The organism is Tunturiibacter gelidiferens (genome assembly GCF_014201335.1).
Taxonomy (GTDB): Bacteria; Acidobacteriota; Terriglobia; order Terriglobales; family Acidobacteriaceae; genus Edaphobacter; species Edaphobacter lichenicola_E.
On sequence record NZ_JACHEB010000017.1, the window covers coordinates 1 to 115,343 of the forward strand.

At 54.6% G+C, this 115,343-nt stretch carries 79 protein-coding genes and 4 pseudogenes (1 of these 83 running past the window's edge); 42 read left to right on the forward strand and 41 right to left on the reverse strand.

The window, feature by feature from the left end:
* Window positions 1-95 precede the first annotated feature (95 nt).
* A complete protein-coding gene (locus tag HDF14_RS24900) occupies window positions 96-2,228 on the reverse strand; it encodes a S9 family peptidase (RefSeq protein WP_313899690.1) in 2,133 nt (710 codons plus the stop codon).
* 1,100 nt (window positions 2,229-3,328) lie between these two features.
* Between HDF14_RS24900 and HDF14_RS24905 the strand changes: the two genes are divergently transcribed.
* Window positions 3,329-5,785 carry an ABC transporter permease gene (locus HDF14_RS24905; RefSeq protein ID WP_183981470.1) on the forward strand — a complete coding sequence of 819 codons (2,457 nt, stop codon included), beginning with the start codon at window positions 3,329-3,331 and terminating at the stop codon, window positions 5,783-5,785.
* 26 nt (window positions 5,786-5,811) lie between these two features.
* On the opposite strand, the gene HDF14_RS24910 is transcribed toward HDF14_RS24905, so the two are convergent.
* Complete coding sequence (locus HDF14_RS24910) at window positions 5,812-6,228, reverse strand: hypothetical protein (protein WP_183981471.1); 417 nt, start codon at window positions 6,226-6,228, stop codon at window positions 5,812-5,814.
* A 905-nt stretch (window positions 6,229-7,133) separates the two neighbouring features.
* Between HDF14_RS24910 and HDF14_RS27000 the strand changes: the two are divergent.
* Window positions 7,134-7,691, forward strand: a pseudogene (locus HDF14_RS27000) (SDR family NAD(P)-dependent oxidoreductase); the annotation flags it as partial.
* Here the strand turns inward: HDF14_RS27000 and HDF14_RS27780 are convergent.
* The 4 genes from HDF14_RS27780 to HDF14_RS24935 form a co-directional block, all read right to left on the reverse strand.
* The gene (locus HDF14_RS27780; protein WP_183981539.1) at window positions 7,647-7,973 is read right to left on the reverse strand and encodes an acyltransferase family protein; all 327 of its coding nucleotides are present in this window, start codon (window positions 7,971-7,973) and stop codon (window positions 7,647-7,649) included. The pseudogene HDF14_RS27000 and the gene HDF14_RS27780 sit on opposite strands and share 45 nt — an antisense overlap.
* Window positions 7,974-9,026: 1,053 nt before the next feature.
* Window positions 9,027-10,148 (reverse strand): glycosyltransferase family 4 protein, encoded by a 1,122-nt coding sequence (locus HDF14_RS24925; RefSeq protein WP_183981472.1) that lies wholly within the window; start codon window positions 10,146-10,148, stop codon window positions 9,027-9,029.
* 268 nt (window positions 10,149-10,416) lie between these two features.
* Window positions 10,417-11,580 carry an acyltransferase family protein gene (locus HDF14_RS24930; protein ID WP_183981473.1) on the reverse strand — a complete coding sequence of 388 codons (1,164 nt, stop codon included), beginning with the start codon at window positions 11,578-11,580 and terminating at the stop codon, window positions 10,417-10,419.
* Between the two features lie 138 nt (window positions 11,581-11,718).
* Window positions 11,719-12,045, reverse strand: coding sequence for a hypothetical protein (locus HDF14_RS24935; protein ID WP_183981474.1), 327 nt, complete (start codon window positions 12,043-12,045; stop codon window positions 11,719-11,721).
* Window positions 12,046-12,314: 269 nt separating this feature from the next.
* Here HDF14_RS24935 and HDF14_RS24940 point away from each other — a divergent pair, with 269 nt between their 5' ends.
* Together HDF14_RS24940 and HDF14_RS27785 are read left to right on the forward strand one after the other, a co-directional pair.
* Window positions 12,315-12,509 carry a DDE-type integrase/transposase/recombinase gene (locus tag HDF14_RS24940; protein WP_183981475.1) on the forward strand — a complete coding sequence of 65 codons (195 nt, stop codon included), beginning with the start codon at window positions 12,315-12,317 and terminating at the stop codon, window positions 12,507-12,509.
* Between the two features lie 104 nt (window positions 12,510-12,613).
* Complete coding sequence (locus HDF14_RS27785) at window positions 12,614-12,883, forward strand: hypothetical protein (RefSeq protein WP_406707272.1); 270 nt, start codon at window positions 12,614-12,616, stop codon at window positions 12,881-12,883.
* 762 nt (window positions 12,884-13,645) lie between these two features.
* Here the strand turns inward: HDF14_RS27785 and HDF14_RS24945 are convergent.
* From HDF14_RS24945 to HDF14_RS24960, 4 genes are all read right to left on the reverse strand, one after another.
* Window positions 13,646-14,656 (reverse strand): polysaccharide biosynthesis/export family protein, encoded by a 1,011-nt coding sequence (locus HDF14_RS24945; RefSeq protein ID WP_183981476.1) that lies wholly within the window; start codon window positions 14,654-14,656, stop codon window positions 13,646-13,648.
* Window positions 14,649-16,760, reverse strand: a complete 2,112-nt coding sequence (locus HDF14_RS24950; protein WP_183981477.1) for a GumC family protein — start codon at window positions 16,758-16,760, stop codon at window positions 14,649-14,651. Before HDF14_RS24950 ends, HDF14_RS24945 begins: the two co-directional genes overlap by 8 nt.
* 977 nt (window positions 16,761-17,737) lie before the next feature.
* Window positions 17,738-18,877: a glycosyltransferase family 4 protein gene (locus tag HDF14_RS24955; RefSeq protein WP_183981478.1), complete on the reverse strand. Its 1,140-nt coding sequence runs from the start codon at window positions 18,875-18,877 to the stop codon at window positions 17,738-17,740.
* The gene (locus HDF14_RS24960) at window positions 18,874-20,058 is read right to left on the reverse strand and encodes a glycosyltransferase family 4 protein (RefSeq protein WP_183981479.1); all 1,185 of its coding nucleotides are present in this window, start codon (window positions 20,056-20,058) and stop codon (window positions 18,874-18,876) included. Before HDF14_RS24960 ends, HDF14_RS24955 begins: the two co-directional genes overlap by 4 nt.
* On the opposite strand from HDF14_RS24960, the gene HDF14_RS24965 reads away from it, so the two are divergent.
* A complete protein-coding gene (locus HDF14_RS24965) occupies window positions 20,057-21,232 on the forward strand; it encodes a glycosyltransferase (protein ID WP_183981480.1) in 1,176 nt (391 codons plus the stop codon). The two genes, HDF14_RS24960 and HDF14_RS24965, sit on opposite strands and share 2 nt — an antisense overlap.
* A gap of 724 nt (window positions 21,233-21,956) precedes the next feature.
* Here HDF14_RS24965 and HDF14_RS24970 read toward each other — a convergent pair.
* From HDF14_RS24970 to HDF14_RS24985, 4 genes are all read right to left on the reverse strand, one after another.
* On the reverse strand, window positions 21,957-23,036 hold the full coding sequence (locus tag HDF14_RS24970; RefSeq protein WP_183981481.1) for an acyltransferase family protein: 1,080 nt from the start codon (window positions 23,034-23,036) through the stop codon (window positions 21,957-21,959).
* Between the two features lie 8 nt (window positions 23,037-23,044).
* Entirely contained in the window at window positions 23,045-24,145 is a 1,101-nt protein-coding gene (locus HDF14_RS24975) for a glycosyltransferase family 4 protein (RefSeq protein ID WP_183981482.1), read from the reverse strand.
* A gap of 65 nt (window positions 24,146-24,210) precedes the next feature.
* Complete coding sequence (locus HDF14_RS24980; protein WP_183981483.1) at window positions 24,211-25,341, reverse strand: hypothetical protein; 1,131 nt, start codon at window positions 25,339-25,341, stop codon at window positions 24,211-24,213.
* Between the two features lie 21 nt (window positions 25,342-25,362).
* Window positions 25,363-26,331 (reverse strand): glycosyltransferase family 2 protein, encoded by a 969-nt coding sequence (locus HDF14_RS24985; RefSeq protein WP_183981484.1) that lies wholly within the window; start codon window positions 26,329-26,331, stop codon window positions 25,363-25,365.
* Between the two features lie 144 nt (window positions 26,332-26,475).
* Here HDF14_RS24985 and HDF14_RS24990 point away from each other — a divergent pair, with 144 nt between their 5' ends.
* From HDF14_RS24990 to HDF14_RS25015, 6 genes are all read left to right on the forward strand, one after another.
* Window positions 26,476-27,258, forward strand: a complete 783-nt coding sequence (locus tag HDF14_RS24990; RefSeq protein WP_221304880.1) for a dolichyl-phosphate beta-glucosyltransferase — start codon at window positions 26,476-26,478, stop codon at window positions 27,256-27,258.
* A gap of 82 nt (window positions 27,259-27,340) precedes the next feature.
* On the forward strand, window positions 27,341-28,456 hold the full coding sequence (locus HDF14_RS24995; protein WP_183981485.1) for a hypothetical protein: 1,116 nt from the start codon (window positions 27,341-27,343) through the stop codon (window positions 28,454-28,456).
* A complete protein-coding gene (locus HDF14_RS25000; protein ID WP_183981486.1) occupies window positions 28,453-29,589 on the forward strand; it encodes an acyltransferase family protein in 1,137 nt (378 codons plus the stop codon). The genes HDF14_RS24995 and HDF14_RS25000 overlap by 4 nt, the downstream gene beginning before the upstream one ends.
* 35 nt (window positions 29,590-29,624) lie before the next feature.
* On the forward strand, window positions 29,625-30,788 hold the full coding sequence (locus HDF14_RS25005; protein ID WP_183981487.1) for an acyltransferase family protein: 1,164 nt from the start codon (window positions 29,625-29,627) through the stop codon (window positions 30,786-30,788).
* A 37-nt stretch (window positions 30,789-30,825) separates the two neighbouring features.
* Entirely contained in the window at window positions 30,826-32,130 is a 1,305-nt protein-coding gene (locus tag HDF14_RS25010; RefSeq protein WP_183981488.1) for an acyltransferase family protein, read from the forward strand.
* Between the two features lie 33 nt (window positions 32,131-32,163).
* A complete protein-coding gene (locus HDF14_RS25015) occupies window positions 32,164-33,642 on the forward strand; it encodes a hypothetical protein (protein ID WP_183981489.1) in 1,479 nt (492 codons plus the stop codon).
* An 847-nt stretch (window positions 33,643-34,489) separates the two neighbouring features.
* Here HDF14_RS25015 and HDF14_RS25020 read toward each other — a convergent pair.
* The 6 genes from HDF14_RS25020 to HDF14_RS25045 form a co-directional block, all read right to left on the reverse strand.
* On the reverse strand, window positions 34,490-35,224 hold the full coding sequence (locus tag HDF14_RS25020) for a hypothetical protein (RefSeq protein ID WP_183981490.1): 735 nt from the start codon (window positions 35,222-35,224) through the stop codon (window positions 34,490-34,492).
* Window positions 35,225-35,379: 155 nt separating this feature from the next.
* Entirely contained in the window at window positions 35,380-36,909 is a 1,530-nt protein-coding gene (locus tag HDF14_RS25025) for a sugar transferase (protein WP_260698579.1), read from the reverse strand.
* 1,598 nt (window positions 36,910-38,507) lie between these two features.
* Window positions 38,508-39,887, reverse strand: coding sequence for a hypothetical protein (locus tag HDF14_RS25030; RefSeq protein ID WP_183981491.1), 1,380 nt, complete (start codon window positions 39,885-39,887; stop codon window positions 38,508-38,510).
* On the reverse strand, window positions 39,865-40,650 hold the full coding sequence (locus HDF14_RS25035; RefSeq protein ID WP_183981492.1) for a ParA family protein: 786 nt from the start codon (window positions 40,648-40,650) through the stop codon (window positions 39,865-39,867). Before HDF14_RS25035 ends, HDF14_RS25030 begins: the two co-directional genes overlap by 23 nt.
* A gap of 984 nt (window positions 40,651-41,634) precedes the next feature.
* Complete coding sequence (locus tag HDF14_RS25040) at window positions 41,635-41,994, reverse strand: hypothetical protein (RefSeq protein ID WP_183981493.1); 360 nt, start codon at window positions 41,992-41,994, stop codon at window positions 41,635-41,637.
* 740 nt (window positions 41,995-42,734) lie between these two features.
* Window positions 42,735-43,229: a PEP-CTERM sorting domain-containing protein gene (locus tag HDF14_RS25045; protein ID WP_183981494.1), complete on the reverse strand. Its 495-nt coding sequence runs from the start codon at window positions 43,227-43,229 to the stop codon at window positions 42,735-42,737.
* A gap of 666 nt (window positions 43,230-43,895) precedes the next feature.
* On the opposite strand from HDF14_RS25045, the gene HDF14_RS25050 reads away from it, so the two are divergent.
* From HDF14_RS25050 to HDF14_RS25060, 3 genes are all read left to right on the forward strand, one after another.
* Window positions 43,896-44,645 (forward strand): hypothetical protein, encoded by a 750-nt coding sequence (locus HDF14_RS25050; protein ID WP_183981495.1) that lies wholly within the window; start codon window positions 43,896-43,898, stop codon window positions 44,643-44,645.
* Window positions 44,642-44,944, forward strand: a complete 303-nt coding sequence (locus tag HDF14_RS25055) for a hypothetical protein (RefSeq protein ID WP_183981496.1) — start codon at window positions 44,642-44,644, stop codon at window positions 44,942-44,944. The genes HDF14_RS25050 and HDF14_RS25055 overlap by 4 nt, the downstream gene beginning before the upstream one ends.
* Before the next feature lie 174 nt (window positions 44,945-45,118).
* Window positions 45,119-46,069, forward strand: a complete 951-nt coding sequence (locus tag HDF14_RS25060; protein ID WP_260698580.1) for a YncE family protein — start codon at window positions 45,119-45,121, stop codon at window positions 46,067-46,069.
* 754 nt (window positions 46,070-46,823) lie between these two features.
* Here the strand turns inward: HDF14_RS25060 and HDF14_RS25065 are convergent.
* Window positions 46,824-49,136 carry a GGDEF domain-containing protein gene (locus HDF14_RS25065; RefSeq protein ID WP_183981497.1) on the reverse strand — a complete coding sequence of 771 codons (2,313 nt, stop codon included), beginning with the start codon at window positions 49,134-49,136 and terminating at the stop codon, window positions 46,824-46,826.
* Window positions 49,137-49,608: 472 nt separating this feature from the next.
* Between HDF14_RS25065 and HDF14_RS25070 the strand changes: the two genes are divergently transcribed.
* The gene (locus tag HDF14_RS25070) at window positions 49,609-49,791 is read left to right on the forward strand and encodes a hypothetical protein (RefSeq protein ID WP_183981498.1); all 183 of its coding nucleotides are present in this window, start codon (window positions 49,609-49,611) and stop codon (window positions 49,789-49,791) included.
* 128 nt (window positions 49,792-49,919) lie between these two features.
* Here HDF14_RS25070 and HDF14_RS25075 read toward each other — a convergent pair whose 3' ends face one another.
* Window positions 49,920-50,384: an RES family NAD+ phosphorylase gene (locus HDF14_RS25075; protein WP_221304881.1), complete on the reverse strand. Its 465-nt coding sequence runs from the start codon at window positions 50,382-50,384 to the stop codon at window positions 49,920-49,922.
* Entirely contained in the window at window positions 50,384-50,797 is a 414-nt protein-coding gene (gene parS / locus HDF14_RS25080) for a type II RES/Xre toxin-antitoxin system antitoxin (RefSeq protein WP_183981499.1), read from the reverse strand. The genes HDF14_RS25075 and parS overlap by 1 nt, the downstream gene beginning before the upstream one ends.
* Window positions 50,798-51,078: 281 nt before the next feature.
* On the opposite strand from parS, the gene HDF14_RS25085 reads away from it, so the two are divergent.
* The 4 genes from HDF14_RS25085 (at window position 51,079) to HDF14_RS25100 (ending at window position 56,583) form a co-directional block, all read left to right on the forward strand.
* Entirely contained in the window at window positions 51,079-51,300 is a 222-nt protein-coding gene (locus HDF14_RS25085; RefSeq protein WP_183981500.1) for a hypothetical protein, read from the forward strand.
* A gap of 2,039 nt (window positions 51,301-53,339) precedes the next feature.
* Complete coding sequence (locus HDF14_RS25090; protein ID WP_183981501.1) at window positions 53,340-54,560, forward strand: AMP-binding protein; 1,221 nt, start codon at window positions 53,340-53,342, stop codon at window positions 54,558-54,560.
* Between the two features lie 394 nt (window positions 54,561-54,954).
* Window positions 54,955-55,320, forward strand: coding sequence for a PAS domain-containing protein (locus HDF14_RS27790; RefSeq protein WP_183981502.1), 366 nt, complete (start codon window positions 54,955-54,957; stop codon window positions 55,318-55,320).
* A 27-nt stretch (window positions 55,321-55,347) separates the two neighbouring features.
* Complete coding sequence (locus tag HDF14_RS25100; protein ID WP_183981503.1) at window positions 55,348-56,583, forward strand: sensor domain-containing diguanylate cyclase; 1,236 nt, start codon at window positions 55,348-55,350, stop codon at window positions 56,581-56,583.
* A 691-nt stretch (window positions 56,584-57,274) separates the two neighbouring features.
* Here HDF14_RS25100 and HDF14_RS25105 read toward each other — a convergent pair.
* The gene (locus HDF14_RS25105; protein ID WP_183981504.1) at window positions 57,275-58,795 is read right to left on the reverse strand and encodes a replication initiator protein A; all 1,521 of its coding nucleotides are present in this window, start codon (window positions 58,793-58,795) and stop codon (window positions 57,275-57,277) included.
* 1,265 nt (window positions 58,796-60,060) lie between these two features.
* Between HDF14_RS25105 and HDF14_RS25110 the strand changes: the two genes are divergently transcribed.
* Window positions 60,061-60,765, forward strand: coding sequence for a ParA family protein (locus tag HDF14_RS25110; RefSeq protein ID WP_183981505.1), 705 nt, complete (start codon window positions 60,061-60,063; stop codon window positions 60,763-60,765).
* A 364-nt stretch (window positions 60,766-61,129) separates the two neighbouring features.
* Here the strand turns inward: HDF14_RS25110 and HDF14_RS25115 are convergent, their stop codons facing one another.
* A complete protein-coding gene (locus HDF14_RS25115; RefSeq protein WP_183981506.1) occupies window positions 61,130-61,516 on the reverse strand; it encodes a hypothetical protein in 387 nt (128 codons plus the stop codon).
* Between the two features lie 336 nt (window positions 61,517-61,852).
* On the opposite strand from HDF14_RS25115, the gene HDF14_RS25120 reads away from it, so the two are divergent.
* Both HDF14_RS25120 and HDF14_RS25125 read left to right on the forward strand, forming a co-directional pair.
* Window positions 61,853-62,917 carry a PDDEXK nuclease domain-containing protein gene (locus HDF14_RS25120; protein ID WP_183981507.1) on the forward strand — a complete coding sequence of 355 codons (1,065 nt, stop codon included), beginning with the start codon at window positions 61,853-61,855 and terminating at the stop codon, window positions 62,915-62,917.
* Between the two features lie 111 nt (window positions 62,918-63,028).
* A complete protein-coding gene (locus HDF14_RS25125; RefSeq protein ID WP_313899691.1) occupies window positions 63,029-63,955 on the forward strand; it encodes a tyrosine-type recombinase/integrase in 927 nt (308 codons plus the stop codon).
* On the opposite strand, the gene HDF14_RS25130 is transcribed toward HDF14_RS25125, so the two are convergent.
* Entirely contained in the window at window positions 63,952-64,164 is a 213-nt protein-coding gene (locus tag HDF14_RS25130) for a DUF4158 domain-containing protein (RefSeq protein ID WP_183981508.1), read from the reverse strand. The genes HDF14_RS25125 and HDF14_RS25130 overlap by 4 nt on opposite strands.
* 134 nt (window positions 64,165-64,298) lie before the next feature.
* Window positions 64,299-64,664: pseudogene (locus HDF14_RS25135) on the reverse strand (Tn3 family transposase); the annotation flags it as partial.
* Between the two features lie 304 nt (window positions 64,665-64,968).
* On the opposite strand from HDF14_RS25135, the gene HDF14_RS25140 reads away from it, so the two are divergent.
* From HDF14_RS25140 to HDF14_RS25170, 7 genes are all read left to right on the forward strand, one after another.
* A complete protein-coding gene (locus HDF14_RS25140) occupies window positions 64,969-65,148 on the forward strand; it encodes a hypothetical protein (RefSeq protein ID WP_183981509.1) in 180 nt (59 codons plus the stop codon).
* 318 nt (window positions 65,149-65,466) lie between these two features.
* Window positions 65,467-68,151, forward strand: a complete 2,685-nt coding sequence (locus HDF14_RS25145) for a bifunctional YncE family protein/alkaline phosphatase family protein (RefSeq protein WP_183981510.1) — start codon at window positions 65,467-65,469, stop codon at window positions 68,149-68,151.
* A 312-nt stretch (window positions 68,152-68,463) separates the two neighbouring features.
* Window positions 68,464-71,433, forward strand: a complete 2,970-nt coding sequence (locus HDF14_RS25150; protein ID WP_183981511.1) for a TonB-dependent receptor — start codon at window positions 68,464-68,466, stop codon at window positions 71,431-71,433.
* 340 nt (window positions 71,434-71,773) lie between these two features.
* A complete protein-coding gene (locus HDF14_RS25155) occupies window positions 71,774-74,815 on the forward strand; it encodes an alkaline phosphatase family protein (RefSeq protein WP_183981512.1) in 3,042 nt (1,013 codons plus the stop codon).
* A gap of 585 nt (window positions 74,816-75,400) precedes the next feature.
* Window positions 75,401-76,072: a heavy metal response regulator transcription factor gene (locus tag HDF14_RS25160; RefSeq protein ID WP_183981513.1), complete on the forward strand. Its 672-nt coding sequence runs from the start codon at window positions 75,401-75,403 to the stop codon at window positions 76,070-76,072.
* Window positions 76,053-77,495, forward strand: a complete 1,443-nt coding sequence (locus tag HDF14_RS25165) for a heavy metal sensor histidine kinase (protein ID WP_183981514.1) — start codon at window positions 76,053-76,055, stop codon at window positions 77,493-77,495. Before HDF14_RS25160 ends, HDF14_RS25165 begins: the two co-directional genes overlap by 20 nt.
* A 660-nt stretch (window positions 77,496-78,155) precedes the next feature.
* Window positions 78,156-80,996, forward strand: coding sequence for a bifunctional YncE family protein/alkaline phosphatase family protein (locus tag HDF14_RS25170; protein ID WP_183981515.1), 2,841 nt, complete (start codon window positions 78,156-78,158; stop codon window positions 80,994-80,996).
* 993 nt (window positions 80,997-81,989) lie between these two features.
* Here the strand turns inward: HDF14_RS25170 and HDF14_RS27010 are convergent.
* The 3 genes and pseudogenes from HDF14_RS27010 to HDF14_RS25180 form a co-directional block, all read right to left on the reverse strand.
* Window positions 81,990-82,313, reverse strand: a pseudogene (locus HDF14_RS27010) (transposase); the annotation flags it as partial.
* 504 nt (window positions 82,314-82,817) lie between these two features.
* Complete coding sequence (locus tag HDF14_RS25175; RefSeq protein ID WP_183981516.1) at window positions 82,818-83,078, reverse strand: hypothetical protein; 261 nt, start codon at window positions 83,076-83,078, stop codon at window positions 82,818-82,820.
* A gap of 297 nt (window positions 83,079-83,375) precedes the next feature.
* Complete coding sequence (locus HDF14_RS25180; RefSeq protein WP_183981517.1) at window positions 83,376-84,206, reverse strand: response regulator; 831 nt, start codon at window positions 84,204-84,206, stop codon at window positions 83,376-83,378.
* A gap of 792 nt (window positions 84,207-84,998) precedes the next feature.
* On the opposite strand from HDF14_RS25180, the gene HDF14_RS25185 reads away from it, so the two are divergent.
* On the forward strand, window positions 84,999-85,841 hold the full coding sequence (locus tag HDF14_RS25185) for an outer membrane beta-barrel protein (RefSeq protein ID WP_183981518.1): 843 nt from the start codon (window positions 84,999-85,001) through the stop codon (window positions 85,839-85,841).
* A gap of 3,044 nt (window positions 85,842-88,885) precedes the next feature.
* Here HDF14_RS25185 and HDF14_RS27015 read toward each other — a convergent pair.
* The 3 genes and pseudogenes from HDF14_RS27015 to HDF14_RS25195 form a co-directional block, all read right to left on the reverse strand.
* A pseudogene (locus HDF14_RS27015) lies at window positions 88,886-89,074 on the reverse strand (ISNCY family transposase); the annotation flags it as partial.
* Window positions 89,061-89,582 carry a hypothetical protein gene (locus HDF14_RS25190; RefSeq protein WP_183981519.1) on the reverse strand — a complete coding sequence of 174 codons (522 nt, stop codon included), beginning with the start codon at window positions 89,580-89,582 and terminating at the stop codon, window positions 89,061-89,063. The gene HDF14_RS25190 and the pseudogene HDF14_RS27015, both read right to left, overlap by 14 nt.
* A 1,869-nt stretch (window positions 89,583-91,451) precedes the next feature.
* Entirely contained in the window at window positions 91,452-91,760 is a 309-nt protein-coding gene (locus tag HDF14_RS25195) for a hypothetical protein (protein ID WP_183981520.1), read from the reverse strand.
* A gap of 154 nt (window positions 91,761-91,914) precedes the next feature.
* Between HDF14_RS25195 and HDF14_RS25200 the strand changes: the two genes are divergently transcribed.
* Complete coding sequence (locus HDF14_RS25200; protein ID WP_183981521.1) at window positions 91,915-92,619, forward strand: Crp/Fnr family transcriptional regulator; 705 nt, start codon at window positions 91,915-91,917, stop codon at window positions 92,617-92,619.
* A gap of 1,157 nt (window positions 92,620-93,776) precedes the next feature.
* Here HDF14_RS25200 and HDF14_RS25205 read toward each other — a convergent pair.
* The 3 genes from HDF14_RS25205 to HDF14_RS25215 form a co-directional block, all read right to left on the reverse strand.
* Window positions 93,777-93,974, reverse strand: coding sequence for a hypothetical protein (locus tag HDF14_RS25205; protein ID WP_183981522.1), 198 nt, complete (start codon window positions 93,972-93,974; stop codon window positions 93,777-93,779).
* Window positions 93,975-94,481: 507 nt separating this feature from the next.
* Window positions 94,482-94,814: a hypothetical protein gene (locus HDF14_RS25210; RefSeq protein ID WP_183981523.1), complete on the reverse strand. Its 333-nt coding sequence runs from the start codon at window positions 94,812-94,814 to the stop codon at window positions 94,482-94,484.
* Between the two features lie 424 nt (window positions 94,815-95,238).
* A complete protein-coding gene (locus HDF14_RS25215; protein WP_183981524.1) occupies window positions 95,239-95,652 on the reverse strand; it encodes a hypothetical protein in 414 nt (137 codons plus the stop codon).
* A 479-nt stretch (window positions 95,653-96,131) separates the two neighbouring features.
* Here HDF14_RS25215 and HDF14_RS25220 point away from each other — a divergent pair, with 479 nt between their 5' ends.
* A complete protein-coding gene (locus HDF14_RS25220) occupies window positions 96,132-96,512 on the forward strand; it encodes a hypothetical protein (protein ID WP_183981525.1) in 381 nt (126 codons plus the stop codon).
* A 118-nt stretch (window positions 96,513-96,630) separates the two neighbouring features.
* Window positions 96,631-96,762: a hypothetical protein gene (locus HDF14_RS27020; protein ID WP_260698583.1), complete on the forward strand. Its 132-nt coding sequence runs from the start codon at window positions 96,631-96,633 to the stop codon at window positions 96,760-96,762.
* A gap of 216 nt (window positions 96,763-96,978) precedes the next feature.
* Here the strand turns inward: HDF14_RS27020 and HDF14_RS25225 are convergent, their stop codons facing one another.
* Window positions 96,979-97,116: a hypothetical protein gene (locus tag HDF14_RS25225; protein WP_260698584.1), complete on the reverse strand. Its 138-nt coding sequence runs from the start codon at window positions 97,114-97,116 to the stop codon at window positions 96,979-96,981.
* Between the two features lie 164 nt (window positions 97,117-97,280).
* On the opposite strand from HDF14_RS25225, the gene HDF14_RS25230 reads away from it, so the two are divergent.
* The 5 genes from HDF14_RS25230 to HDF14_RS25250 all read left to right on the forward strand — a co-directional run bounded on the left by HDF14_RS25230 (window position 97,281) and on the right by HDF14_RS25250 (window position 104,874).
* Entirely contained in the window at window positions 97,281-97,937 is a 657-nt protein-coding gene (locus HDF14_RS25230; RefSeq protein ID WP_183981527.1) for a ferritin-like domain-containing protein, read from the forward strand.
* 1,805 nt (window positions 97,938-99,742) lie between these two features.
* Window positions 99,743-101,119: an amino acid permease gene (locus tag HDF14_RS25235; protein WP_260698585.1), complete on the forward strand. Its 1,377-nt coding sequence runs from the start codon at window positions 99,743-99,745 to the stop codon at window positions 101,117-101,119.
* Between the two features lie 71 nt (window positions 101,120-101,190).
* Window positions 101,191-101,700 carry a GNAT family N-acetyltransferase gene (locus tag HDF14_RS25240; protein ID WP_183981528.1) on the forward strand — a complete coding sequence of 170 codons (510 nt, stop codon included), beginning with the start codon at window positions 101,191-101,193 and terminating at the stop codon, window positions 101,698-101,700.
* 587 nt (window positions 101,701-102,287) lie between these two features.
* A complete protein-coding gene (locus HDF14_RS25245) occupies window positions 102,288-103,703 on the forward strand; it encodes an MBOAT family O-acyltransferase (RefSeq protein WP_183981529.1) in 1,416 nt (471 codons plus the stop codon).
* Entirely contained in the window at window positions 103,678-104,874 is a 1,197-nt protein-coding gene (locus HDF14_RS25250; RefSeq protein WP_183981530.1) for a hypothetical protein, read from the forward strand. Before HDF14_RS25245 ends, HDF14_RS25250 begins: the two co-directional genes overlap by 26 nt.
* A gap of 414 nt (window positions 104,875-105,288) precedes the next feature.
* Here the strand turns inward: HDF14_RS25250 and HDF14_RS25255 are convergent, their stop codons facing one another.
* Window positions 105,289-105,954 (reverse strand): TetR/AcrR family transcriptional regulator, encoded by a 666-nt coding sequence (locus HDF14_RS25255; protein ID WP_183981531.1) that lies wholly within the window; start codon window positions 105,952-105,954, stop codon window positions 105,289-105,291.
* A gap of 106 nt (window positions 105,955-106,060) precedes the next feature.
* Between HDF14_RS25255 and HDF14_RS25260 the strand changes: the two genes are divergently transcribed.
* The 3 genes from HDF14_RS25260 to HDF14_RS25270 all read left to right on the forward strand — a co-directional run bounded on the left by HDF14_RS25260 (window position 106,061) and on the right by HDF14_RS25270 (window position 108,715).
* Window positions 106,061-106,954, forward strand: coding sequence for an NAD-dependent epimerase/dehydratase family protein (locus HDF14_RS25260; protein ID WP_183981532.1), 894 nt, complete (start codon window positions 106,061-106,063; stop codon window positions 106,952-106,954).
* 37 nt (window positions 106,955-106,991) lie between these two features.
* The gene (locus HDF14_RS25265; protein ID WP_183981533.1) at window positions 106,992-107,786 is read left to right on the forward strand and encodes an SDR family NAD(P)-dependent oxidoreductase; all 795 of its coding nucleotides are present in this window, start codon (window positions 106,992-106,994) and stop codon (window positions 107,784-107,786) included.
* Between the two features lie 371 nt (window positions 107,787-108,157).
* The gene (locus HDF14_RS25270) at window positions 108,158-108,715 is read left to right on the forward strand and encodes an RNA polymerase sigma factor (protein WP_183981545.1); all 558 of its coding nucleotides are present in this window, start codon (window positions 108,158-108,160) and stop codon (window positions 108,713-108,715) included.
* 546 nt (window positions 108,716-109,261) lie between these two features.
* Here the strand turns inward: HDF14_RS25270 and HDF14_RS25275 are convergent.
* From HDF14_RS25275 to HDF14_RS25285, 3 genes are all read right to left on the reverse strand, one after another.
* Window positions 109,262-110,320, reverse strand: coding sequence for a dipeptidase (locus tag HDF14_RS25275; protein ID WP_183981534.1), 1,059 nt, complete (start codon window positions 110,318-110,320; stop codon window positions 109,262-109,264).
* Between the two features lie 298 nt (window positions 110,321-110,618).
* The gene (locus tag HDF14_RS25280; RefSeq protein ID WP_183981535.1) at window positions 110,619-112,721 is read right to left on the reverse strand and encodes a M13 family metallopeptidase; all 2,103 of its coding nucleotides are present in this window, start codon (window positions 112,719-112,721) and stop codon (window positions 110,619-110,621) included.
* 369 nt (window positions 112,722-113,090) lie between these two features.
* Window positions 113,091-114,920, reverse strand: a complete 1,830-nt coding sequence (locus HDF14_RS25285) for a DUF885 domain-containing protein (protein ID WP_183981536.1) — start codon at window positions 114,918-114,920, stop codon at window positions 113,091-113,093.
* A 131-nt stretch (window positions 114,921-115,051) separates the two neighbouring features.
* On the opposite strand from HDF14_RS25285, the gene HDF14_RS25290 reads away from it, so the two are divergent.
* Window positions 115,052-115,343: the beginning of a ferritin-like domain-containing protein gene (locus HDF14_RS25290; RefSeq protein WP_183981537.1), read on the forward strand. The gene runs 617 nt beyond the window's last position; 292 of the gene's 909 nt are visible here — the first part of the coding sequence; its start codon is at window positions 115,052-115,054; its stop codon lies beyond the right edge, outside the window.

Below are 115,343 nucleotides of genomic sequence, written 5' to 3' on the forward strand. Positions count from 1 at the left end.
TCCTTCGCGATGGAGCGGCGCGAACGATGGGGCAGGAGAAGGGGGCAACGGAGTGGCCTCCGTTGCCCCTCTTGGGGTGTGAAGATGCCGCGCGGTTATTGGGCGGGCATGTAGGTGTTGAGCCACTGCAGGACGCGTTCGCTGCGATCTCGGATATGGTCGGGGTTCTCGAAGAGGTGGCCTTCGTTGGGGTAGACGACGAGTTGGGTTTTCACGCCCAAGGCGCGGAGGGCGTGCCAGAACTCGAAGCTCTGGGGCGCGGGGACCTCGCCGTCACGATCACCGACGAGGACCAGGGTAGGGGTTTTGACGTTGTGGATGAAGTTGATGGCGGAGCTCTTGGCGTAGACCGCGGGATCGTCATATACGGTCTTGCCGAAGAAGGGGAGCATCCACTGGTCGATGGAGTTTTCGCCGTAGTAGCTCTGCCAGTTGGGGTTGCCGGCACCGGCAATGGCGGCCTTGAAGCGGTTGGTCTGGGTGACGGCGAACATGGTCATGAAGCCGCCGTAGCTCCAGCCGGTGATGGCTTCGCGGTTGCTGTCGATGGCGGGCACCTGTTTCTCTACGGCGTCGAGGCCGCTGAGGATGTCGCGAAGGTCGCCGTAGCCGAAGTCCTTGCGGTTAGCGGCGGTGAATTTTTCGCCTTGACCGAAGCTGCCACGGGGGTTGGGCTCGAACTCGAAGAAGCCAAGCTCAGCCAAGAGGCTGCGGCCCCAGCCGGTGGGAACAGCGGCAGAGGGACCGCCATGGACTTGGACCAGGACAGGGTACTTCCTGGTAGGGTCGTAGTTTGAGGGATAGGTGAGCCATCCCTGGACGTGGAAGCCCTCGTTGGTCCACTCGACGGACTCGATGTGGGCGTGGGGGGCGTTGGGGTTGTTGAGGTCGGTGATCTGGCGCAGGGCGGCGCCGGGGCCAGCCCAAAGCTCGGCGGGGGTCTCGTGGCCGCTCTTGACGAAGGCCAGGACGCCGTTGCGCGAGACTGAGAGGGGTGCATCGCCTCCGAGGCCGAAGCCGCCAAGAATGACCTCACCGAAGTCGAGGACACGGCCGGGCACCATGGCTTGCTTGTTGGCGTCGTAGGTGGCGAGGAGGGTATGGCCGCGACGGTTTTCGACGAGGCCGAGAGTGTCCTTGGTGAGCCAGATTTCGAAGGAGGGAGAGCCGTCGATGTCGGGGGTGATGTCCTGGGCGGTGTTGTCGTCGTTCTTCGGAGTCACGACCCAGACGTCGCCGCCGTTGGAACCCTCGTCGGACATGAGGCCGCCGATGAAGGCGATGCGCTTGCCGTCTGGGGAGAAGCGGGGAAGGGCCATCTGCAGTCCGTGCATGGCGGTGGTGGTGGTGTTGGGGTCGAAGGCGACCTGAGGGGCGGCGTTCGCGGTGATGGCGATGGTGAAGAGCTTGGCGATCCACCAGTTGTTATCGCCGGGGGGATTAGCGGCGGTGAAGGCGATGTGTTTGGAGTCGGGGGCGAAGTCGAACTCGTAGGCGTGCAGGGTGGTGGGGGTGAGCCATGCGCCCTGGCCGGTGATGGCGTCGACGGAGTAGACGCGCTGGACTTCGATGCCGTCCTCGCCGATGACACCGGACCAGGGGGTTATGGCGGCGAGCGGACTGGATTCGCGGGTGGCGTTCTCGACGAAGAGGAAGGCGAGGGACTTGCCGTCCGGAGCCCAGACTGGTGCCTGGAAGATGCCGGTGATGTGCGTGAGCTGGCGGGACTGGCCGGTGGCTACGGAGTAGAGGAAGATCTGAGACTGGGCGTCGCCTGATTTTGCGGTGTTTTCGGTGGTGCAGGTGCTGGTGTAAGCGATCGTCTTGGAGTCTGGAGACCAGACGGGGCTGGTATTGAAGCAGGGGCCCGCATTAATGGGAGAGACGATCTTGTCGGCCGCGGTATTGGGATGGGCGAGCGGGGTGAGGTGGAGGGCGAAACCTTTGCCATCTCCGATGGTCCAGGCTACGGTGGCTCCATCTGGGGAGAGGGCAACGCCACTGGGGGCCTGTGTATGGGTGGCGGAAAAGTAAATGGCCTGAGTGTTGGTGGCGTTGGCCCAGAAATCCACGAGGCGGGGATCGAGGGTGGGGAGGGGCTGGATAGGAGCGGGGTTGCCGCTCTGGGCGAGAGCGCCGACCGCGTAAGCGGCGGCGAGCAAAATGATGCCAGGTCGTACAAGAGAGCTATATTGTTGGTGCTGCAATTGCGTACGCGTTAAAGACACAGAGAATCCTCCAAGAGATAAACATTCCGAGGCTCTATTTATTCCTGATCTGGTGCAGATCAGATAGATGAGCTCTCAAGAAATCTCGTCTGAGTGTTGCGGAACAATGAGTCCATCGAATTAAATAGCCGACGTGGCGGTCTCTTTGCCACATGCAGCAGCTTGCGAAAGAAGCGAAGCGCTACCCAGAGAATCACAGAACAGCAACAGAAATTCTTGGTCGATTGCGCGCGGTTTGCGAGTACGCCGGGTCTATACGACGAGAATCACATGCTTACTTTGGTACGTTAGAACTGTGATACCTGACTGAGACGAATGATCGGTGCGGACTGAACCAAATCGCGCACGAATGCGAAAGGCCGATCTCACTATTGCGATCCAACTAGACCCACCCTAGACGAGGTTTCGCGAACCCCTTTGTGGCGCAAGAGGCGCGCGGTGCAGGGTGGGTTTTACGTAGCGCTCACTGAAGTACTGTATACATTGCAGTAATTGAACTGCATGGTTTCGCTCGGAGCGCTAAGGAACCGCTCTTCGATGCAATACGTTCGCTTCCGAATCTTTAGACGAGCATTCATAGTTTCTTCACGGATATCGAGTACTAATTAGTCTTCGATTGCTCACCCTGTCCGAGGGCGACAAATTGTCCCATATGGCGTAAATGTGATCGGTTTGATGCAGCTCATAGCCGCTGCCTTCAAAAAACCTCGTTTTAGGAAACTCCAAATGCGCAACCGCGCTCAATGCCGCCCCTCGTGTCAGTTAATGATAAATCGCCAACGCACTCATCCAGTGTGCTGGAACCTGGAAATGTGCATTGGCCTGAAGTCATCAATCGAAGACCACGGGAAGACAGATCGGCGGAGCCCAGCCGACTAATGAGATGGTCCGCCGCTTGATTCCTCTGCGTGAGCAGGGAGATCGTAGAAGCAGCTTCTGACAAGGAGGATCATCGTGATGCAGCTACATTCGACATCGCTGGTTCATAAGTCGGCTTGTGAGAAGTGACGGGTTCAAACTTTGTCGACGGCCAGATGCGCATCGGATGGATAGCCGCATTCGAAGTTACAATTTCGCTAGAGATTGCGACCGAGGTTTGAATGGGTTCCTTGCGGCAGAGTTTTCAGTATGGCTTGCGATCGTTTGTTCGCAGCCCGGTGTTTGCTTCGATCTTTGTGATCTCCCTTGCGGTGGGGATTGGCGCGGCGACTTCGGTGTTTTCGCTGCTGAACGCGCTGGTGTTGCGGCCGCTACCGCTGCCGCATCCGGAACAGCTGGTTTCGATGAACGGGATCTACCGAAACCACGCGCGTGTTCCGATCACCTCTCCAATGTTTGCCGAGCTGGAACGGGATCAGCGCGTGTTCTCGGGAATATGCGGCTGGAGCGGTGGGGGAAGCGAGAATCTTGAGATCGACGGAAAGATGTCGCTGGTTCCGGCGCGGTCGGTGACGGGTGGGTACTACGGCGTGCTGGAGGCGCAGCCGTTGCTGGGGCGGCTGATTGGGCCGGGCGATGTGCAGGGAAGCCAGGCGTCGCAGGTGGCTGTGATCAGCTACGAGATGTGGAAGAGGCAGTTTACGGGTGATCCCGCGGTTGTGGGCAGAACGATTCGGGCTGACGGAAAGCTGTTCACGATCATCGGTGTGACGCAGAGATGGTTTACGGGGATGAAGATTGGAGAAGAGGCCCCGGGGATCACGATACCGGCGGGTACATCGCAACAGTTCGGCGGCGGAAACCGCACTCTGCTGTGGCTCAATGTGACGGGGAGGCTGAAAGACGGGGAGACGGTTGAGGGTGCGCGGTCGCAGCTGCAGTCGTTGTGGCCACATCTGCTGGAGAGTACGGTTTCGGCGGAGATCAAAGGGCAGAGGCGGCAGTCGTTTCTTGCGATGGGTCTGCAGGTGGACCAGGCGACGAGAGGAGTGGACAGCAATCTGCGCACGAAGGTGACGAAGCCGCTGTTTCTGCTGCTTGGCATTGTTGCGCTGATTCTGCTGGTGGTGTGCGTGAATCTGGCGAGCCTTACACTCGCGCGGGCGAGCTATCGCAGACATGAGATCAGCACGCGAATAACGCTGGGTGCGAGTTCGTGGCAGGCGGTGCACCAGTTCGTGGCGGAGACGATGTTCCTTTCCGGCGTGGGTGCAATGCTGGCGCTGGTTCTGTCGGTTTTGGGCAGCAGGCTGCTGGTGGTGCTGCTGACGCGCAATGAGAGTGTGCCGGTGCTGTTGAACGTGAAGCCGGACTGGCGGGTGTTCTGCTTTGCCGTCGTTGTGGCTTTGTTTGCGGGGCTGTTCATTGGACTGATTCCGGCGTGGCAGCTCTCGCGGCAGGACCCGGCGAGTGCGATGCGACAGGGACAGAGGACGCTGGGGCGCGGGACTGGAGTTCTGGGGAAGGCGCTGATTGTGTCGCAGATTGCAATCTCGCTGGTGCTGGTGCAGATGGCCGGGCTGTTTCTGCGTTCGCTGGAGGGGCTGAGGACCTTCGATCCTGGATTTGCGCGGGCTGGAGTGACGGAGGTGCAGCTGGCTTCGGTGCCGCGGGTCGGCGATACGACGGATACGATCAACTATCGGAGACAGGTGCTGGAGGCGGTGGGAAACATGGAGGCGGTGCGGTCGGCGGCGTTTTCGAGCGTGTCGATACCGGCGGGAGATGGCGGGTGGAAGGAGACTGCTTCACCGGCGACGAGCACGAACGCAGCGGATGCGGCAGCGGCGACGCTGGTGGAGGTGTCGCCTGGGTTCTTCAAGACGCTGGCGATTCCTTTTGTCTCGGGGCGCGATTTTGCGTGGACTGATGATGCGCATCATCCGCGGGTGGTGATTATCGACAGCCTTCTGGCGAAGCAGCTGTTTCGATCGGAGAGCGCGATCGGTAAGCGGATTCGGTTTGGCGTACAACCTGATTTTCAAGATCTAGAGATTGTCGGTGTATCGCAGACGGCGAGGATTGCCGATGTGCGGGATGCGGATGCGCCGATGATCTTTGCTCCAACCCAGCAGGACAACGGATACGCGGCTACGCTTCTGGTCAGAGGGAGCGACAGTGCGGAGTTGACGCGAGACGTTGATGCGGTGCTGCAGTCGTTTGGGGAGGAGTATTCGTCGAGCAGCAGGACTCTGGAGGCGAGCAGCGAACGCACGCTGGTGTATGAGCAGATGACGGCGACGCTGTCTACGTTCTTCGCCTCGGTGGCGCTGGTGGTTGCGGGGTTTGGACTGTTTGGACTGATGTCGTATGCGGTGAACCTGCGGACACGGGAGATTGGGGTTCGGATGGCAATGGGTTCGCAGCGCGGCGGGATTCTGCGGCTTATTCTGCGGGAGAGCGTGGTGATTACGCTGATCGGCGTTGGCGTTGGACTGCCGTGCGCGCTTGTGGCGTCGCGGGTGGTGGCGCATATGTTGTTCGCTACGTCGTTTGCTGATCCGGTGGCGGTGATAAGTGCTGCGATGGCGTTGTTGCTGACTGGAATGGCTGCGGGGTTGCTGCCGGCGGTGCGGGCCATGAGGCTGAATCCGATGGCGGCGCTGCGGCACGATTAGAAGCTTGTGGCGAAGAGACTGTTCGTTCACGGATAGCCTGTTGTGTGGATATGGACAGCAGGCTGTCGGAGCGACGGTTCGACGACCTCGCGTCCGGCATCCTCTCCGCCGTGTGCGGGCTGGAGATTTCGCGGGTCGAACTGGACGTGCATGTTTCTGAAGGTGAGAAGGAGCACCGGCCCGCCGATGAGTTGCGCGCGGTACTGAGCGATCACCCGCTGACGCTTCACATCGCGCTCGATCTCTGCGGCTTTCAGGGCTGGGGCCGTCATACTGTGTGGCCGCTTGCGTTGCTGCCTGCTGAAGGTTTGGCGGTAAAGACACTGAACTGGCTCACCGTCAGGCAACAGCGTAGATATATGGATCTCGCCGCACATCGGCAACAAGCAACGCGTCGGCGTCCACTCATCCTCCGACGAGAAGACCGAACTCGGTGAGTACATTATCGCCGACTCACTCATCGACGATCAGACCTTATCCGCACTCTGAGATTTCTGATTGATTCCAGAAGTGTGAGGAATGCATTTATGACTGCCAGTTGTTGTACATCCATGTCTACCAACCGCACCCGAGAGACGTGCTCTTTTCATACAGAACAAAGCAAATACGCTCGAGAGCAATACACAGCCCAGGAAACAATCGCTATATGCGAGCAAGAATGCCTGACGGCGGACCGCGCCGCCAACCGCGCTGATCGCGCGCATGTGAACCGAAGACGCGCCCTTGAAACATAAAGTAAGTTGCCGACTGCTGCAGGCGTTCCTGCACGACACTTGTGTAAATGGTCACGGACTGTCCGATGCGGGCCGAATGGAACCGTTCTCTTACAGAAAGCAATGTCGAAGTCCAGCGATGCCTAATGAGCCTCCAATGTTTCCCATCATGTTAAAGAGTGCAGATGCTGGACCGCTTTCGCGTCCCTTCGCCATGCCGGCCGTGGAGACGGAAGAAAGTGGAACCATGATATGTGTGGCCCAGTGCGCGGAAGATAAGGGGACTATGGAATGTAGGCCCGCGAAGTTGGAATCGATGCAGAAGGTATAAAGATCGATGAATCGGTGATTCCAGGAGATTTTATGCGCAGAATGCCCGCTGGGGAAAACCTGGCGGTCAACGAGTGTAGCAATGGAGCCAACGACAGTTCATCGCAACGGTGCGGATCGCGGGAGACATCTCAGTTACTAACTAATCTTGAGCGCGGCGGTTATCGGCTCGCATACAACGATGTTCCCGCCGCGCATGAGCGGGCGACGAAATATCTAGGGAATAGATTAATCTACCGACCGGTCGATTTTTTGAATCGCCACCGGAAAGAGATCCATCCAATTCAATCAGGAGGGCAAACAACATGCCTAGCGAAAAGAAAGTAGCACTCATCTCCGGCGCGAACCGTGGAATTGGCTTCGAGACGGCTCGTCAACTTGGACAGAAGGGCATCACCGTTGTCGTTGGTGCACGAACACAGCAGGCAGCGAAGGAAGCCGCGGACAAGCTTGTTGCGGAGAACATTGAAGCTTATCCAGTAACTTTGGATGTGACCAAGGACGAGGACCGCAAAGCGGCGGCCAAGTTTGTTGCGGAAAAGTTCGGCACACTCGATATCCTTGTTAATAATGCAGGTATCGGTGGCGAAGGTGGACTTCTTAACGCCCACACCGTTTCGACGACGGACGAGGAACTCCAGAACGTCTTCAATACGAATCTCTTCTCTGTGGTCTCCATCACGCGAGAGTTCTTGCCGCTGCTCAAGAAGAGCCCCGCAGGCCGCATCGTAAATCTTTCAAGCATTCTGGGTTCGCTCACACTGCAGGCGATGCCCGGAAGTCCAATCGCTCCGATGAAGTCTTTCGCGTACAACGCGTCAAAGACCGCGCTGAACCAGTTTACGGTTCACCTCGCTGAAGAGCAGGCTGACCACGATCAGCATGGCCAGCAGAGCAGGAAAGATGCGCCGGATGCGGCGCTCGTAAAAGGCTGCCAGCGAGAAGCGATCGTCGCGAAACTCGGCGATCAGGGAAGCACCGATAAGATAACCCGAGATAACGAAGAAGACATCGACGCCGACATAGCCACCCTCGAAGTGGCGGAACTGGAGGTGGTTAAGGACCACCAGCAAAACGGCGATGGCGCGCAACCCATCAATATCGGCGCGGTAACGACCGAGACCTCGAGGAGGCGCCGGCTTCACAACCGCGTTCTGTGCTGAAGACAATGTTCCTCCTGGATTACACCTACGGGTCAGATCACATGCCTGCGGGGGAAGTCTTTCTAACTACCCCCACGAGGCGTTGCAGCACAATGGGATAGGCCGAGCCAATGCGCTTGAATTACCTAGGAGGATAGTTCGATTACCGACCGCTTCTTGTACCGGCTATTCGATCGAGGACAAACTAACGGCTTAGCTTGAAACTCGCGGGATGGAAGCTGACCCTCTACTCCTAGGCTCTCTGATGCTGAGCCATAAGGATTCCCAGGTCTAGTGTAAGTAATTGACGCGTTCAAAAACTCCGAGAAACCTACCGGCGGCTTGACCGTCCTGCGGTAATCTCTACCAAGATTCGCTGCGGCTAAACCGCATCCGCTCTCCTATCGATCTGTTCTTGATTTCAAGAACGAAAGTAGCATATCTGGAAGTTGTAGAGCGGGGAGTCTAAGCTCCATCGACGAATTCACTTCCGCAGGTTCACGGGTTTTGTTATAAGGATTTTCGTTAACGGTTCCCCTAGCCTCCATCCATCCGTTTGCGGTAGTTTGCCGAAGCTATTTCCCAAGCGTTGGCCTCTCGTTCTGCTTTCTTCGACTCCCGAATCACACACAAACCGGCGAGCATAGCTTAGAATGCCTTCACCTGGATATGCGCTCCGCAGAACCTCAACGAGGCCGCAGCCAAATTTTCTAGCGTGCCATCTCGCCAGAGCCGTTGGGAGTTTGGAAAATCAGCGTCTGCCCATACTCGATGCAGCAGGCAAAAGCCAGAATGCCCAGAACCAGTACCGCACATTGAGACTGCGTTCTTCTGGTGCTGAGCACAGACTAGAGCTGACGAGAAACGCAACCAGAATAGCCCTAGGGATGAAGCCACCCTTTGGTATGTATTAGGTATTTGTAGTGCAACGGCAAAAACGAAATCGTTAAAATGCCAAGGAGTGTGCCTACCACCGCAGCCTGTCTAATTTTCACTTTCATACTGTCATCGTTATGCACCAGGAATCTCCTTTATCCTTCTTGGACCGCCAGACTTTCATGAAGTGCATCTCTCTGCGGGCAGGCTGTGCGCAACCTCTTCGATAACGTTGTGGACTCCCTTTACCATTCCTGCAAGAGAAAATAGCTCCTCTGCTCTCCGCCGTCCTTCTTTGGCCAGTCCTTGCGCCATGGTTGAATCCTGGCTTATCCGAGCGATCGCCTCGCTCAGCTTTGCGACGGACCCTGGATCCGTGAGCAGCCCGGAGCAATCGTTCTCAATGATTTCGGCGGCCCCACCGGCGTTGGAGGCCACAACAGGTTTGCGCGCCAGCATTCCTTCGACGATCACCCGACCGAATGGCTCCGGCGCCGTGGAGGTGTGAGCAACGAGATCCACGCACCTCATTAACTCGGGGATGTCTTTACGAAAGCCGAGGAAGTGAACACGACCCGCCAAATCCGGCTGCCGAGCCCTCACGAGCAGTTGTTCCTTGTATGGATCTTCTCCGAAGAAAGCCTCTCCTACCACTGCAACATGAACTTCGGGTAGGGTGCTGACGGCTTCCAACAGAACATGCTGACCCTTCCATTCCGCCAGCCTGCCAAAGACGCCGACGAGAAAGTTTTCAGCATGGCAGATGGACGCGCGTGTGGACGCGACCGTCTGCGGGCTGATGCTGTCGAAGGGCGCAGGATCAAGCCCACAATAAATCAGCCGAACCTTGTCCGCACGACCACCTTGAGCGACAAAGGCAGCACCCGTAGCTTTGGAGTTGACGATGATTCGTGTAGCGAACCGGTTTCCCGCAAAGACGGCGATCTTGCGGATGAGCTTACTGAAGTGTTCCGGCACCAAGATGTCATGTAAATGCCAGATGAGCGGTTGACTGCCCCGCCGAGAAATGGCTGAGAGCAGGAAAGCCTTTTGCGAGTTTGCATAAACAATGTCTGCTTTTTTGGTTATCCGCAGGAGGCGTTTGCGCAGGTCCATCCCCGCAGGTAGCACCCGAAACACGGAGGCCAACCCGGCTTTTCGTCTGATGCTGTCGATCGAACCAAGCGGAAGCACCGTGACTGGAAGGCCCGTTTTCTCCAGCAAAACTCGAAAGGGGCCATCCTCCAGCAGCACCACCGAAGCTGAGCCCTGCGATGAGCGAAGAAAGTCGTACAGATTCAATTCTCCACCGGCCAGCAAGCCGGATTGGTCTATATATAGTACTTTTGATGCAATTTGCAACATGAATCGATGATACATACGACATGGATAAGTACGGAAGGCATACTACTTGGTGCGAAGTCTCCTCCCCAGCCCGGCAGTACTCTAAACGTCGCAATGAGGCGGCGTGCGATGGGATGCAATAGATTGCCTTGGCCCCGTGTGGTTGCTTGCTGCTCGTCTGGGAAGTTATATCCGTTGTGTGCTGTTCTCATAGTTGCTGGTGATATCACGACCGCAGGAGCCCACGTGTTGTCGTGGAGGATTCCAGACTGTCGGGCGGCAGCGACGCAGAGGGCCGAGGCTTCAGTGCGAGCATTGGCCGCTCAACGAAGTGCCAGCTCAGCGCACCCATGAACATGGAGATCACGCTCGAAAGCATAAACAAGAGCCACGGATTGGGGTGCAGGAACCAGATGCAGAGCTGCTGCACAGGCCAGCCGTAGACGTACATGCCATAAGAGATATCGGGCACCTTCGCATACCAGCCCGTGTTGGGCAGTTGGACCCTCTCCAGGGCAAACATCAGATACGCACCAGTGACGAGGAGCACCAGTTGAAATTGGGTGTGCGTGAGCAGGGACACCAGCAGGAGCAGCGCGGCGGCGACCACCATCGTAGGGCGGAATGGAATGTATTTCTTATAGAGGAAGAAGCTGCCGCCAAGCAGGAAGGCGAAGAACAAGCGGATATCTTCGCCGACGCTTCCGGTTATCCAGGTGTAGTGATGCCAGGCATGTGCATCGATCCCGCCACGCCAGGGAAAAGCGAGGCCCGAAGCCAGTGTGGCGATTAACCAGGCCGTACGTATGCGAAACAGACGGAGCACACCGAAGAGCGCGACGAGTAGGTAGCAGCGGAACTCGAATCCCAGGGTCCACAGGGAGCTGTTTACGGCGTGAAATGCCTGGCCGGGAAAGGCATCAGGCGTCCACGGTACAGAGAGGATGAAGAAGCTGATGGCGGCGTGCACGACAAGGGGCCGGTGAAACAATCCCTCGAACCATGCTACGCGAGGCAAGCTTGGCGCAACCAGGCCGCAGACGACGATGCTTCCGACGAAGGCGACGACATAGCCCGGCAGAATGCGCAGCAGGCGTTTTTTGAGGTAATCCCCAAGCCTAGGATCGAAGACCCAGCTTCGAGTGATCAGGTAGCCGCTGAGTACGAAGAAGAAGTCGACGCCGACCTCGCCGAAGCTTATGTCGGTACGCCCGTACCGGGTGAGGAGTTCGCGCGACCGATTACCGTCGACAAGTTCCGGCGCATGGGAAAGCAGCACCAACAGGGCAAGGCCGATGCGCACGAAATCGAGGATGCGATTGCGCGGGGCCGGAATCTTCTGGGACGGTCTAGCGTCTGCTAACGTCGGTTCCGGGGTCCGTACGCTCATCGATGTCGCCATGGTCACCTATCTTTGTGCTCTTCTTATCTCAGTGTGCTATTCCTATCGCGACGGGCGCGGGCGTCCCTTCGAGGAGCTGATCATCCAGCCGCGACCTGGCTTCTCGATGAGGTGGTACGTGATGGCCTAAGCAGCAATTACAAGAAGGACTGTCGTGACGATCGCCACCGCGGAGCAGAGTCCAGCAAGGAACGCAAATGCAGACGCGTAGGTCACCCATGCCGTACGCTTGATGAACTGGCCCGTCGGACTCGAGATTGCCCGGTAGGCCAGCATGCCAAGTGTGAACTCCCATAAGCAACGTACCAGTGAGAGTGGGCCGATGGTCCTGTCGAGGTAGCGGCCTCCAATGGACGCGGGAAGACGATGAATGTTGCGTCTAAGCCGCGACCACCCGTCAGGGGGGATGATCTCGGACACCGTATTGGAGCCACTACGTTTCGTTGGCTTCATCTATTCCTCGACGGGAGCATTGGCCCCTAGTCTAAACCACTCGCCCAACATTGCGGAACCGAGACGCAGAGGGCTCTGTTGCATCAACTTGGGTTGAGCCCTTCCCGAGTGGATGGAGGCATTAGGATGGGTCATGTTCAAGCGGCGTCGTTTTTTCTGTTGAGATCCTCCTAGTGTCTGTTCGTTGGGAGTGCAAGTACGGCATCAGCTACCGGGATCTGGCGGAGATAATTTAGGAGCGCGGTGTCGAGGTCCATCCAGTAACAATCATGCGGTGGGTGCCTCGCTACGCACCCGAACTAGAGAAGCGAGTCCGCTCGTATCAGGGTTATCGCGCGACCTCCTGGCGAGTGGAGGAGACATATGTCAAGGTGGGCGGCAAGTGGAAATATCTGTTTCGCGCCGTTGATAAGCATGGCCAGCTGATTAACTTCATGTTGGCGGATCGCCGCCATACACAATAGCGGCGCATCGTTTCCTAGGGAAAGCGCTGGAGACGATGCGATACTAGCCGCCATCGTCGATCACTACCGGCCAGCTCGGTTCTTATCCGAAGGCGATCAGCCAGCTGCAGCGAGAGAGCAAGCTGTCAGACTCGACAAAGCATCGCAGGAAAAAATACCTGAACAACATCTATCAAAACGGATCTCGGTGCCCTCAAGCGAGTTATTCGGCCAACCTGAGGGTTCCAGACGAGGAAGACAGCCTCCGCCACTATCAAAGGGTTCAAAGTGATGCGATGATCCGGCGAGGGCATTGTCTTGCCTGTAAGCCACGTATTCAGGAAGATATCCCTCTCGTCAACAAGCTCTTCGAAGTCTTCTCTGTCGCAGCCTGATCGATAAAGTAACAACCAAACTGCGGCCAGAGGATTTAACGCAACAGAGCCGTCAACCTCCATCTGGAGGCCAATGGGATCAAGATCGCGACCGGCACGGTGGATGCGACCATTATCCACACGCCTTCTTCGACCAAGAACGCCAAGGGCGAACGCACCCGGAGAAGCACTAGACGAAGAAGGGCAACCAGCGGTACTTTGGGCTGAAGGCGGTACCGGCGTCGATGCGAAGCAGGTCACGGTGCACTCACTGGCGACGACGGCGGCCAATGTGGCAGACTGCGCGTTCTGCCGAATCTGCTGCATGGGAGGAGCGCAAGGTGTGAGGCGACGGAGGCTACCAGGGCCAGACCGAAGCGATCCAGCAAGCCGCACCCCGGACTCAGAATATGACCTACAGAACCAGATACAAGGGCCACGTGGACTAGGTACAGAACAGAAAGAACCAGAGTAAGTCGAGTGTGCGGGCGCAGGTCGAACATCCGTTCCGCATCCTCACGAATCTTCGGCTTCGAGAAGGTACGCCATTGGGGTCTGGCGAAAAAACCATCACCGGCTATGCGGCTGCTTCGCTCTCGCGAACCTCTACCTCCGCCTAAAACGCCTGGCCGGACTCGTGCAGACCTGCGCCTAAAATCAGCCGGTTGACCTATTGCAGTCGGCCGAAATGCTCGCGGTTCCGCCGCAAACCTGCCAAACCACGGATGCTCGCACCTTAGCGAAACTGCACACCTATAAAGAGCTTCCCTGGGTGGATATTTCTCAGCGCACAATTAGGGATGTAACGACGCTGCTGAGAGAGGTTGAGGCTACCGATGGCAGGACGAGCTGTCCGAGGTACTTACCAGTGCTAACGGGAACTACCAGAATGTCGGACGCCTCCATTAAGATGTCCGGATCTTTCCGCTGCATGACGCGCTTCAGGTCCACGTTCACGGTCTTGATCACACCGTTCGGGCCTTGGCGCACGATCGCTGCTTTGGAGGTTGCGGCGATTAGTGTCAGGCCGGATGAGAGCGAGACGACATTCAACAATGAGAGCGGTGCGCCGTTAGGCATAGGGATCGCACCCTGCTTGTTTACGGCACCAATGACGTACACTACATCGGTTTGGGAGACGACCACCGTGTCTCCACGCCGTACATGGGTAGTATGTTCGACTGCGGAGTAGTTGGGCGTATGGATAGGAATGACCTGTGGCGGCGACGGGTCGTTGTAGTGGGAGATGGTGATAGTTCCGCCGGCCGAGTTAGTGACGCCCCCGGCCGCGCCGAGCACATCATATAGGCTTTGCGAGCCATACAAAAAGGTCGCTCCCGGCTTCTTTACCTCCCCAACGACGGTCACGATCTGGCTGTTGTACTGAGTTACAGCGACGCTGACGTGCGGATCCCGCATGATGCGGCTGGACTTCAGGCGGTCTTCGATGGCCCCGCTCGCCTCGGCTGCCGTCATGCCAGTGACGTGAAGGCTGCCACCCAGTGCCAGATTAAGGTTGCCGAACTGGTCGACGCGGATGGGGCCTGAAAGCTCAGGTGTTGCAAAGACCTGAAGTTGCAGTAGATCGCCGCTGGCAATGATCAAAGGATCCGCTTGCATGAGGGCCGTGGTAGGCGGTTCGGCGTCGAGGGCGGCTGAGGGTGCCTGCGGCGCTGTTACCTGTGCCGCCAGGTTTGGCTCCGCAAGGAAGACACCGCAGGTCACCAGTCCAAGGACGGCGGCGGCGCTGCGAAGGATGGGACGCGGCAGCAGACGAAGCGAATTCTCACTCATAGTAGCCATAATTTTCCTGGTAGTTGCCGTAGCTGGTGTTCTTCAAAGGCAGATCATTCAACACAAGACCGGTCACAGTGGTTTGTGCCTGCGCCAAAACGGTACGCACCCGGCGGAGTCCTGCCATCGAAACCCTGTTGTAGCGAACTACCAGCAGGGCGGCATCTACCCATTTGGCCATAGGAAGGCTATCGCTCACTATGAGCAGAGGCGCCGAATCGATCACTAGATAGTCGTATGTCTGCTCCCACTTCTCGAGTAGATGATACAAGCGGGTGGAGCTGAGCGCCTCTGCTGGCAGAGGCACACGCTTGCCGGCAGTAATCACGGAGAGGTTCGGCAAGCTGGCCAGGGGCGATTGTGCAGGATCTTCTATCTCCTCTCCCAGGATGAGGTCGCTGACCCCATGGAGGTTTTTCAGGCCGAAGAGATCATGGATGCGTGGCCGACGAAGATCAGCATCGACAAGCAGCACCCTGGCGCCGCGCTGGGCGAGAACCACCGCAAGGTTGGCGGCAACTGTGCTCTTGCCTTCCCCGGCTATACTGCTAGTCACGAGAATCGTCTTGAGAGTATCGTCGGAAAGCAACAGTCCGTTGCGCAAGTTGCGGAAAGCTTCCGCAGCGCGCGAGAGCGGCGTGAGAAAAGCGACCATTTGTGCCGGTACGCTTTCCTTGATTTCGGGTGCGTCCGTCTTTGCCGATGTCTTGGCTGTCCCCGAGATGTTCGGCACGGCGGCCAGAACGTGAGCCCCGAGCGCATTTTCCAGTTGCTCTTCGCTCTTGGCGGTGTCTGTGATCAGATCGCGCAGGAAGGCAGCGCCCAGGCCGCAGAACAGACCGAGCATAAAGCCGAAGCCGACGATCACCTTCTTCTTTGGCTCCACGGGAACGTATGGGGCACGCGCCCGGTCGACCAGCATGCTATTGACGGCGCTGAGACCGGCGGAGATACCGGCCTGCTGGAGGCCGCGCTCGAGCGCATCATACAGATCACGCGCGCTCTTGCTCTCCGAGAGCAGTACGCCGTAGGTGGCCTCCTGCCGGTTCAACGCATAGGCCTTGCTTAATTGACCGTCATACTGGCCTTGCAGGATATTTTCGACTGTGAGCGCCGTATCGTAGTCCTGCTTTACGCGGCTGCGAATGAGCGCGAGCTCGTGCGCGAAGTCCGAGTTGATCTTGTCGAGCGCGAGATGCGCATCCTGTAGTGGTGGGTAGTTCATGTCGAACTTCGACGAAAGCTGAGTTATCTGCCCCGTTAAGACTGCGCGTTGGCTTTCAAGGACAGTCATCGTGGCCGAGGGGAAAATCGCTGCCACCACTTCCGGCTGGCCGCTTTCTGCGGCACGCAGTTGCGCTTCCCGGACGATCCTGTCAGCGCGGGCCTTGGTAAGATCATCGCTGATCGTCCTCAGTGCGTCGATGGTCGTGTTGCTGCTTTCGCTGGTGGCCAGGATATTGTTCTTCTCCTGGAATTCCGTCAGCTTGTTTTGCATCAAGAGAGCCCTATTGTGCAGGTCCTCCATCTGGGTGTAGACCCAAGTGCGCACCTGCTTGACTGAGGTGTACTGATTGTCAAAGCTGACCTTCATATACGCGGTCATGGCGGCGTTGGCTATGGTGGCCGCCATCTGCGGATCGGGGTTGCGATAGCTTACGCTGATCAATTGCGTGGAGCCAACCTGCTTGGCACTGAGGCGGTCTTTGATCTGCCTCAGGAGCGCCTCCTGAGATGGTGTTAGCGTGACCGTGTCGGCTGAGAAGGCAAGCTGGCTGCGAGGGCCACCCGCGAACCGCCGGAAGTCGCCGTCGCTAAGGGTATTGAGCGTCTCGACCGCGACTGAATCGCTTTTGAAGATCTCGATGTCGGTGCCCATCTCGTCGTCATTTGGCATGCCCTTGCCTTCGATGCTAGCCAAACCAATGGAGCCGGAGCGGTTGGGATCGATCCGGATAGTGCCAACCGCCTCGTAGATGCGCGTCAGCGAGCGAGCATAAAGGTACGACAGGCCGGTGCAGACGATTACGCAGCTGACGATAAAAGGCCAGCGGTTCGCGATTGTGCGAAAGATGTCGCCAATCGATAGACCACCGCTCTCCAACTCTGCCGCAGCTGCCGCTCCGGGGTTTCCTTTTTCGTTCGCCTGGCTGACCAGGGGCCTCATGTAGCCTCTCCAATTGATTCCAGTGACTGTAGCTCTATTGCCCCGTTCGGACTAGAGGGAAGTTATACGCGTTAAGGCTGCGCCTCAACGCGTCTGCAAACCGAGACTAAACTCATGCGCCTGAATGCTGCTTCTCAACCCATCAAGCTGGCACAGTAGTTCTGTGGAATGCCTCCGCGTTGGGTGTGTCGTTCGCGGCCGGTATGCGAGAACACTCCCTTTTGAAAACGCGGTGGAGGTAGATGAACTCTCCGGCGCTGAGAAACGCTACTGCCGCGTTCAGTTCAAACTCTCTGCCCGCCAGCCCAGGGCAGCCACTTAGAGCTCTTAGTCTTCTGCATGTGAGCGATTCAGCTCGGCGAGTGCATATAGCACACACTAGAAAGTAAGTCCACGCAGGAAACCTTCTGTGGGTGCCGCTGACATGAATCTGGGTAGATGCGACAGGATGCCCTTCCGGCGTCGACAGTAGGATTGACAGGTTCGGCGCCCTTGGAGCTGTCAAACAGCCGTGAATAGTGGGATATTCGCGAATTTTGGGACGATGAGACCCAGGCGAGAATCCAGAGGCCGCACCAACGGGGAATGATCTTGGTTCCATTGGTAATGGCAAATCATATCATGTCATCTCTTCCTAAACTCTTACTTGGATTCGTCGAGAACGGCCACTAGTGCCTCAATAGGGTGATCCAGAGAGAAGGTATCTTCGGTCCGATTCTATCTTCGTTGCGCAAATCCAGTGGCCGAAAAGCCGAATCACTTTATGTCTGAAGGCACATTGACTGATGCTCTGCCGCTACAGTCGCGATGGACTCGTCGAAGGGCTCCGGTGACGCCGCCATGCAACACCCTCACCTTCCTGCGGTATGGCGGTATCCTCCCGGCGAGCCTGCTGCTTGGTCCACGAGAGTACCTCAACGCATTGCGTCCTCGTAGACGTCGACGACGCGCCCGGCGATCGCATTCCAGGAGAAGTTTTCCACGGCATAGGCGCGGCATTTGGCCTCAGACGGGATGTCGAGATGGCCGCCGAGCATATCGCCGATCCTTTCCGTGATTGCACGGGTTGAGGTATCCGCAAAGACGCACTGCGGAGCGAACGGGCGAAGGATCTCTGGCAGGCCACCAACTGGGGTCGCTAGCACCGGCGTGCCCGCAGCCAACGATTCCAGCACGATCAGACCGAAGCCCTCAAGGGACTGGGTGGGCACGACGGACATGTCCGCCGCCCGGTAGGCCAGCGGCAGGTCGGCGTCCGGAACCCGGCCGAGCAGCCGGACGTTGTTTTCGAGGCCTTTTTCGGCGATCCGCTCGCGCAGCGCGCCCGAGATTGGCCCGGAGCCACCTAGTAGCAGCAGAAGGTCAGGATGCGCCGTACGCAGCGCGTTCACCGCGTCGATCAGGTCTTCCAAGCCCATGCGCCGTACCTGCCGCCGAACGGTGAGCAGGATTTGACGATCGGTGGGCCATCCAAGCCGTTCGCGGGCTTCGCGACGACTGAGGCAGTTGTTGAAGCGTTCGAGGTCGACGCCACCAGGCACGACGCGGACCCGGTCCTCGGGCACCCGGTAACGCCGAACCAGTTCCTGCCGAAAGGCGTCGGAGAGTACGATCAGGCGCTGTGCACGTCCGTAGACCAAGCCCTCAATCATAGCCCTGGATCGCTCGTTCCAGCCGGCCGCACCTTCGACGCCGCTTTCGGCAGCCCAGGGGCCGTGAAAGTGTACGACCGTCGGGGTGGAGACTAGACGATCCAGCAACGGCAGGCCGTAGAGTGAGAAGTGGCAAGCGATCAGGTCGATTTGCCCGGCGCGCAGGCTTGGCATCGCCGCCTTCCGCAGGGCCAGCCAGCGGTTCTTCAGGGAATCATCGGCGCGCGCAAAGGCTGTCACCTGACCGTGGGTTTCAGCTGCAACGCCCTCCGATCCCACCACGAGACCGGTAGCAGTTGCGCGATCCTCGTGCAGGTGGCGCAGCAACTCGAAGTAGTACCGGGCCAGCCCCCCCTCGCGGTCGGACAGCCACTCATCACCGATCTGCAGAGTCCGGATCATACCTTGGTGCCTTTCTGTTTTTGGGCGACGAACTCATCGTAAAGATCCAGATACGCCCCCGAGGTGCGCGACCACTGTACCTCGAGCGCGCGTGCACGGCCAGCGTCGCCGATCCTGGCGCGTGCCGCAGGATCGGCCATCAGATCGCGCATCGCAGCGGTTAGCCCCACAGTGTCGTCCGGATCTTCGACCACGCGGCAGATGTCGCCAACGAATTCCACTGCACCCACTCGGGCGCTCAGGATGACGGGCAAAGCGGAAGCCATCGCCTCCAGCACCACCATGCCAAAGGTCTCGTAGCGAGACGGCATAACAAATAGATCCACCGACCGCATGAGCGTTGAGATTCGCGAGGTCTTGCCGATGAAGTGGACGCGACTTCCCAATCCCAGCCACCGCGCTTGCTCAGGGTAGGGGCTGTTCTCGACCGCGCCGGCCACCGCGAGGTGCACACCAGGCAGGGAGACAAGCGCGGTGAGTATGGCTTCGAGGTTCTTGCGCGAGGTGCGAATGTCGCCCACGAAGAGCGCCAGCGGCACGCCCTCTGGGAGACCGAAGGTCGCGCGCTGACACGGAGTTGCAAGGGTGGGCGGATGGAACTCGGAGGTATCCACGCCGTTATAGATCACGCACAGCTTGGAGGCAGCGATGCCGAGATCCTCGACCTCCTTCGCCGTCGCCCTGGAGACGGCAATCAACTGTTTAGCAGTTGTAAAAGCCGTGCGTTCGAAGCGGCTGTTCATAATTGTCAGCCCGCGCTGGTACCACTGGTAGGGGCTGAGGCTGCCCCATTGGAACGGGAAGAACCGGTTTTTGAGCCAGGCTTCGTGGACGAAATGCACGGCGACGATATCTACGGGCTCCCAGGTGACGAAGCCATTGGCCTGAATGACGTCGAACTCGCCACGATGTTGGCGGAGCCAAGCCGCGCTCTTCCTGGCAAAGTATAGATTGCGTGCTAGCTGTGTGGGCAGCTTTGTGTTGCCGGTGGCAACCCATCTCGCCTGTGGATGCTGCGCCAGATCTTCAGCACACACACGAGCCACCATCGTGAGCCTATAGCCTGCAGCGAGTACGGCCTTGGCTACCTCATAGTTCACACGGCCCTGGCCATCATTGAAGTGGAGAACGTCGGCCACCAGGCACAGGTGTGGGCCGATCTCCTTTGAGGCAGACATCATGCGCTTAAACTATCATCCGGTTTTGCAAATATGGTTTCTGCCCAGCGCTGGCGAAGAGGTATGCTCGCCTTATACGATGGATCGAATCGACAGGCAATACAAACTGCTGGGCTGCGCTTCGGAAGGAACAGGCGGCAATGATGAGGTGCGTTTGCGTACGCTGCTTCAGGCATTTGCTACAGACTTCGTGCCTTTCGACCGCAGACGCAAGCGGGCCAGCTTTCAAACGTGCCTCGGCCTACTGCGAAAAGGAGGATTTGATCTCTTAGTTCTGGAAGGGACTGGCATCGCGGCCGGATTTGCGGCGATTCTTGGCCGCCTGTTATACGGACGCCGTTTTGTGCTCAGCAGCGGCGACGCGGTCGCGACCTTTCTGAGCGCCTCGATGCCGTATGCGTGGCCGGCCTTTGCGTTGTACGAATGGCTGCTTTACCGCTGTTGCAGTGGATTTATAGGATGGACGCCTTACCTCGTGGGCCGCGCGCTAACCATGGGTGCATCGCGCGGTGTAACAATTCCGGGCTGGGCACCTTTTCCTGGGACGCTGGAGTTTTTGGCTGAGCAGCGCCGCGGCACCCGTAGGGCGCTTGGAATCCCGGAGTCGGCCGTTGTATTCGGAATTGCCGGTGCCTTGGTGTGGTCGGCGCGTTACAGCTATTGCTATGGCGCAGAGTTGGTGCGAGCGGTGCTTCGCACCAACTCGTCGGCGATCGTGCTAATTGTAGGTGACGGGAGCGGACTGGAGAAATTGAAGCAGATGGCTGGGTCCGCGCTTGGCAGGACCATCCTTCTGCCTGGTCGTGTGGAACGTAGTCAGGTCCCGGGATATCTCGCGGCGATGGACATCGGATCGTTACCGCAAAGCGTCGACGGTGTAGGTAACTTTCGTTATAGCACTAAAATTTCAGAATACCGCCAAGTGGGTCTTCCGTTCGTCACTAATGAGACCCCAATGGCGTACGACTTGGATGAAGGGGATCTCTGGAGGCTTCCCGGCGAGTCGCCGTGGTCTGAGCAATTTGAGGCGGAACTCTCCCGCCTGATGTCTACGATGACACACGAACAGATCCGCGCACGTCGATCCGCGAGTTCGGCCTCATTGAGTACCTTCGACTGCGAATCTCAACTCCAGCGCTGCACGGCATTCCTGAAAGATGTACTCGCCTCTATCTAGGTGTGATCTAGATTAGTGTGAAGTTTCAAAAGGTTGTCCATTCGATCGAGAATTGCGCACCTGAGTTTGCGAAGACAGCAACGACTCAGGCTACAGAATGGTCATAATCATAAGCCCGATTGACCGTCACGAAGAAGGTTTCTTGAAGAGGGGCTGATGTTGAAGCTGGCCGCAGCCAGCTTCAACATCAGCGGCAGAACTGTGTCCAATAGCACCAGGCGCTATCGGGAGAGCGGGCCTCCTTGCTGAGAGATCGCAACTCACGGCCACGTCAATGCCATCGACAGACCCAATCCCGATTCATAGAAAAGGTTCTGAAACTTTGCCGGCTACGATTCAACGGCTGCGTATCGCCGCGAAACGAATCCCAGCCGCGCCACCGTGAGCCGTATCCTGCGCCGCGAACATGAACCGGCTGTTCGCTCGGCCCACCGCCGCCCGTCGTGCGCTACGGGCACAAACGTCCGGGCGACTGATCCATCTGATATCGACGGGTTAGCTCGCATTGTCAAGCCTGGTCACCGCATCCACTGCGACCGCACCCGCGAACCCCTGCCCCATGCTAGCCTCAACCTCAACACGCCAGCTTCCAGATTAGGTCTGAACCGGAATGACCTCTTAAGTCTTCACAGCTAGCTCGATCTCCCATCCAGCGACTTCCGGGGCATCGACGTAGAAGCTATGATTGATGGGGGTGACGCAAGCTGACTAACCACCCAGCAACTTAATCGGACCTGACTGGCTCATGGCATGTTGGAGGGCTAACCGCAGCGGCGTGCAGCGGACGGAAGCTCTGGGCTTTGCGCTTGCCCCAGAGAATCAGCGGCTTTTCGTAAAAGGTAAACGAGGCCCATGCCGCAAGCAGAGTGATCGGCCCCGTCCACAAGGGCAGCAATCGCCAGCTTATATGGCCGAAACGTATCACCGCTACAAGGACAAAGTCTTGGTACAGATAGAGTCCGTAACTGATTGCGCCGAGAAATACCAGCGGTCGAAGAGAGAGCGCCCGCGCCAGAATGGAGCGAGGAAACTGTATTAGATAAACGACAAGGAAGAAGGCCGCCAGCGCAACAATCGTGTAAACTGAGGCGTTGTAGAATGGTGCGTTCCCTCGGGTAAAAGCCTCGCCCAGCAAAAGGCGCAATGCGCCAAAGGATCCCAACGACAGTGCAAAGAAGACCAGGCTCCAACGCCCCAGCAGGTCCATCACCATGGGCACCTCGGCCAGTAGCGCCAGCAGGCTTCCAAGGCTGATACCATCCAGCCGGAACGGCGTCAGAAAGTAGACCAGCTGCCAGTCGGGCACATAGCTCACGGCAAAGCCTCGCAGCAGGGGCTCGCCCACGACGATCGTAACAAGAATGGCTAGAAGCGTCCGGCGCTGCAGGTTGCGGACCGCAAATGGCCACAGCAGGTAGAAGTGCTCCTCTACAGCCAATGACCAAAGAGGACGAGTAGACTCGAAGTGTGGCCGCATATAAGCGGCCAGGTCGCCGAGCGAAAGCAGCAACGCTGGCAGCCACACGATCCTCTCTCTATCCGTCACCGCCACGGCGAGCAGTAGGAGCAAGAGCGGCGGCAAAATTCGCGTTGCCCTCTTCACCCAAAATTCCTTCCAAAAATGCGCATCGTCCCGTGTTCGCCGTAAGATCGTCGTGATCAGGTAGCCAGAGATTACAAAAAAAAGGTCAACGCCGGTCCAGCCGATCTGAAGCCAATTGTGATGGTAGAAGAAGACCATCGCAATGGCAATGCCACGCAGCCCGTCGAGGCTTATCTGCCGGTCCGTGCTGCGGCCGGGCACCGGGAGGCTCAACGAGAAGCTCTCCCAGCAGCAGTAATCACCTCGCGGTACAATTCCGCGGTGCTGGCCACCATGGCATGCAACGTCAATCTTGCCGCGGTCTGAAGGCCTGCCGCGCGCAGCCGGTCGCGAAGGTCCATCTCTCCGAGCACACGAACGATGGCCGCCACCAGTGCCTGCGCGTCGCGTACCGGTACCAGTAGGCCGTTCTCCTCGTTCTGCAGGATCTCCGCCGGTCCGGTCGCAGCCGCCGCGATCACCGGCAGACCCATGCCCATCGCCTCCAGAAGCACGAGCCCATAACCCTCGCTCCATGACGGATGTACTAGCGCTTCGGCCGCGCGATAGAGCTCCGCGAGATCTTCATCGTCTACGAAACCCAGTAGGCGAAAGCGCGGCCCAATGCCCAGCCGTTGCGCCTCGACTAGCAGGCCACTGCGGTAGGCCTCCTGCTCCGTGGTCCTGGCCGCGCCTACCACTCCGAAGACCGCGTCTGGCCGCGCCCGAAGCACTGCCGCCGCCGCTTCCAGCAGGGTGCTATGGCCCTTATGCTCCTGCAGGCGCGTCACGGTCAGCAGCAGCGGACCGCAGGGGAGCCCGAGACGTGCCCGCACATCCGGCCTCCGCTCACGGGCTCGGATTGCCTCCGATTCCACGCAGCTCGGCGGAATGATGCTGAATGGATGGCGGCGCAACCGAGGGTAGGCCTCGGCGACGCGCTGGGTTGTGAACAGCGTGTGCAAGGGCAAAAGATAGCCATTCAATGCGCTCACCGAATCGCGTTCTGAAGCGGGCAGATCGTGCACATGCCACACCTCGGGCACCTTCGTCCGGCGGCTCGCGAGCCAGGCATACAAATGGGCCGTGTGCGTCGCGTGGAGCAGTTGCGCGCCCGTACTTTGGGTTAGCTTTGTCAACCAGCCAGCCCCCCGCCAGATCGAACCGAAATCACGGTAGCGATGATCCTCGGCGAAGGCATAGGCCTCTATGCCTTGAGATCGCGCCACCTCCGTTAGCTTTCCCGGACGCATCGCCGCAAGGACCGGATCGAAGCCGTAACGCGGCAGTTCGCGGCCAAGTGCGAGCATGACCTGCTCGGCACCGCCCATTTCCCCGCCCACCGGACATACCAGCAGAACGCGGGGCAGTGACACAGGTGTGGGCTGCCTCGTCGTCATCGTGTGGCTGTCAGGTGCTGGGCTACCGTGGCCGCGGCCCGCCGGCTGCTGCGCAGCTGATAGTTCTCGAAGATCTGCCGCGACAACAGCTCCAGAGAAGGCAACTCCAAGCCGCTGGGGTCGCCATCAACCGGCACGAAGTCCTCGCCCGTCACCAGCAACGGGCAAGAACGCTCTTTGGTCCCGCCGTCGAATACAAATGGAATGGTCCCATACGCACAGCTCACCGCGTGTACCGAAGACTTGGTCAGCACCGGTACGGGGTACTGCATGAAGCTTCCCATTGCAGCAGCCATTCGAGCGTTGACCTCTTCCTCCGGAAGCCGGCCCAGCCGAACCAACGGAATGTCGTCAAATGTATCTGCAATACCCTCCAGCGGCTGCCCGATATCCACAATGCGCTCGATGCCCAGCTGCCGGCACAGTGGACCCAGCAGATGCCCGGCGCGTTCATAGGTCCATCTCCGCTGCGCTCCACGCCCGAAGACCACCATCTCCGGCCGCCGCGCGTCAAATGCCGGGTATAACATCGGCTCACCCAGCGGGGAGAAGTTGGGAATCAGGCTTATGCGACCCAGTCCCCAGCCCTCTAGCTTGCCCCGATATTCTTCGGTGTTGGTGTAGCGGAATGTGCACACCCGCGCAATCCGCGCGATCAGCCGCTTCTGCAAACCGGTCACCCAGAAGACGCTGCTCCATGGCTTCCAGCTGCGGTTCTCGAGCTCATGAAATGCCACGTGCAGCCCTTTCGTCCGCGTGCAATACAATGCTTCAAGGCCCTTGGCCATCCACACCGGGCAGCCGCGCCTTTCGTAACCGTAAACAGAAAACTGCACCAAGATCGGCAATGTACCCGTCTCCCGCTCCAGAGTGGTAATTGAGCCCAATAGTCCCTCTTCACTGCGTTCAAGTACCTTAGCCACGGCGAAGCCCTCGACCGTTTCTCCTCCATCCCATTCGGGATCACCAACCAAAAATCGGGTCTCAATTCCATGCTCCGCGCGCAGGTGCCGCGCCATCTGCAGCGTATAGTCACCGATGCTGTCAACCCGAGGCGGAAGGCCAGGAACGATCTGGATGAGTTGCATAGCTGCATGATATAGCGATCTGATTGGATCGAGCTTCATGGGCGAGGGCTCATGAAAGTTTTAGACCCCGGCACGAGCCCGCAGCACCGCTTTAGAGATTGAAGCCGGCAGCGCCGCCAACGCCAGACCTGCACGGGCACGGCGGCTGGGGGCGAGCGCAAGCGCCTGGCGAAAGGCCTTGCGCGCCGGATTGCGTTGGCCCATCTGCAGGTGAGCGTTGCCGGTGGAAACGAGAATCGCTGCCAGTCGCTCCCGGATGGAGTCCTGAACCGGTCGCAACCGCTCATCCTCGAAGAACCGTCGATGCATGAAAAGGTCGTAGGCAAGGGAGCGGAGACGCTTGTCCGGATCTGTGAAGCTGGCAGTCTGACTGCCTTCATGGGTTCGGTAGCTGGTGAGCCGCTGGTCGGAGTAGAACACCGGTCGCCGCGTGCGCACGGCCAGGTAGGTTAGCCAGAAGTCATAGCCGGAGTTTGCCTCGTCCGGAAAATCGCTCCAGTCCATCAACTCCCGGCGGAAGACGGCGAACATGCCGGGAACGCTCTTGCGCACCAGCGCCAGTTCCAATGGGCTGTCGATCACCCCCGGTTCTAGACGATCGCGGCCAAACCCGGCGCTGTTCCTGTCCGAGGCTCCAACGTGCACGCGGCCTTCGCCATCGATGATGTTGTGATCGGCAAAGGCCAGACAGCACTCGGGGTGTTGTTCCAGTCCCCGAACCATGGTTTCTAGGTATTGGGGCTCGTACAGATCGTCGTCGTTCAACGTCGCGACATACGTCCCTTTCGCCTTGCGGTAGCCTGCCCGGAGATTCGCCAGGGTTCCCAGTGACGGTTGGTGGTGCGTGTAAAGTATCCGTGGGTCAGCTAGATCTTCGACTACCTCCGCACAAAGGTCTGAAGGGCTGTCGTCCTGCACCAGAATCTCCATCTGCCCGTACGTCTGCGCCAGCAGCGATTGCAGCGAGGCACGGAGCATTGCCGGGCGTTCATACGCGGAAACCACAACGGACACCGTCGGCAGGCTCATCTATTTATCCTCGAAACAGGCGGGACCTTTATGCTCTCTAAAATACACTGCGATGCCGGTTGCGATTTGCACGCTGAGGCATTCTGCGCTGCTATACTTCGATCAACTGATCCAGGTAAAGCCTAAATCTCTTCAAAGGTACGCATGACCGGCACGGTACAGGCTGAAACCAACTGGTACATGGTGGTGATACCTTGCTACAATGAGGAGCAGCGGCTTCCAGAAGCAGCCTTCTTGTCGTTTCTGGCAGCCCCACCCCCGGGCCTGCGCTTTCTGTTCGTGAACGATGGGAGCGTCGACAACACGCTCGCCGTGCTGCACCGCCTGCAGGAGGACTCGCCTAGACTCGTCGACGTGCTAGACCAGCCGCGCAATATGGGCAAGGCCGAAGCCGTGCGTTGCGGCATGCTATACGCCATCGCGACAGGAGCCTCCATCACTGGCTTCTGGGACGCCGATCTCGCCACGCCGCTCTCTGAATTGCCCCGCTTACTGGACCTGATGCTGACCAAGCCCACCGTGGATATCGTACTGGGCTCGCGTGTGCGCCTGCTGGGACGTTCTATCCTGCGCAAGCCCATCCGGCACTACTCGGGCCGGATCTTCGCCACTATGGCGTCGCTCACCCTCAACCTGCCCATCTACGATACCCAGTGCGGGTCTAAGCTTTTCCGCGTAACCCAGGTGCTGCGCGAGGCACTTGCCACCCCGTTTGGCTCGCGCTGGATATTCGATGTGGAGCTGCTGGCACGCTTTCTCGTGCTGGCCCGCAACCAGCGCCCCGAACTGGGTGAACCAGCCCTGGCAGTCTACGAGGAACCGCTGCGCCACTGGGCCGACGTGGACGGTTCTAAGCTCAAGGTCTCCGACTCGATCAAGGCCTTCGGCGACATCTGGAAGATCCGCCGGACATACTTCAAGTCATAGGTGACTTTTGCTGCTTGCCCGGGAAAACACGCCGCCCCGTCCTACCCCGTCGCGGTCGCGTGTCATGACAGTCGTGTCTCTTGTGCTCTTCCTGCTCTGCCTCGCCGGTCAGGCCTTGTACTGCTTCATGCGCCCGTCGGGACCGTTCGACAGTGTCATCTACGTCTCCCTCCTCGACGGGGGAAGCCAGCAGGCCTATCGCGACGCCGGTCAGGCTTGTGCCGCGGCCCTGCCCGGCCCGCACAACCAGTGCGACGCCAGCGGCAATTCCTACCGTCAGATCGGCGCATACTCCCCGGCCGAGTGGCAGACGTTTCTGCGCTTCTACCGCGTCAAGCCGCTGTACACGGGTGTGGCGACGGTCCTGCATAGCGGCTTGCATCTGCCGGGCTTCCTCACCCTGCGCCTTCTTTCCGCGCTTTCGTTCGTGTCCGCCGGATTGACGATCGCTTTCTGGCTGCGGCATCACCTCTCGCTCCCGGCCGCCTGCCTCACCACGGCGTTGCTGGTCTCTTTTCCGCAGGTGATCGCCATCGGCAAGTTTCTGCTGCCGGACATGTTTTCGGTGGCTCTGATGCTGCCTTGCCTGTATGCCATCGTGTATGTGACGCGTAAGCTTTGGGTGCAGTTTTTGCTGCTGGCCCTGCTACCTTTGGCGCGTCCCGATAACATCATTCTGAGCCTTCTGCTGGGGGCGTTGCTCCTATACCGCGCTACTCCGGACCGCACGCGCTTGCTACTCCGTCTGGCAATGCTGTTTGTGGGCTGCGTTGTCTTCAACTCGCTGCTTTCGCGTGCCACGCACGGGCTGTCGTACACCATCCTGTTCGATCACTCGTTTCTGGACTTTTCGCGGCCATCGCAGTATCCGTCCATGCGGCTCGGCCTGCATGACTACCTTCATACCGTGCTCACCGGGGCCCCCAAGGCGATCATCCTCTTCTTCCCGCTCCCCCTGTTCTTCACTGCGCTGGCGTTGTCGGATCGCACCTCCTGGCAGCCGCTCCGCGACCTGGTTCTCGCCGCGACGGTAAGCGCTTTTGCCCGGCTGCCGCTGTTTCCGGCCGAAGAGGAGCGCTATTATACTTGGTGGCTGATGATCGCCGCCCTTGCCGCAGTGGCGACGCTTGGCCAGCGCGTACTGGCACGGCCATCCTGGTTCGTCGGCACCGGTGTCAACAGCGAGAGGCTCTCATGACTCCCTCCTCTGCCTCTCCCATGCATGCCGGCGAGGTCCGCCACCCAGCTCCCACCGAGAAACACCGTGACATCCCTTCGCTCGATGGCCTGCGCGCGCTTTCCATTCTCTCCGTCGTGCTGTCCCACTCCAACTGGTTTCTGCCGCCCGTCTTGGCCCACAGTAACCTGTTTCACCTCACGATTGCCAACAGCCGCAACGGTGTTACAACCTTCTTCGTCATCAGCGGCTTCCTCATCACCAACCTGCTGTTGCGTGAGTTCAAGAAGACGGGCGGCATTGCGCTGGGACGCTTTTACTTCCGGCGTTCCATGCGCATCTTCCCCGCCTTCTATCTTTTTCTGCTGGTGGTGGGGCTGCTGATGTGGCGTCATCTGCTGCCGAGGATCAACCCGAAGAGCTTTCTGGCCTCTGCGACCTACACCTGGTGCTACTACCCACAGGCAACCGGATACTTTTTGCAGCACTCCTGGTCGCTTTCCATCGAAGAGCAGTTTTACCTGCTCTGGCCGGCTCTGGTGCTGCTTCTACACGGCCGCAAGCTCCTCATCCGCGCCAGCGTTGCTTTGGTCGTGCTTATGCCGCTGCTGCGCGTCCTATCTTACTTCCTCTTTCCCAGTCTGCGCGGATATGACTACTACCTAATCTACGGCTGGCTGGACACTATGATGGTGGGTTGCCTGCTGGCCCTGCTGAACTGCCAGGACGGCTTCGGCCGATGGAAGGCGCGCTTCCTCAACTGGCGAACCGCCCTCGGCATGGCAGTCGTTGCTTTTTACCTGAACCCCGCACTGTTAGCCGCGCTTCCCAAGCCTTACGTTGGCCTGTACGCTCTACTGCTGTACCCCTTCGTCACGGCGGTCTGCATCGCGGGCGTTCTGCTCTTTGTCGTGGAGTACCCCAAATCTCTCGGCGGTCGCTTTCTGAACCTGGCTTGGCTGCGGTGGATCGGAGTGCTGTCGTATAGTCTGTACCTTTGGCAGCAGATCTTCGTCTCCGAGCACCTGCATCTGATGCCGTTTGGGTATGTTTTTCTTCTGCTTGCCTCGCTGGGATCGTACTGGCTGGTGGAGCAGCCATTCCTTCGCCTGCGAACCCGGATCGAGCGAAGGCGCGTCGCAGCAGCCGCCTGAATACGCACTCGCCCCTTTCCCCAGGAGAACCGTTCGTGCCCCAGTCCGCCGTTGACCGAACTTCGGTATCGCCTCCTCGGCTCACTGAAGCTGGCGACCTCACCGCGCACCGGCCCGCTCTGCCAGCGCTTACCGGCGTCCGTTTCGTCGCGGCGTTTTACGTCGTGCTTTTCCACTCGCGTCTGCCCCAGGTGCTGGAGGCCCGCCACGCGCATTGGGCGGCGAATTTCCTGGGGAACGGCGCGCTGGCTGTAGTGCTCTTCTTTCTGCTCTCCGGGATGATCCTTTCCTATACGTATCAGGGGCAGATTGAAAGCAGCCGTGGCGTGCGCCGCTTCTACGAGTCACGCTTTGCCCGTGTCTGGCCCCTTTACGTGGTATCGCTTCTGCTCAGCAGCCTGCTGGATCACACGACGCCTTCGCCGGCGATCGCCGTGGCCACGCTGTGCATGGTGCAAGCCTGGAATCCCCTGAACACCAGCATGGCCGGTGCCTGGAATTTCGTCTGCTGGACTCTTTCAACCGAGGCACTGTTTTACCTGATCTTTCCTTTTGTTCAACGTTGGCTGGAGCGCCGCTCCACGCGTTTGCAGGTCGGCACGCTGGTGGCATTGCTGTTACTCTGCGTAGGGCTGCGAACCAGCCTGCATGGCTTCAGTTCGGGGCCGCAGTGGCTGCACGTGCCGCTGGCGCTTATCCATGTTCCTGAGTTCCTGATCGGTGTCTGCATGGGGAATCTCTTCAACCGGCAACGCGCCGCCGGCCGGGCTGGCCCGCTTCCGCTTCCCGCTGGCCTGTGGACGACTCTCGCTGCCCTAGCGACGGTAGTCTGCCTGTGTTTCTCTGAAGGTTGGATCACGGCCCTTTGCGCCGCCAGCTTTGCCGCTCTGCTCTACGGCCTTGCCGCGGAGTCTTCGCCGCTGCAACGCCTGTTCTCCACACGCCTGCTGCTGGTCAGCGGCCAGATCAGCTATGGAGTCTACCTTCTTCAGTGGCCGGTCAAAGCCGCCGCAAACCTGCTTTCGAATCACCTTCACCTTTCTACGAGTGCCACCTTTCCGCTCTATATCGTGCTCCTGCTGGCTGTTTCGGCGGCCGGATTCTTCGGAGTGGAAGAGCCTGGCCGCAAACTACTGCGGTCAGGCTTCTCGCGATGGGAGCGTGCCCGTGGTCAGGCCCTTGAACTGCGCCGCACCTGAGCTGCGCCGTACCTGCCGCAACGGCGCTGCCGCTACAATGGAATCAGCCCTTGTCTACGGAGCCCCTCCACTGTCTACCGGAGTCGAACATCCTTCCTATCCGCACGCTAGAGCCCCGCGCCCCGTCACAAAGGGGTCGGTCCATCTGGACGCCCTGCGTGGGGGAGCCGCTCTGCTCGTCTTCATGAACCATACCCGGGCTCTTTACTTCAGCTCTATCATCGATCAGCCCACCCCTGGGGCGACTGTCTCCATCGGCATCGATCCTGTGGCCCACCCTGCGACGGCCACGGCAAAGATTCCCTTCGTGCAGGCCGACCCGCTGGCCGGCCATGGAATCAAGCTGGCTAGCGAGGCCGTTGTGATCTTCTTTGTGCTCAGCGGCTACCTGGTAGGAGGGAGTACCCTCCGTGCGATGCGGCTGCGGAACTGGTCCTGGAAGAATTACCTCATCAAGCGCATGACCCGCCTCTGGGTGCCGCTGATTCCCTGCCTGCTGCTCTGTGTCTTTCTGGATCGCACCGGGTATCGCTTTTTCGGAGAGGCAAGCATCTATCACAACCCTCCCGGCATTGGGCTGGTTACCGCGACCGACCTAGTGCATCGCCTGGGCGTGACCACCGTGCTCGGCAACATCTTCTTCCTGCAGAATATTCGTGTTTGGTATCTGGGCACGGACGTCTCGCTGTGGAGCCTGGCCAACGAGTTCTGGTACTACATGATCTTTCCCTGTCTGGCGCTGGCCTTCACCGCCGGACGCTCGATTCTACTGCGCGTCCTCTACCTTGTGCTCGCCGCCGCGATGCTCGTCTTCATAACGCCCTCGGTAGCTATCCTGTTCCCGGTCTGGGTTCTCGGTGCGGTGGTGGCTATCCTGCCGAAGCCGCTCTCTTCCCCGCGCGCAGGCTTGCTTTCGCTCGTCGGTCTACCGGTGCTGTTCTTCTGCATGATCAAGGCGCGTCTGCTCTTTCTGCCCATGGTGGTGGTGGAGTCGCTCATCGGCCTGCTCGCCAGCGCCTTCCTCTATCTGCTGGTGCAGCAACGGGAGATGACCGGGCGCAGCCTTTATCGCAGCCTGGCCGGCTATTTCTCGCAGATTTCCTATACCTTGTATATCGTGCACGTGCCGCTTGCGATCTTTCTCGCCTCGTCCATCAACTCACCGTGGCACCGGTGGTCCAAGACGCCGGCGCATCTCGCTCTGTTTCTTATCCTGGACGGCATGGTCCTCGCCTGCGCCACGCTCCTTTGGAGGCTGTTTGAGGCGAACACGGACTCTATCCGCCTCCGCCTATTCGAAAGAAGGCCAGCCATCGCCGGCAATCCGGTTGCTTTACCATAGGCTTGTGTCCTACTTCGCCGGCAAGAGCCATCCATGATGACAAACACCCTCAGCCTTCGAAGAACGAGCCACGCCGGCAACGAGCGACTGATGCTGCTCGGTCTGGGAGCTGTCTTCATCATTCCCTCCTTGTTCCTGGTGCTGAACGAGCAATGGCGATTAGCGACGATGCTGATGTGCCTGATCCTGCTGCTCTTGGCTTGGAGGATCAATCACACCGTGGCCATCGGCCTGTGTTTTGCCTACCTGTTCCTGCTGGGAGACATTCGGCGCATCGTGGACATGGCAGCCGGGCCACCTGGCCTGGATCCCCTGCTGCTGGTCGGCGCGCTCTTCGCGCTCTATCTGGGCCTGCCGATTATCCGCAGGGTCCGCGTCGGTGACAGCCTCTCCAAGGTAATACTGGTCCTGTTCTGCGTCATGGTTCTGGAGATCTTCAATCCCAAGCAGGGCTCCATCTTCGTCGGTCTTTCGGCGGGACTGTTCTGGATTGTTCCTGTGATCTGGTTCTGGATCGGACGCCGTTATGCCACCGAAGCAATGGTTTCGAAGCTGTTATTCGGCGTCGTCGCACCCCTTGGTATTCTAGCGGCGATTCTCGGGCTCTATCAGAACTTCGTTGGCTTCCTGCCATGGGAACAGACGTGGATCGATGCGGCGGTCGCCAGTGGCTTAAACTCGCTTTTCCTGGCAGCCGGTAAGGTCCGCTCTTTCGGGTTCTCGGTCAATGGCATCGAGTTCATGGAACTGATGTTGGTCACGTGCATGATAGTTGGCCCGCTCTTTACCTCCAAAAAGGCAATTTATACCCTTTTCCTGCCGGTCCTCTTTTGGAGTATCGTTCTCGCCTCATCCCGCACTACCATCATTAAAGTTATCCTTGGATATGCTGTCATGTGGGCAGTGCGAGGATACGCCCATAATCGTGCCAAGGTCATCCCTCGCCTGATTTTCGCCATTGTGTTGGGACTTGGAGCTCTGGTGTACACGGTCGGTCATGCTGCGGCTAGTGAAGCTGCAACTACCTCCAAGTCCTCCAAAGCAGATTTTGCAACCAGTCATGTCGTCCAAGGACTCGCCAATCCCCTAGACGACAAGAAATCGACAGCCGGTGCCCACGCAGGGATGTTCACCTCCGGTATCCTAGTTGGCTTCACGAATCCAGTGGGCTATGGACTCGGATCCACCACGTTGGGAGCCGGAAAATTCGCTGACAGCGCGGGAGCAACGACTGGTTCCACAGAGATAGATATCAGCGACGCATTCATGGCCATGGGAGTCGTTGGTGGCGTCTGCTTCCTCCTGATGATTTACCAGACAGGGCGCTACCTGCTGGAATACCTCACCTATGGAAACAAGCAGATGGGCTACTGCCTGGCAGGTATCTTCGCGGCCATGTTTGGGAACTGGCTCGGACAAGGCCGATATGCAATGGCTCCGCTCATGTGTTTTCTAATAGGATTCTTGGCAAAGCAACACAACGATCATGCGGCACCCGCAACCGCTGCGTAACAGTTCCCGATCTCATGGCGCGGATTGCACGGTAACTTCATCCGGGGAGTGAGCCGGCACGCAGCTGCTCGGCTCGCCGCTTTCCTCAAAGGATGAGCGGTCTTTCATACGCTTGAAAAGAAAGCCATCCAACTAACGCCGGCGGGCAAAGAGATCAGACAGACAGGCTCAGGCAAGCTCTCCCGGAGCCCCAGGGCAGGGTCTCCGCAGTCTTTGTGGATGGTGGAACCGTCAAAGAACCACTTGTCGTGAAGCTTTATTCAGATGTGTTGCTGTCGTCGTGGGTTTGCTGGCGCTTCTGGCTGGGGACCCAGGCGCCAGCCTACCTAATTCGCAACTATCTTACATGTGCTATTAGGTAGACGCATTTCGGAAGCTCATGTTAATTGCGCCTTCGAAATTTCCGACAGAAGGATTCCTCACACAAGGCCGGCGAGCATTAACACGCCGACCTTAACGATCGCTGTGCTGTTGGGCCTCTTTGGGCGACGCGCAACCCAGGCAAAGGTCATTTAACGTCAAGTTCTATTTCTGATAAATACTCCGCTCCGCCCATGACCACCGAGTACGTCATGTGGGGTTGTCCCCCTCATGAGCCATCTGTTTTGTCGATGGCCCATGACCGCGCTTCGGGAAGCACGCCGCTCTTCCACATGCGCTCAAGTTCGGCACGTACCTCGCGCACCGTCAGGCCAAGATTGTAGTAGTCAATGTCCACGTAGCAGGCGCAGAGAAACCGCAAGTGCTCTGAATTGTGCTTTGGTCGGCCGTGTGGGGCAGTCTTTGAGTGGTTGGAAAGGGTGTAGCTGGCTCGGGGTTTGGCGGGACGCCGTCTATCCTACGAGCCTCATGCCTCACAGATGAGGAAGCTCTGCTGTTGACTCCTAAGTTCGTTCTCCATGCCTGCGCGGTGCTGGATCGGAAGAAGCAGAGTAGTCCTGTGGGGCCAATTCAGCGGTGGCAGATTCTGAATCGCCGAACCATGCAGCTCGACGATCATGTCCCATTTCCGCGTATCCTCAAGAGTCTCGGGAGTGAACAGCACTTCCTCGAAGCCCTCGCAATCGCACAGGACGAGTGCCCTTTTGGATGAAAACGCCTTCATGTCATCAGGGGAGAAGAGGTTTCCCATTGTCACCAGATTAGAGACCCCGTTAAGCTGCGCCATCTCTGCTGCGTACGCTTTTTCGATTGGCTCTGGGTCATATGCGTATACAGGCACACCAAGCATTCGAGCCAGTCCGCAAGCGTAATACCCCTCGGCGCTGCCGATGTCGATTACGCAGTCATACTGACGCGTCGAGGCTTCCAGAAGAAACGGGTGCAGTTCCTGTTCATAGGTGCCCATTAGCTGCGGCACGCACCAGCGGATTGCCGCCGCCGCACGAGGATAAACCATTCCTTTGAAGGGTCCGTTCTGAACCCTCAAGCCATGCTGAGCAACGTACGTCTGCACTTTGTCCAACCAGCCATCCTGCTTGAGAAACTTCATCTGCCATTTTCGAGACCTCATCGCAATGATTCGCTGAAAGATTTTGGTGGGAAGAACCTGCTTTAGGACGTTGCGAATTTTCTTTCTCATGACACCTCTAAGTCAAGGTTATTTGGCGGGCAGATCTTCGTGGACCGGCGTATCCCACGTTTATCACGTTCAGGCGCGTTGACCTCAGTGTTGATATGATCCCAACCCTACCCGGATTGTAGCGGCCACTACTCTAAATCAGATCAGAACATTGCTTATGTTCCCGTGCCTTGTACTACAACGTTTACTGTGCGCAGCAAAATTTTTAGATCGAGCCATATTGACCAATTTTCAACATAGGCTGTATCCAGCGAAATATAGCTTTCGAAGGACGGGTTCTGCCTTCCCTCAACCTGCCATAACCCAGTCATACCAGGCAACACCTCCAGCCGTCGCAGATGGGAAAGCTCATATTTCTCCACCTCCGCAGAAAGGGGAGGGCGCGGTCCGACCAGGCTCATATCGCCGAACAAGACGTTTAAAAATTGCGGAATCTCATCCATTGAGTATTTCCGCAATATACCTCCTACTCTGGTAACACGCGGGTCATCGGTGATCTTGAACAGTACGCTATCGCGCTCGTTTCTGTGCTCCATTGTGGCCTTCAGCGCGTCCGCATTTTTAACCATTGTGCGAAATTTATAGAACGTGAAGGTCCGGCCTTTTCGGCCAATACGTTCGGAGCGGTAAAGAATTGGCCCGGGCGAGTCCAAGCGAATTGCGAGCGCAATCACCAGAAATAGCGGCATAAGCATCAGCAAAGCCAGTGAAGTCAGGCTTAGATCAAGAGCACGTTTTAAAAGGACTGAACCGAAATCGAGCTCATTGCAATGCAGCCGCAAGGTCGGAATCTGCCCGACAAATTCTACCGGCACTTTCCGTGCCAACCCTGTGTACAGGTCCGGCACAATGCGGACATCGATTCCTACTTCGCGTGCTCTCTGTACCAGATCAATCACAAGCTCGCGTTCAGCAGGGACGGAAATGAATATCTCATCCACGAAATGCAATTTTGCCAGCGAAAGGCAGTCGCAAATGTCTCCGATGAGCTCTGAATTATAGTGCTTCGCTTCAGCCTCCGAAAGCGAAACAAAACCTTTGAAGCGAAACCCGAGGTGTTTCAGCGATTTCAGATGTGTACGCAACTGTTGAGCTACTTCACCAGTTCCGACTATAAGGATATTCCGAGTATCGATATCTTCGCGGTACCGACGGTAAGCCATACGACGCCATAATGCTCTTCTAAACGACAGCATCAGGGCAGCTCCCAGAACGAAAACCAATATTGCTTGGCGTGATATCACTTCTCCGTGTGACAGGTAGGCTGTGCCACAGAGGACGAAGCCAGCGGTCAGTGTTGCTTGGAGTGTCCTACGCTGCTCATCCATGCCACTGTGGCTCATCGTGTGAACATAGAGTCCTGCAGTCTGCATGAAGAAGATAAGACATGTCGCAAACCAAGTAACATATGCGACATAGAGTATTGAATGAAAGTGAATTATTTCAGCAAGCGCGATGGAACCATTCGCCATCTGAAGGTCGCTTAACGTCTGTATGTGCAGGCCGATTAATCCAACAATCGCTATCGTTATTAGATCAACCGCTACCCTTGCGAAATAAGGTATGGACTGGACCGGTAGAGACGTGAGGATTACAGGGCCATCGCGGTCGGTGGCATTCGGTCGATTCGAAATAACTGGCTCCTGCACAAACTGCGCCGGACCGACAAAGTGATCTAACGACATCGCTACCCCCAAACGTCGCAATTAGAGCATCAACAAACATATTTGGAGTGAATACCGATAATAATTTATGACGATAAGCGATGGCGTGACTATATTTACTTGATTAAGCCTATTTATTTGCTCAATGGTTGATAAGTCTTCGCTTGGCGATGTTGGTAGCAATTATTTGCCGCCAAAATGCTTTGAATGCCATCGACTGTGTAATTCCGGCTTTGGTAGCTGGAGAGGTTCTTCACTAAACCAGCTCAATTGCCGTTCGATAATTATCAAAATAAGCTTGAATAGCTGCCACGCTACTGCAGCCAGGAGCAACGGCACCCCGAAGAGGACACAAATCACGAAGTAAACTGCTAGTTCCTTCGTTGTTGGAGGTTCGGAGGCAGAGCAAAGAGTGGCGAAATGAAGTACCGTGCCGCAGATCAGATTGACGGCCACATACAAAGGCAACAGTAACTGAATATAATGACTATGCATAATCACGGCTCCCGGAAAGAGTACAAACCAGTTGGATCCGTTTATTGATTACACCGATTTTTCATTAATCGATGCTAGAGACTTCCGTGCGATCGTCAACACTAAGGTGGTGATGACTATAGTACTCTTCTTTCGGTAGTGCAACCGAAAAGGGCGCTAGTTTCCCATCTTATAGCTGAAGTAATAGCCCTGAGCTGGGGCGGTCGCTGTGTTACGCGTTCAGCATCGAGTAACATGCAGTGGAGTAAGAGACAGCCCCTAAAGTAGCTACAACAACTTGGACTGTGTTGACGGTAAGGAATATACATTTTAATCTTTGCACTACTTGTTAGGCTCAATGGAGGACTAAATGACAGATTACGATGACTTCATAAGGGCAAATCATGAGCTGACGTTGGGTCGCAAGAATAGCGACGCTCGAATGGAAGCTATTAGACAGAAGATTGTACTGAGCCAAATGGCTACTTCTGAGTCTGAATCAATTCCGAATCGGATACACAGCCTTACGGATGGGAGAAAAATACGCGGCGAGGCATTTTGTTGGGTGAACGCGGCCACCGTTACCCTAGGTAAGGCAAGCTTAGAAATTCGGGCGTTTCAGGACTATCCAAAGTGCCGTTCCGAAGCGCGGATCTCAGACGGCAACCCGACCGGATCCCGCAGGATTTTTCATTTTGCGCCCACACTAGCGAGTGATCGTGTTTTATGGTCCATGTCTTGCTCGCATATCGATCGACATGGCCTATTCTCTACCGCAAAAGTGTCTCGTTTGCTGGTAGAACAACTCGTTGTCGTTTTTCAGGCTTCGTCAGCCAAGTCCTAGATTCTCATGCCGCTCGCCTGAGACCGCTTCAGGGTTTACTGCTCAATACTCCATCCACCTCGTCGTTTCTAGCCACGAGAAAGAAGGACTGGAGGTACGTTATTAGAGCGACGCAAATGCAGGCAAACGCTGACATGGTGCGGAATTAGTCTAGTCGTTCTTATTCTCTTCGTCCTACAGACCTTCACGGAGCGGAGCGCCAACGACCGGACGCGTATCGCCCCGCCATATCGGAGATCAGGAGCGAGACGCTTGAGTGACGACATAACTCAGTTGTACGACAAATCTTCAATTCCGCGACTTAATGGTTCCACATGGCGGCTTGCCGAAGACGCTTCTCTGCGTGATCGCGTTCTTCTTGACCTAGGGAAAGATCGCTCACGATCGATTCAAAGTGGTCTCGCTCTTGCGCGAGCCAGATCTCGAGTTCACGTTGCTGCTGCTGGCGTCTCTCTTCTTCGTCTGCGACAAGCGAGGCCTGATATTCTAAGCGCCGCCTAAATTCATCGAAGGACGACCCAGCAAACAATTGCGGCACTGTAGCGAGAATAAGGCCGGTCGGATTGATGATGTTTCGGTTTGACCGGGCCATTTCGAGTTTTTCTCTTACAAAAAAGGCAATCTCATCAGCGTTTGCATCAGCACGCACATGGCGGCAATCGCGGAGTAGTTGACGCGCCGCCGCTTCATCGACCGTCCAGTAGCGATTCAAGGCGGATGCGACAGTTTTCACGTCTTCGCTGTCGGTGCCGTCGGCGTCTGACATGCTTTCACCTTTTGAGTTAGCAGACGGCCTAACTAATGCAGAACTTTTCTTTCTTTTCTTTGATGGGGCAGGCCGTATATCTGTTTCGACCCCTGGGGATGAAACCACCCCTGGGGGCGAATACTGTTCCGTCCCGTCCGCATTACAAAACACGACGCCCTTGTTGCGGACTACATACAACATGCCAGCAGCACGACGGCGTTCTAGTATCTGCTTATAAGAAAACACGCGATAAAGACGAGCCCGTGAGTTCATCGTGTCGAAGTTTTCTATGATTTCAAAAGCTAATTTTTCAAAAAGGCGCGAAAGATTTTGTCGCACGTTCTTCTTTGCCATATTCACTTTGAAGCTGATCTCGGCGGCCCCGATACGATTCGTACGCGAATCATTTGGATCTAGACTTTCAGATTTTCCGGTTCTCCATAGAAGCTGATAGATCGCCTCCTCGCCTAGTGAATGCCCATCTTGTGCGAGGACGCACTTCCTGACCTTTGAGCGTCCGCACCCCGGTTTGAGACCATCTGCGGTGGAGGAGGACAAGAGCCAAGCGGATGCACGGGCTGTTGTTGCAGAGCTATGGGATGTTTCATCGCGATAGCGCCCTGGCAACGTTTCATCCCCAGGGTGCGCTTCATCCCCAGCGTAATTCGGGGCTACTGCGCTCCATACATACCCTGACGACGTTTCATCCCCAGGGTATGTATGAACCAGTGAAACGAGCGGAGGTACTAGTCCGATCAGTGGAGTAGTTTGGGTGGTCTTGGCTAGGTTTGTAAAATGACCGTTGCGAATATCCTCAGGTTTCAGGTCCAGAAACGAAGTCATCCCCTTCAGAGCGGGGGCGCATGCAGCTTCGATATAGTTTAGGGGAGCGATCTTACGCTTGCGAGCATTACGTGTTAGCAGTTCTCCCATGTACTTCTTCCTTGAAGAGGAATTGCAACTCATCTGCTACCTGGTGGTAGTCCTCAACAGCCTTGCATTTGGGATCGTAGTCGATAAGAAACTGCCCCGCTCGGGCGGCTTTGGTTACGTTCTGGTCAGTTCGTATCGCATGAAGAAGGGGAATGTTCATTCCCACAGATAGGCCTTCGAGCCCCTCCAGAACAGTGGTGGTCATCGCCAGACGCCTATCCACCATTACCGGCAATAGTCCCACAGTCCGGATGTTGGCTCTCAGAAGTTGATTGAGCGACCTAGAGGCCTCAATTGAAGCCATGGCTCCCTGGAACGACAGGGTATCCATCCCTATCGGAATTAAGACTTGTTCGGCGTAAACCATCGCGCAGGTTTGAAGGAGCGTAATAGAAGGGCTTACGTCAATGAGAACGACATCATAATTTTTGTCAACCATGGAAAATAATTGAGTAAATGCATGTTCCCTCGCCACGTTTCCCATCAAGATAGTCTCGACTTTGGTAGTTTCTCGACTGGAACACAAGACATGGAGGTTTTTGCTGACTGGGACTATGCAATCATCCAATCGAAGTTTTTCTATAACGAAGTTATAAAGCCCATACTCGGGTTTTAAGCTGAGGACACTGCTAACAGACCCCTGTGGGTCAGTGTCCACAACTAAAACCCTCTTGTTTCTATCTGCAAACTCCCGAGCCAAAGTAGTCGCGGTAGTTGTTTTGGAAACACCGCCACGTTGATTCGAGATTACGAGCCGAATCACAAACTTTCTCTAGAAAGCTGCTGGTGTATTAGTTCAACTTCTTCGGGTCTCCACAAGCGATAGTTGTTATGTGGATCGCGCGCAGGTTCGGCGAACTTTCCTGCTGCAAGTTTTCTCAGTATGGTTCTTTGAGATATACCGAGAATTGATGCTACCTCGGTAGTCTTCAGCCAAAATGTAGCTCTGCGTGGCTTTGTCATGTACCCAACACTATTGCATGACGCTTCCCTATTCAAGCAGAAAAAGCGAAAGTCATGACAGAAACATCATTGCGAGTCATTTATGTGAATAGCCGGCTATTTGCGTTTCCGTTCATTATCATAAAAACGAGACAGAACGTCGTCGTCGCAATAAAAGCTCGGTTTATATTTCTTCAACCGTCCCGATTAAAAACTGCCCTAAAGAGCCTTCTCTATATTGTGGGGATGATTCGACCCCACGGGGAGGGGATGAAAGAGGGCCAGGTGGTGGGGATGTATCATCCCTGACCCACGGGATGAAAGGTATACAGGGACCAGCGTATCTTTCATCCCCTGGGGGCGAAGGGGATGCAGGGGACGATTTAAAACTCGTCTCCCCATAAATGTCAGTCTGTCCTTCAATTGTTCTAAGTTCGAGCACCGTATTCCAGCTCCTGCCTGCGCGCGGCGTCCTCGCCATCGCCGGTGCGGCTACGTCCGGAAACGGAACCGCTTTTCAAATGATCAGGAACTGAACCTGGCAGCGTGCGCAACGAGAATCACGGTCGGATTTTGGAGCCGCACCGCTTCCGCCACGAACTCTAACGAGACCTAAGATAGGTCGCATGCGGTTCAGGGACCGCCGACGTAATAATTAAGACATAAGTCTCATTATCGTTGTGGTTTTATTTGGGAACTGGTGCAATCGCTTGTCCGCCATCGATCAGATCGCATCAACAGCACAGCTGCATCAACAGCACAGCTGCATCAGCAGCCCAGGATTCAACATCTGTATTTCAGCGAATCAATCCGGAACATAAGACTTTAGCCTCAAGGATCGGATTGCTTTTCGGTTTTCGCCTTCGATGCGATGCTGTTCGAGCATCTCGGCAACTTTACCAGATGGCGTCTCGAGTATCGGGACCACGCGTTGAGTGCAGAAATTGATCACATCGGTATAGGTCAAATTCCACTTTTGGGCGGCTCGCTTCATTCTGAGATATGACGGCAAGGGCATCTTTACGGTTACGCATTGAAGTGGACGCTTTGGCTGAGGGTGCTCCATGTCCTCGAGTACGGCCTTCACAAACAACTCTCCGCTGATGTCAGGTGGAGACACCAACTTAAAATCATCATCTGGGTATGCAGACTCAAGCTTCTCCATTTGTTCGCCATCCTCTGCACGAGATTAACACCTCAATCGACCAAACTCAAGCTGAAATACCACATTCTAGGGAATCACCCAGGCGCACCAACTGTGCCACGGGGCTGAGTTGCGTATGTACATACGCAACTCCATGTGGCAACCACACGGAGTCATGGAAAACCTGATACAGCACCCCTCTTTGGTCAATTCTCTTTCAGCGGGAGATCTGGGGCCAAAGAGCGCTGTCTCTTTGGCCACGTCGATGCTGCATAATGTTGCCGTAACAAACGAACAGCGCCATTAGCCTGCTGGCATTGTTTAGACTCTGTAGTGTAGAGAATTGCAATTGATGCATCGTTGGTATTAGGCCACTTTTTATGACCAGTGCGGCCAAGTCGCTGCAGCTGTAGCGGATCATGCACATTGCCCCGCTCCCTTGATCTCGAGATGAGCCGCCCATAACTCCGAGATGTTGTTCCTGACGTATTTGCAACAACCGATGGAGTACGCCGCAATGGCGCGAAACGTCCTGTCGACAGCAGATAATGTGGATACGGCAACGTCACGATGGAAACCATAGGAGAATCGCATCAGCCTAATAGAGGCAGGTAGACGCCCTCCCAGGCAACCGCCTGCCAGTCATCGGCCATATCGGTTATCAGCCTAATGGTGGTGAAGGATCGGTCTTGCCCTAGAAGACATCGTCAGTTCCGAACATTATGAGTGCTTTGCTATAGGCCGACGCGTTCGGCCGGGTATCAGAAGGAATTGCGGCGCACAACCCCAGTTAGGCCAAAGATGCCTGTACTCAGCAGGATTAGCGTAGAAGGCTCTGGAATTGTCGCGGTAAGCGCAAACGTGACAGGGACGGTTTCGGTAAAGTGGTCCTCATCTTGTAGATAAGCGAAATACCCCGAGCCATTATTAAAAATATTTACGTCGAACTTATCAGGCCCGTTTACGTCTATAAAGCTAAATCCATTCGAACTTAACTGTGGCAGGCTTGAGGGAAAGAGTAGATCATCGTTGCCATTAAAGCTTCCGGGTGCGATTAATCCTGTTACCCCGGTACCAGTAATAGCAGTGATCAGATATTCTCCGCTCCCAATCGATGTTGCAGTGAGAGTTCCAGCTCCGCTGAACGTTCCGGATGATCCAGTTACTGAAAAGTCATAAGTGTTCGCATAGGCTGAACCTGTGAACGCTAGGACGCAAAGAAGGGCGATAGTTATAGGCAGACGAAAGGAATTCATGGGATACCTCGAGTGATAATCCTCCGATGCAGAAATCAATTGAGGCGTTGGATCCGTTCGTAATAATTAACCATAAAGTAAAAAAAATTATCTTAGTCGTCAAGCGGCCTTTGTCGGATGAGTTAGCGGAGGGATGCCATAGTTCACCTACAAACCCAGAGTCGCCGAATGGTTCAAAACGAAGTGCGAACGGCACCCCGCTGGACGGGCGAGGAGGCATTGACGGGAGACAAGTGGACGTCGCAGAAATATGTAGTGTAAAAATCGAAAGTGTACCGGAAAATCTAGCCATAGCTTGCAAAGCTTCGCCCAGTTTGATATCTATTTGGAATGCTTCAGGTCTCGATCACAATCGGGACCTGAGGATTGTGGCCACCCCACAGCATATAAATGGGGATTCGTTGACGGATCAGAACACGGGCCAGCGGCCTTCCGTCCGAGCTACTGAAGCAACGAGCGAAATCATAAGAGGAATAAACTCCTCAAAATGTGAAGCCACTTTTGAGCATGCTCTGCTCTTCTGAGCAGGCTCTGCTCTTCTGAGCAGGCACTTGCACACGACGTGGATCCGGCCGAACTAGCTTTGGCAGGGGATCCGCACGACAAGGCGACAAACAACAGTGCGGTAGCACCCCTGGAAAACTCGCCGCTGCGCGGAAACGTGCGATGACGATCGAGATTGACAAAGACCGCATGCCCTGGTCAGCGATACACCTCCGGCCAAAAGAGATCCAGGAAACTCTGTTGCAAACTTTGGTTTCGACCGCAAAAGCTGCACGTTCGGGGCAAGTTGACGAAGTGGAGCTCGAAAATTGCACGTTGATCGCAGTCAGTTTGGAAACGGCACGACCGATTGCGGCATCAGCGAGCATACGGCATGACCGTGTTTCGGAAGGCAACTTTCTGTTTGTACCCTCGAAGCAAGAGCAAGAGGTATCCCGTTGGTGTTGGCGCGCGATCGAGCCTCTGTATAAGGCGGAACGCCCCAAAGTGCCCGGAATGGAAATTGTTCGCACGCTACATCTCTCTTACCCGATACATCCCGTCGCAGATACTCTTCTGCGCGAATGGCACAGACGGCTTCAAGGCTCACGCCCAGAACTATTTCGTGAACCGCTTGAGACATATGAAAAGCGCCTCAAGCCTTGGCTGCGCAAACTGGACAGCACTGGGCGGCTTACTCTCAGCAAGATTGCCCGAATGAAATGGTCATTGATATCGCAGAAGAGCGGAGGAGACATGGCAGAAGCCAGCCTGGTTTTGGGACTACCTCATCCGCTGGCCCGAGTCCCCCTCTTTTATTCCCTGCTTGAATTGGATCGAGCTAGTTGGCTATTTGAACAAGCGACATCAGCCATTTGGAATGGCACGTGGGACGACAAGGATATTAGCTACCCGAGTCGGGTGCGAGCATGAAAACCGGCCTCGCCTTATATACCGGGAGCCGCGCGTGCCCAAACCTGAACGCAGTAAGAACCGCGATCCAGACCACACGGCAATCCGCAAGGGAGTTTGTGCAACTGGACTTGACAGCCGACCTACCCGACAACTTCGTTGAGATGTTCAACCGAGCCGTTCTGTATCTGGTCTGGCATCAGTTTTATGCCATCGCTACACGAGGAATCCGATTACCCTACATTCCGCTTTCCGACGTTTGCGAGATTTCTGGAGTAGCGACACTCACGGATAAGGACTCCGGCTCTGGCTACAAATAACTGCACCAGGTACCCCGAAGTACTTTTCGAAAAAGAAACTGGCCATGAATAAAATAAATACCTACTTACAGCAAATACTCAAACTAACTTTGACCTTACTCGTACTCGGCATAACATTAGCCTGTGGGACGCACTTACTTCTGGCAGCGACGCCAACAGCTCTTCCCCAATTTCATGTGCAGGACCAGTGGAACCTCGGCGGCAAAGGAGGCTGGGGCTTTCTCGTTCTCGATGCTCCCACCCATCTCTCTACATCCCGCGCACAAATCGTGTGATGGTCGTCGACACCGAGACTGGCAGGGTCATCGGCGAAGTTCCAGACATGAAGAACATCCGCAACATTGCCTCGATGACTCCGGCAAATACGGCTACGTCACCGATGTCACCGACGGTAGCGCCGGCTTCGTCCGTCTCTTCGACCGCTCCACACTCAAACTGGTCACATCCATTCCGACTGGAGCAGTTCCCGCCGCTATCGTCTTCGATCCCGTCTCTAAATCCGTCCTTGTATTCAACTCGCGCGGCCGCAGCGTAACCGTCATCGACAGCGCCACCAATCAGGTCACCGAAACCATCCTACTTCCCGGGCGGCCCAGCTCCGCCGTAGGCGATGGCAACGGCGCCATCTTCGTCGCGCTTCCTGCACCTGGCGAGATCACTCGCATCGACGCCGCCGCAAAGAAAGTCACATCGTCCTGGCAACTAGCGCCATGCACCGGTCCCAGCGGTCTCGCGATCGACAGCGTCCGTCACCAGCTCTTCACCACCTGCGAAGATCACAAACTCGTTGCCGTCAACGCTGACACGGGAAAAGTCACCGAAATAGCCGACGCCCCAGCCAACGCCGGCGACATTGACTTCGACGCTAAACACAACTTGCTCTTTGTAGCCGACCCCGAAGGTTCGCTTCTGATCTTTCGCCGAGACTCCCCACTCAAATACTCCAAACTCCAGCGGGTCAAGACTGATCCCGGCGCCAGAACAATGATCGTCAGCCTGAAGGATGCCAAGGCATACCTCCTAACCTCAAAATTCGGCAAGAATACCGAAACTGCCTCCGAAGAACTGCAATACCGCCCCACTCCGATTCCCGGTACCTTCTCGGTCATCGTAGTTGGACGCTGACTAAAAAGCCGTTCCTGCAGATTCACTTATGCAGGAACGGCTAATCCAGGGCCGCGGGGGTTGGTACGCGTCGATTTTGTAGGCGAGATCTCGGCAGCGCAAAAATCGTTTGCGTCTGAACATGCGCTCGCAGAGCCACTCGAACCGCCCTCGCGCCTTCTTTGCTGAGCGGATGATCTGCCGGCGAGCGCTTTCAGGCAGCTCGCTTACTATGAGGTCGCGACCCTCCTTACGACACAAGCACCCGTGGATGCTGAATTGGTAGAGAAGCGTCACTTTGAGTGGGCTCCAAATAAACCTTCTACTCGAATGTAATCTCAGAAAGTCCCAAAATGCGGCGAGGTCAACTGGCCCCCAAACAGGGAGGAATATTAGTTTATCCAATATAAGATACTAATTTTCATACATTTATGAGGTGTTGACACTTGCTTATTTGGAGGCCAGTGGCACCCTGAGATTATCGCGGTGCGTCGATGTTGCTCATGCCAGGTCTGCTGAGTATATCCGTGATATCCGGATATCTTCTCAGTAGCCATGCGCTTAGATCGGCCGATCGTATGACGAAGGCGGCGGAAAACAGCCGTCTGTTGACCGGCTTCGTGAGAACGTTGGTGGGGGCTGATCCACAAGGGCCGGGGCCAGTCTTCGAATCACGCTCGATCAGAGACGCGATTCCTTATCATTTTCGAATACCAGAATATCCATAAAGCTTTTACTCAGGGCTATGTGCATTCACTTCACTCGAAGATGAATATTAGCTTACATGGTCAGTGTTGTGTCCAAGTTCGTGAACAGTTTCACCTCTGGTCTGTTTGGCGACATACATCGCAGCGTCGGCGGTGCTTAGCAAGCAGGTCATACTCTCGCCATCTTCCGGATACAGCGCAATCCCAACACTGGCTGAACCTTGGAAGGAATGGCCTTCGAGCAGGTACGGCTCGTCAAAACACCGCTTCAGGCGTTCGGTCACATCCTCCATATCGGTCTTACTGCGAACCCTAGGTACGAATGCAGTGAACTCATCACCCCCGTAGCGCGCCAACATGTCCACGTTGCGAAGCTGACGCTTCATTCGTACGGAAGCTTCCTGCAGGTACATGTCCCCGACTCGGTGGCCGTACCGGTCGTTTATCGATTTGAACTGATCAAGATCGATGTAGATGAGTCCGTGGATTCCATCCCGTTGATGTACTTCTTCGAGAGCTGTTCGTACGCGTCTCTCGAAGGAGAAGCGATTGTGAAGTCCGGTCAGCGAATCGAACTCTGAGCGCTGCAACAGGTCCGAATAAACACGCCTGGATTCGATTGCCAGAAATGCAAGCCCGGCGGCCATCGACATGGTCTCGGACTCCGTGGAGTCCCGCAAAGAATCTGCATCGAGGGCAACGAATATTTCGGCGAGCGGCGAAACGGAACGGACAGGTATCTGTTCGCGAACCACGCGCATGTTCGTAACGTCGGGCGGCCGATTCCCAGATTGTGTTCCATCGACAGTTCTGCACCAGCAAGGCGCGCCGTTGAGCCGCAACGAGACCATGTTTGTTGTCTCGAGAAGGATCTCGTCCAGGGGGCGCTTTCCGTGAATGTCCTCGAGGATAGCGCTGCGGTGCCGCTCGAGCTTGGCTTCTCTCTCGATGCGCGCCGCCATCGCAACCGCCTGTCTCTTTACCTTGCGGTCGAGCGACCAACCCCTTGCACCCACAACCAATACCAGGCCCAATAGAAAGCCAACAAGGATCAACAGACTGCGCACATTTACTATCGAGGGTTTCTCAACAACCGTAATATCGTCGAAGGAGCGCAACAAAATGTTGAAGGAGGATTCAAAGCCTGGGTTGACCGAGTTCGTATCCAACATGGAGCAAATGCCGGTCACCCTGATCTTCGACCCAAGCGGTATCAGCTTCATGGGCAAAAGCTCGGTGTCGCCAGGCGGATGACGGTAGATGGCCGTGAGCATGCGCCCGCCGGACACAAGTACATACTCGTCCTGAGTTGCCAACCGCGCTTCCGTCGTTACCTGACCTTCGATCGACACTAAGTCAGTCTGGTGTCCGCTAAGATTGTCGTGGCTCCAGAAACCTAGCTCTTGCCATGTGGCCCGTTGAGGCTTGACGGGCGCCGAAATGTGGTTGTCCTGGATTTCACCGTCGGCCAGCGTCAGCATGTGATCGTGCGATTCTGGAAATCCTGTCGCGTCGGCTTCGTCACCAAGCTGCAAGGGCTCATCTGTACGAGTCGAAATCCAGATGCTCCTTGTGCCGTCCTGAAGCACGACTGCCGCTCCGGGTTGATAGTAAGTGATGATCCCGTGTACCCGGACCCTCTGGGTCTGATCGTCCACGTGATAGACAGAGAGAATCCGGTCCATGGGGATGAGAGGAAGTGTCCATGGGCCGGCACTTGCGCGCTTCACAATTCGGATGTCAGACAAATTGGGAATCTCGAGCAGAATTCCTGTCAATTGCATCTTGCTGTCGAAGCTGCCGGCAACGACTGCGGTCACCTCAACCTCGGCGTCAAGAAGATCGCCTGTCGCGTGCGCCTCGTCACTCACCACAAGGCCATTAACATACCCGCCGTCCACGACCATATGAAACTTGATGACGCGTGAACCGTCTTCGGTCACCATATTGGCGCTGCGGACCACGCCGCGCACCTTCATCCGCATGCAATCCAGTTGTCCGCGAATCATCTGGTCGAAAGTAGCACGCACTGGCTCGGGTAACGCACCGTGACGCAAAAATGTTACGCGATCACCAACCACGTCAGGACGGAAACTATCACGCGCGTGACCCTCCACACGTACCCGATCGCCTGGAATCAGGTTTGCGCCCTTTGTAAATTGGACATAGACTGCCGCATCGCCCTCTTGAACGAACATGTCTACGTCTTTAGCGCTGTAATAGGTAACAGTAGCCTCGAAGAATACAGTCGGCCCTTGTGCAGCCTCGTCATGGCTCAATTCATGAACGGCGTGCAGAGTCATCAGTGTGCCGGGCACTGCTGCATCGACAGCTGATGCCCATCCAAGAGCAATCAAGACGGCGGCAAGTATACTCTTCATCGAAGAACCTGGACCGGCAAAAACAGTCTGAATCTGTAAGTTCTTTATCGGCTAGAGTCGCAAAAGTGTAAATGCCACGATAGTTCGGCACGAGTTTGCTGCCGAGTCGTTGCGGTCACATAGGATGCCGTTGGAAGGCACATTTCGAGGCAATATGAAGCTTTAGACGCTTTCCCGGATCATGCGGTAAGCCTGGAACGACCGTGTACCAGATAATCCGAACAAGAATGTGCCAACTAATGGTTCTGGCGCACATTTGGCGAAGCGGCGCGAATTTCGGCAAGGGTATCACTTCCGTTACTGGTCATGGGCCCGACAGCGTGGACTTCAGATGGCCAAGCCTTCAAATCGTCATCTCCGCCTCTCGAGTTGGCTCCCGCGCACTTGCAGTAAAATCTGCCGCACAGAGCAACCATCCCTTCCTACTTTAGTAGGTATACTGGTTCAGCACCTACCCTCCGAGTTCAGTTCCGTGGCGCCACTGAACATGCGCTCGGAGAGCCACTCGAACCACCCTCGCGCGCTCTTCGCTGAGCGGATGATCCGCCGGCGAACGCTTCGGCACCTCGCTTACTATGAGGTCGCTGAGGTTGCCGCCATCCTTACGACACAAGAAACCGTTGATGCCGAGCTGGTACAGAAGCGCCACTTTTGAGTGGCTTTCAAAATAGACTTCAATTCAAATTGTAATTTCAGAAAATCCGAATGCGGTGGGGTCAACTGGCCTAAAAATCGACGGAGTTGGCTGTCTATTAGCGCTCGTCGGCCATCGGCCCGATCGCCTCAGCCGCGTAAGTGTTTTAGCAGCCGAGAATCGAACTCAGCTCGCGTGCTATCTACGATCTGAATGAGTTCCGCGTCGCGATGCAACGGATTGAGCAGGTAGTTCCATGTGTTTGGGAGGAGGGCAGAGGGAACCCGCGCCAAGGCTGTTGTCCTTCTCGCGAGCCACTCGTCTCCGAGGCTTCGGCTGAGATTGTGATTTGATTTCCATGCATTGCTCTTCGGAACGTTGATCTCTTCAAGCGGCAGATCATCCGGCACCCTCACGCGAAGAAGCGTGTATCCGACTGGCAAATCATCTTCGAGTTCCAGATGGACGAGAACTTCGACCATTGCACCGGCTGGCGACTCTGCGAGATAGACGATGCGACGACCCACGCTATGCCATCGCGCCGCATACTTGAGCCCGCCTTCTCCGCTGAGGGACCGGTGATTACTGATACGCCACAGGTCCTTTATTCCCACTAGGCGAACATACCTTCGTCGATTTGTCCCAACATTTCCTCGACCATTCGGCCGCCGAAATCGGTGCGAAGCATCTGGAGCGGAGTCCGTTCATCGAAGCGCTTCTTCGGCTTGTTGAGCCACTTACGTGCCTGCTCCACATCACCGAAGACGGACACGGCCTGGTCGAAGACGCGCACTAACCTTGCCAACTTGTCGGACTCGTCCCGCGAAAGCGATTGCTTGCGTGAGCGCCGATGCTTGAGCGTCCGCGCTGGGATCACGATGTCGTAAATGTCCTTGAGATCCACTCCGGACGCCGAAACGAAGTTTGTCATCGTCTCGACCGACACTCCCGCTTCGACGCTTTCCAGATCGAGCCGCAGAGATATCAGAAAGCGGGACTGTTCAGCGGCGTGGATAGCTTGAGCCATATGGACATTATGCCACACTAAACGCGGCATTATGTCCTTATTTAGCTAGATGTTCTCTTTATCGCGATCTCAACTATTCGACGCGTAGATAAGGATGAAGTGGAGTTGGGCCCGGGCAAACGTGATCGAGCTGTCGCAAAAGGACGCGAACGACCTCTAGCACCTTTACGCCCAGGCCGAGCCGGATTCATGGACAGTCTTCGGCCACTGCGTAGCGAATTCGGCAACTTCGGACATGTCGATCGTGAATCAGGAAGGCTTGTCTTGGCAATGACGTACTCATGCTGGTTCCGGGGGTTAACTCGGAACCGTCATCAAGTGACTTTAAGGACGCAGAGCGGCTGGTACGGCTGCTGATCGCAAAAGAGCATCCGCGACCGGGTGTGCATGCACAGTCAATCGAGTATCTGCCGGAGGAGATGCACATCAAACTGTCGATTGTCGTCAGCGACTTTCTGGGATCGAGCGGCCTTCGCATTCTGCAGGCTCTGGCCGAACGATGAGCGTGCTCCATGGGCGTTACCTTTTAACACTACTCTTGCCAGATTGCGTTGCCCGCAAGCTACGCCCGAACAATTCCCTACTGTCGTCCACGTGTTGCGGACGAATTCGCCGGCGAGCGCTTTCAGGCAGCTCGCTTACTATGAGGTCGCGGCCCTCCTTACGACACAAGCACCCGTGGATGCCGAAATGGTAGAGAAGCGTCACTTTGAGTGGCCTCCAAATAAACCTTCTACTCGAATGTAATCTCAGAAAGTCCCAAAATGCGGCGAGGTCAACTGGCCCCCAAACAGGGAGGAATATTAGTCTATCCAATATAAGATACTAATTTTCATACATTTATGAGGTGTAGACATTTGCTTATTTGGAGGCCAGTGGCACCCTGAGATTATCGCTCGAAGACGTCCGAGCAGCTTCGACCGAAGCCATAGCCGCTCTCGATGAAAGTTTCTTCGCGTACGCTTCGACCGGCTCACACCGAAGGAAAAGCATTATCTGCGTGCTATGGCGGAGCTCGGTCCTGGGCCTCATCGCTCAGGTGATATCGCCTCAATCCTTAGTAAGCCCACAAACTCCTTGGGACCCCTTCGAGCGAGTTTGATCAAAGGTATGATCTGGAGTCCAAATCACGGCGATACAGCCTTCACCGCGCCTCTCTTCGACGAGTTTATGAAGAGGATCATGCCGGGAAACGAGTGGTGAATTCACGTCGAGGAATCGCGGCTGCAAAAAGTGGATCGATTCTGCAAAGATACAACCAAATGGCGGGAACGCCGAACAATGAAGCGCCTAGTCTCCTTCGTTACAACCCAAGGAGAAGTACGCGGTCTTCGTTTCTGGGCCGTGTCACCTCGGAGCTTCGTCTCGGCCCCTGACTCCATAAGTACGCGGTCATATTCTGGGTGGTGATGACGGAATTATGTTGATCTAGTGGAGATTTCGAGGAACTGGTCTGCTCAATAAAGTGCCGCGTCGCTTTGTTCGTGTCACTGTTGGTTTCTTTGTTGGTCTCTTTACACGCGGAGAGGTGCGGGGTGGTATGACACTCATGCACACCACTCTTGCGCAAATATTTCGAATGTAATGCTTTCGCGAGAGGGCTCCTAACAAATTGATTTACTCAAATATGAGTTAGAGAGACGGGGTCTAATCTCGCGATATCAAAAATCAACGACGCCGTCATCCGGTGGCATAAGACTGCGCTAACATAGGTTGTTATTATCCTAGTTTCGTATTAATCTGCGAGACGTAGGCGGCTGTGACAGTTGCTCCATCTTCCCCAGGCGCAGAAAAGCGGTGCGACCCCGTAGGTCGACAGGAAACTCTCCTGACATATCTAGACGGGCAAGATTTCTGCGGCCCGGCAGTAGCTGCATTGCTACACTGTTGGCAATAGAAGGAAGAAACTACACCTCGTTGATTTTCCTTTAAGTAGTGAGACCAAGACAACCGTTCTGATGCCGAGGAAACCATGACCAACGAAATACTAGCGATTGATAGACGAATCTCACATTTACAGGAAGCACGCGCATTGCTCGTCGACTTCTTAAAAACTGAGCAGATCCGTAAATACCGCGGGCACCGGAATTATTTCGGGAATTTGGATAAAAAAGCGATGACACGCACTTCCACGCCGACGATCAGGGAGGAAGTCGACCCAGGGCTCCTCGCGGCGCGAAAGGCGAGACTAACATCGCCCACAAGAACAATCAGTTCCGCATCGAAGCTAAAGCCAGGCAAGAAGAAAGCAAGGTGAGGCAACGACGGCTCGAGGCGTAAGGTCACCTGAAAATAGAGGCTGCGGAAGGTTCCCTAATGAGCGTCTTAACCCACCGGCGTGCGAATTCTTGTCATGTGGAGCTATTTGACTGCGTGCAAATGCAGAACAGATGCTCACGCCCTCTGAGCTAGAGACAGCCGGGCGGCTAGGCTATTTAGGAAATGATGGCTACGGTTCGCTCAATTGAGCGTGCCGATATGAAACCGCGTCAAAGCGCAAGGTATCTTCACACTGACACATTGATCTAGAGTTCCTCCGGATATGTCATCGCCTTTTCTATCTCGCCATGCATTAGCCCGAGTTCTTCAGAGCCTGCTCGAAACAGAGCTCAAAGCTGCTAGGGGAGGTGTCTTCCGCGACGAAGAATTTCCGCATCGCTTGTCAGGGGTGTGGCCTGAAGATGTAAAGATTGCCGGTGACGGTTCACATTCACTCGGCTGTGACTCGCTGGAAGTTATAGGGCTCGCGGCGGCTACGAACGAGATGTTTCACCTGTCCGAAGCGAACCTCGACATCGAAGTTTTTTCCGGTAAGACGTTTGGGGATTGGCTAGACATTATCGAGGCAGGGTGGCAGGCCGGTGTCGTCCACATCACGTTCCGGACGTCCGGCTCGACCGGCACACCGAAACGATGTACACACGAATTTACACATCTGCAAGTTGAGGTTCGTCATCTTGCTGAGCTGTTTGTTACCCGAAGGCGCGCCGTCGCTCTGGCGCTGGCTCATCATATTTACGGGTTTATCTTTACCGCGATGCTGCCAGACCAACTCGGAATTGATGTCTTATCTCACAAGCGTGTACGCCAGGTTGGGCCAGATCACTGGCTGCGGCGTGGAGACTTGGTCGTTTCTATTCCGGAACATTGGGAATTTCTCAACCGGACACTGACGAAGTGGCCTGCGGGCGTTAATGGCGTGGTCTCAACGGCTCCTTGCTCGCGTCGGCTAATTGATTCGCTCATGGAAAGAGGCTTACACGGAATGACGGAAATCTATGGTTCGACGGAAACTTCTGGAATAGGCACTCGTGCATGGCCTGAAGAAACTTATCGATTGATGCCGCACTGGCAACCTGCGTCCACAAACAATCGTTGGAAAACTGACCTCCTCCATAATTCGGGGATGCAGGTTAAGCTTATGGATCGAATTCAATTTCGCGATGACGGCAGCTTCTATCTCACCGGACGCCTGGACGGTTCGGTGCAGGTGGGTGGGACGAACGTTTATCCTGCACGAATTGCCAGCTTGTTGGTTTCTCGTCCCGGCGTTGCGGACGCTGCAGTCCGTTTGATGCGACCCGACGAGGGTGTGCGGCTAAAGGCTTTTATCGTTCCAAATTCAGAGTTGCCTCAAGGCATCCTGGTCCGAGAACTGGAGTCCTGGATCGAGACACATCTGGCTACAGCCGAGCGCCCGAAGAAACTTACCTTTGGTTTGGCTAGGCCAATAGATGCCCTCAGCTGTGAGCCAGACTGGTAGGTCACGTACCCGTCCACACGACCTTTGAGCCCGGATCCGTCGTACACAGCTAATGATAAGGTCAGACTCTAAGCAGTCTGGTTGACTATTGCGCCAAGGCCTAATCAGATCAAAAGCGGGCAACAGCTTGAGGACGACTTACAAACCGCAACTAAGACTAGACTTTTGCATCGGAAATGGGCACACGTTCTTGCTTTGATGTAAGGACAAAATTCGCGCGTTATGGCGTTCTCTGCCGGACCGTCACTGATGAGCGGAATAGCGTGCGCTTGGCGAAAGAAAAAGAATACTATTAGGCCCAACGTAGCTCCGCTGGACGAAGCTTATAGATTTTTCGTCGGGTGCTAAAGCCTTTATGAGAACAGTCGTAACGCACAACGCGAGGACAAAGAATATGGACTGCAACTTCAGAGATACAGCCCTGCTTAATCAGTTGGAGGCGGCTGATGATAACGAACTGGACACGCTGCCCTTCGGAGTAGTGGTAATGTCGGAAGACGGCACGGTTACGAGCTATAACACGGCAGAAAGCCGATTGTCAGGCCTGACGAAAGCAACCGTCCTTGGACGGAATTTCTTTTCCTCCGTGGCGCCATGCACAAACAATTTCATGGTGGCACATCGATTCGAAACCGAACCGGCGATTGACTCTGTTATAGATTATGTCTTCACACTGGGTATGCGACCTACTGCGGTTAGGCTGAGACTACTGAAGCAGCCTACTCGGGACCGGATGTATCTCGCCGTTGAACTCAGGTAATTCTCAGCCTCCGGCGTGATGACCGCTATGGAAGACCTTCTTCAGTTTCTTTATCTGATGCCCGTCGGCGTTGTGAAATTTAGTGCCGACGGGACAGTCGACATGATGAACCCAGTTGCGTCAGCGCTCTTGGCGTCCATCACAACATCTGACACACTTCTAGATATCTTCTCAGCCCTGACACCCATCGCACCCGATCTGCGTCAGCGAGTAGCACGGTTCGCCGGACCCGCCGGAACCATTGTCGAACAGCAGTGGCTTAGAGCGCTCGCAGGCGAGCGGGAACTGGTCCTTTCGCTGACAGTTAATCAAATTAAAGACAACGTTTATATGGCTGTACTAACGGATGTCAGCAGGCTCTCGAAGCAGGAGGAGAAGTTATACGTTGATCGGAAGAAGTTCTTCGCGATCTTTGACAACGTACGAGATTACGCAATTTATACGATCACGATGGATGGCCTAATCGAAGAATGGAATCAGTCCGTGCAACGATATGCCGGCTGGCTCGCTGCCGATGTGGAGGGCCGCAGCATGAGTTTGTTACAGCCTCCAGACGACCCTGATAGGCCGCGAATCGACCTATTGCTGGCTGAGGCACAGCGCATCGGATCCACAGAGATAGAGGGTTGGGTGTTAAAGCGCGATGGATCCCGCCTTTGGGGAAATTCCGTCGTCACCGCACTACCGGACGAGTCCGGAACCGTGCGTGGTTTCGTAGTCGTTTCGCGCGATATTACCGAGCGTAAGGGGCTGGAAGACGAAATGAAGATGCTCGCGACGGTTGATTCTCTCACTGGAGCCTACAACCGCCGAAAGGGCAACGAGTTCCTCATAGCGGAGGCCAATCGGCAGGCACGTAATGGGCGGCCGTTCGCTGTGTTGATGCTGGACATCGACCATTTCAAAACGATCAATGACGGGTTCGGACACACCGCCGGAGATTCAGTGTTGTGTGCATTCGTACGAATCTGCAAAAACACGCTGAGATCAATAGATGTGGTGGTGCGTTGGGGCGGCGAGGAGTTTCTGTTGGTGCTACCCGACACCGACGCGGCTGAGGCCATGTCCACGGCCGAACGGGTGCGCACGGCGACATCTGCGATGGAGGTCACTTCCCCTGAAGGTCTACCCATCCGCTTTACAATTAGCATCGGCGTCGCCGTATCGGCAGGCGATAGTCCTGGCAACTTGTTGAGCCGATCTGACTTAGCACTGTATGCGGCAAAAACGGGCGGCCGTAACAGGGTGATACTGGCGTCGTAGCGTTCATCGATGTTAGTAAGTAGAACAATAAACGCTTGCCGCCGAACCCACAAACGCTCTCCATTGGAGAGCCGCTGGAAACTCCCGCGATGAAGAACTTTTGCTACCCCGGGTCATGGCGTCAAAGTCAACGAAGTCCTTGGCGACTTAGATGTGCTTGTAGGTTTTGCTGAGAGCGATTGGTGGACCATACCTTGGCGTCGCGGATACTGATATTGAACGGCTTCCTTGATCGCTATTCGTCCATCTAACTAGAGCGATGAATGAATTAGGGTCGACTAAAAAATGAAGCAAAACAAATGCTGATAGTAAGGATCAGAATGATGAGTGCCGGTAGGAAATTTTTTAGGGGATCTCGAACTTTAAAGTGCATGGTCAGCGCTCCCAACATCAATATGCAGATCAGAAGAGGGACACCTGTCCAAGGGCGGCGCATTCTCTACTTAGATCTAGCTGATTACGAAACGCCTAGGTGAGCTGAATTCGCCTTAGCGTACGTTGCGTTCCGTTTCTTGAAGTGTCCCCAGAAGGGCTGCCGGAAACACCAACATGGGAAACCATAGTCCCGCAATCAGACAGAGCGACGCTCCTACCCTTTAGAGCCCCAATTACATAGGTAAACCAACCTGAAAAAACCTTTGAATTGGGAAGGTTGCGAACAGCCTTCGAGGCTTCTGAGCTATTGCCTCTCTCAGAAGAGACTTATTTGGCTGTTTTCTGAACGCCATTCATCAAAGGAAGGAAGTACCAAGGTATCGCGAACATCTTTGTTGATGATCTGCATCGCTAGATTGACTCGTTGCGTTGCGGGTGCCCTCACAAAATATGGATCGGTACGCCTGCTCTTTACAATTTCTTTTACCTTTTCCAGTAGCTTTTCCCCAGGATATTGGATGGCAACAGCTTCCTTTCTCTTTGCATCGACCCAACTTTGATAGTTGTTTTGGAGGTTCTGTATAGCTTCTTGCTTAGCCCGGTCTCTTTCCGATGCCTGACGTGACGTTTCTCTGCGGCGACTGCTGATGAAACCTGCCGGCACTGTTACACCGTTTTCTAAGGACCAGATGATCAATCCGGATGGATTATCGACACGGCTGCGCTTCCCTGCACTCGTTTCACTTTCGAAGTACTCTACGGTGTCGGTAACAGTATCAGGACCAAAGCGGTCGACGAGCTGCCGAGCCTTTGCGGCGGTGATTCCGTGCTTGATTAGGAGCTTTGCGGCATCGTCATTTTCGGCACTTGGTTCTTCAACCGATACTGTATTCAGTTCGCGTTGTTCTGGCCGCGAGTTGTCAAGTACTCGAAGCAACTCCGCGCCAGGCATAAGAACGATTTTGTATCCGTTCTTACTGGTCATTGGCAGCACATCCCATTTCGAGATGTACTTGATCTTCACAAGTTCATTAAGTGCAAGGCCCATCGTGGACTTTATCTTGGAGAGATGCGGGTAGGCCTGCACATTCAGTAGATTGCAGAGTTCCGCGTAATCTTTCTCGACTTGCCTTCCCTGACTCGCATGGAACCAGAGGTGCAGGTTTCCAAAAATCCCCTTTGCTGTTGGGCGAGTGAGCTGTTTATAGGCATTGAAATCCTCTGGAATTACATAACGTTGGTTCAGATTCTCTATAAGCCAATCTTCAAGGGTGACTTCGTAGTGCTCCTGTTTTTCGGTCCCGTTCAGATTGCTGCTCCCGGTCCGCTTGAAAGCGCGGAATACGTGCAGTACTTCGTCCGAATACACCTTTTTTGCGGCGCGGTAAACAACTTGCTCTGAAGTAATCGTTGTATCGGTCATACGCTTACCCCAACGCACTATTTCTTCGTAGATTTCGCCGTTCCTTGAAATTCCCAATTCTTGAATCATTCGATAGCCGCTAAATCTAATCGGATTGGTAATCTGGCCAGTCTTGGCGCGTTCCTCACTGATAATTTTGAGCAGAGCGATGAATTTGTCACGGTCAGTCGTTGACGGCAGTCCCAACTGTTCGGATCCCCGAAATTCAGCAGCAACTTTGACCTTGTGCCCGTTCCGAAAAACGATTTGTTCAATTCGACGAGAGGTCCGATTCTTGTCTCGCGCATCATTGGCGCCGAAAAACCCGATCTGGAGGAGATTTTTTTCGAATCTCACTAGATCAACATCAACAGCAATAGGCATCAGCGAGGATGGCCTGTTGTCGAGTTTTTGAGTGATGTTTCTTCGCGTCATGTTGTTTGCTGCCTTATGTTTGTTGATTGCTTTAAGAAATGCAAGAACTATAAAGACAGCTAAGTACTATGGGGTTTGATAAGTGTTAGAAAATAAAACAGTTAATGCACTATCTTTGCCAATGCACCTCTCTATCTTTGCCAGCCTACCTCTCTAAACCTGCCAGTGGACCTCGCGCTTGAAGAACCAGTGATCCTCACGCTTTTTGGCACCTAACCTCACTAGTTCTGCCAATGCACCTCGCTATTTTTGCCACGCAGCCTCTCGCTTCCTGCCAACGTACCTCTCTAAAATCTGGGAATCGCCGGAGATTGATGCCCCGTCCTTATTCCAGCCGCTTGTTGTGCCCAAAATGCATAGGAGTTGGTGCAAAGTGTGCCAGCGCACCTCTCGGTTTTGTCGCGAAGGGCATTTTTTGAGCCTGTAGCCCTAAATGTTGGAGAGGTTGGCTGGCAGAATACGGATCCTCCGCTAATATATTCGTCGCCTGCGCACTGATTCCAAACGGTTTAAACCGTACCGTGCCAGCCAACCTCTCACTGGATTCGATAGAGAGGTGCGTTGGCAGAGTTTTTAGAGAGAGAGAGGAATCGTTTCGGCGATTTCACTCTAACCGGGCAAGTAGACAGCCCTCTTCCCTATCTCCTTTTTCCGCACCTGGACATCTCGCGATCTCACATCGACCAGGATTTATCGGCAAAGGACATATGCAAGACAGGACACACGACAGAGGGTCGGTGTGACGCAGATCTTCTGCAACCCGTCGTACCTTTGGAGGGCCAAAGTATTCAGCTAGCGATAAATATTATTGCTGCGATATCGTTGCGATACAAACAATGAGTGGCCTCAATGGTAACTATCTGCGATATAGCGATATCGCTGCGACACTGGCGGCACAGAGGTGTGTCTGCGATCCGGAGTTCTACTATATGCGATATCGCTGCGACAAGACACAGGGACTCGGCAGGGCTCAATACGATAACGCTGCGATATCGCTGCGACAATGTGGCACAGAAGTGCGTCCGCTGTCTGAAGATTTGCTATATGCGATATCGCTGCGGTAAGGGACAAGGAATTGGTGGCCTCAATACGATATTGCGATATCGCTGCGACAACAAGGCAACAATCGTTATCGCCCGTGTTGATTCAAAAGGTACTTGCCCGCTGAAAGATAGCGACATCGCTGCGATAACGGCGATAACATTGCGATAAAGCAGCAATATGCAAATAAAGTTGCGATATCGCAGAATTCAGAATGGAACCAGATGCCGGTAATTGCAGTCTCAAATCCGAAGGGTGGGGCGGGGAAGAGTACAACTACCCTTCTCCTTGCTACTTATCTTGCGCAAAGCGGCGCTTCCGTGTGTGTGTTGGACGCCGATCCAAACCAGCCCATCATAGATTGGAAGCTCAATGGCGACTCGAAAACGAGCCTGAGCGTAATTGGTGGGGTCAAAGAGTCGAATCTCATGGAAATACTTGACGCTCAAAATGATCAGTTTGTCTTTATCGATCTTGAAGGAACCGCAAGCGTTCTTGTCTCCAGGTCCATTGCCATGTCTGACTTCGTGATTATTCCCGTTCAAGCCAGCGCCGTTGATGTTAGGCAGGCGGGCAAGGCGATCAGAGCCGTTCGGGATGAGGAAAAGGTCGCCCAGAGATCCAATCTCACCCGCAAAATTCCTTTCAGGGTTCTAATGACTAGAACCCCAGCGCCGGGTGCGCCAGTGTCTTCGGTCCAGCGCCAGTTGGAAGCAGAATTGATCGCCGCGGGTGTACCTCGCTTCCGCACCAGTTTGGCCGAACGTCTCGCCTTCAAGGCCATTTTCGTCGAAAGGCTGACCTTGTCTGAGCTTGGAGAGCATAAAGTAGGGAATTTGGAGGCAGCTTACCAAAACATCCATGATCTCGTGGAAGAGTTAGTGGAGACGTTGCATGCCATAGAACGAGAGAGGTATCCAAATGAATAAATTTGGCCTTATTGAGGATGAAACTGATACTGGTCTGAGTGAAATCCCAAGCTTAAGCGATAGGCTTACCGCATTTCCATCAGTCCGGCCTCGGTCACCGATCGACCTTAAGGCCGTTGACGCTGCTGCTGCGCCTCATGGTTTCATCAGCCGGGAGGCATCAAGTTCAAGTAAAGAAAGACTTCACGCCCGACGTCGACGAGCCGTACCCGCTGAACCGACGAGACATCTAGCAATTCGCCTCGTATCTTCCCAATATGATCGTTTTGTAGCGTATGCAGACCGTCACAAAATTACATATCACGAAGCTATCTCTAGACTCTTAGACTCTGTAGGCGAATAACCAAAGGTGCCAACCCCGGTTTTATCTTCCGCGCATCTTCTCTAGTCCTTCAAGCTCCTCCATCATTGCTATCAACTCGGAACTGTCTGCCTCACTTTCGGGAGTTTTGTGAAATTCGTATCGCTTAGCTAGCGCGTCGCCTTCCGCCTCGATGATCCGAGCAAGCGAATACATTGCCTCAGCGAGATCTTGAATGGTGCAAAAGGACATCACCATTCGCCCGGGACTAAGTTCAATATTCGCCGGCAGGGAATCGATCCCCAACTCGCCTACGTCTCTGCGCACGAGTGTTCGGAGTTTCTTGCGAGAAATGGTATTTCCTTCAGTTCGGATACGCTCAAGCTCTAAGGATGGACTCTCGGAATCGTTGATTCTTTCTAGAAAGTCCGCGAGCACCTGGCGCTCCACGAGTCGCGATCTCCCGACTTCAGTGGTCGGAAGCATCTCTAAAAGCAGCTGTGCAGTCCTGGGTTGAATTTGAAAGAGTGTTTCAATCTCTCGGCGCTCATAGTGAGAGCGAACAGAGGCGGTTACCGTTTGTCGAATTTGGTGGAGCCGAGTGAGCCAGGAGATAGGACGCGGCATATGACCTCCAGGGGGGAAAGCTAAGTCTGACACCAGTTTAGGATCTTTTTTTAGGGTCAGGAATATCTGCGTGTATACGCAATAACAAAAAATATGTCGATCTCTTATTACCTACGATAATGTCGATTGTCGTTGGCAACCTGGTGTTATGCTGGATTCGTGGAAAAAAGCCTCCAGACTCCCTCCGGGTACCCAGAACTGCTTGAAGACCTGAAGAGTCGAATCGAGCGGGCACAGGTTCGAGCCGCCTTTGCCGTGAGCCGGGAGCTTGTGCTTCTCTACTGGTCGATAGGCAGCGACATCCTGGCAAGACAAGGAGCCGAAGGCTGGGGAACCCGGGTGATCGACCGGCTGTCCCATGATCTGCAAATCGAGTTTCCGGGCGTGGAGGGATTCAGCCCACGCAGTCTCAAGTATATGAGGTCGTTCGCCGAGGCGTGGCCAGAGAAGCAAATAGTGCAGCAGGTTGCTGCACTATTGCCTTGGGGCCACCATATGGTGCTTCTGGACCGAGTTAAGGATGCTGCTCTGCGGGAGTGGTACCTCCGGGCCGCGCTCGAGTACGGCTGGAGCCGCAACGTAATGGTGCTGCAGATTAAGAGTGGACTGCATGAAAGGGAAGGGAAGGCGCTGACCAACTTCCAGCGGGCCTTGCCGCCGCCCGACTCAGACCTCGCGGAACAGATTCTGAAAGACCCCTACAACTTCGACTTCCTGACCGTCTCCCAGAAGGCTCATGAGCGGGAGATCGAACGCGGCCTGCTGATCCACCTTCGCGATCTCCTCCTCGAGCTGGGCCGCGGCTTCTCTTTCGTGGGCAGCCAGGTGCCGCTTGAAGTCGGTGGCGAGACCTTTTACCTCGACCTGCTCTTCTACCACGTACGCCTCCACTGCTACTTTGTGATTGAGCTGAAGACAGGCAACTTCAAACCCGAGTGGGCCGGCAAGCTCAACTTCTATCTCTCAGCCGTTGACGGACTCTTTCGTTCCGGGCCGGATGCCCCTACCGTCGGTCTTCTGCTCTGCGAAACGCATAGCACCGCAGTCGTTGAGTATGCGCTGCAGAATATCGCGAAGCCTATCGGTGTTTCGACCTATCGTGTGACGCGAGAGCTGCCCACTCCGATGCGAGAAGAACTTCCGAGCGTGGAAGATCTCCAAGAGGTGGTTACGAAGCTCCGATCGGAGATGGATCTCCTACGGCAGGAGCGTCAGGATGAGTAATGCCGTGTCGCCGATTATGGAAGATCGGATTGTCGTGACGCTGTCACGACAATTGTGCAGCACCTTGCTGCACAATTGGCATCTGGTGAGTGATAGAGAGGCTGGCTGGCAGTGAATACGTCTCTCGTTCATGTCGAACTCCCGCCCGCAGAGGTGCCATACGCTCTTACCCAAGCCCAAGCCATGTTGCGTCAGATGGTTTTAGACACAGTCCCGTCCATTCACTCCAAACGCAACTACGCAAAGGCGCTCGATGATCTGTTTGCATTTTGCGCCAGACGACCTCTCTCTCGTGCGCTCCTGATGGAATACCGGACGACGATGGAGCATCTCTCCCCTTCGACCATCAATGTTCGGATGTCAGCGATCCGAAAGCTAGTCGGCGAAGCAATGCGCAACGGAATGATCGGGCGTGAAGAAGCCGACAATTTGACTGACATTCCCAACGTCCGGCAGAAAGGAACTCGGCTGGGCAACTGGCTCACTCGCGAACAGGCGAGGGAACTTCTCGCGGTGCCCGATCGGTCGACTCTCAAAGGTAAGCGCGACTATGTGATCATCGCTCTCCTGGTCGGCTGCGCTTTGCGCCGGCGTGAGTTAGCAACCCTCAACATCGAAGACATCCAGCTCCGTGAAGGAAGATGGGTGATAATCGATCTCCGCGGCAAAGGTGGGCGGATTCGAACGGTGGCGGTTCCGATATGGGTAAAGCAGGGGATCAACTCCTGGATGACCGCTGCCAAAATCGAGGACGGGCGGCTGCTTCGGCCGGTCTCTAAATCCGGAAAGATTCCGCGGCACGAGTTAGGAGACTGGGCCATCTGGTCGGTAGTTGAACAGTCATCGAAGCAAATCGGGATTGAGCACTTCGGCGCCCATGATCTGCGTCGCACCTGCGCTAAGCTCTGCCGGAAGAGTGGGGGCGATCTGGAGCAGATCAAGTTTCTGCTCGGTCACTCTTCGATCCAAACAACCGAGCGTTATCTGGGATCCGAGCAGGAGATCGAGATTGCGGTCAATGACAATCTCGGGCTTTAACATTCCGTTTGCGCTAAGCATCGCTTCGACCTCGCAGAACTGCTGTCGAAGAGGCTGGTCTCTTTGGCGGTGATCGCAAGCGCCGCCGCCGGCACAGCCATCGAATCGTCCAGAAAAGTGCCGAGGTCGCGAATTGTGCTGAGTTGCACGGCGAAACGGAGCCGAGCACGGCACTTACGTAGTGGCAGAGGTTGAAACCTGCGGCTCATTCCTCCTCAAAAAATTTAACTCCAGCGATCAAAATGATTTTCTTTTCAATGCGGTTGATATATTCCTTGCGTCCGGAGAAAACTGGGATGTTGTAATAAAAGGGGACACCTCAAGAAAGGGAAATTTATGTACGCTAAGGCGCGCCGGAGGGGTTTCTCGGGCTTCGTAGAGGTCTAAAGCCGCCTTTGGCTACCCGCTTATTGGTGTGCCAGGTGTAATCGCCGGTGAGATTGATGTGCTCCCAGCCAAGCGGAGAGACGTGCTGGAGCAGGGCGGGGTCGAACTGCCGTGATTTAGCCATCTGCTCTGTTGCGCGCTCCAGGTAGACAGTGTTCCAGAGGGTGATGGCAGCCACAACCAGGTTCAGCCCGCTTGCGCGATGCCGTTGATTCTCAAAGGATCGATCGCGGATTTCGCCCAGCCCATTGAAGAACACGGCTCGTGCGAGCGAGTTCCGGGCCTCACCCTTGTTTAGGCCGGCGGTGACCCGCCGACGCAGCGCGCCCTGGAAATGCCGCCACTTGAAATCCGACATGCTCCCGCCCTCCAAACTCGCTGGCCGAATTTGACATGACCGTCACAGATTTTGCAACAGAGCCGTTCGAACTTACTGAGTTTCTTCTAGCGTTTTTTGCAGCCATATTTTCAGATCCTAATGCGCTCGAACTCATCGACCGAGATCTCGTCACTGCGTCGGTCATGGAGGGCGGTCGTCCGCGCTGATTCGTGGGCAGCCATCTGTTGGGCTATTTCGAGCCTTCCGCCGTTCTCCAAATAAGCCGTGATGCTGTGGCGCGAAAGGTGTGACAGCCGATCTCGGTCTTGATGCCGGCAGCTGCAGCTCGCCTGCGAATCATTCTCCAGACGTCGTACTGAAGCAGGGGATTGCCGGTCAGCTCCCCGGAGCGGCCGCGGGTCGTGCGGAAGAGTGGCTCTTTCCGTTCTGTACTGATGCTGGCTGCCGCGATGCGGTGGCCTGGTGATCTGGCCGTCAGCGTAGTTACTATTGACGATTACGTTCTGTGTTCGCAACGTCGGCATAGATGCCAGGGAGATCGTTTCCATCTCTCCCATTCTCGCTATTTGGACCAGAGCCCTTGGAATAGGAAAAGGATAAAGCAAACAAGGGTGATTCCGGGACCTGGGTGCGGTTGACAAGACGATAAGACTTGGGATCCCCATAGACAGGAATGCTTTGCATCGATTTTCTTCTTTTCTTTACGTCGCGTTGACCTCTAGGAGTTCCAGATCAGGAAATATCTAATATATCTGCCCCCAGCCGCTTGACTTGGAGCCCGAAGATGCATCGACAGAAAAGTTCAACACCTTTGTTTGTACCCTTCTCGTCAGCTGCCGCGATCGCGGTCTTGATTGCGGCCCCTATGCTCGCGCAGACGGATCCTCCTCGCTCTACGGTCGGCCACCAAGATAACGGCTCGATCGTCCTGCCATCCAACCAGGTAATTACGCCGTTAGGGATACAGATAGACCTCCCCCTGGCTCGACCCAACGTGGTTGCCGTACGGCCCGATGGGCAGACTGCGGCATTTCTGGCTGCGACTGTCGCGACGCCCATCCGGATCGCCAATCTGGTAACAGGCAAGGAAGTGCAAGAGTTTCTTCCAGGCACGGACCGGTCGATGTCCTACGACGGTTTGCTCTACTCAGCTGATGGCAAACATCTTTATGCATCGCAAGATGATGGACGTGTGACGATCATGAACGTCTCAGATAACGGCATGGTCACGCTCGGCGCGCAGGTCGCAATTCCGCAACCTAATGGAAGCTCGAATCCGGGTGGCCTTGCGCTGTCGGCGGATGGCAAAACTCTCTATGTGGTCCTTAATCGTTACAACGCCCTTGGCATTATCGATCTAACTTCGAATACCTTCGTCGACCAGATTCCGGTTGAGAACTCCCCGCGCGCCGTGGCGCTTGTGGGCCAGGACGCTTACGTATCGAACGAAGGCGGCCATGTAGCCACGTCGGCGGACTTCACGATCCCTTCTTCAGGAACGCCGATCGTGGTCAATCCCCAGACTGGAGCAGCCAGCAGTGGGACGGTCTCGGTTGTCGACCTCACTCGGAAGATCGTAGTTGCAAGCATTCCAGTTGGCCTTCATCCTACGGCAATCCTCTCGTCGGGTAACTTTGTATTCGTCGCTAATACGAACAGTGACTCGATCTCAGTGATCGAAGCCGGGCTCAACAAGGTAGTTTCCACCGTCTCTGTTGCGCCATTTCCGGGTGCACCATTCGGGAGTTCTCCGAACTCTCTGGCGATGACGAACCAGCAGCAGTTAGTGGTGACGCTAGGAACCAATAACGCTCTCGGCATCTTTCAGTGGAATGCCAAACGTCATGATGCCGATTTTCTCGGGCTCGTTCCTACCGGCTGGTATCCGGGCAGCGTAGCGGTGGATCCCGTGCACGACCGCTTGCTGGTGGCGAATGTAAAGGGCGAAGGTTCCCTTGGAGCGCCACAGGTTATCGGAGACAAGACCGGCCCAAGCGTTTATGGTGCCCTTGGTACCGCTTCGCTCATCCGGATACCTGGTCCTGATCGACTCCCCTTCGAGACGTACAAGGTCTACAGGAACAACCGCTGGGACAAGATTGACCGTCAGGATATCTTCGCCGATGGCAAGCAAAAGGACAGCGTTGTTCCAGTCGCGATTCCGCGCCATCTTGGGGACCCATCGTTGATCAAGCATGTATTCCTAGTCGTGAAGGAAAACCGCACTTACGACCAGGTCTTCGGCGATGATGCACGTGCCAATGGAGACGCGAGCTTTGTCGACTTCGGCATCGGAATAACACCGAACCACCATGCACTCGCTAAACAGTTCTCTTTACTCGACAACTTCTATGGTCCCTCTATAAATTCTGCCGATGGGCATCAATGGGTAGTGCAGGCGATCGCGCCGGATTACATTGAGAAAGCCGAAACCGACACCGTTCGTAGCTATCCATTCAACGGTGGCGACAGCCTTGTATACACCGAAAGCGGTTTCCTGTGGCGCAACGCGCTGGCACATAAAAAGACAGTGCGTGATTATGGCGAGTATCTCGATGTACCGGTCTTCAATATCCCGGAGGCCCAGTTAGGCACATGGTCTGATTTTTATCAAGACGCACTGATTCTTGAGGGCGCCGTATCTGGAAATCTACATGTTCCCGTCGGCTCATTTCAGAGCACAACGTTGATTCCGTCGCTTGAGCCGATTGCAAATAAGGATTTTCCGCAGTTCACCGGAACCATTCCCGATCAGTACCGTGCGGATGTTTTTCTGAGCGACTTCAAGAGCTACGTACAGAACGGAGACTTGCCAAATCTGATTATCATGACTCTACCAGACGATCACACCAATGGAACTTCTCCGGGGTTGCCGACTCCCCAGGCTGCGGTGGCAGACAACGATCTGGCTTTGGGCCGGGTTGTGGACGCCATCAGCCATAGCCCGTACTGGTCGAGTTCGGCGATCTTCGTCGAAGAGGACGATGAGCAGGACGGTGTGGATCACGTTGACGGCCACCGCAACCCGGGCATGGTGATCAGCCCATTTGCAAGACACGGCAAAGTTGTAGATGAATACTATACGCAGGTTAACGTCGATCGCACGATCGAACAGATTTTCGGCTTACCGCCCATGAACCAGTTCGATCTCGCTGCTTCGCCGATGTTCAGCGCCTTCACAGATACGCTCGACAGGACACCGTACACCTTTCTGCAGAACAATGTCCCACTCAACGATCTCAATCCTCAAACGTCTGCTTTGAATGGAGTTCGGCGGGCCTGGGCCCAGGCATCCCTAAAGATGTTTGCGGGAAATCGTTACAAGCCGGACGCGGAGAACCCCGCTCTCCTCAATCGAGCTATATGGTACGCCTCGACGGACTTCAAGAAACCTTATCCCGGGGATCCGAAGGTCTATCTGCCGAAAGAAGTACCCAAAAATCGCGGCTGGGTTGCCGATCGCGACTAATGCGATGACGTTGCGCTGCGCAGCGGAAGGATCCCACCCTCTGTGCAGCGCTAGCTTTGCGTATCGCCTCGCAAACTGCCAAAGCTCCCAGGCCCGCGCCGTTGACTCTCGCCGTCGTCAAGTGCTTGGAGAAACAGTCTCAACTTCTTTTGCATTCCTTGCAACATGCGATAAAAATCCCTCGCAATAGTGGGGGCTCTAACTGATGTCGACGACTTCGATGATCCTCTCCAATATTCAACCAAGGTGAGACAAATGCATTCGAACTTATCAGCGAGATTGCTTCTTCGGCCGCAGCTGTTATGTGGTCTAGTGTTCGGGATTAGTTTGATCCTCCATGCGCAGATAGATCGAACCGGACTAGCCGGGACGGTGAGGGATGTGAGAGGAACAAGCCTGTCGCGGGTGACCATCTCGGCCTTACAACTAGCGACTGGGCTCAACCGTGAGACAGTATCCTCTTCAACCGGTTCCTATGACATCCCAGAACTGCCGGTAGGACTTTACCAGATAACCTACTCGGCGCCTGGGTTCGAGCATAAGGTGGTGAAGGTTGTGCAGACCGTTGGACACACTAGCATTCTGAACGTGGTCCTGTCCGTTGCCGGCATATCCGAGCATGTCGACGTGTCCAGCGTCAGCTCTCAACTGGATGAGACCTCGGCTGCTCTTGGAGCTCGCATTGAACCGGAACAGGTGAAGGAGCTTCCACTTAACGGTAGAAACTGGTCGACGCTCACGGCGCTTGTTCCGGGAGCTGTCGACACCGGAGGCAGCAATCAACGCAGCATTCGTTTTGCCGGGCGAGGTCTGGATGACAATAATTTTACCTACGACGGCATCGATGCGACAAATATTGTCAACCAGGCTCAGCAACCGTTCGTTCGGCTTGCGATTCCGACGGAGGCGATTCAGGAGTTTCGCATTGACACGATGCTCTTCACAGCCGAAAACGGGAGCACACCCGGAGGGCAGATTGCAGTTGCCTCGAAGACCGGCTCAAACGACCTACACGGCAGTGTCTTCGAATTTCTTCGCAACGACCTCTTCGATGCGCGCGAGCCTATCGATACCTTGAATCCGCATAAACCAGCCTTCCTACTCAACCAGTTTGGGGGCAGTATTGGCGGTCCCATCCTGCATGACAAAACTTTCTTCTACTTCGCCTATGAGGGTCTGCGACAGACCCAGGGACAGACTTTGCCAGGTCTTGTTCCGAGCGAGTCTTTTCGGTCCCAACTAGCCGCAGCCAGCCCTTCTCTCGCCCCAATTTTGAATGCGTTTCCTAAAGGACAGTTCGTCTCTGGAACTAGCACGCAGGTTGATGAGTTCGTTGGATCAGGACGCCAGCTCGACCATGAGGAATCGGCCGTGCTAAGGCTCGATCACCGGTTCTCTTCCTCCGACTCAGCGTACCTTCGCTTCAACTTCGATGCCTCTTACAGCGATATACCGCTCGTCGAGGGGGGAACCTATCTGAATGACCGCCAGCTCATTACTTCACGACCTGTAAATGGCGAGCTGGAGTCGCTGCATATCTTTTCCCCGCGTTTCATTAGCGAACTGAAATTCGGATTCAATAGGGGCAACGTCTACACTACGGATCAGAGCGCCCTGCATACTCCCTACGCTATCTCGATCTCGGGTTTCACCACGCTGTCCGGAGACGAGTATAAATCCGGTGTTGGAAACTCGTTCTCTTATATCGACAATCTCACATGGGTGAAAGGCAACCAGACCGTGAAGACCGGGGTGGAGGTCAGACGGATTCAACTGAACCAGGGAAACACCTCGAACGGGACCGTCACCTTCAGCTCTGCTTCGAATCTTCTGGTTAACGCCGTGAGTTCCGCAACCTTCGCCGCCGCGCTTCCCGTCAATGGACTGCGCAAAACCGAGCTGTACTCCTACGTCGAGGATGAATGGAAGCTTCGCACCAACCTCACGGTGAATGCAGGCGTACGCTACACGTTCTATAACATCTTTCATGAAGTACAGGGACGTGCCAATCCGTTCGACTTCGCGACCTGTGGTCCGCAGGGATACTGTGGTTCTGGAGCCAGCTTTGGGAAAACGAATACGCTGGACGTCGACCCGCGCCTCTCCGTTACCTGGGCCCCCGCCGCTCTTTCGGGGAAGACAGTAGTTCGCAGCGGCTTCGGCATCTACCACGGTGACGGTCAGCTCGACGACCAGAATTTTCCCATTAGTAATGAGATTGCGCAATATTCTCTTAGCGCGAAGACCGTGCCAAACCTCTCCTATCCCATCCTCCCATTTCTCGGCAACACTCCAGGCATCATCGCGCCACGGGAGGCTGATCGGGATCGTAGAGACGCGTACGTGTTGCAATGGGGTTTGTCGGTCCAGGAGGCTTTCCCCCATGAACTTGTGGGAACCCTCTCCTACGTAGGAAGCAAGGGCACAAATCTTCTGAATACGACTTACATCAATCTCCTCAACCCAGTTACGGGCCTTCGGCCTTTCCCGGCCTTCGGTCAAGTGCAGGGACGGGGGAACAAAAACAACAGCTCATACCAAGGGTTCGTAGCAAGCATCCAACGAACGTTCACTCGGGGTCTTCTGTTTTCGGCTAACTACACCTACTCTCACGAGATCGACCAGGGCGCGGCAGGGGGCGGTGACTCGGATTTTCCGCAAAATCCTGCTTGCTCCTCCTGCGAACGTGCCTCAGGCGACTTCGATGTTCGTCACGTCTTCAACGGGAATGCTGTGTACGATCTCCCTTTTGGCGCCGGCAGAACCTTTCTTTCCACTCCTCGAATTGCCAGCGCGATATTTGGACGTTGGAGCGTTACGACCATCGTGACCGCACGCACTGGGCTGCCGGTGAACGTTACCGAAGACCGCTCCAGCACCTCAGTTGCCACCGGCTATACCACTAGTCAGCGTCCGAATCTTGTACCCGGCGTGTCACTGACGCCGCCTGGTGGACGCAAAACTCAACACTGGATCAACCCTGCGGCCTTTTCGCTGGTGGCGAACTCAGGATATGGTGACTCCCCTCGCAACCTTGCACGTGGTCCCAGTCTCTGGCAGGCAGACCTCGGCATGGCCAAGCGCATTCCACTTACAGAAAGGCTACAGATGCAGTTCCGAAGCGAGTTTTTCAATATCTTCAACCGAGCTCAGTATGGATTGCCTCTGGCGGATCTTTCGACTCCTAATACCTTTGGCGAAATTGTGAGCGAAGTCAACGCGGGGCCAGTGGGAACAGGGACCCCGCGGCAGATTCAGTTCATGCTTCGCCTGGAATTTTAGCCGGGGCAACTATCAGCAATCCAGACCTCGACTATCGGTTTCTCGCGTAGTCATTGGTATCCGTTAAGCAGGATTAAGCCTTCGGCAAAGTGGGCCTCCCGGCGGGACAGTTCGCCACGGCGACGGATTTCGGCCGGCTAAAAGAAATCTGTCGATACACTCTCGCAAGACAACGGGTTCAGCACTCAACTCTTCAAACTCCATTCACTCTCAGCGGTAAGAAGTAAAAGCTGTGGCGCAAACAGCGTACTCGTTCCAGACGGCTCCTTCAAAACTCATTTGACAGCATGTTCACAGGCCATTGAAGTCTGCGAGTCATGAACAGCAGTAGAACAGTTTCATGAAGAATTCAATCCGGTTGTTTGCCTCTTTGGCGGTACTCTCCCTGTTGCCGCTTGTCGCCAGCGCAGGTCAATCCGAGGATGAACGAGACGAGCACGAAGGCACGACGACGCTGCCTGTCGGCAACTATGAACACCGGTCCTTGCTGCCCACCGGGCAGTTTATTACCCCCACTGCGGCACCCGGCTCATCTATTCAGGTGCTTGCTACGGAATTGCGCACTGACGGGAATGCCGATGCCTCCGAAGCCGTCAATAGTGCGCTGAGCCCCGATGGCAAGACGCTGCTGGTAATGACGAGTGGATGGAACAAAGGCAACCAAGAGCCGAATGGCACGCCCATCACGTTCCCAACCCTCGACCCGATCACGGGGGCTACAGTAGGTACCACCAGCAATGACGAGTGGGTCTTCGTCTTTCATATCGGCAGCGATGGAGCGGCCACCAAGGTACAGCAAATCAATATCCCCGATACGTACAGCGGCCTTACTTGGGCTCCCGATGGCTTCCATTTTTATGTCTCCGGTGGAGACGATGACCGCGTCTACGTCTACAAATTCGGCGGCCGCCAGTATGTCCCCGATACTCCCTTTATCCTTTTGGGCCACAACTCGAACCAGACCGCGCCTATTCCGAAATACGACGGTAGTCTGCTGAAAGGCACAAAGGCGGCGGCGGCCTCGCCCGCTCTGGTGAGAGGCGCAGTCGTTGCTGGAGTTGCCGTGAGCCGCGACGGCAGGACGCTTGTCGCAGCAAACTTCGAAAACGATTCCTTGTCCATCGTCGATACCTCGAGCCGGAAGACCACACGCGAGGTGCATTTTTTCATGCCAGGTGACACGGTGGCACAGGGAGAGTTTCCTTATGACGCCGTTATTCTCAGCGATCGTGAGGGGGCGGCCCGGACGGCCTACGTGACCAGCCAGCGAGACGACCAGGTGATGGTGGTCGATATCAAGACGGGCAATTTCTCCGCGATCGCTGTCGGAGCTCAGCCAAACCGGCTGTTGCTCTCCCGCGACCAAAGCAGGCTGTACGTGGTGAATGGGAATAACGACAGCATCTCCGAGATCGATACCTCCTCGCAGAGAGTCGAACGGACCTTGAAGCTCTCTCGCCCCGGAGACCGATACAAGGGTTTGAATGCTAACTCTGCGGCGATCAGTCCGGACGGGAATACCTTATACGTCACGCTGGGTACTGAGAACTCCGTCGCAGTCGTAAACCTAAGGACGGGCGAATTGGAAGGCCGCATTCCCACCGGTTGGTATCCGACCTCCGTTTCGGTGAGCACCAATGGGTCCACGATTTATGTCTCGACGTTCAAGAGCAACTCCGGGCCGAATCCCGGCAATGCCGCTGCGAATCCGACCTTCCTCACGCAGCGTTCTTACCCTCTTGAAAAAGCACAGCTGAACACCATCCCGGTCCCTAGCCGTGGCAAGTTGGAGGAGCTTACGGAACAGGTAGACAAGAACAACGGCCTATCCAACCGTCGGGACGATCCCAAAATGGCGTTCCTGCAGAACAAGATTCACCATGTCATCTACATCATCAAGGAAAATAAGACTTACGACCAGATGCTGGGCGACCTTGAACGCGGCAATGGCGACCCGTCCTTAAACCAATGGCCACAACCCATATCGCCGAACCATCATAGCCTCGCTCTTACCTTCGGCCTTCTGGATAACTTTTATGCGACCGCCGAGGTGAGCGGAACAGGCTGGGACTGGTCTACCTACGGCCACTCCACCGAGTACAACGAGAAGACAGTTCCGGTGAATTATGGAAATGGTGGTAGCGGCGTCACTAGCGACTCCGAGGGCACTAACCGCTTCATCGGCGTAGGTTTGCCGGAGTTTGCGAAGGACCCATCTCCTCTCACGGAACGCCTCCTGACACTGATCGATCCCACGGGCAGCTCTAACATCCTTCCAGGAACGAAGAACGTAGATAGTCCGGAGGGTGCTAATGATGACCTCGATGCGGAAAAGGTGGGCGGCTATCTATGGGACTCCGCTCTTCGGGCACATAAGACTGTACGCAACTACGGCTTTTATCTCGATCAGTCGTATTACATCAGCAGCGGCGGTAACCCGACCACAGCCGATCCCAATGTGCCGACCTACATTCCCATCTCGCCCACGCCCTTTGCAGCCAAGATCCCGCAGGCGATAGAAGAACAACCCGCGCTCCTCGGCTTGACGGACATTTACTATCGCGGGTTCGATCAGAACAATGCGGACACCTACCTCGTCAACGAGTGGCAGCGAGATATGGCTGTCAACGGCTTGCCGAACCTAACCCTCCTTCGTCTGCCCCACGATCACAATGGTAGCTTCGGCACTGCCATCGCCGGACTCGGAACGGCAGCGCTTCAGATATCGGACAATGACTACGCCATCGGCCGCGTGGTCGATATCATCAGCCACTCGCCGAACTGGCGCGATACTGCCATCTTCATTCTTGAGGACGACGCGCAAAACGGATCTGACCATGTCGATTCTCACCGCTCCTTCGCGTATGTCATCTCACCCTACAGTAGGCGCGGCGTGACCATTTCGACCAACTACAACACGGTGAACGTGCTACGTACGATTGAAGACGTGATGGGCATAAGTCACCTCAACTTCCGGGATGCGGACGCGGCTCCCATGGCTGACGTATTTACCCGAAAGCCGGATTACACACCGTATTCGGCGATCATTCCGGGGGACCTATGCGTAGCGCCAGTCGATCCAAATCTCGTTCCGGAATGCCAAAGCACGACGGCCCAGATTACGTCTGCCGCACCGCAGCTCCGCGACTCTGCTTGGTGGGCGGCAAAGACGAAGGGCTTTGACTTCTCCGATGCTGACCGGGTCGATGCCGACGCATTCAACCGCATCCTCTGGCAGGGCACCATGGGCGATACGGTCCCGTACCCCACAATACGCAGTCATCAGGATCTGCGGCAGAACCGCGCGCTGCTAATCAAGCATTGGCGGGCAAGTAAAGCGCAGTCGAAGCAGACTTCGACCACGTCGACGGGCGGCCAATAAATGTAAATCGTGACTGCGGACAACGTTAGCGTTCAGCCCTTGGTCAGCTTCGCGATAAGCTGCTTCTCAACAGAAGGTCGGCGCTTCCTTACTGTCGAACCGACACTTCAGGAGCTTCCATCGAACGATCGCCAACTGGGCTCCAGTGCGAAGGTTGTTGGGTTTATGTGTATGGTGCGTCGCCTGATCGTAAGCAAGATCGTTAGACGGCGGAAGCGTCGCTCTTACCATAGCTTTGATGGCCTCACCACAGCGAACGTCACAAATCGTACGGGGGGTATTTCAATAAGGGGAAATTTATGTACTTTTAGGCGCGGTAATAAGATCCGGGAACTCCGAGGTCGGTACGTTATCAGGACATTTGTAGTGAGACAGGCTCTGAGACCCTTTTAATTCTCAATGAGCTTCTGGGATGGTCTTGCTTGCTCATTCTCCTTATGGTTCTCTTCGCGGTCAACGCTTCTGAGAAAAGACAGTATTGGTTGGCTGATAGAGAAAGACTCATTTGCTTCTGTTCATCTCTAAAGCCCTTCGCTGTTATGGCAGCGAGATACGTCGAGTTCTACTGGTCTAAAGCCATTGCCTATGAAAATTCTGGTTGTCGAAGATGAGGTCAAAACGGCCAAGTTCCTCAAGAAAGGGCTCAATGAAGCGGGCTTCGTAGTCGATGTGGCCAGAGATGGCCTTGAAGGTCTGCACTTAGCTGAGGAAGTTCACTTCGATCTGGTCATTCTGGATGTCATGCTGCCCAGCCTGGATGGATGGCAGGTACTTGTCCAACTGCGTGAGTGGAACCGACGGTCCCTTGTCCTGTTGTTGACCGCACGAGACTCGATACGGGAGCGCGTGCATGGATTGGAACTCGGCGCCGACGATTATCTGGTAAAGCCGTTTGCCTTCTCAGAATTGCTTGCGCGCGTACGCTCTCTGCTGCGCCGCGGGCCGGTTCGGACTCAGGAAAACATCCGCATGGCAGACCTTGAAATCGATCTTTTACGCCAGCGCGCGACAAGAGCCGGGCAGCGGTTGGATTTGACTTCCAAGGAGTTCCTTCTCCTGACATTGCTGGCCCGGAGGTCAGGCGAGGTACTGTCCCGTACTTTGATAGCAGAAGCAGTCTGGGATATGAATTTCGACAGCGACACGAATGTGGTGGACGTGAACGTTAGGCGGCTGCGCGCGAAAGTGGATGAACCATTTCCGCTGAAGCTAATCCATACCATACGGGGTGCGGGCTATGTCATGGAATGTGACTAAAGATCTCTCGTTAACTGGACGGTGGTGGGGCACTCTGGCCTTCCGGTTGACGGCGGGGTATGCGATCTCAGGCCTGCTCACAGTGTTCTTTGCTACCGCGAGTCTGTATGTTGTGCTGGTCTCAGAACTGGAGCGAAGCACTGACTTGTTCATTGCGGATAAGATCAATGTGCTTCGCACAATGCTGAGGGACCGGCCAAACGACGTAGACGCGCTTCGGGAAGAGGTCGAACTGGAATCAGCGGCGCGGCGCTATGAACAGTTTTATATTCGCTTGCTAGACGAAAAAGAAAATCAGTTGATGGCGACACCGAAAATGGCGGAAGAACTGGACCTACCGCAGTTCATTCTGCTTGCCCATAAGCGCTCGGACCACGCCATTGCTATGAAAGGGCTGGGAGGACAGGCTTTTCGCGTAACGAGTGTAGAAGTTCCCGTGAGTTTATCCCCGGCTCATATGGACACCATCCAGATAGCGGTAGATGTCTCCCAGGAAGAAGTATTGCTGGCACACTATCAACGTTGGTTTGGAGCAATTATGTTGGGCGCGTTTGTGATCTTCCCGGTGGCGGGATACCAGATCGCGCGCCGTGGCATTGGTCCCGTGGAAGCGATGGCGACTACGGCCCGGCATATTAGCTCTACCAATTTGCGCGAGCGCATTCTAGCGGAAGGGTACCCCGTAGAGTTGGCTTCACTGGCTGACACCTTCAATAAAATGCTGGATCGTTTGGAAGAGTCCTTCGAACGGATTTCGAGATTTTCCGGCGATATCGCCCATGACTTGCGTACGCCGGTAAATAACATTCGCGGCGAGGCGGAGGTGGCTCTGGCTCGGGCCCGAACGGTCGATGAGTACCGCGATGTGGTTGAGTCCTGCCTGGAAGAGGCGGTGCGTTTGTCCGACCTCATCGGCGCCCTCCTGTTCCTAGCCCGCGCTGAAAGCCCGTTGGCCCATCCGCATCGTGTGTCGGTTGATGTTGGCGAACTGCTTGGCGGAATGCGGGAATATTACGAAGCTTCAGCTGTGGAGAGCGGCATTACGCTCACCACGGTTTCAACTGACGGACCGATATTTGCCAAGCTCGATCGCACACTCATACAGCGGGCCCTGGGAAATCTAATTGCAAATGCAGTCGCTCATACTCCTCCGGGCGGCGCGGTAGAACTGAGAACTGATGCAGACGCTACAACTATCCGCATCGAAGTCTCCGACACTGGGGAGGGCATTCCCCAAGACGCACTGCCGAAGGTATTCGATCGCTTTTATCGCGTCGATAAATCACGGTCTCAGGCGTCGGGAGGCATCGGCCTCGGGCTGTCGATTGTACAAAGCATCTCCGTGCTCCACGGAGGCCGCGTGGACATTGCCAGTGAACCCGGTCATGGCACATGCGTGACGCTGCACATACCTGCCATATAGCGGGTTCAAATGGACTGTCGCAAAACGGTAATTTTGATCAGAGTGGTTTCTCCGGTACGGGTTGGTTGGTGCTGATAGAAGAGAATCTTGCTTTTCACCGTTAGGACGGTTGCAAATTATTTCAAGCGTTTCGACCGACGTTATCAATCAGGCTGAGCGCCCGTGTGTGCGACGGCGGGCGTCTTACCAGTCCTGGCTTTGCAGGAATAGATCAAGTGACGAGTTTTGTACTATCGGAAATTCCCTGGAGTTGCATGACATCGCTGTTAAGGCTGTATCAAAACACGTCCTCGATGTTCTTTAGGGGTCCATGAGTTGTTATCGTCGATTCTTCCGAAGCACATCATCAACTCAATGTCTGCGAGCTTTTACTCTACCTATCTGCTTTGGAGATTGCGGAATAGCGATAGGGCTGAAATGAGATTGCTAACTGAGTCGCGCGTTGACTGGCCAGCGCTGGGCAAGATTACAGATCTGTAATCTCGCCGTCATGCTGCTGTGCGGCACTCCCTTCTACCTTGGCTTCTATACACAGTTCAGAGGTCCGCTGCATGATTCGTAACGGCAGTGTGCAGCTGGCTGCTGATTCTACTTACAACCCCAAACGTCACAGGCGCCGATTCTGGTTACGTGATGAAAGCTCTAGGAGAAGAACGGTATATGCCCCGAAAGACGTCTCGAAACTCCCCCACAACCAGTTCTCGGTTCGACCTGCGTCCGCTCGCCGGTCTGGTAGCGTCAGTGCTGAGCGCCTCAACGCTCTTTGGTCAATCCCAACAGTTTCCGACTTACTCCACTGGTCCGCAATCGAATGGATCGTGGGTGGTAAGCAGTGGCCAGATAGTCACGCCGGCCGGGAAGCAAGTCGATCTCGGCATTAGGGTCCGCGCGAAAGCAATCGCGTTGAATCCGAATAAGAAGAATCATACCGCTGCCGTGCTCACCATGGGAGCATCACAGGCTGTTGAAGTCATCGACATCAAAACCGGCGATGTGCTGCAGAACTATATTCCATTCGGACGTGATTCTAGCGGCAGCTACAGTGGCATTACATATTCGCCAGACGGCAAGTATCTCGTTTTCAGCCAGGACAGCAGCAACGTTACGATTGCCAATGTTTCTAAAGAAGGTCTGCTGGAGGACAACGCCCAAGTTAAAGTGCCAGCGAACAGTTCCTTCATCGACTGCTTTGCGAACAGCCCTGCTGGCGATGGAGTTCCGTGCGGTACGTTCTGGACTGCCGGGACCTCCTATCCTGGAGGGGTCGCAGTCTCCCTGGACAGCAAGACCGCTTATGCCTTGCTGAACCAGAACAATACTCTCACCAAGATCGACCTGACCGCAGCGACCCCAACGCAGGGTGAACAGATCCGCGTCGGCAACGCTCCGCACAGCATCGTGATCTCAAGCGACGGAAGCACCGCCTACATCAGTAACGAGGGCGGACGGGCCGCTACCGACGGTGACTTTCAGATTTACTCGGCCGGTACCGAAGTTGTCGCTGACCCGCAGGTGGGTGCTTCAATTACTGGTACTGTTTCCGTGGTCAATCTGAAGAAGATGAAGGTGAGCGCTACGATCCAAACCGGTCTGCACCCGACTGGAATGGCGTTTTATGGAAATAACCTGCTGGTCTCCAATACCTATAGCGACACCATTTCGGTTATCGATATGGACACCAATCAAGTGGACCGCACGATCGATCTCGGGCTACCAATCAAACTGCCCGGTAGAAAGGACTCGATCTATGGAGCCGCTCCGAACTCGATCGCGGTCGATGCTAAGAACGGCATTGCGTATGTTGCGCTCTACAATGCCAATGCGATCGGAGTGATCAACCTTGCCCGCGGCGTCAATCCCGTCATGGGAATGATTCCAGTAGCTTATGCGCCAAGTTCCGTGGTACTGGACGAAGCGCAGAAGGTGCTCGTTGTTGCTAATGACAAGGGCATCGGTGCTCGCAATTCGTTCGAGACCGACTTTGGAGTTACCGACTACAACACTCACCAGGACAACGGTACCGTCAGCATCGTTCCCGTACCGAATGATCAGAAACTGGAGACGATGACGAAGAAGGTCTTCGAGAACAACCACTGGGATCTGACCGAAAACATCAAGGCAGCTTCTGGTGGCAGCCAGGATGCCACGCCAAAGGCTATCCCGAACAAGATCGGCGATCCTTCGCTCATCAAGCACGTCTTCCTGATTATCCGTGAGAACCGCACTTATGATCAGATTCTGGGTGACGTAGCCGCAGGCGATGGCGATCATACGCTGGCAGTATTTGGCGGCAAAGATACGCCGAACGTGCATGCACTGGTGAAGCGCTTCCCGCTCTTCGATAACTTCTATGACCCCAGTCGGCAGTCGGCCGATGGTCATCAGTGGATTACCGAGGGCATGGCGCCTTACTCTGACGATATTCAATCACCGGACTGGGTCCGCAGCTATCCGGGCGGCGGCGCCGGCGATGCACTTGCATACCAGAACAAGGGCTTCCTGTTCTCCGAAGCAGCGGCCAAAGGTTTGCCTGTAAAGATCTTCGGTGAGTACGTCGAGAACGATACATACAAGCAGCCGAATGGATCAACCAGCGAACCAAGCTGGACCCAGTTCTACGCTGACTCACAAAAATTCGAAGCTGGACTCGAGAAAACGCTGTACTACGGCAACTCGATCCAGGCGTACTCCTCCCTTCCGGCTGTAGCGGACCATCTGGTCACAAACTTCCCACTCTTTGATCTGGGCATTCCCGATCAGTTTCGCGTAGACGTGTGGCTGCAAGACTTCAAGAAGGACGAGGCTGCCGGTACTGTACCAGCGCTAAGCATTCTCTGGGTCATGTGCGACCACACCGGTGGTCCGCCAACTGCTGATGCTGAACAGGCCGATAACGATCTGGCAGTCGGACGCATTGTTGACTACGTTAGCCACAGCAAGGTGTGGGAGTCGTCAGCGATCTTTGTCGAAGAGGACGACGCGCAGAACGGCGTGGATCACGTCGACGGCCACCGCAGCCCCGGTTACGTCATTAGCCCTTACACGATACAGAATGGTCCCACCGATCACACCTACTACACGCAGGTCAACATGACCCGCACTATCGAGCAAATCCTAGGCCTGCCGCCCATGAACCAGTTCGACCTCGTGGCGTCACCAATGAGGACTGCCTTTGTTGAAGGCCAGGCTTCGCCCGAGAACTTCAAACCCTGGACTCACGAGCCGAACCAGGTTCCGCTGAACCAGGGCGTTACAACGAGTACAGCGAGCAATATAACGGACAGCACCTCGGTCAAGGCGCTAAGGGCAGCTTGGATGAAAAAGAAAGCTCAAATCTTCGCTGGGAAGCTAACCAAGCCCGATGCCGAAGATCCGGACACGGTCAATCACTTGAACTGGTATCAGTCCACCGGTTTTATGCGGCCCTACCCCGGTGAGAAGACCGTCCGTTCACCAAGTGACTTCAAGAAAGGGGCACCTACCACTGCTGACTTGGACTAAAAACCTGCTGTAATCCCTGGCCCTCTCCCAAAATGATCGGGAAGAGGACCAGGGGTTACGCATGAAAGAACGGGCTGAGTTTGGGATTGGGTTTTTGGAACATGCAGCTCGCCAACCGTTTAGATGTTTGTTCTGAGAGATAGATGGATAGGATTGAGTTTGCATCCAGTACCGTTTCCTATGGGGATTCTATGTTCGAGTTTTCAAGCCTTGGGAACATTACCAACTGTGCTTCCGCGGAAGCCGTGCGGAGGGGATAGAACCCGGGATGGGGACCTCACTGTTCAACTAGATCGGCCTACAAAGTTTTTCTACCTTCATGGGTTTGCCCCAGGGCCAAAATATCACCGGGGAGAGCGAAACCCTAGATCACTTTTAGTAGCGGCGACCTTCGGTCTGGCGGCATCATTGAGGCCACAAACGGGCCTCCTAATCTCGGATGTTGATTTCCTAGAAGACCCACACGTTGCGGCAGCTTCCGCACCAAGCTTCTGTAGATTGTTGCATCCGAGACAATCCAACTACCAGTAAGGTAGATCCACCGGAGAGGATTGCGGCGGTCGCCTTTCCGCTGCTAATTCCTCTTTTTTCGGTTACTTTCCTCGTTCTCGTTGAACCCCTGTAACTACAGTATGGGCAGGTCATCGCGATGTTCAACGCGCCGTGATTACATGTCTCGGAATAGAGCTGTGCGGTGTACGCTTTCGCCCGTCGATCAATAGTCGCTTTCGTTCGCAGGACATAGACCTGAAGATCGTGGGGAGCCACCGACCCTCTTTTTTTCTTTCCTGCCACAGCGAGGTTAAATCCGGACTTTTGATGGATAACCAAAGCGACAGAAAGCAGGGTCAGAATTGAGAGCAGGAATAGCATGGTGGAACTCGCGAGTGACACAGCCGGGTGAAGCGTAGGTGGCGTACTACCTGTAAATGAATAGGCGGGTTGTCTCCTTCGATCCGCTTGCAATTGCTTTCTGGAAGAGTTCTCGTGCATGCGAAATTCGCTCAGCACGGTATGGTCAAAGCCGGAGTCAGTCAGTTCCAGGCCATGCGCGTATTTCCAGTCAATCCGCACCCGCTGCCTGACAATCCGAAAGCGCTTCCATGAACTACAGCACTGTAACCAAGGTCAAGCGCCCAGGAGAGCCTCAGCCGGTTGACCCCGACGGGGAAACAAAGCGGCAAACTGTTTATCCTGGTACATGCGGCCCCGCGCATCTCCCAAGCGCAGGCATACACACCCTTTCGGAAACGCAGCCCGAGCTACGCGGCGCGGCTGGTCTGGAACCCTGAACTCCTCTTGCGGTCGAAGCGACATGACAAAATCTTGAAGAGTTCCGCCTCCGATTTCACTCTCGGAATGATCGACGTACCAGCACCATTAACCAGAATTCTGAAGTCGCCACCAGTGTCAATGTGGGGTTTACCCCAATTAGCAGAGTGGATGGAAGAGCAAACAACAAGTGGTTGACTGATACGTTGAGAATCCTGAGCGCGCCCAGCCGAAGTGTGCGCTGCAATGAAGCCTGGACAGCTTTATCGCCGAACCAAAAGGTCAATCCGACTGGATTGTCATGCACCGAAAAACTAATTTCAGTGAACTCTGGGCTCAATTAGATGTGTTGCTGAAGAGCGCCAGCACTTAAAGTTTCGCAGTTGCAAGACTAGGCAGGAAAGTTATGCAAGATACGTTCTGGAGAGTACGCATCATCAAATACTCCTCAAACGTCTAGAGGATGAGTTTCCGCTGCTGCATCCGCAGCAGTGGTCGTCTGTCAGCCATCCTTGTGGATTCGTTAGGCCGTCCATGGACAAGAGAGCGCTAAACCTTGTGAGCTCGCTGCGCCAATACTTCAGTATTGGGATCAGAAGTTGATGTTTCGGGATTGCGAAGAGTCCCCGGCGGTACTGCATCGGAATACCGGCGGCTTTGGAATTCTGCTGAAGGCTGATCGGCAGACATTTTAGCCCGGCGTTCAAGGATGAATTTTTTTGTCCTAAGTTCATCGACAACTTGATAAATCCCGATGGCGACAATTGAAATGGTTGGAATGGAAAAGATGAAATATGTACCATGATTCATGGTGAGACGCTCCCGACCTGCTCTGCTGGATGCCAACTTTCATCAGCAACACGGTTAAGTACTCACTCACAATGACATAGTTACTTTGTGATAAGTACCCCCCGTTTGGGTCACGGAAACGGCCCGAATCATCTGGGACATGGATTTCAGTGGTTTAATTGTTGTTGTTTATTACTGATAGAAATAGCTTTTATTAAAAGCAGCGCCCTTAACTAATAGAAACACTGGCTCGTAACTAGAAATCCTGGGACGGATTTTGACCGCTGATGCCTACAGGCGTGATCAAGAAGTCTATACTCAAGCAGGCAACGAATCACTAACCGACTCTGCGATATAGGCCTTCATCGCTTGGCTGAGTTGTGAATCGATCTCATCCGCAATGCTCATCACCCCTACTAACACCACACTGAAATCGATACTGGCTAGATTTCTTTGCAATGTATCAAAGATCGTGATTTGTAACATGCGCGACTCTTCTACCATCATTGCAGCCGTATAACCTTGCTTGCGCCGTGCGATGCCGTGCTGAGTGGCTGCTGGCGATAACATCTCCCTGCGGCCAATCGGTCTGGAAGATACGAGGCGCGCTGTCAGATCGCGAAATACCTGGGGAAGATGAGCGCAACGCTGTTCGCGGCTTAGCGGGACTGCCATCACAATATCGTCGGTTTCGACAAGCTCAAACCATTCTTGAATAGCTATTTCGGTTGAGCGTTCGATAATTGCTGCCACAGTCTCCACAGTGCGAACGGCAGGAGTGCCGGTTGCCAATCTTTGCTCGATGGCCGCAACTATCGCCGTGACATCCATAGGCTTCACCATGATCTGATCGGCCTGTAACAAGATGGCTTGGGCGGCGGCGTCCATCTCCGGAAAGGCACTCAACAACATGGTGATAGCTCTTGGATTCGCGTGGCGCATCGCACTCACGACGGTAAGCCCATCTCCTGCTCCCGGCATGTGCAGGTCGCTGAGAAGCACGTCATACGTTTCTGAGCTTATGAGCCTCAAAGCCTCAGAAACACTTGAGACATTTGTTACAGCGAATCCGCGATCTTTCAGCAGTGCGTCCATGGTTAGGCGTGCAAGTTCATCGTCATCAACCAGCAGAATCTTGATAAAGGCCATCACATCTCCACTCAGCACTCTAAGAATGCCTCAGCCGAACTACGGCCAGTATATGCTTATGTAAGCTAGCCGACACAGGCAATTTAAATTAATTTATTGAGGCCCGGCATGACCCGCCCCAAACAGGTCATAGGTATATTGTCTACAAATAAGAGGTCCCAGATGCTGAGAGCGATGGACTGCCGATATTTACCTGTTCATAGGCGACAGTAGCTACAACTACGTTATTTCTGCAACCGATAGGTAGAACATATGTAAGTAGTGTGCTAGTCTCCCCTCACGTATTGGACTTTATATGGCTCTGGATTACCGGAGTTGAATGAAAGGTTATCGAACGCAGTAGTTACGCTTCGCAGTACTATCCACGTTATTGTCCATGCTGGCACTTCCAGCTTTACCGATGCGATACGGTAACAATCCTCTCCCACAGAAAAGCTTCTTCTTCATGCAAAATCTTTGGGCAAATTTTTGCCGAAGACTAACACTTTGTCTGGCCCAAGCGGACAGCATCGCTCGCTGGTCGGAATTTAAGCCGGTAAATCTTCAGAATGTTAGGGAGGTTACATCCACCCCACTGTAAACGAATACATTGCGTAGGCCCGATTCCCCGACCTGCAAGACAACGGGGATTATCTATAGGAAGACGATGAAGTCGGCTGGTGTTTTCACAGACGATGGCACAAACCCGGCAGAGACAAGAAAGAGGTCTTTGCCCAAGGACTAGGGATCATTCCCTATCCCTACAACCCTCATTTCCGCTGCTCACAGTCTGATAGCTGGAGATTTTATCAAATGGCACAACACAAGAGCGTCACAGCCGAATACATTGCTGAGTTGAATACCGGCTTCCAAACAAAAGCTAAACGAGTTGAAGAGCCTGGACTGGATTGGCCAAAAGTTCAGAAACGATTGGTTACCGGAACCTTTCCATATAAGACTGCTTTGGATCGGGTGGAGCAAGGTTGGACTCATGATGAAATCGAGACAGAGCTAAGGATAAGAACAGGGTTTGAGGCTGGCCACCCTCTTCCGCTGCCCAGGGTTATAGCGCCTCAGAACAGCTTAGGCATAACCAATTCTTTAGGAGGCTCCCTGTTGAAGCGGCATACTTTCATCTGCTGTATCGCCTGTGTCCTCAGTCTGGCAACGTGGTCGCATGCTCAAGCAGTCCCAACAGCCACCAGTACAAGTCAGATACAGATCGGTGCCGCTGGAACATTCATCAACTCTGACTATAGTAAAAATCAGAAGGGCTTCTCGATATACGGCGACTTCGATTTTTTCCATAACGTCGGGATTGAAGGTGATATACATTTTGCACTTATCACTCCGGCCGACATCAGCGAAAATTCCTACCTTCTAGGACCGCGGTACAGCTGGCACTACAAGCGTTTCCATCCATACGCCAAGGCACTTTTTGGTATCGGCCGCTTCGGATTTCAGCAAGGCTATTTCCCGTCGGCTTCTACTTCTACTCACGGGCAGTTTGCTCTTGGTGGCGGACTGGACTTCAAAGTATCGCGTCATATCAACGTTCGTGCATTCGATGTCGAGTTTGAGAGGTGGCCCAATTTTCCGCCAAATGGACTTACCCCGATTGTCTACAACTTCGGCGTCGCTTATGTCTTGCGCTAATCGGTCACACTAATCACAGCGGCTGACAGATGCCTTTCGAGGGTCGACCCTGTCTATCTATATCGGTGCTCATCTCTTTATTCGTTCTTACGGTTTGTCCGAAAGATGACTCACCGCCAAATTCATCTACGATGGTTGTGCCGGCGCGCCCATCTCCCTAATTTATCTTCGCTGTTGTTCGCTATACAATCCCATGCATGAGCATGCATTTCTGCAACCAAGGAAGGCTTAAGCCCACCCACTATGTGGTGACCTGCAAGAAGTGCGCCAGAGATGTGCCTTGCGTGCGGCGGCATCCTGCGCGGTGAAAAGAGAGCGCTTAGAACCCAGTAACGTCCATTTGGAATTTCCTCCAAGGCGGCCAGAACTGGCAGGGGTGGAAGCAGAGAGACGGACAGGTCCTGTCCTCCGCCATGCCTGTATAAACCTGTATAAAAGCGCGGCTCCGCAATTCTTCACTACACGCAAGTCAAGGTGATGACTATCGATTCCGCCGCATCGCCCCGGCTCGTCGTAGATGAGCACGTCGCCGTATTCGAGATCAGCAGATGCGGTTGACGTACCATTGGCTTGTTGTTGAATTAGGGAAGTCTGACAATCCTCGGTGAGAGTGATCGGCGAGGCCGATGGGACCACAATAGGATTCCGCTGTCCTCTCGAGCGTAAGAGTTGCGGCTACGTGGATTGCTTTGTGTGCGCAACAGAGGAGACCGAATAAGAGAAGACTCAGCGTGGCCCTGTTAACAATCTGCCTAGAATACGGATCTGGCGGAATTGAGTCATACGCGCTTCTTGAGCAAGTAAGAACGTAGTTGACGTGGTTAGATGCCGCTAAAAGCAGGGTGTGAATTGTTAATGGTGAAGGCTTGAGCTGCAGAAGTCTACTAGTTAATTCTAAGATTTTTTCCTAATTTAGTTTTTTCAAACACCGCTAATGGGATAAGCTCCTTCAGCTGGTCGGCAGTGTACACAACGGTAGTGAGATCCGAATAGGACACGCCGATCGTGTCTTCGTCGAGAAGTTTAGTTTCAATGATCGTCAACGGTATCTTAGCCGACATTGCAATCCTCATTCCTACGCGTTCGGTGCAAAAGAAATCCTACACATTCGATGCAAAAGAAATCTATGCGAGCAAGGAAATTTGCTGCGGAGGACGGGAATAGGTTAACGTTAAATGCCCAAAATGGGCAAAGACATTTGAAGTTGTTCGACAGTGATCAAGTTTCGCATCCGGCGATTCAAGGCTATCTTGTGTCTGATGTGGTGTGAAAACCCTCTGCCTAACTCATTGACTCTCATCAGAAATGCTTCGATCTTGGATATTCGATTACACCAGGCAAGACTCACTGCCATCTTTGCGCAGCCCGAACAACTCCACCCCTGGCCGTCGCGCGCACCGGGAACCTTGACTATTGCAAATTCGATTGCTGAAATCATCGATCGCCGGGGGGCTGGAGAGCAACCTGTGTTTCGAGATAGCTTTGTCACGTGGCTAGCCCATTGGTCCTTGGCGCCCCCACGGTAAGGATTGGTGTTGGTTGAAAGCAATACAAGATCGGTAAGCATCCGTGGCGGAGAGAACCTCCGCCACGGCGTCCGCTGCGGGTGTTGCAGTTATGAGACGAATGTCGTCTTCTCATGTTTGAGAAACACTTAATCAGAAGCTCGACACTGAAGGTTCCGATCTATCATCCAGTTCGTAAGATGCGGCGTCGGCGGCAAGCTTAGGCGGGGGGTCTACGTCGGTCTGATCTTGGTACCTTAGTCTTCTGCGCGCGGAGATGTCGGATATCTGCCGGTATTTGCTAAGTCCGTGCAAGCGGAGCACAGGAGCGACGGAATAGTCTCTTGTGGACATGGAGTCCTCCTCGTGGTTAATGAGTTATCTGTACATTCTTCTCGCCCTCTAGATAGAAAAAACGGGGCTTCAATGGACTGGTCAGTTGGATAGGGAGAGAAATACCTGACAATCGAATGTCGAAGTACTAGATTATCACTAACAAATACTTAGGATGACAACCTGGTTCAACCACCATCAGTCGCTACAACGTGCGAGTGGATTTCTTCGGCCGCCCCGACGCCCTCATTTTCCTTTCCTTTGATGTCTTATATTGTCTTCTGCTATCTATTCTTGATAGAGAGCGTCACATATCCAGAGGTTCCGTGCATGCACTCTTCAGTCGAACTCTTGAGACAGAAATCCGAGTCTGCCAGGATTGACGCCAATGAGGCTCACGCCCGAATTCCGGAGGTTCGCAAATCCAAATTGCGTAATGACGTTCGGTTTGCACTGCGTGCCGTCGAGCGAATGTTCTTAGAGAACGTAGACTTGCTCGAAAACGATATCAAGAATCAACAGTAGTATTCCCACTCGAGATGACGCCATAAACAACAGAAAAGCCGTGCTGTCTCGGAAGGTTGAGAGCAGCAGGGCTGTTGTTCTTTAGGCCGAACCGCATTTGAATCACACGTAGGCCAGGAGATTGTCTACATGCTCAAAGACTCGACCCTAAAGCCGGACCGGGAAGCTTTTCGCCCAGACCGCCGCAGATAGTGCGCGATTAGTTGCCTGACAAAGTTTCGACCTGATTCATCGGTCAAGAATCCACCCAAGGACTTAACATGACAGAACTGAATAGGACCTCACCAACTGGCGCACGTAGCACCCCCTCTCACAGGGATTTTTGCGCCACGTAGTCCTGGCCGTAGATCTGCCGAACTCGCTTCTGGTATCCGAGCTTCTGACTGTTCGTGTGCACAACTCGGTAGAGGTGTGAGATCTTGCATTACTTTGGCTATGGCGAGCGCCTTTCCGAGGCGCTTATTTTCGAACGTTTCGGATAGGGGTACCTTCTCGATGTGTTTCGGCCCATAGACCTTTCGAACTCGTTTTTGATAGCCGCCCTTCTGACTGTTGGTCTTCACCTTCGGCGGAAAGTACGTGTCTCGCTGTGCCTTGATAACGGCAAGAGCGTGGCCCAGGCGCTTGTTCTCGACGATCGCTGTGTGACTGTCCTCTGATCTTTACTGAAGACGCGGTAGGGAACCAGCGGTGATCGCTGCCGTCGATCTGGACCAGCTCACCAAAGTGTTCACGCCTCAATCGTGGCTGGTGGAAAGTCTTCCTTTGCTTGCGCGAAAGCCATAGACCGTCTGCCATCAGCCATCGACGAAGCGTCTCACGTCCGATGGTGATCGAATGCTTCTCCTTAAGGGTTTCAGTCGCGAGGGTATCCGCCCTTGTCGCTGTTGGTTTTCACTTTGGCTTCGAAGCGGACGGCCTGTTGAGCCTTAACGAGTGCGAGCGCGTGGCCGAGACGCTTGTTCTCCGCGATTGCGATGTGGCTGACACGCTGGTCCTTGCTGCAGATGTGGTAGGGAAGGATGTGCCCATTCCACCGGACTTCAAGAGGCCTGTCCGCGAAGTCGAACACGTCGACGTACTCTCCGGCTAGTCCCTTTGCCACTTCGGTCTTCTCAAGAATGACCTGCTTCCTGTCGTAGTGGAATGTGAGCTGCGCTCCAATATGCCGCTTCTCCTGGTGACAGAGGATGTCCTCCAGTCGCCTTGCCGTGTTGGGAACCGGGCGATGGAGATCGCCATCATTCGTCGGCGGGACAGCGAAGCGCTCATTGAAGCGTTGCATAAACGCAGACAGGAGGTCATTGGCTGCTTCTATGTCGCTGATGTCAGCTAGACGTAGCTCCTTCACCAAGCGGTCCTGCGGTGTTCGATTCACGCGCTCCACTCGTCCTTTGGCTTGGCTGGAGTTCGTTGAAACTGTGGCTTAATGCCCCATTCGGCTCGATCAACGGCGCGAAGGGCATCGCTAAGAGCGTAGCGAACGTCGGGCACTATGGAAACCGCGATTACGAAATTAAGGTCACGAGCGATTCAGAACTAGAGTACATTCTGAGCCTAATCAAGCAGGTAATAGCTAAACAATAGAGCCTTACAGTGTCGAGCCATATTGAAACAACTTAACACAGAGGGTTTCTCAAAGCAACCAGCGGCCACGGACCCCGGTAAACGGAGGACTTATAGCTCTGCGCGTGACCACCTGAGCTTAATTACGTACCTGAAGTGCTATTTGACGCACCGATAGTTATGAATTAAAAATAATATAATAAAACTAAATAGCTATTGACAAAGTCGACTTATCCCCCATTTCGCACACTCTTCTTAAGAAGAGGTAGTGCAATACCAAGAAGAGTTGAAGATGAGGACATCTCCTCCTGCAAGTCGACGCTGCACTCAAATGCCGGAAAGTGCGAAAGTGCGCATGCTCGGGTCATAAATGTTGTTAGATCGCGTTGGAAGTGGTCGCAAACGAGGATGAATCGGAAGTCTTGATTCAAGCTCTAAACGACAAGATGGACAAACTGGAAGGGAGAATCACGATCTTCTCTTCAAGTATTTCAGACGTGGAAACCGGCGAACCAGAGAACGCCGCTGAGATTGCGGACGCGGGAATCTTGGTCAAACCCGCATGAACACTACCGATCTGGATCACTCGCGCTTCTGGCGTAGCCTTGCGCCAAAACTGACTCCGGTCTCTCCGACGTAGTGGATGAGATATCCGTTCTGCAGGGGGCACAGTAGAAAGATAGGCACAGCGAGTATGTCGCCGCTATGTACCACGTCTATTCCCCAGCGGAGTTCGCACGCGGGGAGAAGGTGGGCAGAATGATGACACCAAGAGTGAAGCCTGGCAGCGTGGTTGGGCGGAGTCTCAGGAATAGATTCTAATACGCTCGCTGATCATGGCCAAATCCCGTCAATCGTCCCCCCGGCCAGAATCATCGTCGATACCCCAGGTGGGAGATAAAGTAATTCCGGAGCGCTCTGAATCTATGCGGGTGGTCACTCACGTCAGTTCCAATGGAAAGGAAGTTAACCTCAATCTGCCTGGAACAAACCTCGCCCGCTTCCGGGTGCGATCTGACACATTGAAGTTTGTCGATAAAGCGCCACGGGCTAGCAAGCCCGTGGCTGAGAGTCTCAACCCAAGCTGAACGCCGGCGAAGTTCTTGAGCGCATCGGCACCGTACAGCGAGAGAACCTTCAGCGGCTCGACGACGACATTGCCGGTGCTGTTGCAAAAAACGATACATGAAATGCGATGATGGAGTCCGTGAGCAGGTCGATTCCGGATGAGAGGCAAAAAGGATGAGTGGTGATTTCAAATGGCGGCATTTTGTGGGCGAGATTACTAAAGAACGCAGAGCCAATCGATTGACTCTAAGACATCGCCCATAGACCTGTCCTTACAGGCGAATACGCGGAAGCCTCAGCCTTCCCGACCCTAGGAAAGACTAAGACCCTTTGGGGCTTGCTCAACACAATAAGCAAGAAACCACCAGCTTCTGGTACCCTCTCTGAACCATGGTCAAAGCCCGCTAGTCCAAAGGTCAGGAGGCTAACATCACTCCCATGAATGAACCGAGAGTATGCTCCATCAACAAAGAAACGGGGCTTCCGAACGACCAGTCCGACAGGGACCCTAGAAACGCTGGCGCTCTCCTTGCAGCTGAATGCGGGAACCCCGCTCACTTCAAGGTAATTGCTGCCGGGACAGATAGCGTCGTATACGCCTGCTTCAAGCACGTCACGGAACTGCACAATATGGGATTCGAGGTAACTGAGCTAGAGAATTGATCTTGATATTGTGGGCATAAGTTGAAAGAGTCTTATCGGCAATGATCGCCTTGCGAATCTTGGCAGCCGTCATCCGGTCAGACTGGGCATTCGCCTGATTATCGGCAGTTTGTGTCTGACTCTTTTTCTGATTCGAGTTGTCCGGTGCCGTTTTGCGCAGTTCCGGTTCGAATGTAGGTTGAAACGCGTTGATGCTATTGGTGCGGCAGCAAAGCGCTACCGCTGCAGAGGCAAGTGGGGAATTACGAAGAAGCGTCATGAAAACCTCAAGGGCCCGGTGAAATCCGACGAGGAGAAGAAAAGATTGCCGCCATGACGGCAACATTGTCTCGGCGAACAAGGTAACTAAATGAGCCCCGGCTGAATATGTTGCCTATGCGACATACCTGCTAGAGTCCTCGCAGGGGTGCTACATGAATCCTTCGGTTTTCAAGAACAAATTACTAGGCGCACTTGACCCCGAAATAATCTCCCGACTTCAACTCAGGCCGCTGAAACTGCCAATTGGTCAGGAGATTGAGAACCCGGGTCAAGCCATCGACAACGTGATCTTCATCGAGGAAGGCATCGGCTCGATGACCACCACCTTCGAGGACAGCTTTCAGGTCGAAGTCGGACTATTCGGTTATGAGTCCGTCATGGGTGGCTCAGCTCTGATTGGAACGAAGCTCAGCCTCAATAAGGTGTACATGCAGATGGGTGGTCATGGCTTCTCCTGCCGAACTGAATTGGCAGTGGCAGAGTACTCTCGCTTTGGCCGTTTCCATGATGTTGTCCTTCGTTACCAGCAGGCGTTGCTGATCCAGGCATGTCAGTCGGTAGGTTGTATCGCCCATCATGTAGTCGCTCAACGTCTTTCGCGGTGGCTGCTATTGTGCGCTGATCGGTCGGAGTCCACTGTTCTCCAACTAACCCATCAATACCTCGGGGATATGCTGGGCACCAATCGGTCTACGGTCAGCTCGGCAGCCGCGCAATTGCAAAGCGAGAATCTTATTGAATACTCCAGAGGTAAGGTCACTATTACCGACCGTAGCGGGCTAGAGGCACGGTCGTGCGAATGCTACGGGGTCGTCAGAGATCATCTCAACAATTATTTGGAAGTTCAGCAGAATTGAAAGCGCTGGTAATACGGGCAAATGTGTTGAGGACAACAGAGTTATGTCTTGCACTAGACGCATCACCCTCATGAGCGTAGTGTTTTCCCACAGCCTACCGTACATGCGTGGGCATTCCGCCTCAGCCTTGGCTCCCTCCAGAGGGAAGCTATGCGTACGATTCTCGCCATTGGACAGGATGAGAAGCTTTTATACACAAGGTCTGCTTACTGCGCAAATGCAATGCAGGAGTCATCACGGCACGACCATCTGGAGCGATAGAGATTCTCAAAGCAGGTTGCTTCGACCTTGTCGTTCTGTGCCACACATTGAGTACGGAATATATGAAAAAGCTTGTGTTATTAGCTCACCAGCAAGCGAGCGATGTTCAAGTGCTCGAAGTTCTGAGAGCTTCAGAACCGAACTGGGAACGCGCGCGCTCAGGTGCGGACGATATGTCACCGTCAAATCCCGCGAGACTGGTAGCAAAGGTTATCGAGATGTGTGCGCCAGTCCGCACACAATGAAAGCTAGTGTGAATTCCGTACCCGGATAAGGTGCTCCAATGGGTTGAGATGGCGGACGGCCAGTCCAAACCGAATGGAATCCACACTCCAAAGTGAGCGCCTTCCGCTGCCGACCACATCAGCGAAAAGCGAAATTGAGAATTAACGTTAGGAGCTACTTACGTGGACAAACGACTTTCGTAGTAAACCCTGCTGAAGACACCAAGAGTGGGGCTTGGCCGGGGTTGGGCTGAGGCGCAGGAGTATCCGAAGAGCAGGGTGAAACCATGACCCAAATCGTGCTTACGTGCGTGAAGTGTGGAAAGTCTGAGAGAGTAGAAGACACTGCCGAGAACAAAAGGGATAGGAAGTGCAAGGCGTGTGGCGAATCAATGGTTGTAAAGAGGCCCCCTAGTAACACCAAGACCTCCTAAAGTCGCAAGCCTACTGGAGAATCACCATGGCTGATCCAAATCACATTGAATCGATGGATCAAATTCACTCGTCTGAACAGGATACAGACGCGTTGGAGAACAAGATTAACGAGTCAGATGAGTCAACAACCGCTCCCGATGATTACGCCGCTATGAGACATGAGCAGGAGCGCCTTCGGCAAGTAATCCTCCAACGCAAGTCTGAAATAGAGCGGAACAATTGGTCCGATCTAAAGGGCTAGATTTGGGTGGTTGGTGATCCCTCATCCTTCTGTTCAGAAATGGGGTCGGCCAAAAACAATAGTGAGTAGAGCATCGCGTCTGGGTAGAAGGCGCTCTTTCCATCCGCAAAGAAGATGAATAGGCCACCGTGCATCCTATCCAGCGCAACTATGCTCGTGGGTGCTGGGGCATTCATCAGGGTTATGAGTGTCATGATGGCGCAACGGTTGTTTCGTTATTCATCATGTCGGGTGGCAGACTGTTGCATTCCTGTTTTCCTTCCTGTGGGTTGGTGCTTGTCACCAAACGTGATCTTCACCTTCGCTGCGTAGGGTTAGGCAATTACCGGGATCGTCAAGCTTTGACTCTGCAACGTAGCTCGCCATTGTCTGAGCGAGTTGCGAGTCTACCTCGTCTGCTATCGCCATTACTCCCACCAAGACCAGACTGAAGTGTTGACATTCGCAGCAACGACGACTTGAAAGCCACTATTTTCAAGAATCTCACCAAGCGTGTCGCGGATAGTTTCGTCATCATCAACCAACAGTATCTTCGGAGTAGCCAATATCTCGGAGTAGCCAATATCTCATTGTCTACGATAGAGTGCTCTATTTCCCTATGGGCCACTGCTCACCGGGGGGCATACTCTATTCCCTCTTTCGTTTAGACGCAGATAGTTCAACTTCAGTTGAGTCTTTTGAGTATTATGAGACTTGATCGCTTACGCTTTGATCTCGGACGACTTGGCGGGAGCAGCTTTCTTAAGGAGTGCTTTCTTAGCAGGAACCGACTTCACAGCTGCCTTCTTCACTGCCTTCTTAGCTGCCCTTTTCGATTTCGCCCAACGTAGTTTCTGTGCCGCTGCTATTCGCGCTTTACCCTCTGCGCTCATTACACGCTTGGTTGGTTCGGCCGCAACCGTCTTGACAACAGACTGCGTTCCCCTAGGACGGCCAGGAGATCTCTTAGTTGCGGTTCCTGACAATATCGCTTTAGCCTGTTCCAAACGCGAAATCCGTGAATCAATTTCTTGAATAATGCTTGCTGTGTCCAATGGACACCTCCATGTTGAGATTACCCTCGTGCGGTAAGGAATCACCGAAGCGTGTTACGCATGCTCACTTCGACGCAGAGGAACCCCATCCAATGCAGATTGTGCAAAGGATGGGGCGTTGTTGCTCCTAGCTATGATGGTAGTGATGGTAGTGATGGTAATGATGTCTGTAGTGGTGGTGAGGCTGATTGTGTCCCACTCTGACAACGACCTGTGCTGATGCTGTGGGTGCGGCTGCGGCGAAATACATTACAACTAGTACGAGTCCTAAATAGCAACTCTTCAAAACACTCATGACAATCTCCTGGTATTTCCCTGCTATGAGTGATTATGCGGTCGCGTTTGCGTTTCCAAACGCAGCTGTTCAAGACTTTAGTTGTACGCCGTTGCCAATCCGATTCGGCGGTTTCATGCCTCGATTTGCTTAGGTCTTTTCAGCTGACCAGCTGATCAGCATGCGCGTCGATGTGAAGGATGCCGTAAATGCATTAAAGGCATTCAGGAAGTTCAGCGTTTTTGGGGGGTCAGAAAAGTGGAACTCTTCCCAAAATCCGTTTTGGCTCTTCAAAGTGACAAGCCCATATTGCGTGATAGGGATCTTGTGGTTATCGGCGTTACGCTTGTCTCGACTTCCGTCTTTGTTGGCCCTTGTCCATGTCAGACCAATAACCTTTGAATCGGGAGGGACACCATCTTCCTCGTGGAACGGAAGCAATGTGGCGGTGCCTGTCACATCGTGGTATTCGATGACCGAAAAGGCCTCTCTCTCGACCCTGTACAGAATGAAGCCCGGATAAAGGTAAAAGTCACCACCCTTCGCGTTTTGAAGATGTGGCACCGTCTGCTCCAACTAAACCAGTTCGCAGTTTGGAGATTGTAAACTTGACGCTCTGACGTGTGACCCTCACTGTTGCATTAACTCTGGTGGACGCAGTCTGGCTACTTCGTAGTGGATTAAGCAGCGATAGTGAAGACATCGAACACCTTGTTGATGAAACGGACTTCGTCCTTCACGTGCGGCTTGCACGTCAGGCAATGGCTTCGTGATATGTAATTTTGTGACGGTCTGCATACGCTGTAGGATCGCGGCTAAGATCGAACGCGAACCTTCGATCGAAGCGCCTCGTTGGACTTGTTTTAGTTCTGCTGCTAGGCTGTGCGGTCTACGTCTGCGGACAGCTTGGACCCCGTTGTAGGGGCCTAGCTACACCGTAACTATTATGGGTGTGCCCTACTTAAGTGGTAGTTCACTATCGCGCTAGGCGCATAGTATGGCCCTATCACGACTAACATTGCAGAAAGATATTGGAGATGTTGATGGAAACTCAGCCCGATGTACTACGGATAGAACGCGACGAATTGACGTTGTTGGAGTTGCTACCACGGGAGCATGCAGATCGCACTGAACGCGGCGCCTCGTATGCGATGTGGAAAGCGGAGGAGGGAAAATCCCTCAATCCATGTGCTCGGCAAGCGAAATTGCGAGCTGAGTGGCAGGCCCTCATCGACAGGGGAGTCGGGTACAACGCAAACGGAGCTCCACTCTCGGCTGAAGCAACTTTATATGACGCTGCGAACAAGACGGATGCTCAAAAGATTCGGGAGTGTCTCATAGCGCATTCTCTCAATTGTCCCCAATGTGCTGTCTTTCCGATGCCGGTGCCCGAAACGGCTGATGAGCGGCGAAAGTCGTACTAGCCTGACATGGACGGGCGCGTCAGAGTTATAGCGCCTGATATCTAGGAGACCTGTTCTTGGAATGCCCGGCTTGATTTGTACCAGTGAGTAAGAGCGACACTGAACAAGGAGAGCAAAGATGTCCCGAGGCAAGAGGTATCAACCGGAGCAGGTAGTGATCGCTGCCATCAATCTGGACCAGCTCGCCAAAGCGCTCCCGCCTCAGCCTCGGCTGATGGAAGGTCTTCCGCTGCTTGCGCGACAGCCATAGACCGTCTGCCATGAGCCATCGCCGGAGCGTCTCGCGACCGATGGTGATCGAATGTTTCTCTTGAAGAATTTCAGTCGCGAGAGTAGGGCCGAAGTCTGCGTACTTCGTTCGCACCAGCTCGACCGCGTACTCCCGGATGCCGGCGCTCAACTGGCGATTGGAAGCTCTGCCACGAGCCTGGTGAATCAGCGCACCAGCGCCGCCTGCCTCATATCGCTACATGAGGCGGAATGTCTGCCGCACCCCCAGATCCAGCACCGACGCCGCCGAAACCGCCGTCCGCTTACCGGCCCTAACTTCCGCCAACATCTGTAGCCGCTTCACGTCCCGCTCGCTCATCGAAATCAGTCCCATCCCGTTAGTGTCATTCCTAATGGGCGGAACCATGACATTTCTAACGAGCTTCTACAACGCCACTATACGTAAGATACGTTATAATACGTATAATCAATAACTTACAGCACATACCTAAAGTAGCATGTTTGTGTAATTACAACGGTTTGGTGGGTCCAGTGGTTATGGATCCGAATCTTGCGGGACCTGGCGGTACGGCTACGCACGTGGAGCCGACCGGTAACTTGGGCAACGTTGAATACTTTCGCGCTGCATTGAGCGAAGAGATTCAGCATGCCAACCTACTCCGTTCTCTGATTGGGAAGACGTCTCCAACGACTGATCCGATCCAGACGTTTTATCTTCCGACGGGAACGTTCGATACGCTTTCTGCCTTCATAAGTGTTTTGAATACCCTGGAGAATACTTTCATTGCGGCTTACCTTATGGCCACGATCGAGTTTGCGCAGATGGCGTCGGATACGAGAGGTGGTCTGGTTATTGAGCGCGATGCTAGCGGGGGTGCATATACGGCGCGGGACTTGGAGTACTTTGCGCAGGTGGCTGCCTCGATCATGGGAGTGGAGGCGGAACATCGTGTGTTGGGCAGGGTTGTGATGAACCAGAATCCCGCTAATAACACGAACTACGAACGTACGGATTTACTGACAACAGTCTACAACGGGAAGAGGTCTGCCGTAGCTGTGCTGACGCCGTTTTTGTCGCCTGGAGCTGGGCTGACTGCGTATTCGTTGCAGACGGCGCTGACCAATGCACCAAGCGTTTACTTGAATGTTCCTGGGGGCCCACCAAAGCCGCCTTCTTACCCGGCGGGACACTGATAGGTCAGTCGATCGAATGCAATCCACGATTTCCATAGCGCGGGTGCCGGTCCACGCTCTGCGAATCGTTTCGCTCAGTCTGTATATGCAGCCTGTGGGGAAGCGCAGTCGGTACGGATGTGGTGTGACGTGCGCAGGCGCAGACTCCTCGCCGCATCACCTGTAGCGATAGATGTACCTTTCGGTTGGTCTAAGAAGCGTCAGAAGCATGGCCCGCGCCGACCAATGATTTCGCTTTTCCCATATCGAAGCCCTTGTGGCAGTCCGCAATCTCTTCATTGGACTTCTCTTCGAGTAAGAAGGGCTCGCGTTTCTAACCAAGTTGATCCCAATTCCTTCTTCAGGTGCCCGAGTTTACCGGCATGTTCCATCGCCATAGTCCGGCCATGTAACCAGACCTCGTGCGCGTCCTTCAGCTTAACTTCGCCGCGCTCTGCAGCTTCACAGCCTAGCTGCTGAAAATTTTCGTGAATCTGCCCTGCAATCTTCCCCTCCAATTCAGGCGGATTCCAGCTCGTAGTCTCTCGTTTTTTCCGGAGACAACCCCGGTCACAACGGGGTTGCTTACACTCGCTCTTTTCATCATTTAAACTCATTGCACTGGTCGCAGCCTTCGCTGTTTGCTTCAGCAAGCGATACTGAGACAATCAACAGCCTGTCGAAACCCGCAAAAGTGACGACGTGCCCAGAAGTCTCCTCCTCGAACGGTTGACGACTAGCTCGAATAGGCTGATTCGTGAGCAGGTAGTTCTCTCTGACGGCTAATTTCCATAGAACATCCTTGTGTTGGACAAGAATCGGATTGTGGTGCGCTTTCGCATCGAACGCAAATTCAGTAAGGATCCGATTGAAGGTATGAACGGCGCAAGAGTCTACGCTCCCGGAAGCCAGAGATGGAACAAGAGCGCAGATCGAGATCGGCGACTTTCACTTTAATCCGGGCCAACACGCCGCCATACACACTCGCTGCTGCCGCTATCGGAAGCGTTCGGAAGCGACCTCGGTCAACGATTTCTCCGCCCTGGTTGAGGGTGCAGTTAAGGCTCCAGACGTCGCCAAGGTCGATGCCGATCGTTATCTCAACCTTCAGCGATGAGGTGTTGCGCTGGCTTATTCATCGGAAACAGTCTGCTCCTCCTTCTTGAGACCTGCTCATCCCATTTCTCGATACCGACTACGGCTGGCCTTTGGTTGACTAATATTGAGGATATTTTCAGGTTGCAAATTAATAATTCCATTACGCCGCAAATCTCGACAAATTGTTCGTAATTGCGGATACTTTTGACTATTTCTTGGCAGCAGAATGATCGCACGTACTGCGCTCGATGGGGCAGTGCCAGCCAAACCTACGGGCGAACAATTCATCCATCTTGATGACGCACTGAACAACACTAAGCCCTTCACATCTGGGTGTTTTGACGTGAATGACTAGACGCTTAACATTGCGGACAGACATCTCCTCGGACTTGTCAATTTGGCAACCGCCTGTTGCCAAATTCAACTCAGAGCCCTCCTTTTATTCAGCGGAAGAAATGACGGCAAGCAACTTCCGCGCAGCAAAGTTAAAAAGTGTGGAAGTGGGAACAGTCGGAAATTCCGGCGTCGGCAATTCGATCCCGTCACAACCTTTCCATGACGGTTTACGCCCCGGTCGCGTATTGGTTATGCAATGCAATGTGATCCCTGCGCAGCGCGGGTCTGAGAGTCCGATAGCCAAACTCTAAAAGCATGGAATAACTGTGCGCTTTGCGTGTTATGCATTCGGGTGAAATTCTGCCTTCATTTTTTAGCATAGGCAGGTGTTTATGATTCGCACAGAACCATCCACTAAGAGCACATCGCGCAGCCTTAAGAATCGCCATCTACAGCTTATGGCACTTGGAGGTGCCATCGGGGCGGGTTTCTTTCTGGGCGCTGGTAGCGCGATCAGACAGGCTGGGCCGGCACTTCTCATCGCCTATCTATTAGCGGGTGTGATGGTTTATTTCGTCATGCGCGCTCTTGGCGAGTTGACACTTGCTCATCCTTCACCCGGATCGTTTGCTGCCTATACGACCCGCTTCGTCGCCCCCTTGGCCGGATTCATTACCGGATGGTCATACTGGTTGGCTTTCTTGCTCGTGGGCATAGCCGAGATAACAGGTATCGGGCTTCTTGTGCATAATTGGTATCCCGGCATCCCACAATGGGTTCCCACTATGTGCGCCACACTAGCGCTCTATCTGGTCAACATGTGTACGGTAAAGTCTTTCGGTGAGTCGGAGTATTGGCTCTCGATGATTAAAGTCGTCACGCTCGTCGCGGTGCTTGTGTGTGGTATAGCCATTTTAGTTTTCAATTTTGGTGCAATAGACACATCTGCGCATGTGGCAAATCTCTGGCAATACGGAGGAATCCTGCCTAAAGGTTTCTCGGGACTGCTGGCCACATTGCCGCTCGTCATCTTCTCCTTTGGGGGAACTGAAGTCATCGGACTTGCGGCCGCGGAAACCGACCAGCCGGAGCACGCTCTGCCGCGAGCCATCAACGGTATTTTCTTCAGAATCTTATTGTTTTACGTTGGCACGCTCACCATCGTCATGATGCTCTACCCCTGGAACAGCATTGATCCAAAAGAAAGTCCCTTTGTGCTGCTCCTGAAGCAGACCGGCTTTTCCTATGCTGCAGGAACTGTAGTGTTGGTAGCCATCAGCGCATTCTTCTCGTCAACGAACACCATTCTCTTTGGAAGCAGCCGCCTTCTTTACGCTCTGGCTTCCTTCGGTGACGCGCCCGCACAATTAAAGAAACTGAATAAGCGCCATGTCCCCTATCTATCAGTAACACTTTCCGGAGCTGTTTTGCTGCTTGGAGTTTTGTTGAACTATTTCATCCCGGATAGGATTTTTGGCTACTTACTTTCGGCAGCTGCCTGGATCGCACTTTGGATGTGGACTTCGATCATGCTCAGCCATTTCGGCTATTGGAGAACGAGCTCCAAAGACTCGCGGGCGCAGATCAAATTTCGGCTCCCAGGGGCGCCCTTCACAAATTGGATCGTCATACTTGCCATTGGAGTGATCGCCCTGCTGATCGCAATTAATGGCACGTCACGGATCACCTTCTACATCATCGCGTCATGGTTAGTCATATTGGTCGCCGCATACTACGCGAGGAATTCGCAGCAGCCGTTGCGAGACTGATACGTTCTCGATGCCATCTGCGAATTACCTGACCACAAATTGATCACATACTTAACTTCACTGGTGTATTTATGACAACTCATGTTGCTTCTCCCGAAGGAGCACTAGCGCAGAAACTCTATTCGCGAATCGCTACAGCTCAGGACCTCGATCGCATAGTCACCTTTATCAATCGTGCGTTTGCTGACGAGAATCCATACCTATTAACAAATCGCACAGATCCCGAAGAAATCATAAGCCTGATGCAAAAAGGGCATTTTCTGTTACGCGAAGAGGCAGGAAAGCTCGTTGGCTTGATTTACGGCGAGATCCGTGGGCACAGCCGAGGCTATTTAGGACTTCTGGTGGTTGAACCCACGAAACGCCGAGACGGGATCGGAAAGCAACTGCTTGTGGCGGGAGAGGATTTTTGTCGACAGCATGGTTGCCGATTTGTTGAAGGAACCGTGATCAATCGGCGACCCGACTTACTCGAGCGCTACAAACGTCGTGGCTTTCGTGTCGTGGGCGAGACCCCGGGTGACCGGTCTGATCACGTACAAGGAGGCTACAGCCTCATCTTGATCGAGAAGGACCTGTGAATAAAACTATATTGTTAGTTAGCTTGCTCATCTTCCGCTCTCACGCCCAAACGCAAACCTCAGGCAACTAGGTGATTTTTATTTATTAACCTTCCATCTCTCGCAGCCTGAACTTCGGATGACCCTTCCGGATTTTGGTTTGAAGGAATGGCAGATCGATGACGCTGAACAGTCCGGGATTCGAAGCAATCAGTTTAGCCAAAAGATCATACCGCAGGCTAAGAGATGTCGCCCATCAAGCGCATGCGACTGGCGCCTAGCGCGAGCCGTGTCGCCTGGTCGCGCTCTCTTCCGAGGCGCTTCATCAGCAAAATTCCTGCCGTGCATCCGGTTTCTTTAGAGCGGCATACCATATGACAATTTGTAGACAATCATCAGATGATGCAGTGACACCTTAAAAAACATTAGTTGCTAACTTTAGTATTAGCCGCATCCGGGCTGTATTTTTATTCGTTCGAAGGTGATACCGTCAGCGAGGCTCGTTGCTCTTACAGCCGCGGTGCCCCATCGAACTGGACAACGAAAACTCCTCCGTCTGGTGCCACACTTCCCCACGCGCGCCAGACGGAGCATCCTAGGGAACCTGAGTGATCTTTAATTCTTTAATTTTTGTCGTATTCTTCGCCATTGTTCTCGTTCTCCATGCCATGCCCTTTTCCTGGCGAGCCAAGAAGGTAGACCTCCTCCTCGCCAGCTACATCTTCTACGCGGCCTGGAATCCACCCTTTGTCATCCTTCTCTGGCTATCCACCGTGGTGGACTGGTTTGCCGCGCGCGGTCTCCAACAGGCAGAAGAGCAATGGAAGCGCCGTGCCTGGATGCTGCTCTCCGTCGTCGTCAGCCTCGGCCTACTCACTTACTTCAAATACGGTCACTTCCTACTCGATAACTTTGCCCACCTGGCCTCGCTCGCGGGCTTTCGATACGCGTCGCCGAAGTCGAACATCGTGCTGCCCATCGGTATCTCGTTCTACACCTTCGCCACGATGTCCTACACCCTGGACATTTATCTGCGCCGCGCGACCCCGGCCCGAAGCTTCCTCGACTACGCCCTCTTTGTTACCTTCTTTCCTCATCTCGTAGCCGGACCAATCATGCGTCCCACGGAGTTGGTCCCTCAATTTGAGGTCCCTCACAGAGCTACATCCGACCAGCTGCGTTTCGGCTTAGCTTTGATGACCCTGGGTCTGTTTGAGAAAGTAGTGCTCGCTGACGGCTTCCTTGGCCCCGTGGTAGACAAGCTCTACAACGGCATTGCCATTCCAGGCTTCGTCGATTCATGGATCGCAACTTTTGCCTTCAGCGGTCAAATATTCTGCGACTTCGCCGGATACTCCGTCACCGCTATCGGTGCCGCACTGTGTCTCGGGTTCGCCCTCTCTGACAACTTCCGCTTTCCTTACGCCGCCGTCGGCTTTACTGATTTTTGGCGCCGCTGGCACATTACTCTCTCCGCCTGGCTTCGCGATTATGTCTACATCCCTCTCGGCGGCAACCGTCACGGAGAGGTACGCACCTACTTCTCCCTGCTGGCCACTATGTTGATCGGTGGCCTCTGGCACGGCGCCAGTTGGACCTTCGCAGTCTGGGGAGGACTCCACGGCCTCTATCTTGTCGCCGAAAGGTTGCTGCGCAAGCCGTTCTCAGGTTACCGCCCAGGATGCGCAGCGACAGCGGCCCTCGGACTGTTCACCTTCCTTCTGGTCAACATCGCCTGGGTCTTCTTCCGAGCCAAGACCTTTCACCAAGCTATCCTGATCCTCAGCGGTATGTTCGGCAGGAACACACACGCCGTACCCGTCCTTTCCGGGATCTACCTTCTCACAACCACGGTGATCATCAGCTGCCTCGTGTTGGCACACTGCTCCATGCGCAGCCAAACTCTGGAAGCAGCCATCGCTCGCGTTCATCCCGCAGTACTCACCGCCTTGTGGACCACCATGGCCTTCGCAATCGTAATTCAACACGGAGAGAGCAATGGCTTCATCTATTTCCAGTTCTGAAGAGACCGTCCACCAAAAACAGGATGCCCTGCCCTCCGGCCTGCGGCTTACCGCAGCCAACCGCCCAGGCATGGCCCAACCAGTCCCCGAGCGCGATATCCCGCAACAGCCGTGGGGCGCCATGGCGATCGCGGTTACGGTTTTGCTCCTCCTGTTCACCTCCCTTTGGGAGTGGAAGATGCGCACGCTTGAGCTCATCCCCGGCGATCTTGGCAGAAATACTGACCGCTGGGCGGAGCTGCGAAAGGAGATAGATAAGCGCAACGTGCCCGTAGTCATCGTTGGCGACTCGCGCATCTTGTATGACAGCGACCTCGATCGCGCTACGCAACTCATCGGGGTTCGTCCGGTACAGCTGGGCATTCCCGGAACAAGCGGATTGCCTATCCTCCAAGACCTCGCCGACGATCCTAACTTCAAGGGCGTAGCCATTGTGGGCATGATGGAGTCGGCGTACTTCGATTTGACAGGCTCGCGAGAGCAAAAAGCGATTGATCTGGCTCGCTGGGAATCGCCCTCCAAACGCGGCTCTTTCCTGATCCAACGCGCGCTGTCTCATGGCCTGGCGATGCTCGACGACGACTATAAACTCAGCACCCTGATCTTCCGCCTCGATAGCGATTGGAGACAAGGGGTGAAAGGCCCGCGCCATGGCGTTTGGAAGCCCCAGGAAACCGGTTCCGGTGGGCAAGTCTGGCTCTGGCGCAGAATCGAACACGATCGACGCTTCAGCGAACATATACGTTATATCTGGGTTCATTATGAGGTTCCGCCCGAGCCGCTCGACGACCAGATCATCCGCAATATCTCGATCGGAACAAAGGTCGCGGTCGACAAGATTCGTGCTCGCGGGGGCGATGTAGTCTTCGTGCGCCCCCCTTCCGCGCCCGATGTACGCGAAGTGGAAGATAGACACATACCCAGAGCTAGGGGATGGGACGTAATTCTCGCCACCACTCACAGCAACGGCATTCACTTCGACGATCTTCCCGCGGCGCAGAATCTTACTCTGCCGGAAGGAGGCCACACTACCCGTGCCTGTGCTACCGTCTTCACCGACGCATATCTACGAGCTTTGGTCGGCAAAACCGCGTTTCTGCACCTGCAACTCGACGCACCCCCGGCCCTCTCCACCCGCAATTGCGTGCCACCGTCGCTAACGGTGCCCTAAGTTTATTTCACTCGCTTCAGCCTCGTTCGGTAGTGGCGAACAGCATAGGGAGAGCAAAACTCTCCCACCATCAATGCCTCGGTACGACGATTGTTGCTCGTCATCTAGGGACAGCAGATCCGCGCAGGAGTTTCCGCTTCGGCAGGTACGCTTTCGATATAGGAAGGGTTGAATTGGGGCCAAGCACCTGGGCACTTTTTTGAGTCGCGGCGCTCCCCAACATCTTTAGCGTATATAAATTTCCGTTTCTTGAAGTACCCCCGATGAGCATCCTGCCCTACTCTTAGAGGGATTAGTTCAGGCCTCACGACGGGTTGGCCAGGATGTACAAGCTTCAATTAAAGAGAGTTCTTATGGCAGTCAGGGTGTGGGAGTTCGTCTAGCCGGAAACAACCCAAACGTGCATACCCATGGTTACAAACAACTCGAGCCCAGCAAAACCAGCAAGCACGAGGCAGCGTGTTTTGCCTGTAGAGCGATAACTTTTGGGGTTGGCAGTTTTCCCCCATGTATAGCGTCTTCAAAGAGCGTAGCCCGTAGCAGGGCTGCGAAGGCTTCGGCAGCGTGGCCCGGGTTTCTTATTTGCCACCCCTCGGACCTTTTCCAGTGATTGAGGTATTCGACGAAGAGGCGATTCCGTCGCTCCACAGTCTCGCTTCGATATCGGCGTCCAAGCTCAGGAAAATCGCTTGCGTCTCGCGTGACCACTCGATAGAGATCCATCTGTTGCAGATCGAACAACCGCGTCAGATAATCGATGCCCGCAAGCGGCAATGCGGTTTGAGGCGGCTTCGTAAACCATGGAAACACAGTTGCCGAATCAGCATCGTTTCCGGCGGCTAATAACTCGGGAGACACGGTTTCGCAGGCCATTTGCATGACCGCGCTAAACAGATCGTCTTTGTTCTTGAAATGGCGATACACCGTGGTGATAGCTACTTCGGCTTTTTCGGCCACTCTGTCCATCGAGGTTTGAGCATACCCAGTGGCAAGAAACAACTGTCGTGCAGCGTCAACGATTGCAGCGCGCTTACGCTCCATGAGTGCAGCTTTCGGATTGTCATCGCTCCATGTTTTCATATAACTATCGTACGATAACGCCCGTTTGTTTTCAAACAACAACGGTCGTTATTATTTGAATCGGAGCTTGCAGGTGAACATCCAATCGGTGAAGGAGAGCTAAGCAATGAAATTTTTTCTCACAGGGGCTTCCGGGTACATCGGCGGTTCTGTCGCGCAACGGTTGATGGAATTGGGTCACGAGGTATTTGGACTGGTGCGCTCAGCGCAGAAGGCACACCAAATCCAGCAATTGGGGATCCAGCCGGTGATTGGCACCTTGGGCGATGCAGCTGTGCTCGCTGAGGCTGCCCATCTTGCTGATGCGGTCATCCACGCAGCAAATTCAGATGATCGTGATTCGGTCGAAACCTTACTCGGGGCGTTGGAGGGGAGTGGCAAGCTCTTCATCCATGTCAGCGGATCGAGCATCGTGGCAGACGAGGCGATGGGCGAATATGCCAATCCCGTTGTGTTCACCGAAGATACCAGCTTTGAGCCAGTTCCGAATCGTAAGCACCGTGTTGAGATCAATGATCTGGTTCGAACCGCAGGCATCGGCCGCGGAATTCGGACCGTCGTGATCTGCCCTCCGATGATCTATGGCCAAGGGCTCGGTCTCCAGAAAGAAAGCGATCAAATTCCCAAACTGACTACGTTCTCTCAACAGGTCGGTGCCGGTGTCTACTTCGGTAAAGGTCTAAACCGCTACTCCAATGTGTTCATCAGCGACCTCGTGGACCTCTTCGTCCTCGCCATCGAGAAAGCGCCTTCCGGTTCATTTTTCTTCGCAGAGAATGGCGAGGCTTCGTTCAAGGAGATTGCGGAACTGGTCAGCGTCAAGTTGGGCTTCGGTGGAAAGACCCAAAGCGTTCCCGTCGAGGTAGTGGTCGCACACTTCGGCGAGGCCGCTCGTTATGGGGCTGCGGGAAACAGCCGAGTGCAGGCCATAAATGCGCGCCGCCTTGGATGGACGCCGAGAGGCCCATCTCTTCAAGACGCAATCGAGCATGAACTTTAGTCTTCTTATCAACGTTAGCAAGAAAGGTACTTGCATTATGATTCCCTACAAAGGTAGTTATGTACTGATTACCGGCGCTTCTAAGGGGCTTGGAAGCGCCTACGCTAAAGCTCTCGCCCAGCGAGGTGCCAACCTCGTGCTGGTGGCGCGGTCTCTCGAACCGATGGAAAAGTTAGCAGTCGAGCTCCGATCCGAGCATAGCGTCCGCATTGAGACGATCCAGGCAGATCTCACCGACGTCTCCGCCCCCGCCCAGATTGCGAAGCGACTTACTGAGTTACAGATACGGATTGATCTTTTGGTCAATAACGCAGGCGCTGGGTTGAGTGGCCAGTTCCTTGGGCATACGGTAGAAAACGAATTCTTGCAGATCAACCTGAATGTGCAGGGCTTGGTAGCTCTCACACATCACTTTGGCCGCGAAATGGCCGACAGGGGCATGGGTGGGATCATCAATATCTCCTCCAACTCGGCCTTTCAGGCGGTTCCCTACATGGCAACGTATGGGGCAACGAAGGCCTTCATCCTTATGTTCACTGAGGCGATAGCAGAAGAGATGAGCAATACCGGGGTGCGCGTCATGGTCGCCTGCCCTGGCCCTACCGCAACTCAGTTCTTCGACCAAGCCCCGACAACTATGAAAGCGAGCGAGATGGACAGCGCACACTACGTTGCATCGAGAACCCTCAAGGATTTCGAGCGAGGCACTGTCGTGTCCTATCCCGGCAGGACGTCGGTACGCATTTTGACGTGGGCTGCTCGCTTGCTGCCTAGGTCGACAGCTGTCAAGATCGCGGCACTGTTCTCGAAGAAGATGGGCCTAGCGGATTAGCCGGACTGGAAGCCATCATTTTCCGTGAGCGTTGTATGCCCGAATGATAGGCATATCTCACATATGTAAACCACTTTGCTGTCACCGACAATCTAGCATGACCTCTTGCTAAACCTCTTGTCTTCACTCAAATGCAGTGGGGTATAAGGTTGATGGTCAGCCGATCGACGGTCCTATAGACAGTAGCGTGGCTTGGCTTCACCTAATGACCATCTACTGGAACGCCGTTTTCTACGGATGTTCATTCACTTTGAATCAACATGTTGTGTCTGTGCGTGTTGGCAAGATACCGTGCCGTGCACATGGCGACCCTGTCATCCAGTTTTACTTTGAGGAATTTTCTCAGCATCCGGTCTCATAAAGGTTTAGAAATGTCATTGAATACCAACGGCCCACCTGCCGTAGAAAGTGCTTACGTCGAACACATCGATGGATTATACGGCTATGCACTTGTACTCACTCGTAGTCGGAGTGAGGCAGATGATCTTGTCCAAGAGACGTATGTCCGCGCGATAGGAGCGATGGGACGCTTACGCGTTGACAGCAATCTGAAAGGCTGGTTATTCACCATCATGCGGAATATCTGGTTCAATCAATCGCGGCAACAGCGCCGCGCAAGACTAGTTCCCCTACCTGAAAATGAGAGCGCTATGCATATGGCGGAGACGACGGAGAATCCCTATGCTTTCTATGTAAGTAAGATGGAACGGGAGGTTGTGCGCCAAGCAATTCATCAACTGCCAGTGGATTTTCGCGAGATAATCTTATTGCGTGACTTCGAGGATTTATCCTATCAAGAGATAGCGACGAAACTGAACCGTCCCGTCGGAACTGTAATGTCGCGCCTGGCGAGGGCGCGAGCTAAGCTGCGCACGTTGCTTTCAGGCACCTTTATTATTTCCGATTTCGTTCGCAACGAGACGGAATGAGTCCTTGCGAAGAGCAGAAGGTCTTCTCAAAAAAACCATCAAGCATCTCAGCTCTTATCTCGAACGCAGTGGGTAGCGTACTCGATGTTCGTCGCCTGCGCATTGAAAAGAGCCCCTATTTGCAGCGACTTTGACATCAATCCGCTGCGAGGGCTCGGCACTCCTCATAAGCCTGTCGCGTTCGTAAGTCAGGATGCCACCGCGATTCGCAGCAATCAAGCCGGCCAAAGTGAATAGCCGCCATTCAACACTAATCCTAGCCACAGCAGGAATAAATTTCGGCTTGCCGTGTTTCTCTTAAGTAGATTGAAACGCGTTCGCCAGCGCCTCTTGGTTGCTGCCGTAGTTGCACCAGTCCAACGCAAGCCATCACGAATGGAGATCGCCGTAAAATGAAAATTGGCTTTATTAGTATGCCGCTCACGGTCATATCAATCCGATGATCGCGCTGGCCCGCAAATTGCAATCCCGCGGACACGAGATCGTCTTCATTGGGATTCCCGATGTCGGCCCCTATGCTCATTCCGCGGGGATAAGTTTTGTCGCCTACTGCGATGAGGAACTTCCCATGGGATCATCCGGCGGTATTCTCGCTCCTGCCGCAAAGCTACACGGCACGGAGGCAACGCGCTGGACGTCTTCGCCCGGCGCGGAGATGCCCTGCCTTCGCCGCTCCTTGATCTCGTCCGCAAATGACTTCTTGTACTCCGGCGTGAGCACAAGCGGAGAGGTCGCGCGGTCCGTGCCCATGCCCACATGATCCTCGCCGCAAACGTCGATCGCATGCTCGATATGCCGGATCACATCGTCAGCCATCGGCTGCCCCTGGCTGCGCAGAAATGGCATCAAATAAATACCTACATAACCGCCCTTGTCGGCGAGCTTACGCAACTCGTGGTCTGTCTTGTTCCGCGGATTCGGTACAAGCGCGGCGCAACCGGAATGCGAAATCGCGATCGGCGCCGTCGAAGCCTCGATCGCCTCCAGGGTGGTACGTTCGCCGGCATGGGCCAGATCGACCAGCGCCTTGCGTTCATTCAGTCGCGCCAACAGCTTGCGACCATAGACAGACAACCCGGCATTACCCGGCTCCAGGCAGCCATCCCCCACCAAAGTGCGCTTGTTGTAGGTCAATTGGAAGATACGGACTCCAAAGTTGCGAAAGGTATCGAGTCGGACAAGATCCTCGCCAAACGGATTCGTATCTTCGAAGCCGTAAATCAGGCCCAAGCGACCGGTACGTTTCGCTTCAGTAATATCCGCTGCATGCCGTACCAGCAGGAATACATCTGGATGCGCAGCGATCTCTGCATTCCAGTAAGCAATCGCGCGGACGGTTTCGTCATAACTGGCCGGACCGCCGACGATCAGATTGATGGCCGTCAAACCGGAGCCCCGCACATCATTAATCTCGGCAACGGTCAGTGGCGTATCCAGGGTGTCATTTTCCCCGCCAGGGGTACCGAGCGAATCGATCATGATCCCATGGCCGTAACTGGGCTGCGCTGGAGACGTAGTCTCCGCGAATGCGCGGCTAAACGTGCCGAGAAGTAACGCCGCGCTGGATACTGTTCCGAACAAGGTCAGAAATCTTCTTCGCTGCATGCTATTGAATCTCCAGTGAAACTTATATCGGGGTTTGAACCTTATAAACACCTAATCAAACAACTTATTCCCGAGGGCAACAGAGCGAAAGATAGACGAGGCGTCTCGAGGATGAGACTTCGCTCTCCCTCCTCAGCTCTCGCAGCAAACTGGTTCACTCAATCGCGCCAGTGTACGTCACAAAATACCCGTATTCCGCTTTAGCACTTTCTTATGATTCGAGGGCTTAAAGGCGCAAATGTATCAGCACAAGATCCAGTTGACGAAAGGGTCCAATCGGGCCGCTTCGCGGTCGCTTCTACCAGACGCGGCAGGATTTAACCGGCATCATGGGTTGTCCTACCTTGCAGCCAAACGCCTTACCGAATTCGTCAAAGTTTTGCACGGTGCCGTTGTCCCGCCATTCGAACGAGCTGTGCGTGTCCGTCTTTGCGTGCTCCCGGGCGTTCTGTTCGGTCTCGTTCTGGCACCACACCTGGCCGAAGGCGATAAAGAATCGCTGAGATGGCGTATAGCCGTCCTTCTTGCCGTCGCTGTAGCCAGCCAGTGCGCTTGGGTCCTTAGCCAGCGTCTCCTGCAAGGCCTGGAACGCGATCCGCAGCCCGCCGTTGTCCGCCGTGTTTTCCCCCAGAGTCAGTCGTCCATTCAGATTTTGCCCCTCGGCCACCTTGAAGCCCGAGTATTGGTCGGCGAGGCAATCGGTCCTGGCGTCGAACTGTTTCTTATCTTCGGCCGTAAACCAGTCTCGCGCATTGCCGTGCATGTCGAACTTCGATCCCTCGTCGTCAAACGCATGCGTCAGCTCATGGCCGATCACGAACCCGACGCCAGCGAAGTTCACTGCCGGATCCATGCTGTTTGAGTAAAACGGTGGTTGGAGCATGCCCGCAGGGAAGTTTATGTCATTAGTTTGCCAGTCGTAGTACGCGTCCACTGTGGCCGGCGTCATGTCCAACTCCCATTCCTGCTCATCCACCGGCTTGCCGAGTTTGGCCAAGTTGCGGTTCCGCTCGAAGACCGTGTCGCGCTGAAGATTGCCGACCAGATCGTCCCGCTTTACGGTCAGCGCGCTATAGTCGCGCCAGTTGGCCGGATAGCCTATCTTCTGTCGAATCGCATTCAACTTCGTCTCGGCCTCCTTCTTGGTTGCGTCGGACATCCATGGCAAGCTCTGAATGTCCTCGCCCAGCGCGCGTTCGAGTGTCGCCACTAATTTCTCCGTATTAGCCTTCGCGTCCGGAGGGAAGTTCGTTTTCACCCAATCCTGGCCCACGGCCTCACCCAGCGCGGCATCGGTCAATTGGGTGCAGCGCTTCCACCGCGGCTGCTCCTCCTTCTGCCCATTCAGCGTACGGTTGAAGAACGCGAAGCTCTCCTGCTCGAACGGCGTGGCCAGATACGGCGCCGCGCCATGCAACGCATGCCACCGCAGATAACTCTTCAGCGCCGGCAGACTCTCGGATGCGATCTCCTCGTTCCCCGTCTTAACGAAGTCTGGCGACTCCACATTCAAGGTCTTCGCGCTTCCCAAGCCGAGGCCATCCAGATACTGCTTCCAGTCATACTCCGGCGACAGCGTCTCGAGCTCCGCGACCGTCATGATGTGGTACTGCTTGGTGGGATCGCGCATATCCACGCGACTCATCGAACCCTTGGCAAGCACCGTCTCGATCCGCATCACGTCGGCTGCCTCATGCGCCGCTTTCTGCTCGGAGTCGCCTAGCAGAACAAACATTCTGGTCACATGCGCAACGTATTGCTCGCGCAGCTTCTGGCTCCGCGGATCGTCAGCAAGATAGTAATCCCGGTCCGGCAGCGTCAACCCTCCCTGCCCTGTCCCGAGGATCTGCTTGCTCGAATCCATCTCGTCCTTCTCCACGTTGACATCAAACAGCACCGTCCCGCCGTACTGTCTGGCCAGTTCCAGGCTCAGAGCCGTAATCTGCTTCCTCTCTTTTAACCCGTCGATCGCCCTCAGCAACGGCTCAAGCGACTTAGCACCGAGTTTGTCGGCCGCCTCGACGTTCATGCAGGCCGCGAAGTAATCGCCATACTTCTTCTGCAACGGCGTCGTCGGGGCCTCTGCCGCAGCCTTCAGATCTGTGTACAGAAGATAGCTATTGCGTTCCGTCAGTTGAATGACCTGGTTCCAGTGGGTCTGGTCGGCGGGAAGTGGGTTGTTTTTCATCCAGTTTCCGCAGGCGTACTGATAGAAGTTCGTACACGGGTCGGCGGTCTTATCGATCGCCGAAAGGTCAAGGCTCTTCAACTTTTTCGGCACCGACGTGGGACCGGCATCGAGATTCAGTCCTGAATCGAGGATCTGTCCGAATGCTGTTTTAGGAGCGAGATACAATCCACCGGCCAGTATCAGAAGCGGAACAACGTTTTGTAAGCGCATGAAACTCCTGGAAATAATTCAGACGAGAAGCCGAATCATTGAAATTAGGTCAGACGAAGAGACTCAGATTTTCTTGAGCGAACCTAGCTATCTTTAGGTACAACACGGTAAGCCCGCTTTTATTCCGACCGTTCGAAAGATTTTATTGCATTCCACTCGTCGCCAGGCGCATCGCCCCAAAAGTGACCCTTCCCCGGCCACCCACGCCGCTCGAAAAACAAATCGCCGGCGCCGAAGACAGCTTTAGCGCTTTCGCAATTCCGCAGGTGCGTAGCTATTTGGCGTATCACTCACCGCCTACCAACATCAAGAGCATTTTCGATGATGCCCGAAGCGGGAGGAGTGTTTCTTTGAAGGATTGGTTAGCACTTAATTGTCTAGGCTTCGAGGCCGCTCAGTTTCCCTTGTAGCGTGCGGAGGGAGTTTCTGGAGCGCGACCCAGTCTTGAATGCGTTCCTTAAGCACGTCCATTGGGAGAGCACCGCCGCCCAAGATTTCATCGTGGAAGGCACGAATATCAAATTTGTCGCCGAGTTGATCTTTGGCGTACTGACGTAATTCGAGAATCTCAAGTTGGCCGATTTTGTATCCTAAGGCCTGCGCTGGCCAGGCGATGTAACGGTCGGTTTCCGATTGAACGCTAACTTCATCCTCGGTCGAATGATCGTGGAAGAAGTCGACGACCTGTTGGCGCGTCCAATGCTTGGAATGGAGACCGGTGTCTACTACAAGGCGTATCGCGCGTAGCATATCGTCTTGAAGGTGACCGTAGTAACTATAAGGATCCTCAAAAAAGCCCACTTCTTTGCCAAGGTGCTCCGCGTAGAGCGCCCATCCCTCGCTGTAGGCCGTGTAATATTCGTTCTGGCGGAAGGGCGGCAGTTCCGGCAACTCCTGCGCAATGGAGTTTTGCATGTGGTGACCGGGCACACCCTCGTGATAAGCGGTTGTTTCAATGTCAAGCACTGAGCGCTTTTCAAAGTCTCCGGTATTAACCATCACGTGGCCCGGGCGCGAACCATCCAAAGCAGGAGGTTGATAAGAAGCGGCAGACGCTTCCTTTTCCCGGAACTCTTCCACCGGCAGTACTTCCAACTTGGCTTTAGGAAGACGGCCAAATAGACCCGGCAGCTTCGGATTCATCTGGTCGATATATTTGTTATACAGATCTAGAATTTGCTGGCGGGAGTGTGCGTGTAGTTTCGGATCCGCGGCGTTGGCGGCATCGAACGCTTTGAGGTCTTTGTACCCGAATTGAGCGGCGACATCCTTCATACTAGCTTCGATTTCCTTCACCTGCGCGAGTCCCAGCTGGTGAATCTGTTCAGGGGTGAGATCCGTTGTGGTACTTTCCTTCACTCGAAACGCATAGTAGTTGTCGCCATCAGGGAGCGACCAGACACCGACCTCCGTTCGCCCATACGGGGCATAGTCATGACTTACGAATTTTGCGAAGTGCGAATAGGCGGGAAGGACAGCATCTCGAATGGCGGCAATTCCCTGGTCTCGGATACGCGCTTGATCTTTCTCGGAGATGGATTTGGGGAAGTTCTTGAACGGTTTTGCAAAGGGAGAATCGCCGGGCATCTGGCTGGCAATCGCAGTGGCCTGATCGGCAACTTTCTCAAGAAGAAAACGGGGGGGCATTAATTTGTCGGCCACGCCCTTTCGCATCTGAACGATCGTCTGGTCGAGCCAGCGAGGCATTAGCTTCAGGCGAGTGATGTAGTCCTCGTAATCCTTGAGGCTTTGAAAGGAATGGATCAGCACCAGTTGCGGGAGATAGAGATGCACTCCGTTTTGCTGGGTCACGTTCATCTCCCACCCCTTGAAACGAGCGCCCTCCAGCGACATTTTAAGATCACGAATCATGAGGCGCTTGTTCAAGATCTCCTCTTTGGGGAAGCCTGTCGTGTCAATGGCTTCAAACCGTATCAGAAATTTCTGAGTTTCGACTAGATCCTTGTCGAGAAACTCTTGCGAAAAATCGGGCAACTTGTCGTTCCATCGCTTGTCCCCAAGGGAAGAGGCAAACAGTGGATTGGTGCGGAGGTTGTATTCCCATTGCTCGGCAAGAAGATTGTTGAGGGCTTTGCGTCGGGCATCCAGTTTGGGAGTGGTCTGTGCTGCTGCGCCCAGAGCGCCACAAAAAAAGAGAACGAAAGCAGTGATGCGAATGCGTTTTACAAGTAAAGGCATAGGCAAATATAACCGATCACTGATGTCTCCAAACTTAATACTTCCGACTGGTCGTAAATAATGAATCTCAAACACTCCTTAGCCACTCTACTAAATACGTACCGATTACGTATGAGGCCGGAGACGATTCAATGAACCGTATTGCGGAATTAGAGATGATGGCCGTTGAGCAGGCTGAGACGATGAAAGAACAGCGTGCAGTGAACCGCAGAAAGTTCATGATTGGGCTGGGTTTGGCCGGCGGGTCTGTTGGAGTGGGTCTGACGGGTTGCAGCGAACGCAACCAGACTCCATCTACCGTTCTAGCCGCGGGACCTTCGGAGACGGATATTCTGAACTTTGCTTTGAACCTTGAGTTTCTTGAGACGACGTTTTATTCCTTTGCGACGCAGGGTACGGACCTGCCCGCTTCGCTCATCGCAG

Excerpts from the sequence above, each read along its gene's own strand:
- HDF14_RS25250 (WP_183981530.1), top strand. The coding sequence starts at position 103,678 with ATGGCTTCATCTATTTCCAGTTCTGAAGAGACCGTCCACCAAAAACAG.
- HDF14_RS24960 (WP_183981479.1), bottom strand. The coding sequence starts at position 20,058 with ATGATGTCTGCCTCAAAGGAGATCGGCCCACACCTGTGCCTGGTGGCC.
- parS (WP_183981499.1), bottom strand. The coding sequence starts at position 50,797 with ATGGCTCAAGCTATCCACGCCGCTGAACAGTCCCGCTTTCTGATATCT.
- HDF14_RS25195 (WP_183981520.1), bottom strand. The coding sequence starts at position 91,760 with ATGACGCTTCTTCGTAATTCCCCACTTGCCTCTGCAGCGGTAGCGCTT.
- HDF14_RS25270 (WP_183981545.1), top strand. The coding sequence starts at position 108,158 with ATGTCATTGAATACCAACGGCCCACCTGCCGTAGAAAGTGCTTACGTC.
- HDF14_RS25055 (WP_183981496.1), top strand. The coding sequence starts at position 44,642 with ATGAAAACCGGCCTCGCCTTATATACCGGGAGCCGCGCGTGCCCAAAC.
- HDF14_RS27790 (WP_183981502.1), top strand. The coding sequence starts at position 54,955 with ATGGACTGCAACTTCAGAGATACAGCCCTGCTTAATCAGTTGGAGGCG.
- HDF14_RS25200 (WP_183981521.1), top strand. The coding sequence starts at position 91,915 with ATGAATCCTTCGGTTTTCAAGAACAAATTACTAGGCGCACTTGACCCC.
- HDF14_RS25100 (WP_183981503.1), top strand. The coding sequence starts at position 55,348 with ATGGAAGACCTTCTTCAGTTTCTTTATCTGATGCCCGTCGGCGTTGTG.
- HDF14_RS24930 (WP_183981473.1), bottom strand. The coding sequence starts at position 11,580 with ATGAGCGTACGGACCCCGGAACCGACGTTAGCAGACGCTAGACCGTCC.
- HDF14_RS25220 (WP_183981525.1), top strand. The coding sequence starts at position 96,132 with ATGGAAACTCAGCCCGATGTACTACGGATAGAACGCGACGAATTGACG.
- HDF14_RS25240 (WP_183981528.1), top strand. The coding sequence starts at position 101,191 with ATGACAACTCATGTTGCTTCTCCCGAAGGAGCACTAGCGCAGAAACTC.
- HDF14_RS24910 (WP_183981471.1), bottom strand. The coding sequence starts at position 6,228 with ATGTACTCACCGAGTTCGGTCTTCTCGTCGGAGGATGAGTGGACGCCG.
- HDF14_RS25155 (WP_183981512.1), top strand. The coding sequence starts at position 71,774 with ATGAAGAATTCAATCCGGTTGTTTGCCTCTTTGGCGGTACTCTCCCTG.
- HDF14_RS25015 (WP_183981489.1), top strand. The coding sequence starts at position 32,164 with ATGATGACAAACACCCTCAGCCTTCGAAGAACGAGCCACGCCGGCAAC.
- HDF14_RS25050 (WP_183981495.1), top strand. The coding sequence starts at position 43,896 with ATGACGATCGAGATTGACAAAGACCGCATGCCCTGGTCAGCGATACAC.
- HDF14_RS24980 (WP_183981483.1), bottom strand. The coding sequence starts at position 25,341 with ATGAAGCTCGATCCAATCAGATCGCTATATCATGCAGCTATGCAACTC.
- HDF14_RS25105 (WP_183981504.1), bottom strand. The coding sequence starts at position 58,795 with ATGACGCGAAGAAACATCACTCAAAAACTCGACAACAGGCCATCCTCG.
- HDF14_RS25060 (WP_260698580.1), top strand. The coding sequence starts at position 45,119 with ATGTGCAGGACCAGTGGAACCTCGGCGGCAAAGGAGGCTGGGGCTTTC.
- HDF14_RS25030 (WP_183981491.1), bottom strand. The coding sequence starts at position 39,887 with ATGGGAGAACTGCTAACACGTAATGCTCGCAAGCGTAAGATCGCTCCC.
- HDF14_RS24955 (WP_183981478.1), bottom strand. The coding sequence starts at position 18,877 with ATGATCCGGACTCTGCAGATCGGTGATGAGTGGCTGTCCGACCGCGAG.
- HDF14_RS25010 (WP_183981488.1), top strand. The coding sequence starts at position 30,826 with ATGGAATCAGCCCTTGTCTACGGAGCCCCTCCACTGTCTACCGGAGTC.
- HDF14_RS25045 (WP_183981494.1), bottom strand. The coding sequence starts at position 43,229 with ATGAATTCCTTTCGTCTGCCTATAACTATCGCCCTTCTTTGCGTCCTA.
- HDF14_RS25255 (WP_183981531.1), bottom strand. The coding sequence starts at position 105,954 with ATGAAAACATGGAGCGATGACAATCCGAAAGCTGCACTCATGGAGCGT.
- HDF14_RS24940 (WP_183981475.1), top strand. The coding sequence starts at position 12,315 with ATGCGGTGGGTGCCTCGCTACGCACCCGAACTAGAGAAGCGAGTCCGC.
- HDF14_RS25145 (WP_183981510.1), top strand. The coding sequence starts at position 65,467 with ATGCATCGACAGAAAAGTTCAACACCTTTGTTTGTACCCTTCTCGTCA.
- HDF14_RS24945 (WP_183981476.1), bottom strand. The coding sequence starts at position 14,656 with ATGAGTGAGAATTCGCTTCGTCTGCTGCCGCGTCCCATCCTTCGCAGC.
- HDF14_RS24975 (WP_183981482.1), bottom strand. The coding sequence starts at position 24,145 with ATGGGCGGTGCCGAGCAGGTCATGCTCGCACTTGGCCGCGAACTGCCG.
- HDF14_RS24905 (WP_183981470.1), top strand. The coding sequence starts at position 3,329 with ATGGGTTCCTTGCGGCAGAGTTTTCAGTATGGCTTGCGATCGTTTGTT.
- HDF14_RS24965 (WP_183981480.1), top strand. The coding sequence starts at position 20,057 with ATGCGCTTAAACTATCATCCGGTTTTGCAAATATGGTTTCTGCCCAGC.
- HDF14_RS25170 (WP_183981515.1), top strand. The coding sequence starts at position 78,156 with ATGCCCCGAAAGACGTCTCGAAACTCCCCCACAACCAGTTCTCGGTTC.
- HDF14_RS25225 (WP_260698584.1), bottom strand. The coding sequence starts at position 97,116 with ATGGGACTGATTTCGATGAGCGAGCGGGACGTGAAGCGGCTACAGATG.
- HDF14_RS25285 (WP_183981536.1), bottom strand. The coding sequence starts at position 114,920 with ATGCCTTTACTTGTAAAACGCATTCGCATCACTGCTTTCGTTCTCTTT.
- HDF14_RS25265 (WP_183981533.1), top strand. The coding sequence starts at position 106,992 with ATGATTCCCTACAAAGGTAGTTATGTACTGATTACCGGCGCTTCTAAG.
- HDF14_RS25230 (WP_183981527.1), top strand. The coding sequence starts at position 97,281 with ATGGATCCGAATCTTGCGGGACCTGGCGGTACGGCTACGCACGTGGAG.
- HDF14_RS25020 (WP_183981490.1), bottom strand. The coding sequence starts at position 35,224 with ATGAGAAAGAAAATTCGCAACGTCCTAAAGCAGGTTCTTCCCACCAAA.
- HDF14_RS25025 (WP_260698579.1), bottom strand. The coding sequence starts at position 36,909 with ATGTCGTTAGATCACTTTGTCGGTCCGGCGCAGTTTGTGCAGGAGCCA.
- HDF14_RS25185 (WP_183981518.1), top strand. The coding sequence starts at position 84,999 with ATGGCACAACACAAGAGCGTCACAGCCGAATACATTGCTGAGTTGAAT.
- HDF14_RS27020 (WP_260698583.1), top strand. The coding sequence starts at position 96,631 with ATGTCCCGAGGCAAGAGGTATCAACCGGAGCAGGTAGTGATCGCTGCC.
- HDF14_RS25040 (WP_183981493.1), bottom strand. The coding sequence starts at position 41,994 with ATGGAGAAGCTTGAGTCTGCATACCCAGATGATGATTTTAAGTTGGTG.
- HDF14_RS25175 (WP_183981516.1), bottom strand. The coding sequence starts at position 83,078 with ATGAATCATGGTACATATTTCATCTTTTCCATTCCAACCATTTCAATT.
- HDF14_RS24990 (WP_221304880.1), top strand. The coding sequence starts at position 26,476 with ATGACCGGCACGGTACAGGCTGAAACCAACTGGTACATGGTGGTGATA.
- HDF14_RS25085 (WP_183981500.1), top strand. The coding sequence starts at position 51,079 with ATGCTGGTTCCGGGGGTTAACTCGGAACCGTCATCAAGTGACTTTAAG.
- HDF14_RS25160 (WP_183981513.1), top strand. The coding sequence starts at position 75,401 with ATGAAAATTCTGGTTGTCGAAGATGAGGTCAAAACGGCCAAGTTCCTC.
- HDF14_RS24935 (WP_183981474.1), bottom strand. The coding sequence starts at position 12,045 with ATGAAGCCAACGAAACGTAGTGGCTCCAATACGGTGTCCGAGATCATC.
- HDF14_RS25205 (WP_183981522.1), bottom strand. The coding sequence starts at position 93,974 with ATGACACTCATAACCCTGATGAATGCCCCAGCACCCACGAGCATAGTT.
- HDF14_RS25000 (WP_183981486.1), top strand. The coding sequence starts at position 28,453 with ATGACTCCCTCCTCTGCCTCTCCCATGCATGCCGGCGAGGTCCGCCAC.
- HDF14_RS25130 (WP_183981508.1), bottom strand. The coding sequence starts at position 64,164 with ATGAGCCGCAGGTTTCAACCTCTGCCACTACGTAAGTGCCGTGCTCGG.
- HDF14_RS25065 (WP_183981497.1), bottom strand. The coding sequence starts at position 49,136 with ATGAAGAGTATACTTGCCGCCGTCTTGATTGCTCTTGGATGGGCATCA.
- HDF14_RS25110 (WP_183981505.1), top strand. The coding sequence starts at position 60,061 with ATGCCGGTAATTGCAGTCTCAAATCCGAAGGGTGGGGCGGGGAAGAGT.
- HDF14_RS25090 (WP_183981501.1), top strand. The coding sequence starts at position 53,340 with ATGTCATCGCCTTTTCTATCTCGCCATGCATTAGCCCGAGTTCTTCAG.
- HDF14_RS25275 (WP_183981534.1), bottom strand. The coding sequence starts at position 110,320 with ATGCAGCGAAGAAGATTTCTGACCTTGTTCGGAACAGTATCCAGCGCG.
- HDF14_RS25165 (WP_183981514.1), top strand. The coding sequence starts at position 76,053 with ATGTCATGGAATGTGACTAAAGATCTCTCGTTAACTGGACGGTGGTGG.
- HDF14_RS24985 (WP_183981484.1), bottom strand. The coding sequence starts at position 26,331 with ATGAGCCTGCCGACGGTGTCCGTTGTGGTTTCCGCGTATGAACGCCCG.
- HDF14_RS25280 (WP_183981535.1), bottom strand. The coding sequence starts at position 112,721 with ATGCGCTTACAAAACGTTGTTCCGCTTCTGATACTGGCCGGTGGATTG.
- HDF14_RS25260 (WP_183981532.1), top strand. The coding sequence starts at position 106,061 with ATGAAATTTTTTCTCACAGGGGCTTCCGGGTACATCGGCGGTTCTGTC.
- HDF14_RS25235 (WP_260698585.1), top strand. The coding sequence starts at position 99,743 with ATGATTCGCACAGAACCATCCACTAAGAGCACATCGCGCAGCCTTAAG.
- HDF14_RS25180 (WP_183981517.1), bottom strand. The coding sequence starts at position 84,206 with ATGGCCTTTATCAAGATTCTGCTGGTTGATGACGATGAACTTGCACGC.